The following is a 115,343-nucleotide window of genomic DNA, read 5'->3' as shown; positions in this document are numbered from 1 at the left end:
AATGCCGGGGCGACAGCGCCCGGCCCGGATCCGCTGCAAGCCCTGATGGACCAAAATGCGGTTGTTGCCATCGAGCGCCACCACGTCGGCGACCGTGCCGAGGGCCACCAGATCGAGGTAATCCGCCACATTGGGGGCTCGCAACCCTTGCCGTTCGTACCAGCCGAGCTGACGCAGATGGGTGTTGAGGGCCGCCATCAGGTAGAAGGCTACCCCCACCCCGGCCAGCGACTTGGAGGGGAAATCGCAACCATGCTGGTTCGGGTTGACGATGGCATCGGCGTCAGGCAGCTCCTGACCCGGTAAATGGTGATCGGTAACCAGTACCTGCATGCCCGCCGCCTTGGCTGCCGCCACCCCGGCGATGCTGGAGATGCCGTTATCCACCGTGATCAGAAACTCGGCGCCGCGGGCCACCGCCAGCTCAACAATTTCGGGGGTGAGGCCGTAGCCAAACTCGAAGCGGTTGGGCACCAGAAAATCGATGTGGCGACCCCCCATGGCGCGCAGGGCCAGCACACACAGCGCCGAACTGGTGGCACCATCGCAGTCGAAGTCGCCGACAATCAGGATCCGTTTCTGGGCAATCAGGGCATCCGCCAGCAGCGGCACCGCCTGCTCCATCCCATAGAGGCGCTGGGGGGGCAACAGCTGGCTGGCGCTGCGCTCCAGCAGGGCGGGATCCTCTACGCCACGGCTGGCGAAGATTTGGCGAAGCAGGGGATGCAGGGCGGCAGGCAGATGGGAATCATCAACTCGCGGACGACGACGGATTTGCAGGGACATCAATATGATCCAGTATCTTGAGCAGCTGTTCGGGGCTCTGATACCCGCGCACCAGATCCCCGTCGGAGGAGACCCAGGCCGGCAGTACCTTGACCCCCAACCATTGGCTCAGGCCAATATTTTGGATAAGGGTCTCACTACATGCCGTTTGAGGCAAATAGGCTTTTAACGGATCATTTTGCAGCAGGGGATCGCTGCACCAGTCGGCGGCCCGTTCGGCGTGATCAATCACCGGATAGAGAGCCACGCTCACCCCAGATGCCTGCAGGTGTTGCAAGGTGCCGGAGAGCTGACGGCGTTTGGCGTCCTGCTCGCCGAGAAACAGCGCGACCCGGTGACGCTCATCCCGAGCCTTGAGCACGATGGGGGCATGGGCCACCTGTGCCAAGCCAAGTCGGCGCTGCTCACGCATACCAGAGATGGTCAGGTTCTTCATGTCGCGGGTCATATCCAGCATGACCCCCTGCACCACATAATCCCCTTTGGCATCGCTGTAGAGCACCCCCTGTGAGGTGCCCAGCATATACAACCCCGCGATCGGGGTCGGTTCAACCAGATAGACGGGGACCCCCAGCCGGGCTGTGATGGTCTGTTTCAAGGCTTGGGTATCCATCCCCGCTCTGGCAGCAAATGTGCACAAAAGCATCATTCCCAGTAGTAAATACTTCACTTGTTTACTCACGTGGTATGAATGAATCGACCCAGCAAACTACAGCAGCACAGCTCATCATTCAACCAACTACTTACCAAAAAATTAATATCACTTTGTACCAAAAAAATGGCTCCCCCCGATTGCCAAGGACTCATAACGCCCGCAAGCTAGTCAGGACGACAGGAACAACGCGGCTTAGCCTCTGTTTTTCCTGACAAGAGTTTGCCCTTTGGCAAGGGTAATCAACGCGCTATCTTGTTTAATTTCGGAGGAAATAATGAGTCTGATTCAAGAGTTCAAAGCCTTTGCCGCCCGCGGCAACGTCATCGACATGGCGGTCGGTATCATCATTGGTGCCGCCTTCGGCAAAATTGTCTCCTCTTTTGTCGGTGACGTGATCATGCCGCCCATCGGCCTGATCCTGGGCGGCGTGGACTTCAGCGACCTGGCGATCACCCTGAAGGCCGCAGAAGGTGCAACACCCGCCGTGGTCATCGCCTATGGCAAGTTCATCCAGACCATCATCGACTTTCTGATCATCTCCTTCGCCATCTTCATGGGACTGAAGGCCATCAACACCCTCAAGAAAAAGCAGGAAGAAGAAGCCGCCGCCCCGGCAGGCCCGACCAAGGATCAGGAGCTGCTGACCGAGATCCGTGATCTGCTGAAATCTCAACAGGAGCGTTAAGCCGACTCCCCAGACTGGTGTGTATGTGTGTCACGATGCCCATGGGCTATGGTTAGATGGCGTAAAGTTATATAGGCGTCGTGACTATGCAAACCTCCACTGCTGCAAACTCCAATCACAGCTTTATTCTCCGTTTTCTTTTGCTGCTTGCGCTGCCACTTGTTTTGACCACATTGGGTAGTGCGTACCTTTTTTCTGTTATGCAGAAAAACACCTTGCTAAGCACCGCCAGATTTTTTAACGATAGTACTGCGCAGCAATGGGATAACTCACTCTCTTCGGTTGAGAGGCAAATAAATATCATCATTGCTGACATTACTGAGAATAATGGAGATCTTCCCCCGGAATTAAAACAACGTTATCGCGACATTTGGCAATACCTTCTTTACCCTGATGGCCCAATAAAAACCGTGTACTACATGCTTCAGGATAACAAGCATATCAATTTCTCTCTTCATCCTACCCCGATTGAGTTCAAAGAGTCGGAACGTCCATGGTACCGCAATGCTATCGAGCATCCCGGCATCAATATCTGGAGTTCCCCTTACATTGACGCGATTGAAAAAATGCCGGTCGTCACCCTTTCCCATGCTGTTTTTAATAATCAGGGGGAATTTCTTGGCGTGATTGGCATCGACCTGAACTTGAAAGTATTTTCAGCACGTATAGGGCGGATTCTGGAGAGTAGTAACAATGTTGTATATATGCTCTTTGACCGAGGCAGTAAGATGATTGTGGCTCACAGCGACCCTCAGGAAAACGGCAGTCGACTTGACCAACCATGGATTTCTGAATTGAAAGGCAGGAATGGTACCTTAATGAGTAAAAATGGTGATCTCATTTCATATCACGCCCTTCACAACAACCCATCGTGGCTGGTTATTACTGTATTTCCATTCAAGAGCGATATTTTGATTGGTGAGATACTGCCTACTATATTTATCACTCTGGTATTGTCACTATCGATATTCACACTAGTTGCCATTATTTTCAGACAACGTCTGGAGCATACTATCAGCACATTGGTACAAGTTGTTAGACAATTGCGTATTACCCCTCCAGGGCAACAGATTATTATCCCCAAGCTGGCTGGCATAGAGGAGCTGGAGGATGAAATCGTGATGATTTCAGACAAAATGCAGGCCGAAACAGAAAAATCGCTGCGTGATGCATTAACCGGCTTGTACAACCGCCGTTATTTGGAAGAGGCACTCGCCACTCTACATAAAGAAAATAACCAATACATATTGGCAATTATCGACATTGATAACTTCAAAAAAATAAATGATACCTATGGTCATCCCATCGGTGATGCCGTTTTGAAGCGCACCGCTCAGCTCGGTAGCCAATTGCTGGAGGAACAGGCAACCCTGTGCCGCTTTGGGGGGGAAGAGCTGGTCGCTATTTTTGAACAGACGGATATTGCCAGTGCACAGCAGTTGATGGAGCAGTGGCGTATCAGCATGGGGCAACAGGATTGGCGTGAAAAGGGCTTAAGCGTCTCCTTTAGCGGTGGCATTGCCGAATCCCTGAATGATGCGCCAGACAGTGTGATGGCCCGCGCCGATGCAGCCCTTTATCAGGCTAAACAAGCGGGCAAAAATCGGCTGCAACGGGCTTAAGCGCGGGGGTGGTGCTCCCCGTGCAGCGCCTTGAGTCGCTCGTTGGCCACATGGGTGTAGATCTGGGTGGTGGAGAGATCCGCGTGCCCCAGCAGCATCTGTACCACTCGCAGGTCGGCGCCGTGGTTGAGCAGATGGGTGGCGAAGGCGTGGCGCAAGGTATGGGGGGATAGCTCGCCGTTAATCCCGGCCCGCTGCGCGTAAAGCTTGATGCGGTGCCAAAAGGTCTGGCGGGTCATCATACGGGCCTGCTTGGAGGGAAACACCACATCCGAGCTGGTGCCCCCCAGCAGCAGGGTGCGGGCCTCGCGGTAGTAACGCTCCAGCCAGTGCATCGCCTCCTCGCCCATCGGCACCAACCGCTCCTTGTTACCCTTGCCAATAACCCGCACCAAGCCCTGCCGCAAACTGACATGCTCGGCGGTGAGCCCCACCAGCTCGGAGACCCGCAGCCCGGTAGCGTAGAGCAGCTCCAGCATTGCCTTGTCCCGCAACTCCAGCGGGTCATCCACCAGCGGCGCACTCAGCAACGCATCCACCTCCGTTTCGCTTAAATCGGAGGGGAGTTTTTTCGGCAACTTGGGCCCCTCCAGCAGCACGGTCGGATCATCGCTGCGCAGCTTCTCACGGTTGAGATACTGATAGAAACGGCGCAGGGCCGAGAGAAAACGGGCGGTGCTGCTGGCCGCAAACTGGTGATCGACCCGCCAGGCGAGGTAGTGCTGGATCTCGTCCATCCCCGCCAGCAGCAGCGAGCTCCCCTGCTCGTCGAGCCAGAGGGAGAACTTCTCCAGATCGCTGCGATAGGAGCTGATCGTGTTGTCAGACAATCCCCGCTCCAGCCAGAGGGCATCGAGAAAGGGTTCAATCAGGGGATGGGGGTCAGGCTTGCTCATGGTGCGCTGCAATCAGGGGATCGATGGCCCATTGTAACGCGTCAACTCCTTGGAAAGACAAGGCACTTTCAGTGGAAAGATAAGGCTCGTTTGCCACGCCCCTTGCCGGGCGGTGAAGGTCGAATGGCAATCTGCTAGACTGGCGCCCTCCCCTTACGTTACCCATCGTGTTGCCAACATGGCGCAGCCCACACGAGCATGCGAGAACGCGCCAAAAGCAAGCGAGAAAGCGCCAACAGAGAGAAGAGCGATGAAGATTGGTCTGTTTTACGGTTCCACCACCTGCTACACCGAGATGGCTGCCGAGAAGATCCGCGCCCTCATCGGCCCCGAGCTGGTGGATATTCACAATATCAAGGATGTCTCCCTGCGCCTGATGGAGGATTACGAGATCCTGATCCTCGGCATCTCCACCTGGGATTTTGGCGAACTGCAGGAGGACTGGGAGTCCCGCTGGGAAGATATCGCCGACCTCCATCTGGAGGGACGCATCGTGGCCCTGTTTGGCCTCGGCGATCAGCTCGGTTATGGCGAATGGTTCCAGGACGCCCTCGGCATGCTGCACGACCAGCTGGTGCCAAAAGGAGTCAAGCTGGTGGGCTACTGGCCCAACGAAGGGTACGAATTCGATGCCTCCAAGGCACTTATCGACGATGGTCGTCACTTCGTCGGGCTGGCGCTGGACGATGCCAATCAATATGACCAGACCGATCCGCGCATCGAGCAGTGGGTCGAGCAGATCCTGAGCGAAATCCACGCCCTGCTCTGATCTTTCCCACGTTTTGGCAAAACGACCCTGAGCGCCTGGCCCTGGCCGCCGGGCGCAGTTATCGCACCGATTTTCTCAATCGGTATCATCGCATGACGCTATAGCGACTTTTTTGTGCTGGTCTGCAACAATGGACTCGACATCCCATAACAATCAGAGCCGGATGTCGGAAGCAAACGGACAGACCAGAAAAGGATATTCTATGACCCCATTTTCCCTGTTGGCCCCCGCCATCGCCCGTGACGTGCTCGATCACGCGCTGGCGCTGGGTGCCGATTTTGCCGAGCTGTTTGTGGAGCGCAAGCGCCGCAGCCAGCTCAGCCTGCTCTCCGGCCAGATAGAGAACATCAGCGGCGGCCTCGATTTCGGTATCGGCGTGCGCCTCTGTTACGGCCACAAGGTGCTCTACGGCTACACCAATCTGGCCAGCCGCGACGAGCTGCTACGCATCGTCACCCTGCTGGCGGCCAAAGACCGCCGCGACCCCGTGGTGACCGCCACCGCCTTCGATTTCACCCGCCTGAGCGATCGCAACCCGGTGGCCCTGCCCTTGTCGGCAGACAAGCTGCTGGAGCAGAAGATCGCCTATCTGCACGCCATGGATGCGGTAGCCCGCGCCGAGAGCAGCAAGGTGAGCCAGTTCTCCGGCAATGTGCTGGGCTGGGAGCAGGAGGTGGAGATCTTCAACAGCGAAGGGGTGCAAGTGGCCGATCGCCGCCACTACAACCGCATCATGGCCCAGACCATCGCCATGGAAGGGAGCGAGCAGAGCGTCGGTTACGAGGCCCCCGGCGCCCTGATGGGCTGGGAGCATGCCGATCGCATCGATCCGCGCGAACTGGCCCTCACCGCCACCCGTCAGGCACTGGTGAAACTGGGCGCGGCTCCCTGCCCGAGCGGCACCCTGCCGGTCATCATGGAGAACGGCTTTGGCGGTGTCATCTTCCACGAGGCGTGCGGCCACCTGCTGGAGACCACCTCGGTGGCCAAGAAGGCCTCGGTATTCCACGACAAGATGGGCCAGCTCATCGCAAATCCGGTGGTCAATGCGGTGGACGAGGGACTGCAAGGCAATGCCTGGGGCTCCATCAACGTCGATGACGAGGGGATGGCGACCCAGCACACCCAGCTCATCAAGGACGGCGTCCTGACCGGCTTTCTGGTGGACAGAATGGGTGCCCTCAAAACAGGCTACGCCCGCACCGGCTCGGGGCGGCGCGAATCCTACAAGTACGCCCCCACCTCGCGCATGCGCAACACCTATATCGAACCGGGCAACCATACCCTCGACGATATGCTGGCCACCGTTGAACATGGCATCTACGCCAAGAAGATGGGGGGCGGCTCGGTACAGCCCGGCACCGGTGAATTCAACTTCAACGTGCAGGAGGCCTACCTCATCGAACAAGGCAAAATCACCAAGCCGCTCAAGTCAGCCACCCTGATCGGTACCGGCCCGCAGGTGCTCAAAGAGATCTCCATGGTGGGCCGCAATCTGGCGCTGGCCGCCGGTATGTGCGGCTCGGTCTCGGGCTCGGTGCCCACCTCGGTGGGCCAGCCGGCGCTGAAAGTGGACAACATTCTGGTGGGAGGGAACGCCTGATGAGCCAACTTGACATGAACCAACTGCTCACCCGCCTGCTCGACAAGGTGGCCGACCTCGGCGCCGAGGCAGACATCATCGCCAATCAGGAGAAGGCCTTCTCCCTCAAGGCAGACAAGGGCGAGCTAGGTGAATACAAGGTCACCAGCAGCCAGCAACTCGGCATTCGCCTGATCAAAGAGGGTCGAGTCGGCATCGCCTACTCGGAATCCCTCGATGAGCTGGCGCTGGATGCCATGCTGCAGGATGCGCTCGATGCCAGCCGCTTTGCCAAGGTGGATGCGGATCAGCGCATCTCGGTGGCCAATAGCCTGATCACCACAGATTGCGCCGAGATCAACCAGCCCGATACCACGCCGGTTGAGGAGAAGATCGCTCTGGCCCTGCGCCTGGAATCTGACATGCTGGCCATGCCCGATGTGAGCGGCGCCCCCTACAACAGCTTCTTCGAAGGGGAGAGCCAGCTCTGGCTCGCCAACAATCATGGCACCCTCTGCCAGCACGGCGAGTTCAGCGTCGGCTGCTACACCTCGGCGCTGGTGGAACGGGATGGCCGCCAGTCGATGCACTCGCAGGGCCAGTATGGCCGTCGCTTCGACGAGCTGGATAGCCAGCGACTCATCGAGCAGATCTACGCCATCGCCGATGGCCTGCTGCCCGGTGAAGCGGTGCCGAGCGGTCGCTACAGCGTCATCTTCAGTACCAACTGCTTTGCCAGCCTGTTTGGCTGCTTTCAGGGCGTGCTGTCGGGCAAATGGGCCCAGCAGGGGATCAACCCCTGGCGCAGCAAGGTCGGCCAGAGCGTGGCGTCACGCTGGCTTACTCTGGAAAGCCGGGTCTATATGCCTGGCGGCATGAACATCAAGGCGTTTGATGGCGAGGGGGCGGCCAGCTCGGATCTGCTGCTGATTGGCGAAGGGGAGCTGAAAACCCTGCTCCACAACAGCGCCACTGCCCGCCACTTTGGCGTCGCCAGCAACGGATCGGCCGCCCGCGGTGCCCGCAGCGCCCTCGATGTGACCGCTCGCCATCTGGTGTTTGGCGCGGGCCCCCACTGCGAAGCGGAAGTGCAGAGCGGCGACTATCTGGAGCTGGTCAAGCTGGATGGCCTGCATTCGGGTGCCGATGCGGTGAGCGGTGACTTCTCCTTTGGCGCGTCGGGCTTCCTCTGCCGCGATGGAGTTCGCCTGCAGCCGGTGCGCGGCATCACGGTAGCAGGCAACTTCTACCGCCTGCTGGACGAGCTGGAAGCGGTCGGTGACACCCTGCACCACAACGACGGCAAGGGCTTCTACGCCCCGCTTATCCGTTTTGGTGGCCTCTCCGTCGCAGGCAAGTAAACGCCCCGACGAAACCTGCAAGTAAGAAAAAGGCGCCTGATGGCGCCTTTTTGCTCGTTATCTCGCCCGCCTTGATGGCATGACTCAGGGCGAGAGCGGCTCGCGGTGATACTCGGCGCAGCCGCATTCGGGGCAAGTATCGAGCTGCTGGGGATGCAGCACGGTATGGCGCCAGCCACACTGGTCGCACACCATAACCCCGAGCCCCACCCAGTCACCCGCTTCGTAAACACCCTTGTGCTCCAGCTCGTCGGCCAGCTCGCGCCACTCCACCTGGGCGCGGTCGGTCACATCCGCCAGCCAGGACCAGGCGGTGTCTTTGAGGGCCAGCATAAAGGCAGACTCTTCCACCTGCGCACTATCGTCATGGCGCCCCTCGTCATAGTTGCCCAGATCCCGCTTCACGTACTCGGCGATGAGCGCCAGCTCGTCTTGGGTCAGGTCGCTGGCAGCCTCCAGATAGGCCTGCACCTTGGCAATCATCCGGTTGAGGCGCTCCCCCTGGAACTCTTCAGTCTCTTGCCACTGTTTTTGCAGCTCGGCAATGAAGGCTTCGTACCCTTTTTGACGTTTGTCCATGGCTCTAACTCCTCTACTAAACCCTGATCTGGCCCGGCTTAAGGCCCAAGGGACGCTGGCGGTTGTTGCCGCCGCAGGATATGGGTATTCTATTGCGATTTCCCAGCTGATTTATCTATTCATTTCACAGATCCGGATGTCACCAATGCAAGAGCAATACGTTCCCCAATCAATCGAACCAGCAGTGCAAAAGCACTGGGATGCCAAGAAAACCTTCAAGGCCGTGGAGAAGGTAGACAAGGAGAAGTTCTACTGCCTGTCCATGTTCCCCTATCCGTCTGGTCGACTACACATGGGGCACGTTCGTAACTACACCATAGGTGATGTGATCTCCCGTTATCAACGCCTCAATGGCAAGAACGTGCTGCAACCCATAGGTTGGGATGCATTCGGTCTGCCGGCCGAGAACGCCGCGATCAAAAACAATACCGCGCCGGCGCCCTGGACCTACGAAAACATCGAATACATGAAGAACCAGCTGAAGATGCTGGGTCTGGGTTATGACTGGGATCGTGAAGTCGCCACCTGCAAACCGGATTACTACCGCTGGGAACAGTGGTTCTTCACCAAGCTCTACGAGAAGGGTCTGGTCTACAAGAAGACCTCCTCCGTCAACTGGTGCCCGAACGACATGACCGTACTGGCCAACGAGCAGGTGGTTGACAACTGCTGCTGGCGCTGTGACACCCCGGTGGAGCAGAAAGAGATCCCCCAGTGGTTCATCAAGATCACCGACTACGCCGAAGAGCTGCTCAACGACATCGACAATCTGGAAGGCTGGCCGGAGATGGTCAAGACCATGCAGCGCAACTGGATTGGCCGCTCCGAAGGGGTCAACATCAGCTTCACCATCGAGGGTCAGGCTGAGCAGCTGGAGGTCTACACCACCCGTCCGGACACCTTCATGGGCGTCACCTATGTCGGTATCGCTGCCGGTCACCCGCTGGCGCTGCAAGCAGCCCAGAACAATCCGGAGCTGGCAGCCTTCATCGAAGAGTGCAAGAACACCAAGGTAGCCGAAGCAGAACTGGCCACCATGGAGAAGAAGGGCATGGCCACCGGCCTCTACGCCATTCACCCGTTGGATGGCCGCAAGGTACCGGTCTGGGTCGCCAACTTCGTGCTGATGAACTATGGCACCGGCGCCGTGATGGCGGTTCCGGCCCACGATCAGCGTGACTTCGAATTCGCCACCAAATATGGCCTCGACATCAAGGCGGTGATCAAACCGGTTGATGGCGACGTCGACGTGAGCGAAGCGGCTTACACCGAGAAGGGCGTGCTGTTCAACTCCGGCGAGTTCGACGGTCTCGACTTCCAGGGCGCCTTCGATGCCATCGCCAGCAAGCTGGAAGGGCTCGGCAAGGGCAAGCGCACCGTCAACTACCGCCTGCGTGACTGGGGCGTCTCCCGTCAGCGTTACTGGGGCGCCCCCATCCCGATGCTGACTCTGGCTGACGGCACCGTAGTGCCGACGCCGGAAGACCAGCTGCCGGTACTGCTGCCGGAAGATGTGGTGATGGACGGTATCCAGAGCCCGATCAAGGCCGACGCCGAGTGGGCCAAGACCACTTACAACGGTCAGGAAGCGTTCCGCGAGACAGATACCTTCGACACCTTTATGGAGTCCTCCTGGTACTACGCGCGCTACTGCTCCCCGGACTACGACAAGGGCATGCTGGATCCGGCGGCTGCCAACCACTGGCTGCCGGTGGATCAGTACATCGGCGGTATCGAGCACGCCTGTATGCACCTGCTCTACGCCCGCTTCTTCCACAAGCTGCTGCGTGATGCAGGCCTCGTGAACAGTGACGAACCGTTCAAGCGCCTGCTCTGCCAGGGCATGGTGCTGGCCGACGCTTTCTACTACAAAGACGAGAAGGGCGGCAACGTCTGGGTCAGCCCGACTGACGTCAAGGTAGAGCGTGACGAGAAGGGTCGCATCACCAAGGCCATCGACAACGAAGGTCGTGAGGTAATGCACTCCGGCATGACCAAGATGTCCAAGTCCAAGAACAACGGCATCGACCCGCAGCTGATGGTCGAGCGTTACGGCGCCGATACCGTCCGTCTGTTCATGATGTTCGCCTCTCCGGCCGAGATGACTCTGGAGTGGTCCGACTCCGGCGTAGAGGGTGCCCAGCGCTTCCTGCGTCGCCTGTGGCGCGTCACCTTCGAACACGTTTCCGGTGGCGCCGTTGCCGCACTCGATGTAGCTGCTCTCACCAACGAGCAGAAAGCGGTACGCCGTGAACTGCACAAGACCATAGCCAAGGTGAGTGATGACGTGGGTCGCCGTCAGACCTTCAACACCGCCATCGCCGCCATCATGGAGCTGATGAACAATCTCTCCAAGCTGGGCAACGACGAGCAGGATCGCGCCCTGATGCAGGAAGCGCTGGAAGCCGTGGTAGTCATGCTCTACCCCATCACTCCGCACATCGGCTTCGAGCTGTGGAAGATGCTGGGCAAGGGCGACGACATCGATCACGCAGCCTGGCCGGTGGCCGATGAAGCGGCCATGGTCGAGACCGAGAAGCTGGTGGTGGTGCAGATCAACGGCAAGATGCGCGGCAAGCTGACCGTGCCGGCCGAGATCAGCCAGGCCGACGTCGAGAAGCTGGCGATGGCCGATGCCTCCGTACAGAAGTTCACCGACGGTCTGACCGTGCGCAAGGTGATCTATGTACCTGGCAAGCTGCTCAATATTGTCGCTAACTAATTGGCTACCAACTGATTGGTTACCAACTGATCATTGCCAATCTGTAACAGCAAACGGATGATAACGGCGGGCCCTGCGCCCGCCGCTTTCCCTTAATGCAAAGAGGATTTTCTATGGGCACCATCTTCACCCGCTGGATGGCCATCGTGCTGGCAGGTCTGCTGCTGCAAGGCTGCGGCTTTCACATGCGCGGCAACGGCATTCCGAGCGAGCTGATGACCATGAAGGTCGTGGGCGACAACAAGAGCGACTTCTACCGGATGGTTACCACCCGTCTGAAGGCCTCTGGCGTGACCCTGGCCGACAAGGAGGGCATTCCGGTGCTCACTCTGGGCGGCGTAGGCAGCACCAGTCAGGTCGCCTCGGTCAACGCGCTGGGGACGGACACCGAATATGTGCTGGGCTTTGGTACCCAGTTCACCATCTCGGTACCGGGCAAGCCAACTCAGGTCTTCCCCATCAACTTCAACCGCAGCTTCCTCAACAAGCCGGATGCCGCGCTCGCCTCCTCCCGTGAGCAGGAGCAGCTCAACCGCGAAATGCAGGAGCAGGCGGCCAATCAGGTGATCCGGCAGTTGAGTCAGGTCAGCTTCTGATGCGGATCTACCCGGAGCAATTTGGTGACCACCTCAAAGCAGGGCTTCGGCCCTGCTATCTCGTTTTTGGCGACGAGCCCCTGTTGCGACTGGAGGCCATCGATGCCATCCGTCAGGTCGCCCGCAAGCAGGGTTTCGATGAGCGCCACACCTTCGTGGTGGAACAGGGGCTGGACTGGAATCAGGCCTACGATGCCTGTCAGGCCATGAGCCTCTTCTCCGCCCGCCAGATCATCGAGCTGGAGCTGCCCGCCAAGGTGGACAAGGATCTCGCTGCCCGCATCAGCGAAATTGGCAAGCAGCTTCATCCCGACCTGCTGCTGGTGCTGAGTGGCGGTCGCCTCAACCAGACCCAGATGAAGGCAGCCTGGTTCGACAAGCTCTACCAGATTGGCACCTATGTGCCGGTCAACCATCCGGAGCCCAAGTTCTTCCCGCGCTGGATGAGCGCCCGTTTTGCGCGTTTCGGCCTCAAGGCGCTGCCAGATGCCATCAACTTCATGTGCCACTCCTACGAGGGCAACCTGCTGGCCGCCAGCCAGGAGATCGAGAAGCTGACCCTGCTCTCGCCGCCCCAGCCCATCAGCGTCACCTATCTGCAAGAGACCATTATCCGCCACGCCCACTTCACCCCGTTCCAGCTGGTCGATACCCTGCTGGAGGGCAAGGTGAACCGGGCCCAGCGCATTCTGGCCGCCCTGCGGGCCGAAGGTACCGAGCCGGGGATGCTGGCCTGGACCCTTTGCCGCGAGCTGGAGCAGCTGACCGAGCTGTCACTGGCGATGCGCAACGGCCAGCCGCTGGGTGAGCACTTCAGCCGCCTGCGCATCTGGCAGAGCCGCCAGCAGCTCATTCAGCAAGCACTGACCCGACTGCCGTTTGCCAAGTTGCAGCAACTGTGGCAACTGATGGCCCAGCTGGACGATGCCCAGCGCCGCTTCGATACCGAACAGGCCTGGCTGATGCTGCAGACCATTGCCCTCGGCTTTCGTGATGGCACCCCGCTGCCGCTGGTGATGGAGAGCAGCCCGTGCTGAAGGCGCCTGTCGGTTTGCTTGGCGGCACCTTCGACCCCATCCATATCGGTCATCTGCGCCCGGCCATCGAGGCGCGCGATGCCCTAGGTCTGGCCGAGATGCGGCTAATCCCGAACCATATCCCGCCCCACCGCGCCAATCCGTTCTGCTCCAGCGAACAGCGCCTCGCCATGGTCAAGCTGGCGGCGACGGAGAACCACCACTTTGTGGTGGATGAGCGTGAGCTGAAGCGGGATAAACCCTCTTACACCATCGATACCCTGATCGAGCTGCGTCGTGAACTGCCCGATACGCCGCTCTGTTTTCTGATGGGGATGGATTCCCTGCTGAGCCTACCAAGCTGGCACCGCTGGCAGGAGCTGCTCGACCATGCCCATCTGGTGGTGAGCGTGCGGCCGGGCTGGCAACCGGATTATCCAGCCGAGGTGGCGCAGTTGCTGGCGCGCCATCACACCACAGATGCCAACGCGCTGCATCAGCGTCTGGCCGGTCATATCTGGCTGGCGGACAACCAGCCCATCGAACTGTCAGCCACCCGACTGCGGGCCTTGCTGGATGCGGGACAAGACACCCGCTACCTCTTGCCCGAGTCGGTTGCGAACTATATTGATCAACAGGGGCTCTACCGCGCCAACCGCCGCTAGCCCCTGTCGTAATCCCGCCCCACCCGATGGGAAACGGGAGTGACCATGATATAATCCGCCGCCCTGACGCAAACGCTGCGCGCCGGAATACAGGAGAGACTCATTGCAAGGCCAAGAATTGCATGCCTTTATCATCGACAAGATCGATGACATGAAAGGCCGCGACATTATCACCCTCGATGTACGCGGCAAATCCAGCATTACTGACACCATGATCATCTGTTCCGGCAACTCAAGTCGTCACGTCAGCGCCATTGCCCACCATCTGGCCAGCGAGGCCCGCCACGCGGGTCTGGATCTGCTGAGCGTGGAAGGGCAACTGAGCGGTGAATGGGTGCTGGTAGATATGGGCTCGGTGATCGTGCATGTGATGCAGGATGAACATCGTGACTTCTACCAACTGGAAAAGCTGTGGAGCGGTGCCGCTCAAATGAATACGCAATAAGAGCACAAGTGTAACGACCATGAAGATCCAGTTGATTGCGGTGGGCACCAAGATGCCCGCCTGGGTAGAGCATGGCTTCGAAGAGTATCGTCGCCGCTTCCCCAAAGACATGCCGTTTGAACTCGTCGAGATCGGCGCTGGCAAACGGGGCAAAAATGCCGACATTCCCCGCATCCTGCAGAAGGAAGGGGAAGCCATGCTGGCGGCTGCGGGGCGCTCGCGCATCGTCACCCTCGACATTCCGGGCAAGCCCTGGACCACGGAGCAGCTGGCTACCCAGCTGGAGGCGTGGAAACTCGATGGCCGCGATGTAGCCCTGCTGGTAGGCGGGCCGGAAGGTTTGTCCCCCGAATGCAAGGCTGCCGCCGAACAGAGCTGGTCACTGTCACCGCTCACCCTGCCCCATCCGCTGGTGCGGGTGCTGGTGGCAGAGAGCCTCTATCGGGCCTGGAGCATCACCACCAATCATCCGTATCATAGAGAGTGAGCCATGCGTCTCTGGAGTCTCACCTCTCATATTCACCCCTATCACAGAGAGTGAACAATGCAGTTCCTGCTCTTATTGCCCCCAAGGGTCTTGAGGTAAAGGCATGCTGAAACAACGCATCGAAATGCGCGATCACAGTGCCGAGGGCAATCTGTTCTTCCGGCGCACCCTGGTAGCCTACATCGGCATCGTCGTGCTGATGCTGGTGCTGCTGGGCAATCTCTATTATCTGCAGGTCGAGTCCTACGACACCTACCAGACTCGCTCCAACTCCAACCGTATCCGCGTGGTGCCGGTGGCGCCACCACGGGGTCTCATCTATGACGCCAACGGCGTGCTGCTGGCGGAAAACCGCCCGGTCTACAGTCTGGAAATTGTGCCGGAAGAGACCAAAGATCTCGAAAAAACCGCCGACCAGCTGATCACCCTGCTGGGTCTGCCAGAGGGCACCAAGGAGAAGTTCCTCGCCGAAGTGAAGCGCCAGCGCCGCTTCAAGCCGGTCCCCCTCTACGAGAAACTGACCGAATATCAGGTAGCCCTCTTCTCGGTCAATCAGCATAACTACCCGGGCGCCAGCATCGAGGCCTACCTCAAACGCTACTACCCGTTTGGGGACACCCTCACCCACGCTTTGGGCTATGTGGCCAAGATCAATACCCGTGACGTGGAGCGCCTCGAGAAGGAAGAAAAACTCGCCAACTACGCGGCCACCAAGGATATCGGCAAGCAGGGGGTGGAGAAGTATTACGAGGATGAGCTGCACGGTGTGGCGGGCTATCAGGAGGTCGAGGTGAACAACCGCGGCCGGATTGTCCGTACCCTCAAGTTCCAGCCGCCTATTCCCGGCAAGGATATCTACCTCAATATCGACGTCCGGATGCAGCTCAAGGCCCAGCAACTGCTGGCTGGCCAGCGCGGCGCCATCGTGATGATGGATCCGAGAACCGGCGCCATCATCGCCATGGAGTCGAGCCCCAGCTACGACCCCAACCTGTTCGTGACCGGCATCTCCAGCGCCAACTACTCGGCGCTGCTCAACGATCCGGCGCGGCCGCTGGTGAACCGCACCACTCAGGGCATTTATGCCCCGGCCTCCACCGTCAAACCCATGATGTCGGTAATGGGGCTCAACGAGGGGGCCATTACCCCGGGCTACCGCTATTTCGGCGGCCCGAGCTTCTCCATTCCCGGCACCACCAAGAAGTTCCGCGACTGGCGTCGCTGGGGACACGGCTGGCTCGATGTCTATCGCGCCATCGAGGTCTCGGCAGATACCTACTTCTACGATCTCGCCTATCGGGTCGGCATCGACAAGATCCACAGCTACATGACCAAGTTCGGCTTCGGTCAGTACAGTGGCGTCGACCTCTATGAAGAGACCAAGGGGGTCATGCCGTCCCGTGACTGGAAAATGGCCCGCTGGCGTCAGCCCTGGTATCAGGGGGACACCATCTCCATCGGTATCGGTCAAGGTTACTGGAGCGCCACGCCAATCCAGCTGGCCAAAGCGATCAGCATCCTGACCCAGAACGGTCACGATGTGACCCCGCACCTGCTCAAGAGCACCGCCTCCCAGGCGGGGGTGGTCGATGCACCGATCAACCCGAACATGGCGCTCAAAACCAAGAGTGACAGCTACTGGCAGGTGGCGCGTGAGGGGATGTGGCGAGTGATCAACGGCCACGAGGGTACCGGCCGTCGCGCTTTTGCCAACACCCCCTATGTGGCGGCAGGCAAGTCCGGCACCGCCCAGGTGGTCAACATGAAAGAGAATCAGGTCTACAACGCCAAAACCATGAAAGTGGAGCACCGCGACAATGCCCTGTTTGTCGCCTTTGCCCCCTATGAAACACCCAAGGCAGTCGTGGCACTGGTGCTGGAGAACGCCGGTGGTGGCAGTACCAATGCGGCACCCGTTGCTCGCCAGATGCTGGATGCCTATCTGCTGCCCCCTGATCCGCAACTGCCACCGGCACCGGAAAAGCCGTCCCAACCGAGTGAGGTCGCTCCCAATGAGTAATTCTGCCCGCCAGCAGAGCATCTGGTACAAGCTGCATATCGACTTGCCCCTGCTGCTCGGTCTGCTGGCCGTGATGACCCTCTCCATGGTGGTGCTCTACTCCGCCTCCGGTCAGGATATGGACTCCATCGTGCGCCAGCTGGTGCGCGGCGGTCTCGCCTTTGCCCTGATGATCGGCCTGGCCCAGCTGCCCCCCTCCCTCTATGCCCGCTGGTCGGTGCCGCTGTTCGCCGTGGTGGTGCTGATGCTGATTGCGGTGGACGTGTTCGGCCACATCGGCAAGGGGGCCCAGCGCTGGCTCGATCTGGGCTTTATGAAGTTCCAGCCCTCCGAGGTGATGAAGCTCTCCATGCCGATCATGGTGGCCGCCTGGCTCAGTCGCCACTCGCTGCCACCCAAGTTCAGCCATGTGGTGATCGCCCTCATCATGGTGCTGCTGCCCACCTTGCTGATCGCCGCCCAGCCTGACCTTGGCACCTCCATTCTGGTGGCCGCCTCCGGCTTCTTCGTCATCTTCCTGGCGGGGCTCAGCTGGTGGCTGATCGGCTTGGCGGTCCTGCTGATGCTGGCCTTTATGCCGGTGCTCTGGTTCTTCCTGATGCACGACTACCAGCGCCAGCGAGTGCTGATGCTGCTCGACCCGGAGAAAGACCCGCTCGGCCGCGGCTACCACATCATCCAGTCCAAGATTGCCATCGGCTCCGGCGGCGTCTTTGGCAAGGGGTGGCTGCAAGGGACCCAGTCCCAGCTTGAGTTTCTGCCCGAACGGCATACCGACTTCATCTTCGCAGTATTCAGCGAGGAGTTCGGTCTGGTAGGGGTTGCCCTGCTGCTGGTGCTCTACCTCTACGTCATCAGCCGCTGCCTGTTTATCTCGATGCAGGCCCAGAACAGCTTCGAGCGACTGCTGGGCGGCGCCATCACCCTCACCTTCTTCGTCTATGTGTTCGTCAACATGGGCATGGTGAGCGGCATCTTGCCGGTGGTAGGGGTGCCCCTGCCGCTGGTGAGTTATGGCGGCACCTCCATGGTGACCTTGATGGCCGGATTCGGTATCCTGATGTCCATCCAGACTCATAGAAGACTGCTCGCCTGATGAGACGGGTTGGATTGCTGCTCTCGCTCGCCACCACGATGGCGACCGCCGCCGTGGCGCCGGATCGGTTGGCCCTGCTCGCCGAACAGCAACAGGTGCCGCTGGCGGAGCTGCAGGCGGCCGTCGCCCGCGCCCAATTACGGCAGGAGGTGCTCGACACCATCAGCAAGCCGTGGGAGGCCAAACCCTGGCATCGCTACCGGCCGCTGTTTGTTACCCCGGATCGCATCCGTGACGGCCAGCAGTTCTGGCAGCAACATGCCGAGACGCTGGCCCGCGCGGAGCAGACCTATCGGGTGCCCGCCTCGCTCATCGTGGCCATCATAGGGGTAGAAACCTTCTATGGTCGCCAGATGGGCCGTCATCCGGTGCTCGATAGCCTCTACACCCTGGGGTTCCACTACCCGGAGCGCAGCGACTTCTTTGCCAAGGAGTTTGCCCAGCTGGTGGTGCTGGCCAAAGAGGAAGGGTGGCAACTCGATGCCCTCAAGGGCTCCTATGCCGGCGCCATGGGGATGGGGCAGTTCATGCCCTCCAGCTACCGCCACTACGCCGTCGATTTTGACGGGGATGGCAAGCGGGATCTGTTTGCCAACCCGGTCGATGCCATCGGCAGCGTGGCCAACTATTTTGCCAGCCACCAGTGGCGCTGGGGCGAATCCGTGGTGGAACCGGCCCAGATCGGGTTGATGGCAGTCGAACCTCTACTCAGGCCTGAGCCCGAGTTAACACAACAGTGGTCAGAACTGGCGGCGGCAGGGATTGAGCTCGCCACGCCGCTGGCCCCACAGACGCCGGTCAAGTTGCTGGCGTTTGCCCAAGCCGATGGACCGGAATACTGGGTCGCACGGCATAACTTTTATGTGATCACCCGTTACAATCGCAGCCCACTCTATGCGATGGCGGTGTATCAACTTAGCCAAGCCATTCAGGAAGCGTATGCATCTTCGTCACAAACTCCTCCCGCTCAGCCTGAGCTTGTTGCTGGCCGCCTGTAGCAGCCAGCCGGAACAGAGCGCCCCCATCGAGCCGCAAGCACCGGTCAGCAAACCACCCGTTATCGAGATCCCGCAAGCCACCGGCGCCATTCCGCGCCCCGAGCCCCTGAGTGCCAGCGGCAACCGGGACTACTGGATTGGCAAGCAGAAGCACGAGGTGTGGCGCGACATCAAACACTACAGCGAAGAGGGCACCGCCAGCTGGCTGTCGCCGGATCTGGACGGCCAGAAGACCGCCAACGGCGATGTGCTGGACAGCAAGCTGTTCAGTGCCGCCCACCGCAACCTGCCCATCCCGAGCTATGTGCGGGTCACCAATCTGGACAACGGGCTGGAGACCATAGTGCGGGTCAACGATCGCGGCCCGTTCAACAGCCCGCGCCTGATCGACCTCTCCTACGCAGCGGCCAAGCAGCTGGAGATGGTCGACAGCGGTGAGGCCCGAGTACGACTGGAGCTGATCAGCGACACTCCGGATCAGATGGTGATCATGGAGCCGATGAAGCCCATCGAAATGACTCCGACCACTCCGGCTGCGGCCTCCAACACGCTGTCGCAAGATGGCTTCCTGGGTGAACCAACCGCACTGGCGATGGCCACTCCCGCCGCCGAACCCGCTCCCGTCAAGGCACCCGCGGCCAAGCCCGCCAAAGCGGCACCTGTCAAACCAGCTCCCGCCAAGACCGCAGCTCCTGCCAGCAGTGGTGATGGCAAGATGATCCAGGTACTGGCCAGCGGCTCCCGGGATCGGGCCGAGGCGATGGGCAAGGTGATGACCCAGCGTTACGGCGTGCCTTACCGGATCGATGCTCATGGCGCCATTTTCCGGGTGCTGATTGGCCCGGTCGCCGCCGACCAGCAGGCAAGTGTGCTGGAAAAAGTACGTCAGGGCGGGCTGGAACAGGCCTTTATCGTGCCCTGATCGCCCCCTTTTGCTGCGGATGTGACTAACCGCTTACTCACTGTCATCACGTCGTTTTATGGCGTGATGACAGTGAGTGATGGATAAAAAACCAGTTCTGATCGCCATCTCGGGCTATAACCTGCGGGCGCATCTGGTATAGTTAGGCCCGCATTTTATCCCCATCTGGCTCGCAGGAATTTCAAGATGTCCAAATTTGCCCGTTCAGTTCTTCTGGCCTCACTGATCAGCGTAACCGCCCAGGCCAATACGCCGGTGCCGACACCGACCCCGAATGCCATGCCCATGGTGGTTCCCGCCGCGCCGGAGATCTCCGCCAAGGCCCATATTCTGATCGATTACTACTCCGGTCAGGTGCTGGCCGAGCAGAACGCCGAAGAGCGTCTGCCGCCCGCCAGTCTGACCAAGATGATGACCTCCTACATCATCGGTCAGGAGCTGCTGAAGGGAAATATCAAGCGCACCGACATGGTGACCATCAGCCAGAACGCCTGGTCCAAGAACTACTCCGACTCCTCCAAGATGTTTATCGAGGTGGGCAAGCAGGTCTCCGTCGATGATCTCAACAAGGGCATCATCATCCAGTCCGGCAACGATGCCTGCGTCGCCATGGCCGAGTTCCTGGCGGGCAGCACTGACTCCTTCGCCAGCCTGATGAACAGCTGGGCCGCCAAGCTCGGCATGAACGACAGCCACTTCATGAACCCGCACGGTCTGGATGCGGAAGGTCACTACAGTACCGCTCACGATATGGCCCGTCTGGGTCAGGCGCTGATCCGCGACCTGCCGGAGGAGTACAAGATCTACTCCCAGAAATCCTTCGTATTCAACGGCATCACCCAGCACAACCGCAACCGCCTGCTGTGGGATCAATCCCTGCAGGTGGATGGCATCAAGACCGGCCACGTCAGCCAGGTCGGCTATAACCTGGTCTCCTCTGCCACCAACAACGAAGGCATGCGCCTGATCGCCGTGGTGCTGGGCGCCAGCAGCGAAGCCTCCCGCGCCGCCGAGAGCAAAAAACTGCTCACCTATGGCTTCCGCTTCTTCCAGAGCCTGACCCCGTACAAGGCGGGCACCGAGCTGGTCACCCAGAAGATCTGGATGGGCGACAAACCGGAAGTGAAACTGGGCGTCGACAAAGATGTCTCCGTGCTGGTCACCCGCGGTCAGGGTAACAATCTGAAGGCTGATTTCCAGCTCGACAACGAGCTGAAAGCGCCGCTGGCCAAGGGTCAGCGCGTCGGTACCGTGTTCCTGAAGCAGGGCGACAAAGAGATCAAGCAGGTGCCGCTGGTTGCCCTGGAAGAGGTGCAGGAAGGTGGCTTGATGAGCCGTCTGTGGGACTATCTGGTACTGCTGGTCACCAGCTGGTTCAAGTAATCCAACGCACAATCCTCACCAAACAGCGGCGCCAACAGGCGCCGCTGCTGTCTGTGACCGGCAAAGGCAGTGAATAACCCTGTAAACTGCAGGTTCCGCCTTACCCTGATTTGTGGTAAAAAGCAGCACTTCCATCCTTGTCTGACCGATCCTGGCCTTGATCCCGGTCCGGGCAGCGCCCATATAGTTATGAGCCGTGCCCATATAGACTTGAAATGGCGGCCTCCACGGGCCATCGGCCACTAGCCATCCAAGATGAAGTCATCCCGGTGATGACGCAAAAGGTGAGTAAATGAATACCAAGTTTGATGAACTGCTGGAGTTTCCCTGCAAATTCCCGTTCAAGGTACTCGGCGTTGCCGACCCGGCACTGCCGGAAATGGTGGTTGAAGTGCTGCAGCAGCACGCCCCCGGCACCTACAGCCCGACAGTCCAGCCCAGCTCCAAGGGCAACTACCACTCGGTCCGCGTGACCGTGACTGCCCAGAGCAAAGAGCACATCGAAGCGATGTACCACGCCCTTGGCAAGATCGAGCTGGTGAAATACGTACTGTAATTTCTCTCTCGCCCCGTTCTGCGGGGCGACTGTTTTTGGCCGCAGCACGCCGCGAGGACGCCATGTCATCCCAGATCCCCGCCCAGTCCAGCCTGATTGTCAGGCAGCTGGGTCGCCGCCCCTACCAGCCGGTATGGGACGCCATGAAAGCCTTCACCGACAACCGCACCAGCGACACCCCGGACGAGTTCTGGGTGGTCGAGCACGATCCCGTCTACACCCAGGGCCAGGCCGGCAAGGCCGAACACCTGCTCAATCCGGGCAATATCCCGGTGGTGCAGAGCGATCGCGGCGGTCAGGTGACCTATCACGGCCCGGGCCAGCTGGTGCTCTACGTACTGGTGGATGTCCGCCGCTGCAAATTCTCGGTTCGCGAGCTGGTGACCGCGCTGGAGACAGCCATCATCAACACCCTCGCCAAAAGCGATATCCAGGCTTATGCCAAGGCCGATGCCCCCGGGGTCTATGTGAAAAATGACCTTGGCATGGAGGCAAAACTGGCCTCGCTGGGTCTGCGCATCCGCAAGGGGTGCTCGTTCCACGGACTGGCCCTCAACATCAACATGGACATGACCCCCTTCCTGCACATCAATCCGTGCGGCTATGCGGGCATGGCCATGACCCAGACCAGCGCCCTGGGCGGCCCGCAGAGCGTGGCCGAGGCGCAATCCATTCTGGTGGCCGAACTGGCCCGCCTGATTGGCTATCAAACAATAACAAACACCGAGAGTGAATCATGAGCAAACCCGTTCGTATGGAGCCGGGCGTCAAGCTGCGCGATGGCGACAAGATGGCCCTGATCCCGGTGAAATTCATGCCGGATCCCAACGAAGAACTCCTTCGCAAGCCGGACTGGATGCGGATCAAGCTGCCCCCCTCCAGCCAGAAGATCGAACACATCAAGAGCACCTTGCGCAAGAACAAGCTGCACTCGGTCTGTGAAGAGGCCTCCTGCCCCAATCTGGCGGAGTGCTTCAACCACGGCACCGCCACCTTCATGATCATGGGCGCCATCTGCACTCGTCGCTGCCCCTTCTGCGACGTGGCCCACGGCCGCCCGCTGGCACTCGATCCGGAAGAGCCGAAGAAGCTGGCGCTGACCATCAAGGAGATGAACCTCAAGTATGTGGTGATCACCTCGGTGGACCGCGATGATCTGCGCGACGGCGGTGCCCAGCACTTCGCCGACTGCATCCGCGAGATCCGCGAGCACAGCCCGCAGACCCGCATCGAGATCCTGACTCCGGATTTCCGTGGCCGGATGGAGCAGGCGCTGGAGGTGTTCCGCGAGACCCCGCCGGACGTCTTCAACCACAACCTGGAAACCGCGCCGCGCATGTATCGCGTCGCCCGCCCGGGTGCCGACTACAAGTGGTCGCTGGAGCTGCTGCGCCGCATCAAGGAGATGCACCCCCACGTGCCGACCAAGTCCGGTCTGATGATGGGTCTTGGCGAGACCAACGAAGAGATCGTCGAGGTGCTCAAGGATCTGCGCGCCCACGGCGTCAACATGCTGACCCTGGGTCAATATCTGCAGCCGAGCCGCCACCACCTGCCGGTCAAGCGCTACGTGCCGCCAGCAGAGTTTGACGAGCTGAAAGATGTCGCCATGGAGCTGGGCTTTACCCACGCCGCCTGTGGTCCTTTCGTTCGCTCTTCCTACCATGCTGATCTGCAAGCCAAGGGCGAAGAGGTCAAATGATCTCGTACGACAGGGAGGCCAAATAACCGCCACCCTCGCAATGAAAAAGAGCGCCCATTGGCGCTCTTTTTATTGGTGTCACTGACCGATTCCGTTTGATGTGCTAAGAATCGTTGTCGAAGATCCCCTGCTGATGCCAGCGTTGCAACTGAGCCAGCACCCGGGTCTCCCGCGCCGTCCACTGGGGACAGGGCCCCGCCAGCTGGGTCTTGTTGGTTTGCAGCGCTTCGTCGAGGGCAAACCAGCCGGGCACGAAGCCAAGGCGGATCTCGTAGGGCTGCGGCTGCGGGGCCACCAGCTGATCGCCAATCCGGCACAAGTAGTAGAGCGAGCGGATGCAGTAGGCATCAAACCCCGGCTCGCGGGCGGCGCGATATTCACGGGTCTCACCAAGCAGGCCCCCCACTTCCCGCAGTTCGGCACCGCACTCCTCCAGCAGCTCGCGAGCGAGCGCCACATCGTGGCTCTCCCCCGCTTCAATGCCGCCCCCGGGGAACATCAGATCGCCGTTGACCCGGGAATGCACCAGCAGCAGCTCATCGCCACGGGGCACCACGGCACGCACAGTGAGTCGCTCCAGAGTACGGCCATCGGTACGTACCTCGCCATGAACGAAAGAGAGATCGAACGGATTGGGCCAGCAGCTGGCCGGGGAGAACATCGTCATCACTGCCTCAGGGCCGGTAGTTGCCATGCTTGAGCTGCTCGACAATTTCGGCAGCCCGCACATCGTAACCATCCTGCTCTGTCTTGCTCAGGGTGTGGTAGATGCCAAAACGCTTGGCTGAGACCTCGGGGCTATCCTGAAACGACTCGCTCACCTTGCCCCACAGATAGGCCAGCCCGTACTGTTTCTGGCCCATATAGAGGGTGCTGAGGGAGGTGAACATACGGCTGTTGACCTTGTCCCCCTCCTGATAGAGGGAGAGCCCGTGCTGCAAGGTGGCAATGGCCTTTTCCGGGTCACTCTTGGCGTAGATACCGCCGAGCGCCAGTTGCAGCTCGGGTTCATCCAGCGCCTTGGTGCCTTCCAGCGCCATAAACTGCTGACGAGCCAGCTCGTTAGTGTTGTTGGTCCAGTGCCAGAGCAGCAGGTAGGGATCTTGCGAATTGCGGGTCGCGGCATCGAGCTGGGCCAACTGATCCCCGGCCGCCAGCATGCCCTCGACCCTTGGACTCTTCTGCTCGCGGGCATTCTTGTATTCAATGCTGGTGGAGCGCTCGGCACATTTGAGATAGCGCTCAAGGTTGCGCATCAGCTCGTACTTGCGCCGATCCGTCCCCTCCTCCTTGAGATAAAAGCGACTGCGGATCACATCGGTACGCTCGTAGCGACACCAGCCATCGTCCACCAGATCCTGGCAGAGCTCGGGATGATTGCCGCAGATGTTGTGGATCCGATCGTCATTGCAGCCAGCCACGGCAAGGCCGACGGAAAGCATGATGAAGGTCTGTCGCAGGGGGAAATTGGCCATGGTTCACATCTTGTTGGTAACGCGGGTTGGTAACAACTGGCGCCTTTACGGGCCACCTCCGGCTAGCAAACCGGTTACATATCCATTACAATGCGCGCGCCATATAAGGCCGCGATTGCAGAATAATATAACGAAATATACACCCCTACACTGATCTGCATTCGACGAATTTTCTATTTACACCAACAACGTGAAATAAAGGATCTGGTCAATGACCCACGAGCACTACTTGCAAGCGTGGCAGGAGAGCCAGGAGCTCGCCGAAGCCATGCAGCCCTTGATTGGTCGCCTCTACCGACAACAAGGGGTCGAGATCACCCTCTACGGCCGCCCGCTGCAAAACGCCTCCACCATCGATATCCTCAAGGCCCACCGGGTCGTCCGCCGCCACCAGGGAGCTCCCCTCCCCATCCAGCAAAGCTTCCCCCTGCTTCAGGCCATCGTTGCCCTGAAACCCACCGCCGCCGAGGTTGACCTTGGCAAGCTGGCAGTCGGCTACTGGCAGGATCATCAGGATGAGGCGGGGATCGAGGACTATCTGCAAGCGCGACTGGCACCGGCCCTTGGCCGCAGCCAGATGCCGCAGCCGACCGACGTGGTGCTCTACGGCTTTGGCCGTATCGGCCGCCTGCTGGCCCGCCTGCTGATCGAGCGTACCGGCGCCGCCAATCCGCTGCGCCTGCGCGCCATCGTGGTACGCGGTGGTCGCGACGGGGATCTGGAAAAACGCGCCAGCCTGCTGCGCCGCGACTCGGTGCACGGCCCCTTCAATGGCTCCATCGAGGTGGATGTGGAGCGCAGCGCCATCATCGCCAACGGCACCTTCATTCAGGTGATCTACGCCAATAGCCCGGCCGACATCAACTACACCGCTTACGGTATTCACGATGCGCTGATCGTCGACAACACCGGCGTCTGGCGTGACGAGGCAGGCCTCTCCGAGCACTTGAAGGCGCGCGGTGCCGGCAAGGTGTTGCTGACTGCCCCCGGCAAAGGGGAGATGAAGAACGTGGTGTTCGGGGTCAACCATGAGGTGATAGGCCCGGATGACAGGATCATCTCCGCCGCCTCCTGTACCACCAACGCCATCACTCCGGTACTCAAGGTGATGCAGGAGCGGTTCGGCATCCGCCACGGCCACGTGGAGACGGTCCACTCCTACACCAACGATCAGAACCTCATCGACAACTATCACAAAGGCGAGCGCCGCGGTCGCAGCGCGGCCCTCAATATGGTGATGACCAGCACCGGCGCCGCCAAGGCGGTGGCCAAGGCGCTGCCGGAACTCAAGGGCAAGCTGACCGGCAACGCCATCCGGGTGCCGACCCCCAATGTCTCACTGGCAATTATCAACCTGTCGCTGGAGCAGGCTACCGATCGGGAGAGCCTCAACGCCTATCTGCAGCAGATGGCGCTAAGCTCGGCCCTCCATCGCCAGATCGACTTCAGCGCCAGTACCGAGCTGGTCTCCTCCGACATGGTGGGTTCCCGTTATGCGGGCATCGTCGACTCCCAGGCGACCATCGCCGAAGGGGATCACTGTGTGCTCTACGTATGGTATGACAACGAGTTCGGGTACAGTTGTCAGGTAGTGCGGGTGATGGAGCAGATGGCTGGCGTAGTCCGCCAGGATCTACCTGCATAGCCCGTCAGGATCTGCCGGGTTGACCCCGAAGTTTATGGCTCAATAGTTCAAGGAGAAGGCCGGATGTCGTTTCAACAGGGTGAGTTTTTGCAAGCAATCAGGCAGATGCCACAAGAGGTGTACGAGCGGCTCAAGACCGCAGTCGAGCTGGGCAAGTGGCCCGATGGCAAGCCCCTCACCGACGAGCAGAAGGCCACCTCCCTGCAAGCCGTAATGGCCTGGCAGTCGATGCACATCGACAACCCCGAGCACATGAACATAGGTCGTGACGGCGAGATTGTGATGAAGAGCAAGAGCGAGCTCAAGCGTCAGTATCGCGACGAGGAAGAGATAGTGCGGGTCGACCTCAACCACTGAGCCTGACCCTGCAGGCCGCTCGCGGCGGCCACAACAGAGAGGGGAGCCATAATGGCTCCCCTCTTTTTTCCTAACTTATCACCCCTCGTCACCGGTGCAATGCGCTGCGCTTATTGCACCCTACCGCGAGGGTTATCAGGGAGTCAGCTCCCCGCGCAGGGACTGCTGCATCAACTCGCGAATGCGGTGGGATGGCAAGTCCTGACTCAGAAGGAAGTGGAGCTTGGTGAGCGCCGCTTCGGCGGTCATGTCAAAGCCCGAGATCACCCCGGCCCGCGACAGGGCGTTGCCGGTGGCATAACCCCCCATATTGACCTTGCCGTGCAGGCACTGGCTCAGGTTGACGATGATGACGCCGCGGGCAGAGGCCTCGGAGAGCAGCTCCAGCATGGCCGGGTTTTGCGGCGCATTGCCCACCCCGAACGACAGCAGGATCAGCGCCTTCACCGGCTGCTGCAGGATGTTGGCGATCACCTCGCTGGAGATGCCCGGATAGAGGGTCACCACACCGATGGGCTGGGGGGTGATGTCGTGCAAAACCAGCGGCCGCTCGGACGGCACGCCCAACTCGCCCGCTTCCAGCGAGATGGCGATCCCGGCATTGAGCAGCGGTGGATAGTTGGGCGAATCGAAGGCGTGGAAGCCGTCGGCGTGCACCTTCTTGCTGCGGTTGCCGCGATAGAGCTGGTTGTTGAAGAACAGCGTCACCTCGTGGATCGGGTAGTTGGCCGCGATATAGAGGGCGTTGAGCAGGTTCTGCTGACCGTCGGAGCGCAACTCGGCCAGCGGGATCTGGGAACCGGTGATGATGACCGGCTTGTGCAGATCTTCCAGCATGAAGGAGAGCGCCGAGGCGGTGAACGACATGGTGTCGGTGCCGTGCAGGATCACGAAGCCATCGTATTTCTCGTAGTTGTCGCGAATGTCCTCGGCGATGCGCTGCCAGTCCGCCGGGGTCATGTCGGAGGAGTCGATGAGAGGGGCATATTCGTGGATATGGTAATCCGGCATCTCGGGGCGGTGGAACTCGGGCATCCGCGCCAGACAGTCTTCCATAAAGCCCGCCATCGGCACGTAGCCGTGATCGGAACGCTGCATCCCAATGGTGCCGCCTGTGTAGGCAATGTAGATAGACTTCTTCACACCCTCTCCTCTTGATGAAGTGAACACCGCCGGAACATGAACCATGTCGGGGTGAACCACAATGTCAACGCCCGCCAGCGCCTCTGCGTGCAGCGGAAACCGGCGAATTATAGAGACTGGCGCCCCAAATGACAGCCGTTCCATGCACCCTTTTCGGCTTTTCTGCCCTCTACCCACATAGTGTTAAATGTCACAATAAACCACTAAAACGAGCATTAATACGACAAAGATGGAATTAAACGATGCTTTTTGCTACAATCCGCCGGATTTTACTAAAATCTCATCTGGATGCCTGAGCATTTCAGGCCCGCACAAGCCCCATCTTTCCTGGGGCGGGGAGATGTTTCCCCTTCTTTGCTGGCACATAAGCCACACTGTTTTCATCCCGGCTGAATCTGTAAGTCTTTTGCTATGAAAGACACAGCCAATCAACATGGGAGTACTGAATGTTACAACTTGATTCCTACGCAACGCTGGTCGCTGCCACTCTGGTATTGCTGCTTGGCCGGGTGTTGGTTACCCGAGTCGGGCTGCTGCGTACCTTCAACATCCCCAAACCGGTAGCCGGCGGCCTGGTGGTCGCGCTGGTACTGCTACTGCTGCGCTCCACCCTGCAGATGGAGCTGCAATTTGATACCAGCCTGCAAACCCCGCTGATGCTGGCCTTCTTCGCCTCCATCGGTCTTTCCGCCGATCTCGCCAGCCTGAAACGCGGCGGCAAGGCGGTAGTTACCTTCCTGATGGTGGTCACCGGCCTGCTGCTGGTGCAGAACAGTCTGGGCGTCGGTCTGGCGACCCTGCTCGGTCTGGATCCCCATATGGGACTGCTGGCCGGCTCCATCACTCTCTCCGGCGGCCACGGCACCGGGGCTGCCTGGAGTGCCACCTTCTCCGAGAAATATGGCGTGCAATCCGCCGCCGAACTCGCCATCGCCTGTGCCACCTTCGGTCTGGTGCTGGGCGGCCTGATCGGCGGTCCGGTGGCTCGTTATCTGGTGAAGAAAGTGCAGGTGCCCGGTGAGGAGCACAATCAGGATGAGGCCCCCCAAGGCTTCGAAATGCCGGATATGGAGCGCCCCCTCACCACCTTCAGCGTCATCGAGACGCTGGCATTGATCGCCATCAGCCTCAAGGGCGGCGAGCTGCTCTCTGCTTCCCTCAAAGGGGGCGCCTTCGAGCTGCCGATCTTTGTCTGCGTGCTGTTTGTCGGCGTGCTGCTGCGCAACGTCCTGACCCTGCTGAACTGGCATGAAGTGAGCGATCGAGAAGTCTCCCTGCTGGGCAACGTCAGCCTGTCGCTGTTCCTCGCCATGGCACTGATGAGCCTGAAACTGTGGGATCTGGCCAGCCTGGCCCTGCCCATCTTCATTCTGCTGGCCGCCCAGACCGTGGCAATGGCGCTCTACGCCATCTTCGTCACCTTCCGGGTGATGGGCAAGAACTACGATGCGGCCGTACTGGCGGCAGGCCACTGCGGCTTTGGCCTCGGGGCCACCCCGACCGCGATTGCCAACATGCAGGCCATCACCCAGCGCTTCGGTCCCTCCCACCTGGCGTTTCTGGTGGTGCCCATGGTGGGCGCCTTCTTTATCGACATCATCAACGCCATGGTGATCAAGCTGTTTATGGCGATGCCATTCCTGTAATTCCCTTTCCGTCAGACGTATATGATCAGAGCCCACCTTTCGGTGGGCTCTTTGTTTGTTATCGACTCGCCAGGTGACGCAGGCAGAGCCGGGGCTCGTATCCGCCACCAGGGTGACCCGCGAGCAACCCGGACTACCCGGAATCCCCACATCCCGCTCTCCCCCGAACAACAAAAAGCCCCGCACTCGACAGAGGGCGGGGCTTGTTTATCTCAGCCGGAACAGACCGGGACGTGCACCTTACAGGATAAAGGTCGACACCTGCTGGTTCAGGTCAGCAGCACGCCCTTTGAGGCTGTGGGCCTGATCCAGATCGCGCATGGCGGCGGCGGTGATCTCGTCACTCACATCCTTGATGGCGGTGGTGTTCTGGGTGATCTCGCCGGTCACCTGAGTCTGCTCCTCGGCGGCAGTGGCGATCTGACCCGCCATGTCGGAGATGAGGGAGATGGCACTGGTAATCTCTTCCAGTGCGCGCACCGCCTGATCCGCATCCTGCACGCTGTTGTCCGCCAGCCCCTGACTGGTCTGCATCAGGCTCACCGCACGGGCAGTGGTCTGTTGCAGGGTCTCGATGGTGGACTGGATCTGCTGGGTGGAGTCCTGGGTACGGCGCGACAGCACCCGCACCTCGTCAGCCACCACCGCAAAACCACGACCCTGCTCACCGGCACGGGCCGCTTCGATGGCTGCGTTCAGCGCCAACAGGTTGGTCTGCTCGGCAATCCCCTGAATGGTGGAGAGGATGCTGGTGATGGCCTGCGCATGGCGGCTCAGCTCCCCGATCACCTCGGTCGCCTGCCCCACCTCTTCGGCCAGGCCATTGATGGACTGACGGGTCTTGTTGACCAGCATCTTGCCCTGCTCACTGCTCTGGGCAGATTGCTGGGCAGCGGCGGCGGTGTTCTCGGCGTTGCCGGCGATCTCCATGGTGGCACTCGCCATCTCGGTGACCGCCGTGGCGACCATGGTCACCTCCTGCTGCTGACGCTGCAGCTCGTCCACTGCGGCCTGGTTGGTCACCAGGCTGCGCTCGGCATCGGCGTTCAACTCGTTGGCCAGCTGACGGATATTGCCGATCAGCTGATGCTGACTGCCGACGAAACGGTTGAAGCTGTTGGCCAGTTGGCCCACTTCGTCGTTGGCGTCGATCTTGATGCGCTGGGTCAGATCGCCGTTACCATCGGCAATGCGGGCCAACGCCTGGGAGACCTTGGTGAGCGGGCCAAGCAACATGCTGACAAGCCAGGAGATTGCGAGGATGCTGCCCACCAGCACCAGCAGCGCCATCCCCAGCTGGGTCATCAGCAGGGAGGAGAGCGGCGCTTCCAGCGCGGCCTTGTCCAGCACCAGCACCAGCTCCCAATCCGTGTCGGGGATATCGGCCGCCCACAGCAGCTTGTCGCGACCTTCGTTGTCGAAGTAGGCAGGAACCAGATCCTTGCTCGACTTGCTCTGCTCGATCAGCGCATTGGTCAGATCGTTGTCGATCTCGCTGGCCGGTTTCATCGCCTTGGCGGCATCCTTGTAGGCGATGATGGTGCCATCCTTGTGCATCATGATGGCGAAACCGTCGGCAGGCAGCTGCATCTTGGTCACGTCTTCCACCAGCGAAGCGATGGAGAGGTCACCACCGACAACCCCGCCAGAAACCGGCTGGGCCAGAGTGACCACCATGATGTTGTAGGCCACATCGAGATAGGGTTTGGTGACAATCAGGCCACCTTTGCTCATAGCCTCCTGATACCAGCCGCGGGAGCGCGGGTCGTAGCCATCGCGGTTGATGGAAGGATCGGAGTCATTCATCTTGCCGCTGCTCTCACCGAAATAGGTGAGCTGGAAACGGCCGGAAACTTGTGCCTGTTGCAAGGCATTGAGGGGTTCGGCACCGGCCTTGTTGCCGAGCGCTTGGATCACGTCGCGACGGGCTGCGAGCCAGTCGCTGACACGCTCGGCCTGCTGGGTACCCAGCCGTTGCAACTGCTCCTGGCTGCCTTGCAGCAACAGGGACTTCTGGCTGCTATAGCTCTGCCAGGAGAGCAACAAAATCACCAACGAAAGGGCGATCACCACTGACAACAGTATCTTCTGCTTGAGTGACAGGTTTTTCATCATGTGTTCTTCTTATTGAGGTGAGGAGCGGGTTTTTCCCTGAATTGCACAACACTACACGTAGTCATTAGCGACCCGAATGGCCAAAACTGAACCTGAAAATGGGTCTGCGGGCGATATTTTCTACCGAGGTGGAGAAAAGTGCACCAGAAATTGACGGCATGGGCCGCACAAGCCAAGGCAACCCTGTTTATTCCTTCCACAATTGGCTAGAATATCCCGTTTTTAAATCACATCGACCCTGAGAGTTTTCACGATGTTCGAAGTTAATCCCGTATTAAATAAACTTAAGGAGCTGTCTGAGCGGACCGAGCTTCTTAGGGGGTACCTTTGACTATGACGCCAAGAAAGAGCGTCTAGAAGAGGTCAACGCCGAGCTGGAACAGCCGGACGTATGGAATGAACCCGAGCGCGCACAGGCGCTGGGCAAAGAGCGCGTCGCGCTGGAAAACGTGGTCGGCACCATCGACACCCTGACCCAGGGCGTGGATGACGTCGAGATGCTGGTGAGCTTGGCCGTGGAAGGGGAAGATGAAGAGACCTTCAACGAAGCCATCGCCGAATCCGAACAGCTGGAAGCCAAGCTGGTGGATCTCGAGTTCCGCCGCATGTTCTCCGGTCAGCACGACGGCTCCGACTGCTATATCGATATTCAATCCGGCTCCGGTGGTACCGAAGCACAGGATTGGGCCAACATGGTACTGCGCATGTACCTGCGCTGGGGCGATGCCCACGGCTACAAGCCCGAGCTGATTGAATGCTCCGAAGGCGACGTGGCTGGTATCAAATCCGCCACCATCAAGTTCACCGGCGAATATGCGTTCGGCTGGCTGCGTACCGAAACCGGCGTACACCGTCTGGTTCGCAAGTCCCCGTTCGATTCCGGTGGCCGCCGTCACACCTCCTTCTGTTCTGTGTTCGTCTACCCCGAGATCGACGACGATATCGATATCGAGATCAACCCGGCAGATCTGCGGATCGACGTCTACCGTGCCTCCGGTGCCGGTGGCCAGCACGTTAACCGAACCGAATCCGCGGTGCGTATTACCCACGTTCCGACCGGTGTCGTGGTACAGTGCCAGAACGACCGTTCCCAGCACAAAAACAAAGACCAGTGTATGAAGCAGCTGAAAGCCAAGCTCTACGAGCTGGAAATTCAGAAGCAGAACGCTGAGAAACAAGCCCTGGAAGAGACCAAGTCTGATATCGGTTGGGGCAGCCAGATCCGTTCCTATGTGCTGGATGACTCCCGTATCAAGGATCTGCGCACCGGCGTCGAAACCCGTAATACCCAATCGGTGCTCGACGGTGACTTGGACAAGTTTATCGAAGCCAGCCTGAAATCAGGTCTGTAAACAAGCAGGAATCACCATGTCTGAACAAACCATCACTCCGGAAGTCGACCAAACTCTCGAACTCAACAACGAGATGACCGAGCGTCGTTCCAAGCTGGCCGCTCTGCGCGCCCAGGGTAATCCTTTCCCCAACGACTTCCGTCGCGACAGCCTCTCTGGCGATCTGCACGCAGAGTTCGACGACAAAAGCGCCGAGGAGCTGACGAGCCTGGGTAAACGGGTGAAGATTGCCGGTCGCATCATGACCCGCCGGATCATGGGCAAGGCTTCTTTCGCCACCCTGCAGGACATGGCCGGCAAGATCCAGGTCTACGTCACCCGTGACGACCTGCCGGAAGGTTTCTACAACGAGCAGTTCAAGAAGTGGGATCTGGGCGACATCGTGGGTGTCGAAGGTACCCTGTTCAAGACCCAGACCGGTGAGCTCTCCGTTCACGTTTCCGATATCCGCCTGCTGACCAAGGCGCTGCGTCCGCTGCCCGAGAAGCACAAAGGCCTGACCGACCAGGAAGCTCGCTGCCGCCAGCGCTACCTGGATCTGATCGCCAACGAAGAGTCCCGCAAGACCTTCATGATCCGCACCCAGGTGGTTGCCGGTATCCGCAAGTTCTTCAACGAAAAGCGCTTCATGGAAGTGGAAACCCCGATGATGCAAGTCATCCCGGGTGGTGCCTCCGCGCGTCCGTTCGTCACTCACCACAATGCGCTGGACATCGACATGTACCTGCGTATCGCTCCGGAGCTCTATCTGAAGCGTCTGGTGGTCGGTGGCTTCGAGCGTGTCTACGAGATCAACCGCAACTTCCGTAACGAAGGTATCTCGGTTCGTCACAACCCCGAGTTCACCATGATCGAGTTCTACATGGCCTACGCCGACTACATCGATCTGATGGACCTGACCGAAGAGCTGCTGCGCACCCTGGCGCAGGACATTCTGGGCGACACCAAGATCCGTTACGCCAAAGAGGGCGAAGAGGGCCTGACCATCGATTTCGGTCAGCCGTTCCAGCGCCTCACCATGGTCGAGTCCATCCTGAAGTTCAATCCGGATGTGACTCTGGACGATCTGGCTACCCTCGAGAGCGCCAAGGCCGTTGCCAAGCGTCTGCACATCGAGCTGATGAAGGGCTGGGAGCTGGGCCACGTGATCACCGCGATCTTCGAAGAGACCGTGGAGCACATGCTGCTGCAACCGACCTTCATCACCGAGTACCCGGCTGCCGTTTCTCCGCTGGCCCGCCGCAACGACGTGAACCCGGACGTAACCGACCGCTTCGAGTTCTTCATCGGTGGCCGCGAGCTGGCCAACGGCTTCTCCGAGCTGAACGATGCAGAAGACCAGGCCAAGCGCTTCCAGGATCAGGTTGATCAGAAAGAAGCTGGCGACGACGAAGCCATGTTCTACGACGCAGACTTCGTCACCGCGCTGGAACACGGCCTGCCGCCGACTGCCGGTCAGGGTATCGGTATCGACCGTCTGGTAATGCTGTTCACCAACAGCCACACCATCCGCGACGTTATCCTGTTCCCGGCTCTGCGTCCGCAGAAGTAAGGTTCATGCCCGCCGGGATCCACCCCGAGCGTGATAGCCAATAAAAACGCCCCGCGACTGCGGGGCGTTTTTCTATCTCCTTTACCACCAAATCACTTTATAAATTCAATAATGGAATAAAGAAGATATTTTTATTCTTTGTTGTTATCCAACACGCCCTTTAATCTGGCCAAAAATCAGACCATGGAAGACGCGTGTGATGCAATTGAAGGATTCCCCATTCAACCTCTCCCCCCTCTCTGACGAGCAGCAACGTCAGCTGGGCCAGGTACTCTCGACTCTCAATACCCAGCAACTGGCTTGGGTGAGCGGATATCTCTACGGCCTCTCCCAGAGCGGTCACCAGAACGTTGCTGCCAGCGCCGCCGTGGCTGCGCCCAGCGGCAGCCTGACCATTCTCTACGGCTCCCAGACCGGCAACGCCAAAGGTGTCGCCACTGCCATCAAGGCGCAGGCCGAGGCCCGCGGCCTCCCCGTCACCCTAGCGTCGATGGCCGACTACAAACCCAAGCAGCTCAAGAAAGAGAGCCACCTGCTGGTGGTAGTGAGCACTTACGGGGAGGGTGAACCGCCGGAGAGCGCCGTCGATCTGTTCGAGCAGCTTAAAAAAGGCAAGATCGGCAAGCTGGACGGCCTCAAGTTCGCGGTGCTGGGGCTGGGTGACAGCTCCTACGAATTTTTCTGCCAGACCGGCAAAGATTTTGACGACTTCCTCGCCAAAGCAGGGGCCGAGCGGGTTTATGAGCTCGCCAGCCTCGATGTGGATTATCAGGATGCAGCCAAGGCGTGGGGCGAACAGGCGCTCAACGCCATCACCGCAACCCTCTCTACCGGAGCGGCCAGCAGCAGCGTAGCCAGCGCGGTGCAGCAGGCGGTTGGCCACAGCCAATACAGCAAGGAGAACCCCTTCCCTGCACGCCTGTCGGTCAATCAGAAGATCACTGGCCGGGATTCCACCAAGGATATCCGCCATATCGAGATCAATCTGGCCGACTCCGGCATTACCTATCAGCCGGGTGATGCCCTCGGTGTCTGGTTCGACAATGACGCCGAACTGGTGGGCGAAGTGCTGGCCCTGACCGGCCTCTCTGGCGATGAAGCCACGGCCCACGGCACCTTGCGCGCGGCCCTGACCAGTCACTTCGAACTGACCCGGCTGCACGGCGGCTTTATCACAGGGCTCGCTGACATATCGGATAATGCGGCGCTGAAAGATCTGGCTGGCGACAAGGCCCAGGTCAATGCACTGGTCGCCTCTGCCCAAGTGGTGGATGTACTGAAACGCTTCCCGACCGCGCTCACGGCCGAGCAGCTGGTTGGCCTGCTGCGCCCCCTCACCCCGCGCCTCTACTCCATCGCCTCTGCCCAGAGCGAAGTGGAAGAGGAGGTGCACCTGACCGTCGGCGTGGTGCGTTACCCGCAGGAAGATGGCACTGTGCGCTCTGGCGCCGCCTCCTCCTATCTGGCGGATCGGCTGATTGAGGATAGCGAGGTGCGGGTATTCGTGGAGCACAACGACAACTTCCGCCTGCCGCAAAACCCCGACACCCCCGTCATCATGGTGGGCCCGGGCACCGGCATCGCCCCGTTCCGCGCCTTTATGCAGGAGCGGGAAGCTCAGGGCGCGGAAGGCAAGAACTGGCTCTTCTTCGGCAACCCCCACTTTACCCAGGATTTCCTCTATCAGGTGGAGTGGCAGCGTTATGTGAAATCGGGGCTGCTGTCGAAGATCTCCCTGGCCTTCAGCCGGGATCAGGCCCACAAGATTTATGTGCAGGACCGCCTGCGCGAGGCAGGGCTTGAGCTCTACCAGTGGCTGGAAGCAGGCGCTCACTTCTATGTGTGTGGCGACGCCAACAAGATGGCCAAGGATGTGCAGGAGGCCCTGCTGGAAGTGATTGCCGAACACGGTCACAAGAGCCGTGAGGAAGCAGAAGAGTATTTGAGCGAATTGCGTCGTGCCAAACGTTATCAAAGGGATGTCTATTGATGAGCAAACAACCTCTTTCTCACCCAAAAGCGGGACCGGTCGAAGGGCCGCTGGCCGACAACGAGCGCCTCAAGCGCGAGAGCAACTTCCTGCGCGGCACCATAGAGCAAGATCTGCAGGACCCGCTCACCGGCGGCTTTAACGGCGACAACTTCCAGCTGATCCGCTTTCACGGCATGTACCAGCAGGATGACCGCGATATCCGCCCGGAGCGCGCCGCCCAGAAGCTGGAGCCGCTGCACAACGTCATGCTGCGTGCCCGCCTGCCGGGTGGGATCATCACCCCGGCCCAGTGGCAGATCATCGACAAGTTCGCTGAAGAGCACAGCCTCTACGGCAGCATCCGCCTGACCACCCGTCAGACCTTCCAGTTCCACGGGGTCTTGAAGCGCGACATCAAGCTGATGCACCAGACCCTCAACAGCACCGGTATCGACAGTATTGCCACCGCGGGCGACGTGAACCGCAACGTGCTCTGCACCAGCAACCCGGTGGAGTCCGAACTGCATCAGGAGGCCTACGAGTGGGCCAAGAAGATATCCGAACACCTGCTACCCAAGACCCGCGCCTACGTGGAGATCTGGCTGGACGGTGAAAAACTGGGGCAGGATGAGGAGCCGATATTGGGGTCCAACTACCTGCCGCGCAAATTCAAGACCACTGTGGTGATCCCGCCCCACAACGACGTGGATATCCACGCCAACGATCTCAACTTCGTGGCTATTGCCGAAGGTGGCAAGCTGGTGGGCTTCAACGTGCTGGTGGGCGGTGGCCTCGCCATGACCCACGGCGACACCACCACCTATCCGCGCAAGGCGAGCGACTTTGGCTTTATTCCGCTCTCTCACGTGCTGGAGGTGGCGGCCGCCGTGGTCAGCACCCAGCGCGACTGGGGCAACCGGGTCAACCGCAAGAACGCCAAGACCAAGTACACCCTTGAACGGGTTGGCGTCGAAGCCTTCAAGGCCGAGGTGGAGAGCCGCGCTGGCATCCAGTTCGGGCCGGTTCGCCCCTATGAGTTCACCAGCCGTGGCGATCGCTTCGGTTGGGTCGAGGGGATCGACGGCAAGCACCACCTCACCCTGTTTATCGAGAATGGCCGCCTGCTGGACTTCCCGGGCAAGCCGCTCAAAACCGGCATGCTGGAGATCGCCAGGGTGCATCAGGGGGATTTTCGCCTGACCGCCAACCAAAACCTGATCATCGCCGGGGTGCCTGCCAGCGAGAAGGCCCGCATCGAAGGGCTGGCACGCCAATACGGCCTGCTGGATGACGGCGTAAGCGAGCAACGCAAGCAGTCCATGGCTTGTGTGGCCCTGCCCACCTGCCCGCTGGCAATGGCCGAGGCGGAGCGCATGCTGCCAGCGTTTGTCACCGACATCGAGGGCTTGCTCACCAAACATGGGCTGGCGGATGACGCCATCATCTTCCGTGTCACCGGTTGCCCCAACGGCTGCGGCCGCGCCATGCTGGCGGAAGTGGGTCTGGTGGGCAAGGCGCCCGGCCGCTACAACCTCCATCTGGGGGGCAATCTGGAGGGCACCCGCATTCCGCGCCTCTATAAGGAGAACATCACCGAGCCGCAGATCCTGGCCGAACTGGACGCGTTGATCGGCCGCTGGGCCACCGAGCGAAATCAGGGTGAGTGCTTCGGCGACTTCGTGATCCGGGTTGGGGTAATTGCCCCCGTTATCGATTCTGCGAGGGACTTCTATGCCGCTTAATGTCACTGAAGATGGCCGCCTTGACCTGCAGGCGCTGCTGGCCCTCGGCCGTGAGGAGCAAGTCGAGGCACTGGCGCCCCTCAACCGCGAGCTGGATACCATGAGCGCCCCCGAGCGGGTGCGCTGGGCTCTGGCCAATCTGCCGGGGGAGCATGTGCTCTCCTCCAGCTTCGGCATTCAGGCGGCGCTGATGCTCCATCTGGTAAGCCGCGAGCGGGCCGATGTGCCGGTGGTGCTGACCGATACCGGTTATCTGTTCCCGGAGACCTACCGCTTTATCGACGAGCTGACCGAGCGCCTCGCGCTAAATCTCAAGATCTATCGGGCCGAGCTCAGCCCAGCCTGGCAGGAGGCGCGATTTGGCCTCCTGTGGGAGCAGGGGGTGGAGGGGATCACCCGCTACAACCAGCTCAACAAGGTAGAGCCGATGGACCGCGCCCTGCGTGAGCTGGGGGCCCAGACCTGGTTCTCCGGCCTGCGCCGGGAGCAGTCCGGCGGCCGTAGCAAGCTGCCGGTGCTGGGCATCCAGCGCGGCCGCTTCAAGTTCCTGCCGGTGATCGACTGGAGCAACAAGGATGTCTTCTACTACTTCAAGGAGTTCGACCTCCCCTACCACCCGCTGTGGGAGCAGGGTTATCTCTCGGTGGGCGATGTCCACACCACCGCCAAGTGGGAGCCGGGCATGAGCGAGGAGCAGACCCGCTTCTTCGGCCTCAAGCGCGAGTGCGGTTTGCACGAGGAAAATGGCGAGAACGACGGCTCAGGCATCTAATCCCGTCTTGAAAACCCAACAGAACAACAAGGGCATCCGAAGATGCCCTTGTTGTTATTTGCCCATTAGCATTCGTCCGTCAGCGGCGCTGCCAGGTCTCGAAGCTATAGGGGTGCGGGTTCTTCTCATCGGCAGGGTGGCTCTCGCAATCAACGCGTTGCCACTGACCATCGTCAAAAGCAGGGAAGCGGGTATCCCCCTCCACCGCCAGATCGATGCGGGTCAGGTAGAGACAATCCGCGCTCGGCAACATCTCGGCATAGAGATGACCACCACCGATCACCATCAACTCCTCCACCGAGCTGCCTGCCAACAGTGCCAGCGCCGCCTCGACGGAGCCCACCACCTCAATGCCCTCAGCCTGATAGCCGGGATTGCGGCTGATCACCAGATTGCGCCGTCCGGGCAGCGGTCGACCGATGGATTCGAAGGTCTTGCGCCCCATCAATACCGGTTTACCGAGGGTGACACGCTTGAAGTGGGCCAAGTCAGCAGGCAGATGCCAGGGCATCTGGTTGTCCTTGCCTATCACCCTGTCGTGGGCCATGGCGGCAATCATGGAAATCTTCATGGGGCCTCTCACCGTCTGTCAGATTATGGGGCGGTTACGGTACACGACCAGAGAGGGGATCGCCAAACCGAAACTGAGGGCACCGACGATAAAGAGCGCCTTGAGGCCGTTTTCCACCGCACTCTGGATTAACTCCATGGTCACGCCATTGATGTTGAGCTCTACCACCGCAATCATGGTCTTGAAGGCATAGCTGCCTGGGATCATCGGAATAATCGAGGCAACGCTGAACACCGGACGCGGCGCCAGCAGACGGCGAGACCAGTAGACGCAGACAAAGCCGACCGTGGTCGCCGCCGCCAGCGTCGCCCACTCGATGGGCATACCATAGTGGATCAGCAGGGTCCGCAGACTGTGGGCCAATGCGCCGCCCATGGCGCAATACTTCAGCATCCGTGGCGGCACGTTGAACAGCATGGCAAACCCCACCGCCGGAATGGAGGACCAGAAGGCATCCTTGGCCAGTAGCCAGAGCAAATCCATCATACTTTCCACCCCCAGATCCCCGTGACCGACATGGCGAGAATAATGCCGATCGCTGCGCTGATAGTCAGCAGGGTCGCTGTCCCCCAGCGGGCCAGCCCCATGTTGAAGTAGCCCTTCACCATGTCGGAGACCGCATTGATCAGCGGAAAGCCCGGCACCAGCAGCAGCACGCTGGCAGCCATGGCGAGATAGGGCTGGTCACCCCAGTTGAAGAAAGTGGCGCTGGAGGAGAGCAAGGTAGCGATAAAGCCGGTGGCGGCAAAGTTGATGAGCGGGCTATGGTGATGGCGGGCCATCAGCTGGCGCACCCGCATCGCCACGGCAGACGAGAAACAGGTCACCAGGAAGATGGGCCAGTCACCGCCAAACAGCAGGCTAAAGGCGCCACAGGAGAGCCCCACCATGGGGACCACCAGCCAGGGGTGATAGTGAAAGGGGACGATGGCCTCGAGGCGCTGGCGCACTTCACGGGCACCGATCAGCTCTTTCTCCGCCATGATGCAGATCCGCTGGATCTCGCACACCACCTGCATGTTGATGCCATGTTCGCGCACCCGCCGGGTAGTGGTGACGCAACCCCCCTGATAGAGGCTGGTGAGCACGATGGCACTGGAAGAGATGGCCATCTCGACACTCTCCAGCCCCAGCGCCATCCCCAACCGCACCGTGGTCTGCTCGATGATCCGGCTCTCCGCCCCGAACTGGGCCAACATCTGACCCACCTTGACGATAATGCGGGTGATCTCTGTCTGTTGCTCCCGCGACAACACCCGTCTTGGTGTGATACTTCTCATAATCCCTTCGAGTCGTAGCAATAAAAATTTCGGCCATATTAGCCTAACTTTTACTGTTATTCATCCACCCCTATCACAACCTGACTAATAAGTTATTACAAGAAGGAGAAAAGAGATTACATCACAAATACATTACGACTAACATTAAAAACCATAACAATCAGGTCGCCAGCAATTCTCTTTATTATGGCCTCACCGATTTGGCTGAAATATCAACCAAGGGGGTTATTTCAGATTATTTGCGACGTCGATAGTCCGCCAGACGGATTATTTTACCACTGCCATCGCTTTCAGACGGAGGGTCCCCCTCTTCTCTGAACTGGCTCATTTCGCTGCGCATCAAATAAAAAGATTCCCGCATCATGTTGGTAATCCGGATACAGCTATCAAGATTGTTTTTCGCCAGACGGCGCTGACCATCAATCTTGAACTGCAACCCGCGCAGACGGCGCTGCTGATCGGGGCTCGCACGGGCCATCAACTGGTCGATCTGCTGCTCCAGAATCGCATCCAGCCGGGAGGGCTCACTCGCAGCCAACTCCTTCAGGGTGTCAAAATCAGGCAATTCCATATGCCCTCCTTGGCGACTATTGCTGGCAACACACTGCGGTACCACACCATCACGTCCCAGCCATATAAATCTGTATATACGATGCGGCTAAAAAGGGTTCAATCCATCCACTGGCGACTAAACCGGACAATGGTCACTACGAGGGTGTCTATCTATTTTAATTGTGTTTGGAAACAAGCGATTGTTTTTAATTCAGGCGAGATAAAACACTTATACATTTTAGGTTGTGATTTTCTGTTTTTTATTGCAAATAAAAATCCGGGTGGCCTTATTTTGCTTCATTCGACACTTTATTCTTCCCTCACCGACCCGCGTCATCTCCTGACGGTTTAACATATCTCACTGATTATGTTATTTTAATTGCCACTTTTATCGGACATTCAAGAGCAGACCATGAGCAAGGCAAAAATCGGTATCGTCACCGTCAGCGATCGCGCCAGCGCGGGCATCTATGAAGACCTCTCCGGCAAGGCCATCATCGACACCCTGAACGCCTATCTGACCTCGGAGTGGGAACCTGTCTATCAGGTGATCCCCGATGAGCAGGAGCAGATTGAAGCGACCCTGATCCAGCTGGCGGATGAGGAGCAGTGTTGTCTCATCGTCACCACAGGCGGCACCGGTCCGGCCAAGCGGGATGTCACGCCGGAAGCGACCGAGGCGGTATGTGATCGCATGATGCCTGGCTTTGGCGAGCTGATGCGGGCCGAATCCCTCAAGTTTGTGCCGACTGCCATTTTATCGCGCCAGACTGCTGGACTGCGCGACGATACCCTGATCGTCAATCTGCCGGGCAAGCCCAAATCAATCCGCGAATGTCTGGATGCGGTCTTCCCCGCCATCCCCTACTGTATCGATTTGATGGAAGGGCCGTATCTCGAGTGCGATGAAACTGTCATCAAGCCATTTAGGCCGAAAAAATAGCGAACCCGACCATAAAAAATAATGGCGAGCCACGGCTCGCCATTATTTTTAACTCATCTGTTTGCGCAGAAAAACCGCATCAATTATTTGCGGCCGAATACTTTTACGCCCGCTTTGCTGCGCTCTGAATTACCGTACACTTCGATTTTTTTTACACAACGGCGCGAGCCCAGTGATTTCCACTCGGTCTCTTTATCACTGCTCATTTCCCGATCGAAACGAATGGTCTTGGTACGATCACCACCATAGGTCACCACCACCCGATCCAGGGTCAAATCACGCTCCGCCTTCACCTTGATATATTTGGTCTGACGGCAAACCACCAAAGGAATTGTCGCACCATGATCACCGGCTCCCAGCAAAATAGTCCGCCCCAGCGTGAACTGATCGTCACCGGCATGGCTGGCTGACGCCGCCACCAGCAAGGCACCACCCAGCAAGCTGCGTGCAGAAAAACGGGAATTCCAGATAGACATCAAGGACATAACACCTCCAATAAAAAATGGAGTGTGATGATAAGGGTTAAACCATAACGGAAGCTGTATCACGGCTGAATTTGCTGCGAATGTGCGGGGATCAACAGAGAAAACAGCACGACTTTTCGGCAAAAAGAGAAGAGCCGCAGATAGCGGCCCTTGCGGCAAGAGAGCGCTTAGCGTTCCATAATTTGGGTCACGTCATCTTTCTTGATCATTACCTCGCGCCCTTCATGATCGTAATAGCGATACATGCCGGTACTCTCGTCCAGCTTGGGTTTGCTCTCTGTGGTGATCATCTTGCCATCCTTGGTGCTCATGATGTATTGGGAGCTGCATGCCACCAGCCCGAGGGCACACACCAGGATCATCATCAGTTTTTTCATTGCGGCCTCTTCTGCGATCATCCTCACCACGAGGATGTTTCTTGAAGCCTAGTTCAATCGCACGGCACGGGATGGCGCGATGAGCAAAGCGGGATCGCTGTCAATAATCAGCGACTTAGCCTCGCTATCTGGCCGGGTGGCGAGCGCAATGAAAAAGGCCGGACATCTGTCCGGCCTCTTCTTTTCAGCGCAAGGGCGCAATCATGACTTGGCAGGCTGACGCTCACCGGTCACGGTCGGGTTCTTGGGATCGGAACTCCACTCGTACCAACCGCCGTCGTAGACGCTGATCTGTTTCCAGTCCATCAGCCAGGCGTAGAAGAAAGCCTCGGAGGCGCGCCAGCCGGTACCGCAGTAGAACGCCGCCTGCTGGGTTGGCTCGATGTTCCACTGGTCCCACATGGCGAGGATCTCGCGGGCCGGCTTCATGGTGCCGTCCGGGTTGTGGAAGTCGCTCATGCTGTTGGCATCGACGCCACCATGACCCCACTTGGCCCCCGGGATATCGCCCTTCGGCTTGATGTAGCTGTAACCTGAGGTGTTGCCGACAAACTCGTCCCAGGTACGCACGCTGACCAGTGCGCTATCGGGCTGCTTGAGCAGCTCTTTCGCCTGACTTAGCGTGGTGTAGTACTCGGGGTGAGCGGGAATGGCCACGCCAAACTCCTTCACCGGCTCATATTTGTTGGGCAGACCGGTTTCGGTGCGCAGGTGCTGGATAAACCAGGCATCCAGACCACCGTCCAGCAGGCGTACATCTTTAACCCCCGCATACATCATCAGGTGCGCGGCACGGGCAGCCGCCATGGTGTTACGACCATAGAGGATGACGGTGGTGTCGTGACGGATGCCGTTGTCCAGCAGCAGCTTCTTGAGCGCTTCGTCAGAGACCTTGTTCCACAGCGGCTCCTCTTCGAGGCTGTTGGTATCGATATAACCGGCCCCCGGGATGTGGCTGATGAGGTAGGCCTTGGGTGAACCCCAATCCACTTCAAACAGCTTCCAGTCACCCTTGGGCGCAGCGGCAACCGGCTTGCCCTCTTGCAGATCCGCCAACCAGCGCGGATAGACCAGCTGCTGCCAGCGTGCCAGCGACTCGCGCGGTGCGGCTTGCCACCCTTGCAGCTCGAACAGCTGCTTGATCCCCTGCTTGCGCAGCAGACGGGCCACCTCGGCCACTTCGCGGGACGCACCGTAGAGGGCAACTGGACGATCGGCCTTCAGCCCCTTGATCTCGAGCGCCTTTGGCCACTCTTCATCGCTGTATTTCCACTCGGCAGAGAGGTTCTCGGCGCCCGCCACATGGCCGCCCTGCTTCTCCCCTTCCATCGGCCACCCCTGATAGAAGTAGCTGGCGCGGGTATCCAGGATGACAGCCTGTTTGGCCTTGGCATCGGCCAGCGAGAGCGGTGGCAACTCCCCTGCCACGGCGGGCAGGGCACACCAGAGCAGTAAGGTCGCCAGCGCGGCCTGCAGGAAGCGAAGATGTCGTTTCATGGTGATTTCTCGATTCATAGTGAACAAGGTTAAAAAATGGAGCGACCCAGCCGCTCGGCCAGCAGCTCCAGCGCCGCCGTGCCCGCCAGGGAGTTGCCGGCTTTGTTGAGCTCCGGCGACCAGACACAGACGCAGAGCTCGCCCGGGATCAGGGCGATGATACCGCCGCCGACCCCCGATTTGCCCGGCATGCCGACACGATAGGCAAAATCGCCCGCCTCATCATAGAGACCGCAGGTGGCGAGCAGGGCGTTGACCTGTTTGGTGGTGCGGGCGGGCAGCAGCGGCACGCTCTCGCCCAGTGGCACACCACGGTTGGCCAGATAGATGAATGCCCGCGCCAGATCGACGCAGCTCATGCGAATGGCACAGGCATTGAAGTAGCTTTGCAGCACCTTGTCCACTTCGTTTTCGAAGTTGCCATAGGCCTTCATCAGATAGGCGATGGCGGCATTGCGGGCAGAGTGCTGATATTCGGAGCGGGCGACCACCTGATCCGCCATGATGGCCGGATTGCCGGAAAGGCGGCGCACCAGCTCGAGGGTACGCTGACGCGGCGCAGTGAGGCGGGTCTCCAGCAGATCGCTCACCACCAGCGCCCCGGCATTGATAAAGGGGTTGCGGGGGATCCCCTGCTCGAACTCGAGCTGAACCAGCGAGTTGAAGGGCTGGCCGGAGGGCTCCTTGCCAACCCGGGCCCAGATCTCCTCCTCCTGATAGAGAGTGAGTGCCAGGGTCAGGCTCAGGGCCTTGGAGATACTCTGGATGGAGAAGGGTTCAAAAGCGTCACCGGCGGTGAACAGCTCCCCCTCGACGGTACAGACTGCGATACCAAGCCGATCGGCCGGTACCTGAGCCAGTGCCGGAATGTAGTCGGCCACCTTGCCTTGTCCCAGCAACGGGCGCACCTCTTCAAGGATGCTGGCCAGTAATTCGGATGACAACACCATAAGCAATAAGCGATTCCATGACTAAAACAGCGGTGGAGATCCCATCCCCACTGACAAAAATCCCGCCAGCGGCGGGATTTTTCAGTTACCCACAACAAGGCGCCAGATGCGGCAGCCTTGTATCAGGCCGGTTCACCGTACCAGAGGTCGAACAGTTCGGTAACGACCACGGCTTCCATCCCCTTGCCTTCCAGCCAGGATTTGACGGCAGCGCGGTCTTCTTCGGTACACTTGCCCAGTTGCTGGGTGCAGATCATCCCTTCCCAGGCCAGGTGACCGGAGCCGGCAAAAGCCAGTTTGCGGGGTTCAACAACCTCATCGATCATCGCATCGACTACCGCATCGATGGTCTCTTCGGCAGTGCCGACCGGGAAGTTGAAACTGATGTCGAAACCCATTTCCTGGAATTCATCGACGCGCAGTTTCTTGCGCAGGCGGCGGCTACGATTGGCCATGATAGCTCCTCAAGTTAGTTGATACGCTAGGTGTGTTGACGTGCCAGCTTAGCTGACACGCTTGAAAATCAGATCCCAAACCCCGTGGCCGAGACGGTGGCCACGTTGTTCAAATTTGGTCAGCGGACGCCAGTCCGGACGAGGCACCCAGTTACCGGTGGCAGAGGTATTCTCGTAACCCTCGGCGGCGCTCATCACTTCCAGCATGTGCTCGGCATAGTTTTCCCAGTCGGTCGCCATGTGGAACACGCCACCGATGGCCAGCTTCTGGCGAATGTCCTGGGCAAACGCAGGCTGTACGATGCGACGCTTGTGGTGACGGCTCTTGTGCCAGGGATCCGGGAAGAAGAGCTGCAGGCAGGAGAGTGAGCCGTTCGGGATCATGTGCTCCAGCACTTCCACCGCATCGTGGCAGATCACCTTCAGATTGGTGACGCCCGCTTCCTGAGCGGTACCCAGACAGGCGCCCACGCCCGGGGAGTGCACTTCAATGCCGATGAAGTTCTTCTCGGGGGCATTCTTGGCCATCTCCACCAGAGAGGCGCCCATGCCAAAGCCGATCTCCAGCACCACAGGTGCTTCACGGCCAAACAGCGCGACCAGATCGAGCTGCTTTGGCTCGAAATCGATGCCCATGACCGGCCAGAGCTCTTCCAGGGCCTTCTCCTGCCCTTTGGTCAGGCGGCCTTCGCGACGGACAAAGCTGCGGATCTTGCGCATGAACTTGCCGTCTTCGTTAAATACATCTTGGGTCACAGGCATAATGGTCTCGTTATTTCATCAATCCGGGTAATACATCTTGTGTTCGATCCCGAACGGGACCGCTCGCGGCTCGGCATTTCATCGACCCGCGAAAACAGGGGAGCGAATTATCCCAAGATAGGCCCAAGGCGCAAGTGTTTCGCGCAACAAATATTCCGGCCATCCACTTCCCAGCTCCCTCACTGGCATCACCACACCGACTAACCGTCCAATATAATCCGCAGTAGAGTCGTTCCAGCCCTTTTTTGGCGATTTTTGTGACAATCATTGCCTCATTTCTGAAATCTGATACAAACGGATAACCTGGCGGTCGAATGGAGCGACCGCCCACATGCCGAGAGAATTGTCTATGCAGCCGTTTTTTGCCCAGCGCTTCGAGAAGGTCGAGCCTTCCTTTATCCGTGAAATCCTCAAAGTTGCCGCCAATCCGGAGATCATCTCCTTCGCTGGTGGCCTGCCCAATCCCCACCTGTTTCCGGTCAAGGCGATCGATCAGGCCTGTCAGGATGTACTGCGCGAACAAGGGGCTGCTGCCCTGCAATATGCGGCGACCGAGGGCTTCGCCCCGCTGCGCCAATATATTGCCGACCGCTATCTGGCCCGCCACGGCATGCAGATCAATCCGGACAACATCCTCATCACCAGCGGCTCCCAGCAGGCGCTGGATCTGCTGGGCAAGGTGCTGATCGACGAGGGTCAGGATCTCATCATCGAAGAGCCGGGTTACCTTGGCGCCATTCAGGCCTTTTCTGTCTACCAGCCCACCTTCAAGCCGATTACCCTCGGTGAGGCCGGGCTGGATCTGGCGGCGCTGGATGCGCTGCTGGCAAGCGGATCCAGTGCCAAGCTGCTCTACGGCGTGCCCAACTTCCAGAACCCGAGTGGTGTCTCCTACAGCCGTGCCAACCGCGAGGCACTGGCCGAGCGACTGGTGCGCCACGATCTGTTGATGGTGGAAGATGATCCCTACGGCGAGCTGCGCTTCGAGGGCGAGCATCTCCCCCCGATTGCCAAGCTGGCGCCAAACAATACCGTGCTGCTCGGCTCTTTCTCGAAAACCGTGGTGCCCGCCTTCCGTCTGGGCTGGATGGTGATGCCGGAGTGGCTGCGCAAGAAGGTGACCATCGCCAAGCAGGCGACCGATCTGCACAGCAACGCCTTCAGCCAGCAGGTACTGCACCGCTTCCTGACCGACAACTCCCTCGACGCTCACTTGGAGAAGATCAAGGAGGTCTATGGCCGCCAGCGCGCTGCCATGGAGGCCGCGTTGGCCCGTCACTGCCCGCCCGGTGTCAGCTACACCAGACCGGAAGGGGGTATGTTCCTCTGGCTGACCCTGCCTTCCCACATCAGTGCCATGGCGCTGTTTGACGAGGCGATCAAGGAGAAGGTGGCCTTCGTACCCGGTGCCCCCTTCTACGTGCGCCCCGAGATCAAGAACACCCTGCGCCTGAGCTTCTCCTGCGTCGATGAAGCGACCATCGAGGAGGGGGTCAAACGCTTGGCCCGCGCCCTCCAGCGCATGCTCTGATCGCCCAAGCCAAACCGTATCAACAAAAAAACCAGCGAGCGATCGCTGGTTTTTTATGCTCCCCATTCAACCGTTCAGCCAAACAAGGTCTTGCAAAACTGCTTCATCGGGATGGGGCGGCTGTAACGATACCCTTGCAGATAGTCAACGTGGCGCGCCCGCAGGTAGTCCGCCTGCGACTGCTTCTCGACCCCCTCCGCGATCAGGATCAATTCAAGTCGCTTCGCCAGATCAATCACGTTTTCAACGATATGGCTGGAGAGTGCATCCGTGCCGATCATCTCCACAAAGCTCCGGTCAATCTTGAGTGCATCGACCTGAAACTGTTGCAGATAGGTGAGACTGGAGTGACCGGTGCCAAAGTCATCGATAGAGATCAACACGCCCAGTTTGCGCAACTCGGCAAACATCTGAGCGGTTGTCTCATCGGCCACCAGCAGTTCACGCTCGGTCAGCTCCAGCCCCAAATCAACGGGATTGTCCTTAAACGCATCGAGAAACGCTTTGCAGTCAGCCAACAAGTCGAGATCCTGAAAGTGCTTGGCGCTGATATTGAAGCAAAAATGGAACTTTGCCGGCAGCTTGCGGGCATAAGGGGAGAAGTGGTCGCGCACCTGCGCCATCAACAGGCTGGTCATGGGCACGATCAACCCGCTATCTTCCGCCAGCGGAATAAAGCGATCCGGCGAGATCATCCCCTGCTTGGGATGCTGCCAGCGCATCAGCACCTCACAGCCACGCCACTGCTCATTCTCACCGGAGACCACCGGCTGCAGATAGGGGATAAACTCCTCCTCGATCAACGCCCGCTTGAGCTCTTCCGCTGGTGAGCTGCTACGCCCCATCAGCCTGAAGGTGCCGAATCCAATCAGCAGTGCCAGCAGCGGAGAGAGGAACAAGGTATATCTGGAGTAGCGCCATGCGTGGCTCCAATAGTCATGCACCGTGACCCGGGTGACGACCTGATAGGGGAAATCGGCCGAAGCGAGGGCAATATAACCCTCTTCTGTCGGAGAGGGCGCAGCCCCGACCTGACCTGAGCCAAACAGTGCCCTCTGCCCCACCACCAGAGCCATCGGGGAGTTCTTGCTGGAGATCTCCAGGGTATTGCGCAGGTAGTAGCCATCTACACCGATCAGCACACTCCCCTTGTCCGTTTCATGACGCAGCACGATCAAGGGGCGATCCGGCGTGACCTCATTGCCAGGCAGCAGTTGCAACCTGCCATCCACATAGCGGTCGGGATTGAAGGGGCCATCGTAGTCACCATAGAGCGAGGTGCAGTAGATGTGGCTGCCGACAGCCAGATTGGCGGAACGGACATCGGGCACCGTGGCCACCTGTTCGCGCAGCAGCTGTGCCGCCTCCTTGCAGGAGTGACCAAGCATCCCCTCCACATTGATGGCCGCCTGCCGGGCATGGCCGATGGTGCGATCAAACATCGTACGGGCATGCTGCAACCGTGAATCGGCATCACGCTCTATCTCCGTCACCGTCTGCCAGATAACGGCAACAACCCCCAGCAGCAGGATCCCGCCCCCCATCAGCAGCGCCAACAGAATCCTCGAGTAAAGCTGGCGAAGTTTCAAACGGCGAAATGGCATGGCGGCCTCTTTGATGCTCGGATAATGGGTGACAGCCTCGGTGGACAGGCGAAAAGGGTCGCCATAATAGCGATTGTTCAACAAATGTCCACCCAACAAAAATCAATCAATTCAAACTATTGTTCAACAATATGTCGTAAGAAGAGGATAGAGTTAACAAACGTCAAACAGAAAACTCCCGAAGCACGTCTCACTTGTTGAAGGGAAGCCACACCATTAAAGTTGAGCAAACGGCAGCAGGAGCATGCAGCGATGAAGATTCTTATTACCGGAGGAACCGGCTTTATCGGCCGCAAGCTGGTTGCCCATCTCAAGGTCAATCACGAGGTCGTGGTCTTGAGCAGGCAGGGGAGCCGCGCTTACTCCCTGCTGGGTCACGATATCAAGGTATTGGATAACCTCGACCGGCTCGATGACCTCAATGACGTGGACGCGGTGATCAATCTGGCCGGTGAACCCATCGCCGCCGGACGCTGGAGCGAGTCGCGCAAACAGCTGCTCTGCGATAGCCGCTGGCTGTTGACCGAGCAGCTGGTGGATCTCATCAAGCTATCCAGCACGCCGCCCAAGGTGCTGATCAACGCCTCCGCCATCGGCTGGTATGGCAGACAGGGCACCGAAACCCTCGACGAGCAGTGCCGCTCTCCCAACGACGAGTTTACCCACCAGCTCTGCCAGCAGTGGGAGACCCTGGCGCAGGAGGCCCAGAGCCGCCAAACCCGGGTCTGTATCGTGCGGATCGGGCTGGTGCTTGGCATGGATGGCGGCGCCCTGCCCAAAATGCTCCCCCCCTACCGACTCGGACTCGGCGGCCCCATGGGATCGGGCAGCCAGATGATGAGCTGGATCCATGTGCAGGATCTGGTGCGCGCCATACTGTTCTTGCTGGATCACGAAGAGTGCAGCGGCATCTTCAACGGCACTGCGCCCCATCCGGTCAGCAACCGGGAGTTCAGCCAAACCCTTGCCACCACGCTGCACCGTCCACACCTCTTCTTCGTCCCGGCGCCGCTGTTGCAACTGGTGATGGGGGAGGCGGCCGATCTGCTGCTGACCGGACAAAAGGTGATACCAGCGCGGCTGCAACAGGCCGGTTTTCACTTCAGCTATCCCGAGCTGCCGAGTGCCCTCACCAATCTGCTGCACGAGCCCCGCTAACTCACACCCGCTCGCGGCGTCCGCTCGTCAGCACCTCGCATAACAAGCAGCCCGGCCAATGGCCGGGCTGCTTGTTTATTGTGGATGCTCGATTGCACCTTGTGTGCATCGGCTCGCGCTGGCGGGATTACAACAAGCCCTGCCCCAGACCCCGCAGCCGATCGCTCAGGGTACCAGCCAGCAGCTGGCGCTGCATCCCCTGCCCCGCCAGCGTCACCAGCAGCGCCCCCAGCGTCGGCAGGCCAAGCCAGATGGCCCAGTGGAACTGCCACTGCCCCTCGAACCACCACCACTGCAGGCCAAAGGCGCAGAGCTCCACCACCATGGCGGCACAGAGCCCCGCCAGCGCACCACTGGCCACCAGCTCCCAACGCAGCATCTTTTTCAGCAGTTCGCTGCTGGCACCCAGGGTGCGCATAAGCAGCAGTTCTCGTCGACGCTGGGCCATGCTGGCCTGGGTCTGGGTCAGAAGCACCAGCAGTGCGGCCACTGTCACCAGCCCCAGCATCAGCGCCAGCGCCCGGCTCACCTGCTCCGATACCTGAGTAAGCCGCGCAATCAGGTCATCCACATCGATAAGGCTCACCGTGGGGTGACGGCGGATCAACTCCACCTCGGCAGTGCGCCCCGCCTCGGGCAGCCGGTAGCTGCCAAGCCAGGTTCGGGAGAAGGGTGCCAGCAGATCCTCGGAGAAGATCATGTAGAAGTTGGGACGCATGTTGTCCCACTTGATGCTGCGCAGACTGGTGACCCTGGCGCCAAAGCTGCGCCCCTCGATGGTAAAGGCGAGCATGTCCCCCAGCTTGATATCGAGCCGCTTGGCCAGCTCACTATCCACAGACACCTCGCCGGGTCCGGCAAGCCATTTCCCGGCCACCAGCTTATTGTCGATTGGCAGGGTTGTTGTGGTAGTGAAGTTAAGCTCCCGATCGACCCCTTCACGACCACTGCTGGCCCCCTCGCCCACCGCTTCACCGGCGATATGGGTCAGCCTGCCGCGCACCATGGGGTAGAAGCCGGAGGTGTTGGCCCCGGCTGCCGCCAGCTCGCTCAGGATCCCCTCCCGCTCGTTCTCGGCCACATTGACCAGAAAACGATTGGGTGCATCGACGGGGAGACGTGCCGAAAACTCATCCAGCAGATCGACCCGGGCCGCCCATAACAGACCAAACAGCATCAATGCCAGCGCAAAGCCCGCCAGCTGAAACAGGCCGCTGCTGCGCTCGCGCGACAGGTGGGCCAGCGCCAGCCGCAAGGCATGAGGCCCGCTCACTCTTGCCCCCAGCCGCAACATCAGGGCTGCCAGCAGGGCCAGCAACCCCATCAGCAAGCCCATGCCACCCACCAGCCCCAGCGCCAGCCGCACATCGGCGGTAAAGCCCCAGACCAGCGCAAACAGCCCGAACAGGCCGACCGGCAGGGCCAGCCAGGGGGGAATCCCCGCCTCCAGCTCCCGGCGCAATACCCGCAGCGGCGGCACTTTCAGCAGCCGCAAGAAGGGCACAAAAGCGAGCAGCAGAGTGATAAAGAGCGCCACCGCCACCCCCAGCGCAAAGGGGCGCCAGGAGGGGGGCGGCAGATCCGGCGGCAGCAGGTCCCCCAGCAGTTGCAAGGTGATCCACTGCATGGCTGTGCCCGCCACCAGACCCAGCAACGCACCGATCAGCGTCAGCGACAGCAGCAGGGTTCCCATCAGTTGCCAGAGCGAGCGACGAGATGCCCCCAGGGTCTTGAGCAACGCCACCATATTGGTCTGGCGCTCGGCAAAGTGGCGCACCGCAATCCCCATCGCCAACGCCCCCAGCAACACCCCGCTTAACGAGGCAAGCCGGAAGAAACGCTCGGCATTGGCCAGCGAGCGACCCACTTGGGATTCGCTGTCATCCGGTTTGATCCACTTCTGTCCGGCCTGCAATTGCGGCAACAACCATTGCTCGTAACGGGCCAGCGACTCTCGCGGCCCTTTGAACAGATAGCGCCACTGCTGGCGGCTGCCGGGGAGCAGAGCACCGGTCGCCTCGATATCGGCACTGTGGATCAGCGCCCGCGGCGCCAGCAGGAAGGGGCTGAAGCCCTGATCCGGCTCCTCGCCAAGCAGGCCTGCCACCTTGAGCACCGTATTGCCCACCTCCAGCTCATCCCCCGTTTTGGCCTTGAGCAGCTGCATCACCCGAGCGGAGAGCCAGATCTCGCCGGGGGCCGGGGCACGGGCAGGTTCCAGAGTGAGCTTGCCGTAGAAGGGAAAACCATCGGGCACCGCCCGAATGGAGGCAAGCTGCAGCGCGTCGCCGTGAAACAGCATGCTGTTGAAGCTGACGGTGGTCTGCACCGCCAAACCATCCTGTTTCGCTCGGGCTAGCCAGCCATCCGGCAGGGCGGCGGCGGTGCGCAGCACCCGATCCGCCCCGATAAAGTCGCGGCCCGACGCCTTGAGTCCGGCATCGAGCCGATCCGCCACCAATGCCACACTCAAGACACACGCCACGCTAAGCGCTAGCGCCAGCACAAACCAGCGCAGCTCGCCGCTGAAACCTTCCCGGCGCAGCAGTCGCCATCCCAATCGCCACTGCATCATCCCTTGCATCTCCCGCCTGACCCGCAGCTCACCCCGTTACACCACATCATGGGCCACCTCGCGATCCAGTCTGCCCGCCGTCATGACCAGTTGCCGCTGGCAGCGTTCGGCCAGCTGATGGTCATGGGTTACCACCACTAGCGTGGTGCCGTGCTTGCGATTGAGTTCAAACAGCAGCTCTATCACCTTCTCGCCGGTCTTGCTGTCGAGGTTGCCGGTCGGCTCGTCCGCCAGCAGCAGACTGGGGCGGGTCATAAAGGCACGGGCGATGGCCACCCGCTGCTGCTCACCGCCGGAGAGCCGTGGCGGCAGATGGTGCAACCGCTCGCCAAGCCCGACCGCCGCCAGCAGCTCGCGGGCCCTTGGCTCACAATCCCGCTCGCCACGCAGCTCGGCGGGCAGCATCACATTCTCCAGCGCCGTCATGGTCGGGAGCAGCAGGAACGACTGGAACACAAAGCCGATCTGCTCGGCACGCAATCTGGCCCTCCCCTCTTCATCCAGCTCGCCAAGGGATTTGCCGAGGATTTCGATATCCCCCTGACTCGGCAGATCGAGCCCGGCCAGCAGCCCCAGCAGGGTGGACTTGCCGGAGCCGGAGGCACCGACCAGGGCCACCGTCTCGCCGCTATTGACTTGCAGATCGATCCCTTCAAGGATGGTGAGGCTTTCCTGGCCGAGGCGAACCGATTTGCCGAGGCCCTTGACGACAATAATGGGGGTTGAACTCATGCTCTGTATCCTTTGTTCCAATTCCTTGATGACAATCCATAGCGGGAGTTGAATTGATGGTGCGTATTCTGTTTGCCTTGTTCGTTGGCCTCGGCAGCCTGCTCTCGTCGGCTCAGGCCCAGACCCTGCTGGTACTGGGAGATAGCCTGAGCGCCGGCTATCAGATGCAGGTTGAGCAGAGCTGGCCCGCCCTGCTCAACCAGAAATGGCAGGAGGAGGGGGGCAAACACACCCTGCTCAATGCCAGCATCAGCGGTGAAACGACCCAAGGGGCGCTGGCCCGTCTGCCCGCTCTGCTGAAGGAGCACAAGCCGGACTGGCTGCTGATCGAACTGGGGGGCAACGATGGCCTGCGCGGCTTCGCACCGACCATTACCCGCCAGAATCTGGCCAGCATGATCGCGCTCGCCAAGGAGCAGCAGACCCGTGTGGTGTTGACCCAGATCCAGCTGCCCCGCAACTACGGTGCCCGCTATCTGCGCCAGTTCGAACAGATCTTTCCCGAATTGGCCCAGGCTAACGATCTGCCGCTGCTCCCCTTCTTTATGGATGATATTGCGCTGCGCCCTGAACTTATGATGAACGATGGCATTCATCCCACCCCGGCGGCCCAGCCCCAAATCCGCGATAAAGTCGCCCGCTTTATGGAGCCGCTGCTCAGCCAATAAGCCCGCCGTCTATCGCCAATATCCCATAACCAAGTATCCCGCCGAAATCGGATGTTTTGGGCAGTCGACGATCTCTGCTTGGCACCTTGATTCACCCAATCCATCGCCAATACCCAATAACAACACATCCCGCCGAAGCGGGATGTGTTGTTATTGATTTAGCATAACCGGCAGGCAGCTTCTCAGCTTTCCAGCACCTGACGCAGCCGCTCCTGCGCCACGCCGACCAGCAAGTCGGGCTGGAATTTGGAGATAAAGCGGTCACACCCCACCTTCTTGACCATGGCTTCGTTGAAATTGCCGCTCAGGGAGGTGTTGAGGGTGATAAAGAGATCGGACATACGCGGATCGCTGCGCACCTCGTGGGTCAGGCGGTAGCCGTCCATCTCCGGCATTTCGGCATCGGTGATCATCAGCAGGATCTCGTCGGTCACCTTCTTGCCAGCATCGCACCACCCCTTGAGCAGGGTCAGCGCCTGCAAACCATCCTGACACTCGATCACCTCAAGCCCAAGCTGGCCCAGGGTCTCGCGCACCAGATTGCGGGCGGTGCTGGAGTCATCGACGATCAGCACTTTGCGTCCATGCATCTCGGGCAGGATCTCCCGGTCCAGCACCTCCTCGGAGATGCGGATGTCATAGGTGATGATCTCCGCCAGCACCTTCTCTACATCGATGATCTCGACGATCTGCTCCACTCCATCTTCGGGAATGCGGGTGATGGCAGTGAGGTAGTTGGCGCGCCCGGCGGAGCGCGGCGGCGGCAGGATATCCTTCCAGGTCATGTTGACGATATTGGCCACCTGCCCCACCAGAAAGCCCTGAATGGTGCGGTTGTACTCGGTGATGATGAGGTTGGATTCACTGTCGATGGGCATGGGACGCATCCCGATGGCGCTACGCAGGTTGATCACCGGGATCGAGGTACCACGGATATTGGCCACCCCGCTGATATTGTGATGGGAGCCCGGCATCTTGCTCAGATGGGGCAACTTGACCACTTCCCGTACCTTGAAGACGTTGATGGCGAACATCTGACGGGTGCCGAGACGAAACATCAACAACTCGAGGCGGTTTTCACCCACCAGTTGAGTTCGTTGATCAACGGAATCCAATATACTCGCCATACGCTGATATCCATCTGATTATTAATCGACTCTATTATAGAGGCTGCCCGCCAGGAAAGGCAGGCGCATTTTCAACCAGAGCGACCAACCAGACAAAAAAAGTGAGGCCGAAGCCTCACTTATCTCATTGATTTTAAAATCAATAGCTACAGACAGACTTCCAGCTGCCATCGGTTGCCTTGGGCTCGCTGCTGGTCCACCAGTTTGCTTGCCACACCACCTTGTTATGGGTGATGCGATCGCCGCCATTGGCATGATCCCCCTGTGGCCAGCTCGGATAGGCCTTGTAGGCCGCCGGATTGACGTTCTGGCTGCTGCAGCTGGTACCCGGATTCTCGCCACCACCCGAGCCCAGCACGGCCTCCGGCAAGGTCGGGAACTCGGCCTTGAGACCAATGGTCTGGCTGCCGCTGATGATGCGCATACCGCTTGGCACGCCAGCGGCGGGCAGGTAGTAGGTCATGGCGACTTCAATCTCGGCCCCTGGCGCCAGAGTCTGCCAGCCCGGCAGGTTCATGGCGACCTTGTGGAAATCCTTCTCATTGGCAATACCTTCCGAGTTGTCGTTGCCACCGCTCTCCACCACCTTCAGGCCCATGCCACTCTGATCCGTGATGGTGTCAGAGGTGGAGGTGGGCACCAAAAACTCGATGCGCACGCCGCCCGGAATAGTCTGGGTCGACTTGTTGACCAGCTTGAGTTTCGGGTTGATCGGATAGTTGGAGTCCCCTTCCTTGAAGCCGGAGAGGCTGACCTGGATGTCGAGCTGGGCGCTCGGCGCGGCCAGATCGTTTTGCTTGGTGTTGTACGGAGTTGCCTTGGCAAACTTCTCATAAGCCAGGGTGGTCAGGGTACTGCCCATGCCGTACTCGTTCTTGGCCGGATCGAAGGAGTAATCACCCGCCATCTCCCAGAACATCACGCCACCCAGACCGCGCTTGATGATGTAGTCGAGCTTGTGGCCCATGGACTCTTCATCTTCGGTTGAGAGGAACACCTTCTTCTCTTCATTCCACAGCCAGGGCGCGTGAGCCTTGTCATCGTAGTAACGCACATACTTGCCCTGCATCACGTGAGCCGGATTGTTGGGATCCAGACCCCAGGCAGTGCCATAACTTGGCAATGTGGTGATGCCGAGGCTGGCCGCATGCTCCAGGTTCTTGGCATGCCACATGGGCACGGCGCCACCGCCGATCTCTTTGCCATTCTTGTCCAGATCATGCCAGATGTTGTCGATGCCGACCGCCCCGTTGCCGCACGGAATGGTGCTGCCACCTGTGCCCGGCTGACAATCACTTTGACTCGGCAGGGCTGCCTTACCACCCAACCCGTGACTGCCACCGCTCACCCCCTGCCAACCGCGGGTGTAATAGGGCACGCCAACGTTGAGCTTGCCAGCCGCCAGCGCACCGCGGAAATAGTGGGCAGACCAGGCCGCGTTGAGGTAACCGATACCGCCAAACTGGGTCTGGGTATAGACGCCCCAATGGGAGAGCTCGGGGTCGGCATTGTTGTCGAACAGGGCCGCGTTGTGACCGACAAAGTGGTTCCAGGCACCGTGGAAGTCATAGGTCATCAGGTTGACGTAGTCGAGGTACTGGGTGACCTGGAAGTTCTCCATCCCGCGCAGCAGATAGGCCGAGGCCGGTGAGGCGATGGTCAGCATATACTTGCGACCATCTTCGTTACCGGCGTTGTCGAGCCGCGCCCGCAAGGTCTTCATCAGCACCTCGTAGTTGGCAAACAGCTTGGCCCGGCACTGGTTGGAGAGCGGGAAGTCGTTGGGGTTGCCCGCATCCTTCATCGAGGTGGGGTATTCGTAGTCGATATCGACCCCGTCAAAACCGTACTGGCGGATAAAACTCACCGCCGAGTCAGCCAGGGTATTGATACCGGCAACATTGACCGAGCAGTCACCCTTGGTAGTGGCGGTGTAGAAGCCGCGGGTATCGGCCCAGCCGCCGACCGAGATCAGGGTCTTCACGTCCGGATACTGCTTCTTGTACTTCGACAGCAGGTTGAAGTGGCCCTTGTAGGCGAATTCAGGATCCATCTCGGCACCCGGCACGCCATCCCAGGTCATCTTGGTGGCTGCATCGTCCACCTTGATGGTGTGGCTCTGCTCATCCACCGCCGCGAAGGCGTAGTTGATGTGGGTGATCTTGTTCCATGGAATATCGCTCACCAGATAGGCGGGCAGGCCGTTCTTGCCGGTGCGCCAGGAGGTGAAGTAGCCGATGACCCGGCGGGCATGGTCATCCCCCATGCACTCGTAGCCATCCGGGCGATAGATCTGGCGAATGTCACAAGAGAGGTTGCCACCGGTGGGCGGCAGCGCGGCCTCCTCGACATTGACGGTCACCGCCGCCGACTCGCCGCTCAGATTGGTCTTGTCAGTGGCCACCAGCTTGAGGGCGGCACTGCCTTTGACATCCGGCGTCCAGTTCACCTGCCAGGGGGCAGTGGTATCTTCGCCCACCTTCTTGCCGTCGACATAGAGCTCGACTTTGGCCACATCGTTGTTGGCATCGGTGACATTGCCGCTCACCGCCACACTGCGACCCAGCGTCACCTTGGCGCCGCTGGCCGGGCTGCTGATGCTCGCCTTGGGCGCCTCCGGCGCCACCACGGCGGCGACGTTGAAGCTCGAATCCGCCTCGCTCAGTACCTTGCCATCTTTATCCAGCGCGCGAGCCTTGAGGGTATGGCCTCCCACTCCGGCGGCGCTCCAGCTGGCACTCCAGGGCGAGGCGCTGGCCGTGGCCACCAGCTTGCCGTCGACAAGGTATTCCACTTTAACCAGCGCCGTCACCGGGCCGCTCAAGGTCACCGCCAGCGCCACACTGCTACCTTCGTTGAAGCTGGCACCAGCAGCTGGCGAGCTGACGGCTACGCCGAGTGCAGGAGGAGGCACCTCGCCACCATAGGGCTTCCAGGCATCTGCCCAGACCACCCCCACCCCCGGCTCATAGTGATAGGGGGATGCCCCGCACCAGCCTGAATAGGGGAATTCTTTGCACTCGTAGAGGGCACCGACGTTGCTGACGATATCGCCAGCCTTGTAGGCAGTTCCGGATTTATAGGCGGGATAAGCGGCCTGAGCCCACGCGGGCGCGGCCGCAAGGGCGACCAGCATGGCAAGCCTGCTGGGTCTGAAGAGCTGTTGCATATTGTTATCTTCCTTGTTTTGTCTTGGCTTGGTCACCAAGGCAAAGAACAATCGCAACCTGCATGATGGGCGCAGACAACTGGCAATGGACCTGCCACAAAAACCACCCCTCACCCAGGGAAACCCCGCTATCTGGATCCACGATCGAGACCGGAAGCATTGCGCCCCGGCATCACTGCCGGTTTGCCCTTTACCTGGGTTCCGTGAGGAACGAACCCAGTATAGGAAGGCGACAAGATCCCCTCAATCTTTATTCTCAAAGAGAATTATCCCCCGCCACGAAAGCGTCATGATCACAGGGTTAAAATTGATTGAATTATCAAAAAAATCATATCGTTACTGGGATCATAAAAACGCTTTCCCACACCTTCCCAGATTCATTTAATGTGCGTTGGCTCACTGGTATGACATGCCAGAAATGTGACAATGCGCGCCCTTGGTCAACGAGCCAAGGCTATGGAATCACTGGCAAAAATAAAAAAGGAACACCTATGAAAGGTACTCGTACCCTGCTGTCGCTAGCCGTGGGGCTGGCACTTGCATCCTCAGGCGCCCATGCGGCATTTGTCTGCCCGTCCGATCCGGCTCAACTCACTCCCATCCCGACCATTCAGGGCACAGGCTCCGCCAGCGCGCTGGCCACCCAGACCGTGACCGACAAGAACGGTAACGTGACCGGCAAAATCAGCACGGGCACCTTCAACGTTCGCGGTATCGTGACGACGCTGGGCCAAAGCCTGACCAAGGGTTTCTATCTGACCGACCCGGTGGGCGATGGCAATCCGGCCACCTCTGATGGCATCTTTGTCTATCTGAACGACAAGGACTTCGCGACCAAATATAAAGACATCAAACCGGGGGCTGAACTCTGCCTCGAAGCCAAGGTCGAGGAGTATTACGGCGGCACTCAGCTCAAGCCCACCTTCGAATCCAGCAAAGCCCGCCTGCAAGTCACCGCACAAGGGCTGAATGTGCCGACCAGCGTACTACAGGTCAATGAAGAGGAGACGCTGGCGCAAGCGCTCAATCGCCACGAAGGGATGCGGGTACGTCTCGACAGCAGCAGTGACCTGCACCTGACCCGCAACTACGGCTTCGACTACAAGGTCTATCGCAACAACGTAGAGTTGGCCCACAAAACCCCGCTGATCAAACCGACCCAACTTCATGTTGCCAACAGTGCGGACGCTGTCGCACTGGCCACCAAAAATGGCAGCAACCGTCTGGTAGTTGAGTCTGATTACAAAGCACCAGATGGCGTACTGCCCTGGTTCCCGAGCTGGGATGCCGATCAGGGATATCTGCGCATTGGTGATCAGCTAAATGGATTGGAGGGGGTGATCGTCTATAACAAGGATGCCTTCCGTCTGGTGGTACCGAGCGATATCACCCTGACTGCCGGTGCCCTGCTGCGCAGCCCTGAAGAGGATCGTCAAGACGCGCCGGCTCGCCTCGCTGGCAGCGATCTGCGGATCGGCAGCTTCAACGTGCTCAACTACTTCACCAGCCACTCCAGCATCGGCGGCGCACTCAATATCCTGTGCAAGGATCAGGCGGATGCCGACAACGCCAAAGGTTGCAACCGGGGTGCCAAGAGCCAGCCTGAGTTCGAGAAGCAGCGCACCAAGATCGTCAATGCCATTACCGCAATGGATGCCGATCTGCTCGGCCTGATGGAGATGGAGAACAACGGCTTCGAGGATAACTCGGCCCTCCACAATCTGGTGACCCGCCTCAACGAGCAGCAGAAGGATGCGAGCAAACACTACGCCTATGTGCGTCTGCCGGTCACTGCCCTTACCGATGGCAAGTTCTTCGGCGGAGACGCCATCATGGTGGCGATGATCTACCGTCCTGCCCTGCTCACCCCCAGCGGAGATGCCAGCGTCATCAAGCTGCCTGAGCAGCGCTACACCACTGGTGGTGTGGCCAAGACAGCCGGTCAGCGCGATTCTCTGGTTCAGACCTTCACCCTCGCCAAGAGCAAGGAACCGCTGACGCTGGTGGTCAACCACCTCAAATCCAAAGGGTCAGGCTGCTACGAAAATGGCGATGGCAAGACAGAACCGGCCGATCTGCAGGGCAAGTGCACCGAGTTCCGGGTCTCTGCCGCCAAGGTGCTGGGTGAGGCGGTCAGCAAACTGCCGGGCCAGGTGCTGCTGGTTGGCGACTTCAACTCCTACGCCAAGGAAGATCCGATCCGGGTGCTGACCGACTACAACCCGGCCACCAGCGAGCGGAAGATCGTATCGGCCTCTCACACCTTTATCGGTGAGCAGTCCTATGAACAGCTCGGTCGCGAAGTGACTCGCAGCTACGGCCTGATCGATCTCAACGTCAAATTCAACAAGGAGAAAGCCATCTCCTACAGCTACGACGGGGAGCTGGGCACCCTGGACTACGCCCTCGCCAACCCGGCGCTGGCCAGCAAGGTGGCAGGTGTCGCCGACTGGCACATCAACTCCTTCGAGAGCTCCCTGTTCGAATACGGCAGCCAGTACACCGGCTCCCTGCTCAAGTCTGACAACCCCTTCAGTGCCTCCGACCATGATCCCATCATCGTCGACCTGAGACTGGAGAGCGATGCCACCAAACCGGACACCTCCTCAGGCGGTGGTGCACTGGGACTCGGCCTGCTGGCCCTGTTACCACTGGCCTGGCGACGTCGCCGTTAACCACAGGCGAATTTGAATAGTGCAAGCAAAGCCCGCGACTCTCGCGGGCTTTTTCATTCAGGTCATTGGATTTACAAATGAAAGGGGCGGACGTATGGAGAAAATAAATGATGGAGAAAACAAAAAGGCCACCGCGATGCGGTGGCCTTTTTGTTTCTTGTAACAAGAATTTGGTGGAGCTACGCGGGATCGAACCGCGGACCTCTTGCATGCCATGCAAGCGCTCTCCCAGCTGAGCTATAACCCCGATTTTTGTGAATGACCGGCAGTCACTCTGAATTTGGTGGAGCTACGCGGGATCGAACCGCGGACCTCTTGCATGCCATGCAAGCGCTCTCCCAGCTGAGCTATAACCCCAAATTCGGTACTGAATAAATGGTTCTGGCGGCCATTCATCCTAAATAGTGGTGGAGCTACGCGGGATCGAACCGCGGACCTCTTGCATGCCATGCAAGCGCTCTCCCAGCTGAGCTATAACCCCACAAAGGTCGGCTTGGGTGATACACACCACACTGCCCTGGGTATTCAATCACAATCAAGAATCTGGTGGAGCTACGCGGGATCGAACCGCGGACCTCTTGCATGCCATGCAAGCGCTCTCCCAGCTGAGCTATAACCCCTTTGATTCCAGATTGTTCGAGGAGAATTTGGTGGAGCTACGCGGGATCGAACCGCGGACCTCTTGCATGCCATGCAAGCGCTCTCCCAGCTGAGCTATAACCCCAACTCACCTCGGCGCTGACGAAGTTATCTCCGGCAACGGAGGCGCATGATAGGCATCACCCGCTTTGCTGTCAACCCTAAAATAACCGCGACTGATTCGTTTAGTCAAAATTGCAGCAGTTCGCTGTTTTTACCAGCAAGACGCGTGCTATCTCTCTGTTTTATGTCATAAATCGGCTCAAGCCCCTATAAAGGAGAGGCCGTGCAGCAAGCCTCTTTCCCCGTGCAACGCCCCCGCTCTCAGGCATCTTTTGCAGGCTGATCGTCAGCTTCTCCCCCGTCACCTCGGGAAAGCCTTTCCATAAAGGGCATTGCATTTGAAAACCCTTTCCATGATTTTTGTAAATTTACAACACCGAAAGTTGATCTGGCTCACAAATGACCATAGGATCAAACCGTGACCCAGGTCACACACCATAACCATAAATGACAGAGCGATGAGGTAAACCATGTTTGAGAATCTGGCAGTCCTGTTCCACCTGCGCGGTGCAACCACCAAGAACGGCTTTGTAGAGAAAGATGCCTATGCCCCCTCCACCCGTGAATACTACTTCCGCTACGGCAAGTAATTGCTGAAAGCCTTTCACGGAAAATGTAATAAAAAAACAACACACATCATCACACAGCCCTTTCGAGGCGCTGTCCTGTCCGGGCCAGATGTTCCACGGCCAAACCTGAACTCCACCAAACAAGAATGGGGCCCGCAGGCCCCATCTTTTATTGCTCCAGACTGTGATTACACCAGATAGTGCGCTGGCTTGTCGGCAAACCTTGTAACCCTGAAACGGCTCAGAGCTTGATCCATGCATCGGCCCAGGCCGTCCCCTTGCCCGGCTCATAGGCCCAGGCGGCACCGGCACACCAGCCGGTGTAGGGATGCGGTTTGCACTCGTAGCTGGCACCGCTATTGCTGACCCGCTCGCCCGCCTTGTAGGGAGTCCCCTCTTTATAGGCTGGATAGTCAGGCGGCGTTACGCCCCCCTCCTCCCCTTTCACCAGCAGGCTATGGGTAGTGCTGCGGCTCAGATTACCTTCATCTGTGACCGTCAGTTTGATATCCAGTTTGGTATCGCTGGCCGGCGTGGGCAGAGTCAACTCCAGCGTCACCTGATCCAGCGCAGGCGCAGAAGCTCCAGCCGGGATAGTCCAGGCATAGGAGAGCGGCTTGCCTTCCGGATCGCTGGAGTGCTGGCCGGAGAGAGTCACCTTGCTGCCACCTTCGGCCTGCGCCGGGCCAGTGATATTGGCCACTGGTGGCAGGTTGGTGCCACCGCCGTTATCCTCGATCACCACCTCCGGATAGAAGTGCTGAACACAGCGGCTGTAATCCCCTGCCTTGAAGGCGCTGAAGCGGGTCTGGTAGCCCACCAGCTTGCAAGCGTAACTCTTGCCGCCGTTGGGGTTCTCTGCCACATAGATCCAGTCCTGCTCCCAATAGATGGGCAAGGCACCGGCGCCATTGTCGTCAAACACCTTCATGTTCTTGCAACCCAGCACCTCGTCAGATGGCACCGCCACCCCGAGGTAGTTGGCAAACTCGCGGTAGTAGTTGATGCGATTCTGGGACTGGGCGTGCTCGACCGGACCGCCGCACTCCACCCCGCCGTTGATGATCTGGGTAGTGACCCCGAAGCCCGGCACCAGACCGTTCTGCTTGTCATGGTCATTCGGCTGCCAGGTGCCATCGATGACATGGAGCATGGAAGGCTTGGGCGGCTGCGGATAGGTATAGAAGAACACCGCGCTGGCGAGGTTCAGCCAGGTGTCGGCCACCAGATCGGGGCGGTCGAGCAGGGTGCGTACCGTGCCGAACATTGCCTCGGAGAAGGGGCCGTAGTTGTAGTTGTAGGAGAGCTGCTTGGCACCGCGGCCAAAGTAGCTCTTGAACTCGCCATTGTCGAACGTACCGCACGGCCACTGCTGACCCTGCCACACATCGGGACGGCACTCGGCGTTGTAACCGCCGCGCATGGTCTCATTCCATCCCATCTCGCGCACGTAGACCAGCGCCTGACGCCACTCGGCTTCCGGGCGCCAGTTTTCATGGCCGCCGGTCTCCTGAGCGAAGTGAGCGAACATGGTCGCCAGAGTCTTGCGGCAGATGGCGTCAGCATCGCGGCCGTCGCTGTAGTCGCTGCACAGGGCCGGGAACTTGGCCGCCGCCTGCAACAGGCCACGATAGGTGTACTCGGGGGCGCGCAGCGGGAAGAGGTAGTTGAACTGGCTCTCGCTCAGCAGGCTTTCGACCCGCTTGACGTTGCCAGGGTTGTCGGCACGGCCCGGCAGCACCGCCTCGACCACCAGATTGTCCCGGGTAGCGATGGAGGCCTTGACCGCTTCCATCGCCGGGAAGTCGGTCAGCGCCTTCTCTTTGGCATCCAACTCGGCCTGGCTCATATAGACGGGGGTAGTGCTGCCATCCGGTGGAGTTGGCGTCGGCGGATTGGGCTTGTCATCGCCGCCGGTGTCCGGCGGGGTCACTTCCCCTTCGCCGACAAGCTTCCACGGGGTATCCCACTCATTGGCGGCCGCCATGCCCGGAGTCTGACCCGGGTTGACCCACCACTTGGCCTCGAAAACCTGGCCGTTGTAATTGACCTGGCTGCCGCCCGGGTAGGATTTGTTGATGTCGTATGCCTCGGCCGCCCACAGGTGGCCGCTCAGCATCATGCCGGCAAGCAGAAGGGTGATGCGGTTTTTTTCATTATTGTTGCTCTCTATGGTTTTGTGGCAAAAGGCGGAGCCTGCCTGAACAGGCTCCGCCATCTTCATCATGGACTCAACCTAGGGGCAGCTTGCCGCCCCGACATCCAGCCAGACATCGTGTTTGCCCGGCTCGTTGCCTTGAGTCCACCACTTGGCCTTCCACTGACGGCCGTTGTGGTTGGTCAGCTCACCGCCGTTGTAGGCAACGGTCGCGCTCCAGCCCAGCTCAACCTGACTCGCCAGCGCCCACTGATCGGCGACGCGGCCCGGTTCATTGCCCTGAGTCCAATACTTGGCACGCCATACCAGCTGGTTGTGGCTCACCTTGTCGCCGCCGTTATAGACCTTGCTGGCCTGCCATACGGGAACATTGGCCGCTTCCGGATCTGTGGTGTTGCAAGAGCCGTCGACCACGGGCTCCAGCGTCAGCACGACGCGCCCTTCGCTTTGATGTATCCCATCCGAGACGCTCACACTCAGCTCATGCTGCTCGCTGGTGGTGACTGCCGGCGGCAGCAGACGCAGGTTGGCACTGGCCTCGCCTTCCGCCTGCCAGCCCGCCGGGAAGTGCCAGCGGTAGCTGAGTGCATCCCCCTCGGGATCGCTCGCCTCGGCAGTGATGGTCAGCCACTCACCGCCGATGCCGCCGAGCTGCGCCGGTACGGTCACCACCGGAGGCTGGTTCTCAACCACGCCCTGCTCCAGCGGCCGCCCGTTGACGGTAAAGGAGAGAGTCTGCTGCGGTGGCAGCAAGCTCTGCTGTACCAGTGTCTGACCACGGCACTGGATGGTGGCGCGGCCGGGCTCGCTGGCGGTGGGCAGGTTGATGTGGAACTTGTTCATGACGCTACTGGCCGCTCTGTGATTGGCCAGCCTGAAGCGCTGCAGACCATCGCGGGTCTCCACCTGCAACTGGCAGTCATTGCCGGACAGGGTGCTGCTGTCATCCGGGTAGGTGAAGCCATAGGCGCCGTGCAGTGCCGGATAGATGTAGCTGCGCAGGGCTCCTTGCGGATCGTAATAGCCCACCAAAGTGGTCACCGGCACGCCGAACTGCTCGGGCTTGCGCGCAACCTTGGTATCGATGGGGGAGACCTCCACCCAGCTCTGGCCATCCGAGGTGAAGCTCTTCTTGAAGCCCCGGTTCACCACAATTTCCTTGCCGTTGATAAAGAGGCGACTGTTGTAACCGGCCCCGTGATCGATGGTCAGACTGCGTCCCCGATTGTCCGCAGAGGCAATCGGTACCCGGATATCACGGGTCCAGCGACCATCCCACATGGCGACCCTGACCAAGTCGTAATCCGCCAGCAGGGCACTCAGTCCTGCCTCGCTCAGGGCATCCATGGGGGCATCGACCTTCTCGATCCCCTCGATTGTGTGCTGATAGGGCTCCATCCTGGCCGTCGCACTGTTCCACTTGCTAAAGCCGGTGGCCGAGTTGGCATCGAACACCGCCTTGCTCTCGAGGAAGCGCTGAATGATGGCGGCGGAATTGGGGGTATAGAGGGTGAAACGGTTGGCACCGGAGAGGGGGCGGCCGCCCGCCATCGCATCGTGGCCAAACTTGCGGCCATCGAACGGTGGCTGGCACTGGTCATCCAGACAGGCATCCTCATTGGTGCGGGTCGGCGAGAAGTTGGGGATGAAACGGTGTTTGTCACTGTCCCAGCCCCAGCTGGAGTTGAGCTGATCGGCACTGCGATGAACCGAGCCGCGGAAACCATCCACATAGTGGCCAAGGCCGAAGTTATGGCCCACTTCGTGGCTGAACTCGTTGCCCAGCGAATCATCCAGCGTGACGATGCCACCGCCACCGGAACCTCCGTGCACCTGAACTCCATTGGCATACTTGCCGCGACTGTTGTGCGCCGTAAGCTGGGCCGCAACAAAGGGATGGCTTCCCTCCCCTTCACCGGCACTGCTGTTGATGCCGTAGTTGGCATTGTCGATACCGTGGGAGATAAGCTCCTTGCCGATGCGCTGACGCATGGTGCCGCCATGCCAGCCCCCTTCGCTCGGGTCAAAATCAGTCAGCAATGTGCCGTTGGGCAGCATCACCTCAGGCAGGGAGAGCGGTGCATACTGACTGACAATCATCCGGCTGGCCGGAATGGTCTGGAAGTATTCGCGATGGGCTTCCTTGTCATTGGCAAAGGCAAAGCGATCCCGTGGTGTAGTGAGCATGCCGATGTCGATAGTGTGCAACAGCAGCTCGCCGGGGGCGCCGACCTTGATGTCACGCAGTTCACCACTGAGATTGCCCTGACGAACGGAGAGGTTCAGTCCGGGCTGGATCCACTCGGCAGGCAGCTCGCCGCTCCAGGTATCCGCTGCATAGGTGATGCGGTTGTTCTCCAGCTCCCCCTCGCGGAACCACTGCCCATTGGCAAACTTGAACTGCAGGGTCTGGCCACGGGAGACGGTCACCTGTCGCTCACCATAAAAGGCCGTCGAGTTATAACCGGCACTGGAGCGGATCCGCACCATCTTGCCCTCCAGCTCCGGGCTCACGGGCAGGTAGATATCCCGAACCCAGCGGCCGTCGGCAGTCTGGATCTCCACCAGCGCGCGACCAGTCAGCCGATCCTTGAGGAAGGCGCCGCTCTTGTCGTTCAGTTTGGCCAAATCAGCACTGTTGCTGATGATGGCAGTGGTACCGCTCTCAGGGACGAAGCTCACTCCGCCTTCGGGAGCCCCCGCGAGGTGATAGACAGTCTCGGGCAGCGCCGATGGCGGTGACAAGGTCAGGGAGCCCAGCAGCGTGCCGCTGCCGTCACGGGCCTCCACTGTCATCGGGGTCACCCCGTCGGCCTGGAGCGGTTGCACCAGCAGCAGACTCTTGCGCAGGCTGGTCAGGATGGGTTGGCGATCCCCCTCTTTGGGATGGGACGGCAGGATCTGGCTCTGGGCAAACTGCACTCTGGCAGCCAGGCTGCCCGCAAGATCGCTTTGCGGGGTCGTGTCATTGAATATCAGGGGCGAGGTGGCGGCAGACAGGGGGCCAGCCGCCAGGGTTGCCATGATGAGGGCTGCAATTCGGGTCACATTTGTGGTCATTGTCGGGTTCTCGTTCATATTGCTATCGGGAATGAGGGGCATGTCGCCATGCCCCGTCATCGGTGAGGAGGCCTCAGTTACAGCTTGCTGCCCCGATATCCAGCCAGACATCGTGCTTGCCCGGCTCATTGCCTTGAGTCCACCACTTGGCCTTCCACTGACGGCCGTTGTGGTTGGTGAGATCCCCGCCGTTGTAGGCAACGGCTGCGTTCCAACCCAGCTCAACCTGACTCACCAGCGCCCACTGATCGGCGGCTCGGCTCGGCTCATTACCCTGAGTCCAGTACTTGGCCTGCCATACCAGCTGGTTATGGCTCACCTTGTCACCACCGTTATAGACCTTGCTGGCCTGCCATGCGGGAACGTTGGCCGCTTCCGGATCTGTGGTGCTGCAAGAGCCCCCCTCACCACCTTCGTTGATTGGCGTGACGGTGAGACGGGTGGCCGCGTTGGCATCGAGTGCGCCATCGGAGACGGTCACAAAGAGGTCATAACCGGTTTCGACATCCACCGCCGGGCCGGTGACCACCAGGGTGGCGCTGTTCTGGCCGGTCGCCGTGATACCGGCAGGCACTTGCCATTGATAGATCAGCTCGTCGTCGTTGGGGTCGGATGCCTTGGCAGTGATGGTCACCTGCTTGCCCTCTTCCACCTTGACGCTGGCGGGCAGAGTGACCACAGGAGGCAGGTTGGGCTGTGGCGCCTTGTTGGTCACCACCACCTCATCCCTGGCGGTCAGTTGATGGTCATCGGTCACCGTCAGCTCGAACACCAGATTGATGTCGGTTGCCACGGCATCCAGTACAACCCGGGCCTTGGCCTGAGTCGCATCATGCAGGGTGGCTTGCGGGCCGGAGACTTGCCTCCAGCTATAGGTGAGAGCGCCATTTTCCGGATCGTGTGACGCAGAGCCGTTCAGCGTCACCTCGGTCGGGCCGGTGACACTCAGATCGCTGCCCGCGTTGGCCACTGGCGGCTTGTTGGCTGGCGGGGTAACCCCTTCACCGTGACCGAGTCCTTCGTGCATGGCGTTGAGGATGTCGCCATTGTCGGCATCGATCTCCCAGGAGAAGAGCCCGCCCAGCTTGTTGGCCAGCACGTATTGGCCTTTCGCCTTGACCGAGCGCTCGTCGTCATAGGTGATCAGCTCGCCGGTGGAGGGCTTGAACAGGGTGGCCGCTTCGGCAGTCTCGTCGTAGTTGTACTCCCAGCCTGCGCCCATATGGCTGTTGACGATGTGGCGATAATCCAGCACGCCATCTTCCCAGGTGCCCTTGATCTTGCCGGTGGCGGTGCCGGTAAAGGGATCGTTGCCCTGATATCCGCTCACCCCTTTCCAGCCGCGACCGTAGGCGGCGGCACCGATCACCAGCTTTTCCGAGTCGACCCCTTGCGCCAGCAGTTGCTGTACCGCTGCATCAGTGTTGTAGCGCTTGTTGGCCGAGCCGTTGGTGGCCTGATAGAGGTTGGCCTGATGACCCAGGGAGGTATTGCTCCAGGCACCGTTGTAGTCGTAGCTCATCACGAAGAGGTGGTCCATGTACTGCTGGGCAGCCTTGTAATCCACATCCTCAATCTTGTCGTAACCGGCCCCGATGGCGGAGGTGAGCTGATAGGTGCGACCGGTCTCGGCCTCCAGCTCGTCGAGCATGGCGCGCAGATCCTTCATGATCAGCACATAGGTTTCCCCATCTTTGGTCTTGTCCCCCAGATTGGGGTTGGCACCATCGCCGCCCGGGAACTCATAGTCGATGTCGACACCGTCGAAGAACTTCCAGGTCTGCAGGAACTCTTTGACCGAGGCGACGAACACGTCACGCTTGGCCTTGTCATGCATGAAGAAGAAGGGGTCGGAAAGGGTCCAGCCACCGACGGAGGGGAGGATCTTCAGGTCCGGATAAGCCTGCTTGAGAGCCATCAGATTGCCGAAGTTGCCCTTGTAGGGCTCATCCCAGGCGACCAGTGACCCCTGCCCTTTTTGCAGCGCAGCCCAAGGATCGTGAATGGCGACCTGGAAATCCTTGCGCCCGGCACAGGCACGTTGCAGCGCCTGGAAGCTGCCGGCAATCTCTTTGAGGCTGTCGTTGAGGCCATCACCGCCACAGATCGGGGTGAAGCCATAGAGGATATGGGTCAGGTTCTGGGCCGGCAGCTTGTCCACGGTGAAGTTGCGATCATAGACCCCCCACTCCACATAGTAGGTACCGACCACCTTGCCGGACTTGTTGACATAGGGTTTGTTATTCTCCTGCAGGGCAGGCTTGAGCGGCGCAAGGTGGCTGCCATCGGTATCGGCGACCACGATCTCCTTGGCATCAGACAGGGTGCAGCCATCGCCGTTGCATAGCGCGACCTGCATCTGATAGCGGCCCCCCTTGTGCACCTTGAAGGTGGCGGTGCCCGCGGCGGAAGAGGGACCGGACCACACCTCCTTGCCATCCAGCAGCACCTTGGCAGTCTGGCCGATATCGCCGTTCCAGAGATTCCAGGTGACGGTCACATCGGCGCCATCCTTCACCTTGACCAGCTCGTTATAAGCGGTCGCGGACTGGCTGACTTCGACGATGGCAAACTTGGTGGGGCCCCAACCGATAGCGGGTTTGCCGGGAGCTGCCGCATAAGCGGCGGAGGAGGCGAGCAGGGTGCCGACCATCATGGCCAGCAGTGCAGGTTTTGGACTTAGCATATTGCTTTCCTTTTCGTTTCGTTATGGGAAAAACGAAAGGGCAACGCAACACGACAGGTGACACAAAAACGGCCACCCCTTGGCAAAGGCAGCCTGCATTCTACTGTGGTGGCCCCGCTATCCTAGGTCGTCTTGACCCTTAGACCGGAAGCTTTGCGTCCCGACTTTTCAATCGGTTTGCCCTTGTCACAACGTTATTTCTGGCGATAAATAATCGCCGATTGACTGTAGGGTAATTCTGATAAGTAAGCAAATCGGACCATTGCCAGCCCACCAGTTACCAACCCCGACAATTACCCACTTTCAAGAAATTAATGTTTAAAAAACAGCCTGATACGCAGACATAATCTCATCACCTCCAACCAGATACCTCACACCATTTTTTTGATCTGCATCACACCAAATTGAGAAAAATCAATGAGTAAGAACAATATGCGACAAAAGACCCATATGTATCGCAACTAATGAATTTATAATCGCCGCTTTGCATGGCCAGCAGGTGTCTTCATGCCCAGCGAATTGCCCTCACGCACCCGGTTATCCAGATACGACAAATTTGTTCGTTTGACGATTTATGCCTTGCCACTGGCCGGGATGATCTGGCTTATCAACAGCCTCAATGGCTGGCAAAGGGCGCCGCTTGCCAGCACCTTGCTAGTCCAGAGCTACCTTATCTGCACCTTCTGGCTCTATCGCCACTACCGCTACCATCTGCACCGCCAGTGGCAGCATCTGAGTGAGGCGCTCAAGATCAACGAAACCACCGCCGAACTGGCCCGCAACTCGGCGCAATACCAGACCGAAGAGGCCTTTCTGGAGGACCTGCTCAGACGAGCCGTGATGTTGATCCCGGGAGCCGAGATGGGCTGCCTGATCAAGCTGCTGCCGGGCACAGGCATGTTGAGATATGAAGCCGCCATCGGCATGGATCTGGTGAAACTGCGGCGGATCAATCTGCCGCTGGAGCACACCTTTCAGTACAAGCTGACTCAGGGGCGCTGCAACAAAACACTGCTGATCAACGACCTGTCGAAGATAAACGCCACCATGCCCCTGTCCGAACAGGACAGAGAGCTGCTGGTTAACTGCACCGACCTGCCCATCCAGGCCACGCTGGCGACCCCGATCCATATCGATGGTCAGCTCTACGGCATGATCAATATGGACAGCAGCAAACGTAATGCCTTTACCCGCTACGACAGCCACCTGATGGCGATCCTGGCGCGGGATATTCGCCACGCCATCACCATCTATCAGCAGTCCCGCCGCATCTATCAGCTGGCCAATACCGACCAGCTGACCGGGCTCGCCAATCGCCAGCAATTCGAACTCGCTCTGCAGGGACAGCCGGAAGGCACCCTGCTGCTGATCGACATGGATAATCTCAAGCAGCTCAATGACAGCAGTGGCCATTTGGCCGGTGATCAGGCCCTGCGCCTTATCGCTGATGGCATACGCCAGCACTTCGGTCAGGGGGTGATTGCCGCCCGCTTCGGCGGGGATGAGTTTGTGCTGCTCACCACTCTGACACCGACCGAGCTGCAACAGGCGATGGCCAGGCTGACCACCATGCTGGCCAGCGCCTCCCCCACTATCTCGTGCAGCATGGGGATGGCCCCCTATCGCGGCGACTTTGCCGCTGCGTTTGCCATAGCCGATGCCGACATGTACCAACACAAGCGGCACCACAAAGAGCAACGTGCGGCACAGATGCCAGCTATCGGGGAGAGCATTAATCACTAGCCCGGAAGGGCTGCTTTGCAGGCACAAAAGAGAAGCTGGGTGGGGAAACCGGTTGGCAGACCCGCCAGAATGTGGCGAAGCGGGGAGAAAAAACGGGGCATGACCGGCATGCCCCGCCACCATTCAATGCTTATTTACAGCTGGCGGCTCCCACATCCTGCCAGACGTCGTGTTTGCCGGGCTCATTGCCCTTGGTCCAGTACTGCGCCTTCCACTGACGGCCGTTATGGGTGGTGAGCTCGCCACCGTTGTAGGCCACATTGGCATCCCACCCCAGTTGCACCTTGCTCACCAGCAGCCACTGATCCGCGGTGCGGCTCGGCTCGTTGCCCTGGGTCCAGTACTTGGCCTGCCACACCAGCTGGTTGTGGCTCACCTTGTCGCCGCTGTTATAGGTGCTTGCCGCTTTCCAGACTGGCCAGTTGGCCGCATCCGGATCGGTCGCCGTGCAACCACCGCCGTTGCTGGCCGGTTTGACCGTCAGACGGGTTGCCGCGCTGGCATCCAGCCCGCCGTCGGAGACGGTGACGCTCAGGTCATAGCCGGTGTCACTGGTTACGCTCGGGCCGGTGACCACCAGAGTGGCGCTGTTCTGGCCCGTTGCGGTGATGCCTGCCGGCACGCTCCACTGATAAGTGAGTGGATCACCGTTCGGATCAGAGGCGGTCGCCTTGATGGTCACCTGCTTGCCCGCCTCCACAGAGGCCGTAGCAGGTAGACTCACCACCGGCGCCAGATTGGCCTGCGGCGCCTTGTTGGTGACAACAACCTGATCCTTGGCACTCAACTGCTGGTCATCGGTCACCGTCAGCTCGAACACCAGATTGATGTCGGCAGTCACCGCATCGAGTACAACACGGGCCTTGGCCTGAGTGGCATCAAGCAGGGCAGCCTGCGGGCCGGAGATCTGCTTCCAGCTGTAGCTGAGAGTGCTGTTTTCCGGATCGTGTGAGGCCGAACCATCCAGCGTCACCTCGGTCGGGCCGGTCACCTTGAGGTCACTGCCTGCATTGGCCAATGGCGGCTTGTTGGCTGGTGGAGTCGTCCCCTCGCCGTGGCCCAGCCCTTCATGCATGGCATTGAGGATGTCGCCGTTGTCGGCATCGATCTCCCAGGAGAAGAGGCCACCGAGCTTGCTGGCCAGCACATACTGCCCCTTGGCCTTGACCGAGCGCTCGTTGTCATAGGTGATGAGATCGCCGGTCGCCGCCTTGAAGAGATAGGGCGCCTCGGCCACCTCGTCGTAGCCCTTCTCCCAGCCCGCCCCCATCCGGTTGTTGACGATGTCGCGGTAATCCACCACCCCGTCCTCCCAGGTGCCTTTCACCTTGCCGGTCGCCTTGCCGGTGAAGGGGTTGTTGCCCTGATATCCGCTTACCCCGGTCCAGCCACGGCCATACATGGCGGCACCGACCACCAGCTTGCCCGGTTCAACCCCCTGCGCCAGCAGCTGATTCACCGCCTTGTCGGTGGTGTACTTGGTATCGGGGTCCCAGCTCGCCGCATAGAGGTTGGTCTGGTGACCCAGCTCGGTGTTGCTCCAGGCACCGTTGTAGTCGTAGGTCATCATGAAGATGTGGTCCATGTAGGGCTGGGCCGCCTTGTAGTCCACATCCTGGATCTTGTCACCCCCCGCACCAATGGCCGAGGTGAGCTCATACTGGCGACCGGTCTCGGCCTCCAGCTCGTCGAGCATGGCACGCAGCTCCTTCATCAGGGCCACATAGGTGGCACCATCACTCGGGCTACCCAGTTTCGGGTTGGCACCCTGTCCGCCCGGATACTCCCAGTCGATATCCACACCGTCGAAGAACTTCCAGGTCTGCAGGAACTCTTTCACCGAACCGACAAACACGTCACGCTTGGTTTTGTCACCGAGGAAGTAGAAGGGGTCGGAGAGGGTCCAACCGCCGACCGAGGGGAGGATCTTGAGGTTCGGATAGGCCTGCTTGAGCGCCATCAGGGCGCCAAAGTTGCCCTTGTAGGGCTCGTCATGGGCAGTGAGGTTGCCTTGCGGCATTTGGATGGCGGCCCAGGGATCGTGCATCGCCACCTTGAAGTCGGCGCGACCGGCACACGCCCGCTGCAGCGCCTGGAAGCTCCCTTCGATCTCCTTGAGGCTGTCGTTGAGGCCATCCCCGCCGCAGATGGGGGTGAAACCATAGAGGATATGGGTCAGGTTCTGGGCCGGGATCTTGTCCACCGTAAACTTGCGGCCATAGACCCCCCACTCCACATAGTAAGTCCCCACCACCTTGCCCGACTTGTTGGCGTAGGGCTTGTTGTTCTCCTGCAGCGGCGCCTTGAGTGGCGCCAGATGACTGCCGTCGGTATCGGCGACCACGATCTCCTTGGCATCAGAGAGGGTACAGCCATCGGCGTTGCACAGCGCCACCTGCATCTGGTAGCGCCCCCCTTTCTTCACCTTGAATTTGGCGCTGCCCGCCGCGGCCGAGGGGCCGGACCACACCTCCTGACCATTGAGCAGTACCTTGGCACTCTGGCCCAGATCGCCGCTCCAGAGGTTCCAGTTCACCTCCACATCGGCGGCATCCTTTACCCTGACCAGATTGTTGTAGGCAGTGGCCGCCTGATCGACTTCAACGATGGAAAACTTGGTGGGGCCCCATCCGATGGTGGGCTTGCCGGGCGCCGCAGCATAAGCGGACGAGGCGCAGCACAGACCGACCGCGAGGGCCAGCATGGTAGGCTTTGGACTTAGCATTTTTTATATTTCCCTATTTCGTTATGTTGGCAACGAAAAGGGCTACGCCCTGACAGGTAACGCAGACGGCAGTGCGGCCTCTTGGCAAAGGTGCACAACAACCTGTGGTGGCCCCGCTATCTCAAGTACGGCTCATCCCTGGACCGGAAGCTTAGCGTCCCGATCTTGCGATCGGTTTGCCCTTCGGTTACTTCATTTGCGATGCAAAAAATCGCATCCCGACTATAGAGTGAGCCAATCCGGTCTGCCACTGTCGGCATTGACCGACAGTGGCAAGCCAATACTGTAACTGGCGGCGATTGCGCTGGAAGATGAAGAGATCTTCGCCAATAAATCTCTGTTTTCGGCATTTATCCATGACCAGGGTCCACGGGATCATTGCGCAGTTTTGTGAGCAGGTTCACGGCTAGCAGCCCCGGCTGCGGCTAGCGCAGCAGCAGACTGTTCATCAGAGCCCGCAGTTTGAGCGGTTTGACCGGTTTGCTAATGTAGCCATACCCACGCTCGCGGATCTGCACCTGCAGCTCGCTCTTGCGATCAGCGCTGATGATGATGCCTCCCAGCTCGTCGCCACACACTCGCTGGAGGGCAGCGAGCGCCTCCAACCCGGTCTTGCCGTCGTCGAGGTGGTAGTCGGAGAGCACCAGTCTCGGCACAAACCCCTCTGCTACCAGCGCCTCGGCTTCGGCCAGATCGACGGCGCAGCGCACCTCGCAGCCCCAACGGCCGAGCAGGGTGCTCATGGCGGTCAGAATGTCCCGCTCGTTGTCGATACAGAGCACGGCTACACCTTCCAGCTGGCTGTCACGCACCACCGGCGCCGCCAGCTGATGGGCCGTGACCGGCCGGGTCGCCAGATTGAGGGTCACCGCAAAGACCGATCCCTTGCCCGGCCAACTCTGCAAAGTGAGCTGATGACCGAGCACCAGCGAGATGCCACGGGCGATGGCAAGCCCCAGACCCAGCCCCTGCTCCTTGGCGGTGCGGGAGTGATCGAGGCGGGAGAACTCGTCAAAAATAGCCTCCTGCTTGTCCTGCGGGATGCCGGGGCCGTTATCCCACACCTCGATGCGGATCTTCTCCCCCATTCGGCGGCAACCGAGCAGCACCCGGCCCCCCGGGTTGTAGCGAAACGCATTGGTGAGGAAGTTCTGCAGCACCCGGCGCAGCAGCCGCACATCGCTGTGCACCGCGTGCTTGCTCTCCACCACCGAGAAGTGGATCCCCCCCGCCTGCGCCAACACGCCAAACTCAGCCTTGAGGTTGTCGAGCAGATCGCGCAGGGCAAAGTCGAGCTTCTTGGCTTTGAACTTGCCCGCTTCGAGCCGCGAGATATCGAGCAGATCGGTGATGAGATCCTCGGTCGCCCCCAGCGCATCGTCGATATGGCGGGCGATGCGCGCCTGCTCGCCAGCATCGGGCAACATCTCCAGCAGGGAGGAGGTAAACAGCTTGGCGGCATTGAGGGGCTGGGTCAGATCGTGGCTGACCGCCGCCAGAAAACGGCTCTTGGATTGATTGGCCCGCTCCACCTGCTGGTTCACCAGCAGCAGTTGGCGGTTGAGTTCGGAGAGCTCACGGGTGCGCTCGGCCACCCGCGCCTCCAGATGTTCGTTCGCTTCGCGCAACACCCGCTCCGCATCGCGAAACGGCGTGATGTCGGTAAAGGTCATGACGAAACCACCGGCGGGCATGGGGTTGCCCTGCATCTCGATCACCCGCCCGTCCGGGCGCTCACGCGCCGAGATATGGGCGCTGCCGCGCTTCATAAAGGCGACCCGCCGCGCCACGTGCTCCTCAATATCGCCGAGGCCACAAAGCCCCTGCTGGGCGTTGTAGCGGATGATCTCCTCGATGGGACGCCCTGCCTGAATAAGCCCCGGCGGATAGTGGAACAGCTCGATGTAACGGCGGTTCCAGGCCACCAGCCGAAGTTCCCTGTCCACCACCGAGATCCCCTGCCCGATATGCTCGATCGCCCCCTGCAGCAGGCCGCGGTTGAAGCGAAACACGTCGGAGGCCTCATCGACTATGGTGGCGATCTCCTCGAGCTGCATGTTGCGCCCCTGCAGGGCAGAGGCGAGCACCAGCCGCGCCGACGAAGTGCCAAATACCCCCGCCAGCAGCCGCTCGGTGTGGGCAATCAGTTCGGCCGAAGCCTGCATCTGGGGCGCCAGGGTGCCGCCCCGCTCACCGGCGAAACGACCAAAGGCGCGTTTGACCCGGCTTGAGCCGACGAAGCGGGCCGCCAGCATCTCCAGCTCCTTGACCGAGACCCGCGCCTGATAGAGGGCGGCGGTATCACGGCTCGGCTTGCCGACAAAGTTGGCCGCCTGCAGCCGCTCGCTCACCGCAGGGCGCGACAATAAGGAACCGGCCACATAGCCGAGCAGGTTGAAGAGCAGGCTCAGGAAGATGCACCAGGCCCCGAGACTCAGCTCGCGAAACGCAGGCCAGTCCGGCGGTGCAAGCAGTTCGGCCAGCGGTGAACCGGCCAGCAACCCGCTCTCCACCAGCAGGGTGACGAACCAGAGGCTCACCCCGAGGCTCAACCCAAGATAGACCCCCTTGCGATTGCCGTGACGCCAGTAGAGACCGAGCAGCAGGGCCGGTGCAAACTGGGCCACCGCGCCAAAGGAGAGATAGCCGATGCGCGACAGACTGGTGAGATCGCCGAGCCAGAGGTAGAGCCCCCAGGCCGCCAGCAAGATCAGCAGGATGGCGCCACGGCGCACCTGCAACAGCAGCCGCACCAGCCGCTCGTCGCGTCCCTGCCGCCAGAAGCGGCGCAGCAGCACCGGCAGCACCAGATCGTTGCTCACCATGATCGCCAGCGCGATGGTGCAGACGATTACCATGCCGGTGGCCGCCGAGGTGCCGCCGAGAAACGCCAGCATCGCCATGCCATCGAACCCGAGTGCCATCGGCAGGCTGATCACATAGGTGTCGGAGGCCATGTCAGCACCGACCCACTGCTTGCCCGCCAGCGCCAACGGCCAGATAAAGAGCCCCATCACGAACAGGTAGAGCGGGAAAATCCAGCGCGCCCAGTGCAGATCCTGCCCCTGATTGTTCTCCACCACAGTCACATGAAACTGGCGCGGTAGGCAGATGACGGCGCACATCGCCAACACCGTATAAATGGCAAGCTCCAGCAGGTTGCCGGGGCTCACCGCCACCACCTGCGCAAAGAAGTCGCGGGTCACCTGCTCGTGAGCCTCGCCCGGTTTGCTCAGGATCAGCCAGAGGGCGAAGCCCCCCACCGCGATAAAGGCCAGCAATTTGACCACCGACTCGAAAGCGATGGCCACCACCATCCCCCTGTGGTGCTCGGTGGCATCGAGATGGCGGGTGCCGAACAGGATGCTGAACAGCGCCAGCAGCAGAGTGACCCCGAGCGCCAACTCGCTGGTGTTGCTGGTCGGGCTGATGCCGCCGCTGTTGACCATCAGCAGATCCAGCCCGGTGACGATGGCTTTGAGCTGCAACACCAGATAGGGGAGGATCCCCATGATGGCGATAAGAGCGATCACCATGGCGAGCCGCTGGGATTTGCCGTAACGGGCGGCGATAAAGTCGGCGATGGAGGTGATGTGCTCGCGCTTGGCCACCAGAATAAGGCGCGCCAGCAGCCGCCAGCCAAACAGAAAGACCAGCATGGGGCCAAGGTAGATGGGCACCGGCGACCAGGGGGATTCACTCGCCTGCCCCACGGTGCCGAAGAAGGTCCAGGAGGTGCAGTAGACCGCCAGCGACAGGCTGTAGAGCAGCGGTTGCCCCTTGAGACGGTGCCGTTTGTGCTTGTCTGCCACGAAGGCGATCAGAAACAGCAGCCCCAGATAGGTGAGCGACAATCCGATCAGCAGCCATCCCTGGTGCATCGATAACTCCTTGTCCATGTTGAGTTTTTGTATACAGCCTCGCCAGTCTAGAGAGGCTGCAGCCAAAAGTCATCCCCTTCGGAGAGATTGAAATTATCGTTTTTCAATAAGTTTTATCTTGACTGTATATCGCAAAACAATAAACATTGCCGATGTGAATATTGATAAACGATAAACTTTACCTTTCAGATAAAACCATCACAGTAAGGAATGAGATGATCTCCAACAAACTCGAACGCTCGAGCATGCTGATCGAATGGCTGCTACTGCTGGCACTGCTGGCGACCCCTTTGATCACCTTGCTGGAGGTGTGGACCCCCTTCGGTGGCGCCGATTTTCTGCAGGAGAAGCTCAACACCATCTTGAGCCGCCCCGGCATCAATCCTGCCGACTATCCCCTTCACTTCTCCACCCGGCTGCTCGGCACCCTGGTGCAGCTGTTGCCGGATCTGGTCTTTATGATGATGCTCTGGCAACTGCGTCAGCTGTTTCGCGGCTACCACGCCGGTCTGCTCTTCACCTTCGAGCAGATCCGCCGCTATCGGCAGATCGGACTGCTGCTCTGTACAACCTTCCTGGTCGAATTGATCCTGACCCCCTTGCTGGATACGGTGCTCACCATGAGAGGCCCGGAAGTACTCGGTACCATAGCGCTGAGTACCTCCGATTTCCGAGTACTGCTGGCGGGACTGATCGTACTGGCGCTGGCGCTGGTCATGCGCGAGGCCAAACTGCTGGCCGATGAACAGCAACTGACGGTGTGAGGAACGTATGCCCATTATCATCCGCCTCGATGCCCTGCTGGCAGAGCGCAAAATGACCGCCCGCGAGCTGGCCCAGCGCATCGACATCACCGAGGCCAACCTCTCGATCCTCAAGAATGGCCACGCCAAGGCGGTGCGCTTCTCCACTCTGGAGGCCATCTGCCGTGAACTCAAATGCCAGCCCGGCGATCTGCTGGGCTACGAGCAGGAGCGCTAACCCCCTTATGAGTCGTCATATCACCCTGTTTGCCCTGTGGCTGCTGCCACTGTGGGCCTGCGCTGGCAATGACGCAAGCGGCCCCCGCTATCTTATCGAGCAGGGCGCCAGCGCCAATGTGCTGCAAGTGCACCTCACTATGCAGGGCAAACCTCCCTTTAGCCTGCTCCCCGCTCGTCAGTTGCCGGGCAGTGCCACGCTGGTTTCCCCCGCGCTGGTCTGCCTTGCAAACAACCAGCCGGTTGCCCTCAACCAGCCCTTCTCCTGCAAGGAGATCGGCTGGCAGATCACGCTCACACCGGCTCCGGCACTGGGTGCAGATGCCTCGGTCCAACAGTCGCTTCTGTTCGCACCCAATCAGTGGCTATTGACCGAGTGGGGTAACTTTGTGCGCCAGATGGGGAGTCGCCAAGGAAAGGTTTGTCTGCCGGATGGCAGCTGCCAACCGCTGCCGGATGTCAACCAACCGCCGCTGATCCTGCCGTTTGGTCTGGACACAGTGCCCGTCACCAAGCCGGATCCGCGGCTGGTGCTGAGCCATGACGAGACCGCCAACCAGCTCGATCTGCCGGCCTTGCAGCAGCAACTGAATGAGATCATCGACTATCTGGCCTTCCAGCTTGATGTGGATCCGCCCACTCACCCATGGCAACTGGTGTGGCTGGGGCGGGATGTGGCAACCAGCTCTCTCGGCGGCGCCGCCGGAGATCAGGTGTTTGTTGCCAACTACCCCACCGAGGCTGGCAAACCGACGCCACAGGCCCCCTTGCGCCTGCTGCGCACCTCGGCCCACGAGGCGGTGCATATCCTCAGCGCTCGCCGCGCAGCTCCACAGCCCACCTGGGTCAACGAGAGCCTCGCCGAGTACCTCGCCATCAAGGCGCTGCGCCGCTTTCGGCTGCATCAAGTCACGGCGGTCAACGAGCTGGCCGAACGGGGCAACCAGCTGCCCCATAGCGATAGCGGCCTCTATCGGGCGGCCCGCGAGGTGCTGGCGGGCGATCGCTCCTACTACCCGCTCTTTTACATCAAGGGGAGCGCCTTCTGGGAAGCGCTGGAGCGGGAGCTGCAGCACAATGACGTGACGCTGGCGCAACTACTGCCCCAGCTGGGCTGGCTACCGGATGGCCGCTTTGATGCCGCCTCCAATGAGCTGCTTGCCGGCACCATCGGCTCGGATACCTGGCGCCGCCTCAGCCGCCTCTATCTTGGCGAGCAGCAGTAACGCCGCAAACCGCAGCAACGAAAAAGGGAGAGCCGTGGCTCTCCCTTTTGTTAGGTGAAATAGACAAATATCAGGCTGGAGCACTCTCCTGCGCAGACGGCGCAAAGGGGCGCAGCCGCAGGAAGAACACCGGCAAGACCACCAGCACCATCAGGAAGAAGATGCCACCGCCGAGAGGCTCGAACAGCACGCCACAGACAGCCATCAGGGCCGCCACCGTCATGCCGAGGCCAAGGGCCGCATAGAGCGCCTGAGTCGGGATCAACTGCTCGGCCGGTAGCTGACGGGTCATAAAGCGCACCGCCCCCAGATGGCTCATACCGAACGTCACCGAGTGGAGCAATTGCCCCAGCACCAGCACCCACAACTCGGTCGAGGCCCCCAGCAATACCCAGCGCACCACACAACCGATGGCACCGGCGATAAAGAGACTCTGGGCGCCAAAGCGCTGCAAGAAACGCTTGTCGGCGGCAAACATACAGATCTCCGCCACCACCCCGAGCGCCCACAGATAGCCGATGATGGTGCCGCTATATCCTTGCGCCTTCCAGTAGATGGCGCTGAAACCGTAATAAGCGGCGTGGCTCCCCTGCAGCAGAGCGGTCAGCAGCAGGAAGCGACGCACCGGCGCGCTGCGAAGGGTTGCCAGCAAGGACGCCTTGGCGCGCTCGCCCTGACTATCCTGTGGCGCCGGATAGAGCGGCAGCCAGCTGAGCAGCAGCATCAGCACCAGCCCCGCCACCATGGTGTGCAAAATCCAGTCACTACCGAAGTTGCCCACCAACGCCCCCACCAAGGTCGAGGCGACAATAAAGGCAAAGGAGCCGCACAGCCGCACCTTGCCGTAATCGAGGTGCGCCTGCACCACCATGCGGGTCGCCAGCGCCTCCCCCACCGGCATCAGAGTCGGATAGATAAAGTTCGCCAGCAGGGTCAAGCCCACCAGCCACCAGAGGTTATGACTGAGATAGAAGCCGAGAAACGCCAGCAGACTGAGCAGGGAGAGCAACCGGGTAACCGGCAGCAGATGGCCCGCCCCCTTGATCTGCCCCATCACCATCAGGTTGCCGGCAAAGCGGATCGCCATCCCCGCCCCCAGCAGGAGACCAATCATCTCGGCGCTGACGCCCATCCCCTCCAGCCAGAGCGACCAGAACGGCAAGTAAGCGCCGTAGACAAAATAGAAGGCGCCGAAAAAGAGCGCTAACCAGGAAAACGCGGGCATAGATCCTCTGCAACCGGATGACGGGAGCAGAATGATAACCCATCCTCCCCCGCAGATCCCGATGGAAACCCTGCGCAGAAAACGAAAAAACTTCAATAAAATTGAACTATTACCGAAGAGGTGGGGTCTACCTGGTAACACCTCCTCCTGGTTAGTGTTGCAATCCTTCCACCCGCCCATGGCGGGTTTCTTTTTTGCTGAATGAATATAGTCAGGTCAGACCGATGCGCAGCATGGTCAGCATTATCTTCGCAGGGGTGAGGAGAGCACGTATCACCTGATTTATACCATGCATTGATCGCGGCGGGCGGAGAAAACATCCCGCATCTCCATTTTGCGACAGGGTCGAGGGTTATTTACGGTCGGATCGTTATGATCGAGTAAAGATTCAATAGCACCCCAATCAGTAGAGGAGACTGCATTATGCCATCGATCAAGACTCTGCTCTGTCCAGTCGATTTTTCCCAAATGTCTCGCGCGGTACTCGACTATGCCGTTTTCATGGCACAGAGCCATCAGGCTCAGCTCAAGCTGATCCACGTGGTTGATCAACTGCACGGTTTTGACAGTTACAAGATCCTTCATATGACGGCCATCGAGATCACCCACGAGATGGAGCGTCAGGCCAGAACCCAGCTCAAAGAGCTGGTTGCCACCCTGCCGATCCCGGCCACCTTTGATATTCGCTTTGGCCGCGCCGCCGATGAAATTGTCATTCAGGCCAAGGAGGATGAGGTTGAGCTGATCGTGATGGGCAGCCACGGTCGCTCCGGTATCAGCCATCTGCTGGTAGGCAGTGTCGCCGAGTCTGTGGTGCGTCATGCACCCTGTCCGGTACTGGTGGTGCGCCAATAACGCGCCACGTTTAGTGTGAAAAGCGTAACAAACAAGGCCAGCGATTGCTGGCCTTGCGTTTTCTGGTGTTGTACCCGCTAGCCGTGAGCGTAGATGACACTCCCCCCCTTGATGGTATCTATGATGGCCCTGGCCTGCTCTTTGGGCAGGGCGGGGCAACCCCAGCTGCGGCCCAGCTTGTCATATTTGCGCAGATGGGTCGGGCTGGCATAGGCGGCGCCATGTACCACGATGGCACGCTTGCGGGCATTGCTGTTCTTGCCAGGGCTGAGCCCGTCCAGCCGCAGGGAGTAGCCATGCTTGCCCAGATAGGTTTCTGCAGTGCGATAGACGCCAAGGGAACTTTGGCGGGAGTTGAGCTGGTTGGAAAAGTGTTTTGCGGCCAGTTCACCTGAGTTGCGGCCATGACTGACCCAAGTGTGATAAAGCAGCTTGTGGCGTTTCATATCGATGACAAACAGCCTGCGCTGGGTGGATGGCTTGCTGTAATCGATGATGGTGAGAATGGGTTTGCGTTTGTGGCGTACAGTTTGATAACTGTTGAGTGCCTGACGAAAGGTCTGTTTATCCAGCTTGCCGGCCAGACCCAGTTGACGATAGAGGCTCTGATCCCAGCTGGCATCTGCCGTGCTGCTCCAGATGAGCGATATCAACAGCAGTGGCAACAGCAGCCATCCGCGTTGCCAGTCTATGTTCCCGCGCGCTTGTCTCATCCGTGAATATCTCCTTGTCACTCCCTGTCAACGACGCGGATATTGCCATCAATCCGCTCGATAGTTATATGCAAGGTGCTGAAAAGGCGCAATAAAAAAACCGGCCGCAGAGCGGCCGGAAGTAATTCAAACAGTAGACATTGGTATCACAGGGTATAACTGACTTCCAATTACTTAGAAGTTGTACTGCAGGGCAACCGCGACTACGTCGTCGGTGTTCTTGCCCAGAGAGTTGGTGGACTTGCCATCTACGGAGTCCAGCAGGTTCAGCTTGTAATCAACGTAGGCGTTGAAGTTCTCGGTGAAGTTGTACCAGGCACCGATAGATACGTACTCGGTGTAGGTATCATCGATACCGCGAGCGGAGTCTTTCACGTCAGTGCGCAGGTAGGCCAGAGAAGGCTTGAACTTGCCGATGGTGTACTGGGCAACGGCTTCGTAGCCATCCATCTTCTCGGCGTAGCCGTTGTTGACGAACAGGTGGTCTTCACCGTGGGAGTAGGTTGCAGCCAGGTAGAGGTCGCCAGTTGCATATTTGGCGCCGATGCCCATCAGCTTGGCATCCTTGTCGCCACCGAAGGCGGCATAGCGAGCTTGCTCGTCGGTCTTACCAGCTTGGTTATAGGCAGCACCCAAGCTCAGGCCCATATCGAAATCGTAGTTGGCAGATACTGCGAAGCCTTCAGCAGAACCTTTGCTATTCCAGCTTTCGCCGTTGTAGGTGTTGCCGTTGAAAGATTCAGTGATTGCACTGCGACCGGCGTTTTGCGGATCGTTGTTACCGGTGAACTGGGCACCCAGAGTCAGACCCTGGTAGGTGTAGATGTACTGGGCCAGACCGTTGGTACGGCCGGTGCCGAATACTTCGGTATCTTTGCCCAGGCCGTCACCGCCCCACTCAGGCAGGACGTCGGTATAGTTGTTGACGGCCTTGGTGAACAGGCCATCCTGACGACCATAGCTGAATGCGCCGAAACGGTCGTGCTTGATGCCGGCATAGGCATAACGCAGCTCGTCGTTGTCAGAACCGGAAGTCGGCAGGTTGTACTCGGCAAAGCCGAACGCCTTCATCTCGGGAGCAATCTTGGTCTCGCCAGCAACGTGCAGACGGAAGTAGCTCTGGTCACCTTCGGAACCGTTGTCGTCAGTACCGTAGTAAGCACCTTGTGCACGGCCGCCGATTTCCAGCTTGGTATCGTTCTGGTTGTAAACGGTAGCAGCATGGGCGCCGCTCGCCAGCAGCAGGCTGGAGATGGCAATAGTCAGTGCAGACTTCTTCATATGCGTTATTCCTCTGATGTAAACACTTCCGAACTTGTTGTCGGTTCTGTGAAATCGGAAATAGTCCGATAGCCACACGGTAGGCGTCCCAACCTTGACTGGGCCTGAATCCATCGTTGTTTAATTGAGGTGACGAGGTCGTTATCAAGTCTGGGTGTGACGGTTTTTGACAAGATAAAAAGAGATTAAATTCAATGAATTATTTTCTAGTGACTTTTTTGACATCAAGGCTGTTCTGAGCAACAAGGTAGATGGCTCAAGTTGTGAGCTAGATCACACAGGGAAGAATGGGGCGGGCGGGAAAAACGGGGCGGGAGCCTTGCAAGGCTCCCCCCAGTGATCAGATGGGCTTTTGCCACAGGGTCAGCAGCAGATCCTGTTCCAGTTCATTCGGGCCCTGTTGAGCGAAAGCGTGACGCTGCTCACCGGTTGCCCGCCAGCCAAGACGGCTGGTCTCCAGAATAAAGCTGCGCATGGCCTGATCCATGGTGAGGCTGAACTGGCAGCGTTGTTGAGTCACCGGATTGAGGCCGCCGAGGGTTGGCCAGCTGAGGGGGTGTTCCATGCTCACCGGATTGAGGCTGACCCGCAGTTGCCACTGATGGCGCGGGCCCGGCTGCAGATAGAGCAGATAGCCACCGGGGGCCAGCCAGCTGACCAGCTGTTCGGTCTTGACCTTGAGATCGTTGACCAGCAGCACCTGAGCAGAGCCCGGTTGCAACGGCGCACGAGCGGGATCGGCAATGACAAACTGGCCGTCCGGCTGCGCTTTTTTGGCGGCAAAGATGGTGTTCTTGGCGATATCAACCCCGGCAAACTGCCAGCCGGGCAGGCGCTCTGCCAGCGCGCGGCAGTAGTAGCCTTCACCGCACCCAAGATGGATCAGCTCTTGTGGTGCCAGCGGAGCGAGCAGGCCAGCCATGGCCTCAACCAGCGGCAGTTGGTGGCCGGCTTCCAGGAAATGGTGCTTGGCGCGCATCAGGGCACGACTGTCGCTGTCTTTGGGGTTTTTCTTGCCGGGGATGAGATCCAGATAACCTTCCGGTGCCGGATCGAAGTGATGCTTGTTGTCGCAATAGCGTCCCTGGGAGGCTTCATGAAGATGGAGCGGACTGCGGCAGCGGGGACATTGAAGGTGCATAGTAACTCTCTGGGCGAATGCCGGAACAGTGAAGGGCGTTCGGGATTATAGGGGAGAGGATCAAAAAAGGCTGCCGTAGCAGCCTTTTTTATCCCAAGGCCTCAGTCAGGCCTGCGGACGGGTCATCAGCGAGTGCCAAATACCACAATTGTCTTGCCGTGGGCAGAGATGAGCTCCTGCTCTTCCAGCATCTTCAGGATGCGGCCCACGGTTTCACGAGAGCAGCCGACGATCTGGCCGATCTCCTGACGGGTGATCTTGATCTGCATGCCATCCGGGTGGGTCATGGCATCCGGCTGTTTGGCCAGGTTGAGCAGGGTCTGGGCGATCCGGCCGGTCACATCCAGGAAGGCGAGGTTACCCACTTTCTGGCTGGTGTGTTGCAGGCGCTTGGCCATCTGGCCAGAGAGACGCATCAGAATGTCCGGGTTGACCTGGATCAGCTGGCGGAACTTCTTGTAGGAGATCTCTGCCACTTCGCAAGAGCCTTTGGCGCGAACCCAGGCGGAGCGCTCGGGGTTCTCGTTCTCCTCGAACATCCCCATCTCGCCCAGGAAATCGCCCTGGTTCAGATAGGAGAGGATCATCTCTTTGCCCTCATCGTCCTTGATCAAGACGGCCACAGTGCCCTTGACGATGTAGTAGAGGGTCTCCGCTTTTTCACCCGCATGGATCAGGGTGCTCTTGGCGGGATACTTATGAATGTGGCAGTGCGACAAGAACCATTCCAGGGTGGGATCGCTTTGCGGTTTGCCAATGACCATGAGAATTCCTCTGTAGTGTCTTTTTATGGACTTGTGCGTCCGGGCAAGCTGCCAATCTTGCCATTCCTTGTATTGGTCGCAGTAGGATAAGAGCCTTTGCCTGTGCTGACAAGGCTTTGCGGGCTTTTGACAGAGCCCTTTGAGTAATGCCTGCTGCGCCGCTTCGGCCATTCTAGGGAAGATAGAGGTCGGAGATGTTGATTTTGATCTATTTCCATCCCAACTCCCCCTGTTCGGCAGAGATAAGCGACTGGGTTATGCTAGGGATCCATCATCATGATTAACAGGAGAGAGTGCGAGATGAAAGCCAAGGTCAGCTGGGTGGAAGGGATGAAGTTTGTGGGTGAGAGTGAATCCGGTCACAAGGTGATCCTGGATGGTGCCAACCCCGGTGAGGGGGCCAGCCCGATGGAGATGATCCTGCTGGCGGTCGGTGGCTGCAGCTCCATTGATGTGGTCTCCATCCTCGAAAAAGCGCGCCAGTCGGTGACCGCATGCCATGTCGATGTCAGTGGCGAACGGGTCGATAGCGTGCCCCGGGTTTTCGAGAAGATTAATCTGCACTTCGTGGTGACGGGCAAGGGATTGGCAGAGAAACAGGTGGCCAGAGCGGTCGATCTGTCGATGGAAAAATACTGTTCTGTTTCCCTGATGTTGGAAAAAGCGGTACAAATTACCCATAGTTATCAAATTGTTGAAGCTTGATAACGATTGTTTCGTTGGTACCCTGGCATAAGGCCGTTACGTAAGGCCACTGCACAAGGCCATGACATAAAGCCATTACATAAGGAAAGTGCAATGAAAAAATTGATCGCTCTGCTTCCCCTTTTGGGCCTGGCGGCGTGCAGCAGCCCGCAACCTACCCAGTATCAATACAGCCAATACCAGTGTGGCGAAGAGATGCTGGCCGTTACCTATGATGCCCAGGCTGACATGGTGCAATTCCCCTATGCCGGGGTTTATCACAAGCTGGCGCGTGTGGAGTCAGAGTCTGGCGCCAAATATTCCGACAGCGTCACCACCTTCTGGAATCAGGACAAACAAGCTCTCCTCACCCAGAAAGGAGTCACGCTGCTGACCTGTACACTTAAATAAGTGACCACAGTTAGCTGAAGGTGTGCGGCTTTGTGTCCGGGTCTGGCCTAGGCCGGATTGGGTCAAGAGGTTGAGACCACAAAAAACGGCTTGCCGGGAGGCAAGCCGTTTTTCTATCCATTATCACTAAACAAGCGTTAGTTGGTGGGGACGCGATTGAGCAGCTCGGCCGCGAGCTGTTGGCTAAGCGCCTGACGCTGGTTGTCTGCAATGCTCACATCGCTGGTCAGCTGGATGATGCTGCTCCAGACCGCTTTCTGGGTTTTGCGATCGAGCAGCACGATGGCCAGCGACCCTTTGCGCTGGTTGGCCGAGGCATATACCCCGGGCGTCATGCCAAGACGGGCGAAAATCTCGCCGTCACTCATATCCTTGCCGCCCGCGACGCCAATGGCGACCCACAGATCCGCCTCGTCGAGCGGTGCGCTTTGCCATCCCTTGCCATTGAGCTCCCGGCTTACCGCCTGCTGCATTGGCTCCAGCCACCCTTCCGCCAACTCACCGGCAAATTGATACTGTTCGGCCAGGGCGTAGCGCGGGGTTGCACCATAGGTCCAGTTGCCCATCGGGCGAACCAGCATGGTGCCGGACTCCAGCGTGGGGGCCGCCGGCCCGCTGCTGCAACCGCCAAGCAGGGCGAGCAGTGCCACAGAGAGATAAGCAAGCCGCATCGTGAACTCCTTTGAATCAGGTTATTTTGCCGGTTTCGATCAATTGCTGGATGAGCGGGCGCAGGATCAGCTCCATCGCAAAGCCCATCTTGCCACCCGGCACCACTATGGTGTTCATCCGCGACATGAATGAGCCATCGATCATCGACAGCAGGTAGGGGAAATCCACCTGCTTGATACCGCGAAACCGGATCACCAGCATACTCTCGTCCAGACTCGGGATCACCTTGGCGCTGAAGGGGTTGGAGGTATCCACCGTCGGTACTCGCTGGAAGTTGATATGGGTGCGCGAGAACTGCGGGGTGATGAAGTTGATGTAGTCATCCATGGAGCGAACGATGGAGTCGGTCACCGCCTCGCGGGAATGCCCTCGCTCCGAGGTATCGCGGATCAGCTTCTGGATCCACTCCAGGTTGACGATGGGCACTACACCTATCAGAAAATCCACGTGGCGGGCAACGTTGTGATCCTCAGTGACCACACCGCCGTGCAGCCCTTCATAAAACAGCAGGTCGGTATTGCTGGGCAGATGCTGCCAGGGGGTAAAGGTGCCGGGCATCTGGTTGAAGGGCACCGCCTCGTCAAAGCTGTGCAGGTAGCGGCGATACTGGCCATTGCCATCCTGCCCATAGCCTTGGAAAAAGCTCTCCAGCAGGCCGAAGTCATTGGCCTCAGGGCCAAAATAGCTGATATGACGCCCCTGTTCGCGCGCCTTGCGGATCGCTACATCCATTTCCGGTCGGGTGTAGCGGTGAAAACTGTCACCTTCCACCACAGCCGCGGTATATCCCAGTTGATGGAACATGGAGCGAAAGGCGTTGGTGGAGGTGGAGGTGCCGGCACCGGACGAACCGGTAACAGCAATAATGGGGTGCTTGGCCGACATGGGATTCTCTCTTCCTTGGGAATTCCGTTATAAGGTCCGGATTGCGGTTGGGTCAAGACTGCTCGATGAAGCGGTCTTTCATCACGATATTCACCGATTCGTGCAGCTCGCTATAGACGATGACAGCTTTGCCTTGCTGTAATTGTTCTCTCACTGCATCGACTTTGACGCCAAGCGGTACATCCTGCTCTCCATATTCGGTTCCCTCCTGCAACACAAAGTGTTCGATCAGGTTGGTCAGGGTGTCGCCGTCCAGTTCTTGCCAGGGAATGATCATTTAAAGGTCTCACAGCAAAAGAGGTGATCGTCAGGCTATTGTTGTGTTGAATCCCGCGAATGCAATCACTTTTTACCTTTTCACCGGAGTCTGAGAGATGTTGTCTGAAGCGCAGCGCAGCGCGCCGTTAACCCTGACTGAGCATCTGGACAGCGCACGTCGAGAGGCGATTGCCCGAGGCATGGTGTGGTTCTGGTTGTTGAACTGGCTGGTGGTATTGTTTCTTTCGATACGCTACGAGGTTTACAGCCAGGTCGGGCTCGCCAGTGATGACAGCTTGCCCTGGCGCTTTCAGAGTGAGCTGGCCCTGGTCATGGTGGTGCTATTGCTGCTACCTGTTGTCAGCCTGTTTTGTGACCATCTGCAGGATCGCCTCTGGTTACGGATGGCTGCGCTGGTGATGGTGCTATGGGGCGGACTCTGGACGCTGCACATCTACACGATTGGTCAGGTGGAGCTGCGGGGAGGGGTCAGCTATGCCAACGGGATCATGCGGCTCAACCTGCTGGCTGCGCTCATCGCGTTTTATCCCGATCGCAAGGTTTTTTATGGCTATCTCTTGGGCCCGATGACGGTGGGTGTGGGGTTGGAACTCTTTTTACGCGTCGATTTTCCCCAGATCTACCTGCTTGGCGTGTTGTTTGGCGTGATTGCGCTGGAGGTTGGCCGCCGCATGCTGCACCGCTGGTTTGAGTTGGCGATCATACGGGAGCATGAAAATCTGACGCTGCTGCGCCAACTTGATCAGCTCGCCAAGCAAGATCCTCTGACCGGTGTCGCCAACCGGCGGCACTTCAATATCGAGTTGGAGCGCGCGTTGGCCCATAGCCAGGAGAGCGGCGCTCCGCTATCGCTCATCCTGATCGATGTGGACTATTTCAAGCGCTTCAACGACCACTACGGCCATCAGGTGGGGGATATGTGTCTCAATGAGGTGGCACAAGCGCTCAACCGTGCGGTACGCACGCCATCTGATCTGGTGGCCCGCTATGGCGGAGAGGAGTTTGTGCTACTGCTGCCCAATACCGACCGTCAGGCGGCGGCCAGCGTGGCGCAGCGGCTGCAAGATGGCTTGGCCAGCCTGCGGCTGGAGCATCTGGCGTCCGAGGTTGCCCCCTGGGTGACGGTGAGTCAGGGGATTGCCAGCAATGTGTCCGGCGAAGGGGCTAGCCAGTTGCTGGAGCGGGCCGATCAGGCGCTCTATCGGGCCAAGGAGTCGGGACGCAATCAGTTCTGTGTTGCAGAGTGACTCTGTTCGGCAATCCAGCGACTGATCCGCTCATCCAGCCAGAAGCGGGGACGCCACGGAGTGCCGTGCAGAAAGCCGACATGGCCGCCGCGCTGGCTCAGCTCATAGCGCACCGTGGGCGAGAGTTGCTCCGGTCGGGGAATGACTGCGTGTGACATAAAGGGATCGTCGGCGGCGTGCAGGATCAGGGTAGGGATGGGGATTTGAGCCAGCAGCGGTAGCCCGGAGCAGCTCTGGTAGTAGTGGCTGGCGCTGTGAAAACCGTGCAGCGGCGCGGTGACCAGCTCGTCAAAGTCGCGCAGGGTGGCAATCTGTTCCACTTGTTTTGGTTGCCAGCGCTCGCCCGCTTTTTGCTGCTGACTGATCTTGTTCAACAGGTTGCGGCGCATGGTGCGCAGCAGGTAGTTCTGATAGACCTTGGAAAATCCCTGATTGACCCGCTCGGCACAGCTGGCCAGTTGCAGCGGGGCCGAGACCACCACAGCCGCCTTCAGTGCCGCAGGGCAGGCCCGCGCCAGCAGATTGACCAGCATATTGCCACCCAGTGAAAAGCCGATGGCGATCAGCGGTTTGCCCGGGAAGCGCTGGCTCAGCTCGGCAATCAGCTCCTGCGCATCACCGATGGCGCCGGAGTGATAGGCCTGCAGGTGCCGATTGGGCTCGCCGCTGCAACCGCGAAAGTGCATCAGCACGGCCTCTCTGCCCTCTTGCTGCAGGTGGGCGAACAATCCCTTGGCATAGTGGGAGTGAATGCTTCCCTCCAGCCCGTGAAACACCACCACCAGTTGCCGTTCATCAAGGCAGACCTCCCCGCTCCAGGCGAGGTCGACAAAGTCCCCATCCTGCAGTTCAAACCGCTCCGCCACAAAACGGGCAGGGGTGCGGCGCAGCCATTTGGGCAATATGGTCTGCAGATGAGGATTGCGTGCCCACCAGGGGGCGTGGAAGTGGCTCTCGGTCAGCATGGGGTCAGTCGGTCTGGGTCGAAGATAAGGAGGACGGGAGGTGTGTTCCTCCCGCCAGTCATTGGCTTATTTCAGCAGGCGATCGTGATGTTCGGCGCCGCGCAGCATGGCCTGGATCAGCTCGTTGGCTTCGAACTTGGTCAGCGCCTCATGGGCTCCCACCTGATGGGCCCGCTCCACACTGATCTCGCTGGAGAGGGAGGTGTGCAGGATGATGTAGGCCCCCGCCAGTTTGCTGTCGCTCTGCACTTCGAAGGCCAGCTCGTAGCCATCAAGCCCCGGCATCTCGATATCGCTCACCAGAATGTCGATAGGGGTCTTCTGGCTGGCCCGTTGCTGCATCAGGGTCAGTGCATCCTTGCCATTGGTACAGACCTCATAAGGAATATTGATGTAGTCCAGCGCTGCCATCAGCTGACGGCGGGCAACCGAGGAGTCATCAACCAGCAGGATCCGCATCGGCTTGATCCGCTCCCGCTGCACATCGGTCAGTACCGGATAGAGGTGGCTCGGATCGTCCGGATAGACCCGGGAGAGGATCAGCTCCACGTCCAGCAACTGGATCAGCTGGTCATTGACCCGGGTTACACCGGTTACGAAGACATTGTGGCCGAGGGCGGCGGGAGGTGATTCGATATCGCGCCAGTTGCACTCGGTGATCTTGTCGATACCCCGTACCAGAAAGCCCACCAGGGTGCGGCGGCAGTCGGTGATGATGATGAAGCAGTGCGGCATCTCCTCCTTGCTGATGGGGCGATAACCCACCGCCATTGCCATGTCGATCACCGGAATGGTGGAACCGCGCATGTTGGCGGCCCCCAACACGGTCGGATGCGAGTGTGGCATGGCGGTCAGCTGGGTGTAAGGGACTATCTCCTTCACCTTGAGAGTGCCGATGGCAAAGGATTGCTGGGCCGAAAGGTGAAACAGCAACATGCCTTGGGATTGATTGGCTTTGCTCGTCATGGCAGATGTCCTGTTGGTCGAAACGTTGGCAGTCACTTCAGGTCTCTAGCATAAAGGATTACGGTGGGGATGGCCCTTCCTTGTTAACGACCATCTGGCAAAAAACTGGACTCGTTCAGCCAATTTTGTTGGCGCATTCATACCTGTGTCCGGTTATTGAGCTCCATCTTCGCCAACACCCCACAGCTGGCAGGTCGCTTGCAATGCGGCCTCATCGGCATAACCCAGCTTGCTGGCCACCTGCGCGGGTTTGCTGCCGCCCTTGAGCAATCTGAGCGCCTGCAGCAGTTGCCACTGCTGTTGCAGTTCTTCCCCTGCCAGCGGTACGTCATCAAGTTGCTGCCACTGTACCAGGGCTTGTGCTTCGCCGCGGGCCAAAGCCTGCCAGCATTGCTGTAGCGCTTCGTTATCCTGCTGGCTGATGGCGCACTGTTGCAGCTCATCCAGGATCACCTGCAGTCGCTGACCGTAGGCCCCTTGCCACTCTTTCGGACGTTGCCACCGGGCTAGCGAGTCGAGCAGGGCATCGAGCAGCGGGGTCGTCTGCAGCCAGCCTGCCTGCTGCGGCTGAGCCACGCGCAAAGAGACATTCAGCTGATCGTACTCGCAACCGCTGAGGGGGTTGAAGGCGGCGAGGGCATCGGCGCAGAGCCAGAAGCTGCTGCCTGCCGGCAGCAATAGCTCATGTTGGCCCAGTCTCAGCAGCGCGGCGCCCCGGGTGATCCGCAACAGCTGCCCGACCGGAGTTCGTTTGCGGTTGCCGGCGTGCAGGCCCTGGCAGGAAAAATGGTGATACTCGATGGCGTGATGCATGTAAAAACCCTGATATGATGCTGCCTGGAGGTAACAAATATGGAAACCAGACGTAAAAAACGCTTCATTGCCGGTGCAGTCTGCCCGGCGTGCGGCAAGTTGGACAACATGATGCTGTATCTGGAGCATGGAGTCGAGAAGGTGACCTGCGTCGCCTGTGGCGATACCCAGGTACAAACGCCTGCCGAGGTCGACAAGCAGACTCGCGAGGCGGAAGAGGTGATCGGGGTGTTTCGCCCCTGATAAGGGAACGGCGGGTGGAATGAGGCTCTCCTTGCTGACGCTGTTGCCGTTTTTTTCGTCACTCAGTGGCGCCGCACGGCATATGCGCGGCCCGCTTTTTAGGGTATTCTGAGCCCGTTTTTTTCTATCCGCAGGATCCTGACATGAAAGTAGCTCCTCTGAGCGTGGTTACGCTGGAATACACAGTCACCGACGAGCACGGTGAAGTCATCGACAGCACTGTCGGCAAAGAGCCGCTGGTCTATCTGCACGGCACCCGTTACCTGGTCTCAGGCCTGGAAGCCGAGCTGGAAGGTCGCGCGGTAGGTGAAGCCTTCGAAGTGACTCTGGCACCGAGCCAGGCCTACGGCGAATATGACGAGACACTGGTACAAGAAGTACCGGGCGAGCTGTTCGATGGCATGGAAGTCTCCGAAGGGGATACTTTTGTGGCTGAAACCGACGATGGCCACCGTCCGGTGACCGTGGTTGAAGTGTCCGAAGAGTTCGTCAAGGTGGATGGCAACCATCCGCTGGCAGGCGTAACCCTGGGCTTCAAGGTCGAGATCAAGGACGTGCGTGCCGCCACTGCCGAAGAGCTGGCCCACGGCCACGTTCACGGTGCCGGTGGTTGCGGTCACGATCACGGTCATGACCACGATCACGGCGGCTGCTGTGGCGGCCATGGTCACGACCACGATGAGGATCACGGCCACGGCGGTTGCTGCGGTGGTGCTGGCCACGGTCACGATCATGGCCACGACCACGGTGACGACCATGGTCATGGCGGCTGCTGCGGTGGCGGCGGTTGTGGTGGCAAGGGCCATCACCACTGATCACGGCCACGCCGATGATAAAAAACCCGCATCAAGCGGGCATCAAATAAGAAGAGGGAGGCACTGCGCCTCCCTCTTCTTTAGCTTTTGCCCTACACTGTTAAGCTCAAATTACCTGAGCTTGTCTGCACAGAAACCTTCCCAACGCTCTGATTTTCTATTCACCCTTTGTAGATCTTGGGGTTAAACACATCCCGCAGCCAGTCACCCAGCAGGTTGATGACCAGCACCAGCACCACCAGACAGATGCCCGGGAAGGCGGTGATCCACCAGGAGCCGGAGAAGATGTAGTTGAAGCCGACGCTGATAAGCGAACCGAGCGAGGGCTGATCAACCGGCATCCCCAGACCGAGGAATGAGAGTGCAGCTTCACTCATGATGGCGTTGGCCACCTGCACGGTGGAGATGACCAGAATGGGCGACAGGCAGTTGGGCAGAATGTGGCGGAACATGATGCGCGGGGCGCGGAACCCCATCACCTTGGCCGCCTCCACATACTCCTTCTTCTTCTCGGCCAGCACCGAGGCGCGCACGGTACGGGCATACTGCGGCCACTCGGCGATACCGATGATCACCACCAGCATCATGATGGCAAACTTCGAGTAAAACTCGGAGCCAAAGGTTGCCTGAAAGATGGCGGAGATGATGATCGCCACCATCATGGTGGAGAACGACAGCTGCACGTCGGCAAAACGCATCAACAGGTTGTCGATGCGGCCACCGAAATAACCGGCAATCAGACCGATGACAATACCAAGCACCAGCTGCAGCGCCACCGCAAACAGGCCGATGGTGAGGGAGATACGGGCACCATAGAGAATGGTACTCCAGATATCCCGCCCCTGGTTGTCGGTACCGAGCCAGAAACGCTCCTCGCCGCCTTCGAGCCAGGAGGGGGGCAACTCGGCATCCATCAGATCAAAGCTGGTCTGGTCATAGACGTTGTGCGGGGCGAGCCAGGGGGCCAGCAGCGCCGCCAGCACGAACACAACAAACACCGCAAAGCTGAACATGGCTACCTTGTCCCGCAGGAAGTAGTAGACGATGTCAGAGTTCTTGAATCGTGCCCAACGGCTTGGGCTTGCAGTTACAGCATTAGTCATCTGTTACCCCTTGGCGGTCAGGTTAACGGTCGGGTTAATCAACCCGTAGAGCAGGTCGACCAGGGTATTGGTCACCACGAAGATCAGTCCCACGAAGATGACGTAGGCGGTGATCAGCGGGGTATCGACCCGGTGGATCGCCTCAAGGAACAGGAAGCCGGTGCCCGGCCACTGGAACACGCTCTCGGTCAGAATGGTGTAGGCCACCATGGTGCCGATCTGCACCCCGCCGACGGTAATAACCGGCAGCATGGTGTTCTTCAGAGCGTGCTGATAGTAGACCTTGTTGTTGTCCAGTCCCTTGGCGCGGGCGAACTTGACGTACTCGGAGGAAAGCTGCTCCAGCATCTCGGAGCGCACCAGCCGGATAAACAGCGGCAGCATGATGGAAGAGAGGGACACCGCCGGCAGGATCAGATGCAGGATGCCATCCCAGGTGAAGAAGCCCGACTCCCAGCCCAGCAGGTTACGGGTCTCGCCGCGGCCATAGGCAGGCAGCCAGCCCAGCTGGATGGAGAAGAGGTACATCAGCATGATGGCGGTCAAAAATACCGGGATCGAGATACCGATACTGCTCCCCGCCATGATGATCTTGGTGGGAATGCTGCGCGGGCGGATCGCCGAATAGACACCGAGTGGAATGGAGACCACCACGATGATGAGCGCGGCAGCAAACACCAGCTCAAGGGTAGCCACCAGCTTGTCGAGAATCACCTCGAGAGCAGGTCGCTTGAAGAAATAGGAGGTGCCCAAATCCCCATGCACCGCATTTTTCAGAAAGCGGCTGTATTTGATGAGGAAGGGATCGTTAAGGCCCATCTTCTCGCGCAACTCGTGACGCTGGGCTTCGGAGACGGATTGCCCCACCAGCTCGCGCAACGGATCACCCAGGTTATCCTGGATGGAGAAGGCGACCAGGCTGATGACGAACATCACTATCACGGCCTGATAGAACCGTTTCAGCAGGAATGTAAACATGCTTGTCCTTCTACGTGGCCTGTGTCGTGGCACAGGCTTCTGTTAGTGGGCGGAGTGGCCAGCTGACCACCCCGCCCCGTCCTTCCTTGCGACGTTCTCTTACTTGCTGACCACCAGGTCACCCAGGTAAGGGAAGTTCATCACGTTGACCACCGGCTTGATGTCGACGTTCTTCTTGGCGCCATAGGCCAGATCTTCCCAGTGCAACGGCACGTAGGCAGCATCTTCGATCAGCATGGCTTCGACCTTCTTGAGCATCTCGGCACGCTTGGCCGGATCGGTCTCGGCGTTGGCATCCATCACCAGCTTGTCAGCTTCGGCGTTGGCGTAACCGGCGCAGTTGTACTGACCCATACCGGTCTTGGCGTCCTTGGTGAAGGTCAGGAACTCGAAGAAGTTCGCGGTATCTTCAGTGTCGGAGTGCCAGCCGATCAGCTGCATGTCCGCGGCGCACTTGTCAAACTCGGGCCAGTACTGGGCCACCGGCATGGTCTTCAGATCCACCTTGATGTTGATCTTGGCCAGCATGGCGGAGACAGCCTGGGCAATCTTGACGTCGTTGACGTAGCGGGCAGCTGGGGAGATGAAGGTCATCTTGAAGCCTTTCTCGTAACCGGCCTCTTTCATCAACTCCTTGGCCTTGGCCAGATCATACTGGGGCACCAGCGCCTCGTTGTGACCGGCATAGCCTTTCGGGCTCAGCTGACCAGCAGGGGTACCGAAGCCCTTGTTGATCTTCTCGACGATACCCACCTGGTTGATGGCGTAGTTGATCGCCTGACGTACACGCTTGTCTTTCAGTGCCGGGTTGGTGTTCTGGTTCAGCTCGATGATGATGGCGCGGGTACCGGACAGGGTGACCAGCTGGGAGTCCTTGCCATTCTTCACGCGCTCCAGATCGTTGGGCGCAACCGGATAGATCATGTCCACGTCGCCACCCAGCAGGGCTGCAACACGGGTCGCATCTTCCTTGATTGGCACCACGGTCAGGTTCTCGACGTTACCCTTGGAGGCCTTGTCCCAGTAGTTGGCGTTGCGGGCATAATCCAGCTTCACACCCTGCTCGCGGAACTTGACGGTGAACGGGCCAGTACCGGAGACGTGGGTAGAGGCATAGGAGTCGCCGTTTTTGACGATCTCGGCCTTGTCTTTGCCCGCTTCGGTTTTGCCGGTGTAGAACTTGGAGTCCATCGGGAAGATGTAGGTGACGGTCTGCAGCACCAGCGGGAACGGCTTGGCGGTGACGAGATCCACAGTGTAGTCATCGACCTTCTTCACTTCGCTGATGGGATCGAAGATCGCCTTGAAGTCGACGGAGGATTTCAGGCGGTTGACGGTCCACACCACGTCGTCTGCGGTGAAGTCGTTACCGGAGTGGAACTTGACCCCTTTGCGCAGGTGGAAGCGGACAGTCTTGTCATCGACACGCTCGAACTTCTCGGCCAGACGGGGCTCGAACTGCAAGTCCTGGGTGTAACGCATCAGGGGATCGAATACCAGGTGCGACATCTCCAGGGTCTGACCGGAGAGCTGCTCCTGCGGATCCAGCGAAGTGGCGTCAGAAGCGACACCCACCTTGATATCAGCGGCTGAGACACTGAAGGCGAAACCGGCGGCAAACAGCGCCAGGGCAATCTTGGACAATCCTTTCTTCATCTTGTTCTCCATGCTTTTGGCTTTCTTATGACACTTTTTTTGACAAGCAGACCGGCGCACCGGCGCTCTCCTAGCTTGCGATTTCCAGCCCCTCGCGGGACATTCCCTTGAACTCCGGCATGAGGGAGATCAGCTTGCGGCTGTACTCATGCTCGGCATTGGTAAAGAGTTTCTCGGTCTCGGCCACCTCCACCAGATGACCGTGCTGCATCACCCCGATGCGGTCGCACATCTGGCGGATCACCGGCAGATCGTGGCTGATAAACAGCATGGTGAGCTTGAGCTCCTGCTGCAGATCCTTGAGCAGGTTGAGGATCTGGGCCTGCACCGACACATCCAGCGCCGAGGTAGGCTCGTCGCAGATAAGGAAGCGCGGGCGAGTGGCCAGGGCGCGGGCAATGGAGATGCGCTGGCGCTGGCCGCCGGAGAACTCGTGGGGATACTTGACCCCGGCACCACGACCGAGACCCACGTGATCCAGCAGATCGCCGACGATCCCCTCGATCTGGCTCTCGCTGCTCGCCAGCTGATGGAAGCGGATCGGCTCGGCAATGATGTCGCGCACCTTCATCCGCGGGTTCATCGAGGAATAGGGGTTCTGAAACACCATCTGCATCTGGCGACGCAGCGGGCGACGCTCGCGCTCGCTCTTGAGGGCGGTCAGATCGATCCCCTCGAAGAAAATCTTGCCGGTATCAGGCGGATAGAGACCGGTGATGGCGCGGGCAATGGTCGATTTGCCGGAGCCCGATTCCCCCACCAGACCGAAGGTCTCCCCTTCGAAGATCTCGAAGCTGATGTTGTTGCAGGCGCGCACATACTGGCGACGGCTCGGGATGATGGAGTCCTTGGTGACGAATTTCAGATCGACGTTCTCCACCCGCAGCAGCGCCCCTTCATAGGCACGCTCGTCCTGACTCTGGCCGAGCCAGTGGGTCTTGAGGTCGATATTGGTATCCGGCGCACTGGCATCCTCGATATAGGAGACCAGCGGGAAACGCACCAGCTTCACATCGGAGCGGGGTACCGCCGAGATGAGGCTGCGGGTATAGGGGTGATTGGGGCTGCCCAGCACCTGTTCGGTCAGGCCGAACTCCACCAGATCGCCGCGATACATCACCGCCACCTTGTCGGTAACGTTGGAGACCACGCCCATGTCGTGGGTCACCAGCATGCAGCCCACCTGACGCTCTTTGCAGAGGGCGCGGATAAGCTGGAGGATCTGATCCTGAATGGAGACGTCCAGCGCCGTGGTCGGCTCGTCGGCGATGATCAGCTCAGGATCGCAGGAGAGCGCGATGGCGATAACCACCCGCTGACGCATGCCACCGGAGAACTGGTGCGGGTACTGCTTGATGCGCAGCTCCGGCTGCGGAATACCCACCGCCCCCATCAGCTCCAGCGCCTTGGCAAAAGCGGCCTCGCGAGAGAGATCGGTATTGGCCAGAATGGTCTCCACCAACTGATGCTCAACGGTGAACAGCGGGTTGAGGGAGGTCATGGGGTCCTGGAAGATGAACCCGATACGGGAGCCACGGATGGCCCGCATCTCATTCTGGCTCTTGCCGGAGATGAGCTCGCCATTGAGATAGATATCACCACGGGCGATGCGACCCGGCGGGCTCAGCAGATCGATAACGGCGTTGCCGATGGTGGACTTGCCGGCGCCGGATTCACCGACCACCCCGACAATCTCACCCTTTTCGATAGAGAAAGAGAGATCCTTCACCGCGGCCAGCACCCCGTAGCGGGAGGGGTACTCGATCCGCAAGTTCTTTACTTCGAGCAAGGACATGTTTACCTCTGCGGGGGACATCCGTCCCAAATAATTCGTCCGTAAATCAGCCGCAGATGCCGGTTGTTACCTTGGGCAATATTTGCTCAATCCATGAGGCAGCGAAACCAGCGATCCGGGCGGGTTTTTTGCATTTTTTTGGAATAACCCGCGAGTAACTTAGACGGTTTGACCACGGGTGTAAATGATTGAGTTATACAATTCCGCAATGTTTTGTGCAGATAACCACCAATTCGGCAGAGATAAATGATGATTTTCGTCACACAAATGGCCGGTGCGTCCGTACATCTATTGGTATCATTACTTTAATTTCAACAACAACGCAACAAGCAGCATTTATCACTATTTCAAAAACGATCACGAGCCCCGAATGAGTAGTGAATATTTATGTGAAATGGATGATAAACGGCAGCATATGCCGATGAATGAAAATTAAGCAGATATAAATCGGGGGATGCAAGAACGGTCATCCCCCGGAAGGTGGCTCTCAACCGAGCCAGAATGCCAGTAATTGCATACAAAACAGGGCGAACAGGCCGGCGATCAGATCGTCCAGCATGATGCCCAGGCCACCGTGGATCCGGCGATCAAACCAGGAGATGGGCCAGGGCTTGAGCACATCAAACAACCGGAACAGCGCGAAGCCCGCCACCACCCACTCCCAACCGGCTGGCGCGGCGATCATGGTGACGCCAAAACCGATCACCTCGTCCCAGACGATGGCACCGTGATCCGGCATGCCGATGGCATCGGTGGCGCTCTGGCAGATACGAATACCGACCACAAAACCCACCACCAGCAAGGCGATAAACCAGTGGGTCGGCAGCCCGCTCACCAGCAGGTAGAGCGGAATGGCCGCCAGGGTGCCCATGGTGCCCGGCGCCTTGGGGCTGAGACCGGAACCAAACCCCACCGCCAAAAAATGAAGCGGATTTTTCAGATCCAGTCGTGTCAGCTCGGGCTTTATCCTGAACAAACTCATGCGAAGTGATCCCACCCTTTCAGCTGCAACTCGACCGCTTGGTCGCCACGCAGGTAGTCGATGCCCGGCTCGCCCGCCACGATGCGGCCGATACGGCTGAACTTGACCCCGCTGTGGGCCAGCGCCGTATCGAGCGCGCCGCGGTGCTCCTCTGGTACGGTGAAGCAGAGCTCGTAGTCATCGCCACCGGCCAGCGCCAGCTGCCACGCATCCTGCTCGCTCACCGCATCCTGCAGCACCGGTGAGAGCGGCAGCAGATCGAGATCGATCTGGGCCCGCACGCCGGAGGCCTTGAGGATATGACCGAGATCCGATGCCAGCCCATCGGAGAGATCCAGCGCACTACCCGCCAGCCCGCGCAGCGCCTGACCGGCCAGAATGCGGGGATGGGGGTGGTCGAGCCGTGGCAACACGGCAGCCAGCTGGTTCTCGTTGAGGGTGCGTTTGCCCAGCAGGTGGGAGAGCGCCAGCGCGGCATCTCCCAGAGTGCCGGTCACATAGATGCCGTCACCGGCTTTGGCACCGCTGCGCATCAGAGCGCGCCCGGCAGGCACCGATCCCTTCACCGAGATGGTGATGGAGAGCGGCCCGCGGGTCATGTCTCCGCCCACCAGCGCCACGTTGTAGTACTCGGCCAGCTCCAGAAACCCTTCGGCAAAACCGGCGACCCAACCTTCGTTGATGGCAGGCAGGGTCAGCGCCAGCGACACCCAGCGTGGCTCGGCACCCATGGCGGCGAGATCGGAGAGATTGACCGCCAGCGCCTTGTAGCCGAGATCCACCGGATCCATGTCGGGAAAGAAGTGTACGCCGCTCACCAGAGTGTCGGTGCTCACCGCCAGCTGGGTATCGGGGGGCAGGGTCAGCAGGGCACAGTCATCTCCAGGGCCCATCACCACGTCCTTGCGGGCGTGGGGGACCTTGAAGTACTTATCAATCAGCTCAAATTCACCCATACAGTAAAAAGCCAGCAATAAGCTGGCTCCTCTCTTAGATGCTGACGGACAGCAGGATCAACGCTTGTTCAGCGACTTGATCACCTTGTCCAGTACACCGTTGACAAACTTGTGGCTGTCATCGGCAGCAAAAGCTTTGGCCAGCTCGATCGCTTCGTTGATGACCACGCGCGGCGGTACATCATCACGACGGGTCAGCTCGTAGGTCGCCAGACGCAGGATCGCCTTGTCCACCATGTCCACTTCTTCCAGCGGACGGGAGAGGAAAGGTGCAAACACCTTGTCCAGCTCGCTGCAGTGGAGGGCTACCCCGAACAGCAGATCGCGGAAATAGTTCAGGTCTACACCCTTGGTGTCCTGATCGATCTTGAACTGCTCTTCGATGTCACCCACGTTAGCCTTGGTCATCTGCCACTGGTAGATGGCCTGGGTGGCGCAATGGCGGGCTTTACGGCGCTCAGACGGTTTCAATGTACTTCTCCTCGTTACACGTCCAGTTCTTTCAGGACGTTGATCATTTCGAGCGCTGCCAGTGCAGCCTCTGCACCCTTGTTACCCGCCTTGGTACCTGCACGCTCGATGGCTTGTTCAATGTTTTCAGTGGTCAGCACACCGAAGGCAACGGGAATTTCATATTCCATCATTACCTGGGCCATGCCCTTGCTGTTTTCGTTTGCCACCAGGTCGAAGTGGTAGGTGCCGCCACGGATGACAGTACCAACCGCCACGATGGCGTCGTATTGACCACTCTTGGCCAGCTTCTTGATGACCAATGGCATTTCAACCGCGCCCGGCACTTTTACCAGTGTCAGGTTGCTGTCCTGCACTTGACCTTGACGCTTCAGTACGTCCACCGCGCCGTTCACCAGACTGTCGTTGATGAAGCTGTTGAAACGGGCAACAACAATAGCAACGCGCGCCTCAGGAGCGGCGATATTTCCTTCGATAACCTTCATTGGAAATCCTGTATCTGTGCAATCAAAAGGGCCGGAGTCAAAAGTGCGCACATTCTAGCACAACAGACCCACGACAAAAACCATGGCCGCAATAGACGGCCATGATCGCGATTTAACCAGTCCGACGCGCTAACTCGCCGGTAAATTCCACAACTTCCAGACCGAAACCGCCCGGAAGGGGATGGTACTTCTCTGGTAGTACGTTATTCGCCGACGTACTCAACCACTTCCAGACCGAAACCACCCAGAAGGGGATGGTACTTCTCTGGTGGAGCTTTACTCGCCGACGTACTCAACCACTTCCAGACCGAAACCACCGAGGGCATGGTACTTCTTCGGCGAGCTCAAGAGGCGCATCTTGCTCACGCCGAGCGCCTTGAGGATCTGGGAGCCCACGCCAACCCGGCGTGAGGTGCCCTGCCACTTGGCTCCTTCCGGCGCCAGCCCCTTGTCGGCGGCTTCAAAACCCTTGACCCTAGCCAGCAGCTCGGCGCCATGGGATTCCGCCCCCAAAATCACCAGCACGCCGCCCTCGTCGGCAATGCGGGCCATGGATTTGGGCAGCGGCCAGCTGCGGGCGGCGTGGCGGTCGGTCAACAGCAGATCGCTCAGCACATCGTGCAGATGGACGCGCACCAGGGTCGGCTGGTCGGCCTGCACCTCACCCTTTTTCAAGGCGAAGTGAACCTGATTGTCGATGGTATCGCGGAAGGTGATGAGGTCGAACTCGCCAAACTCGGTGGGCAGCTTGCACTCGGCCACCTTCTCGACCGTGGTCTCGTGCTGGTTGCGGTACTCGATAAGGTCGGCGATGGTGCCAAGCTTGATGCCATGCTCCTCGGCAAAGATCTCCAAGTCAGGACGGCGCGCCATGGTGCCATCTTCGTTAAGGATCTCGACGATGACGGCGGCAGGCTCGAAACCGGCCAGACGGGCCAGATCGCAACCGGCTTCGGTGTGGCCGGCGCGGGTCAGCACGCCGCCATCCTGCGCCATCAGCGGGAAGATGTGGCCCGGCTGCACCAGATCGGCCGCCTTGGCATTGGCCGCCACTGCCGCCTGCACAGTCACCGCACGATCGGCGGCTGAGATACCTGTGGTCACCCCTTCTGCCGCCTCGATGGAGACGGTAAAGGCGGTGGAGAACTGTGCATTGTTGCGATCCACCATCAGCGGCAGCGCCAATTGCTTGCAGCGATCCCGGGTCAGGGTCAGGCAGATAAGGCCACGGCCGTAGCGGGCCATGAAGTTGATATCCTCCGGACGGACGCAGGAGGCGGCCATGATGAGGTCCCCTTCGTTCTCCCTGTCTTCGTCATCCATCAGGATCACCATCTTGCCAGCCTTGATATCGGCAATGATTTCCTGGGTTGTGCTCAGCGCCATGGGCTACTCCATCAGTGTGCTTGGGGGTTGAGCCCGCAGGCTCAACGCAAATGCGTGTGTATGTTGCTCTAGATTGGGGCTAGCGGCTCCATTTCAATCAGAGCGGGATCACAGAAAATCGTTTTGGTGGCCAGATTTAGCGCACACCGTCAGAGAAAACCGGCCTTGGCCAGCGTCTCCATGGTCAGGGTCGAGGCGCTGCTCTCCTGACTTTTCCCCATCATCAGCCGCTCCAGATAGCGGGCGATCTGATCCACCTCGAGGTTGACCTTGCGGCCCGGCTTCCAGCTGGCGATGGTGGTCTCCTGGGCTGTGTGGGGCACGATGGTCAGACGGAAAAGGTCCCCCTGCACCGCGTTCACGGTGAGGCTGATGCCATCCACCGCAATGGAGCCCTTCTCGGCGATATAGCGGGAGAGCTCGCCCGGCGCCTTGATCCAGTACTCGATGGCGCGGCCGCTGCTGGAGACGCTTTTCACTTCCCCTACTCCGTCTACGTGGCCGGAGACCAGATGGCCGCCGAGGCGGGAGGTGGGCATCAGCGCCTTCTCGAGGTTGGCCCGATCGCCCACTCTGGCGGCGGCAAAACCGGTACGGGAGAGGGTTTCCAGCGACACATCGGCGGTATAACTCTTGTCGCCCAGCGCCACCACGGTGAGGCAGACACCGTTGGTGGCGATGGAGTCGCCCAGTTTGACGTCGCTAAAATCCAGACCTGGTGCGTGGACGGTGAGGGCCATGTCATCGCCCTGACGGCGCAGCTCGGCCAGGGTCCCCACCGCTTCGATAATTCCGGTAAACATGCAGATCACCTTGCTGATGACAGGGGCTGATTATGCCCCCTTGAACATTGATAAATCAGGCTATTTTGGCGGTAATGCGAATATCCGGCCCCACCATGCGCACATCCTTGATGGCAAGCTTGGGCGCCTGGAACAGCCGGGTCAGGCCGGGCAGATGGAACAGGCCACGCCCCTCGTCACCCATCAATTTTGGAGCCTGATAGAGCACCAGCTCATCCACCAGCCCTTTTTCCAGCAGAGCGCCGCACAGCCGCGGGCCCGCCTCGATGAGTACCGAGTTGACATTCTGCTTGGCCAGCAGCATGAAGAGGCTGACCAGATCCAGCTTGCCATCCAGCAGCGGCAGCTCCAGCTGCTGCACCCACTCGGGCCACTCGCCGGACGCCTTGTGACGGGCCAGCAGCACCGGACTCTCGCTCTGGAACAGCGGCAAGTCGGGTGTGAGGCGGTTTTGCGAATCGACGATGACCCGCAGCGGCTGGCGCAGGGTCTCTTTGGGATAACTAGCCTTGACCGAGGGGGGCAGCTCATCCCAGCGCACGGTCAGGGAAGCGCCATCGGCCAGCACGGTTTCGGCGCTGGAGAGCACCGCATCGTGACGGGCCCGCAGTCGTTGCACGTCACGGCGCGCATCCGGGGAGGTGATCCACTGGCTCTCGCCGCTCGCCATGGCGGTGCAGCCATCGAGGCTGGCCCCCAGCTTGACGGTCACCCGCGGGAAGGCGGTACGCATCCGCTTGAAAAAGCCCGGGTTGAGCGCCTCGGCTTCGCTCGCCAGCAGGCCGAAATCTGTCTTGATCCCCGCTTCGGAGAGCATCCGCAGGCCACGTCCGCCCACCTGGGGATTGGGGTCAACCATGGCCGCCACCACCCGGGCCACGCCGGCGTTGATCAGCGCCTCGGCGCAGGGGGGAGTACGACCGTGGTGGGAGCAGGGTTCGAGGGTCACATAGGCGGTGGCGCCGCGGGCGTTGTCACCGGCGGCGCGCAGGGCGTAGACCTCGGCATGGGGCTCGCCCGCCTTCTGATGCCACCCTTCGCCAACCACCACGCCATCCTTGACCAGCACGGCGCCGACGCAGGGGTTGGGGGCCGTGGTGTAGCGGCCGCGGCGGGCCAGTTCGAGGGCCCGACTCATCCATTGGTAATCATCTTGACTAAACATTCGGGCTCCTTTGACAACACATCTCGACTTTACGCAGTATCGTAGGTTCGATTAGCGCAGCGTAATCGGACGCGGCTACATGGGTGAGCATGGCGGTTTACTTCTCCAGCTTGGCGATCTCTTCGCCGAACTCGCGAATATCTTCGTGTCCTGAGGTAGAGAGGGGCGAAGCGGATATCCACTTGCCCATCCGATACCATCATTTCTCCAATTTGGCGATCTCTTCACCGAACTCGCGAATATCTTCGAAGCTGCGATAGACGGAGGCAAAGCGGATATAGGCCACCTTGTCCAGACTCTTGAGCTCATCCATCACCAGATTGCCCACCAGCTCGGAGGCGACTTCGCGCTCGCCGGTGGCACGCAGGCGGGATTTGATATGGTTGACCGCCTTTTCGATGGCCTCCATGCTCACCGGCCGCTTCTCCAGCGCCCGCAGGATGCCGGCGCGCAGCTTGTCTTCATTGAACGGCTCGCGGGAACCGTTGGACTTGATGACGCGGGGCATCACCAGCTCGGCCATCTCGAAGGTGGTAAAACGCTCGTGACAGAGCAGACACTCACGACGGCGGCGCACCTGATGGCCTTCTGCCACCAGACGGGAATCGATCACCTTGGTATCAACCGCACTACAGAATGGGCAATGCATCGGACCTCCGGTGTTAATGGAACAGGGACCGGCCCGGCGGGCCAGGATCTAGGTCGGCCAGTGTAACACGGCCATCCAAAGCCGGTAAAAGCCAGAAAAAACAATGCCACCCGCAGGTGGCATTGGTCTCAAGCCGGATGGTCTGGCTTATCAGCCATAAACCGGGAAGCGGCGGCAGATATCCAGCACCTTCTCGCGTACGGTGGCCAGCACGGCATCATTGTCGTGGTTGTCCAGTACGTCGCAGATCCAGTGGGTCAGCTCGATGGACTCGGCTTCCTTGAAACCGCGGCGGGTGATGGCCGGGGTACCGATCCGCACACCGGAGGTGACGAACGGGGAGCGCGGGTCGTTGGGCACTGAGTTCTTGTTGACGGTGATGTTGGCTTTGCCCAGCGCCGCGTCAGCATCCTTGCCGGTCAGCTCGCGACCGATCAGGTCAACCAGCATCAGGTGGTTGTCGGTACCGCCGGAGACGATCTTGTAACCGCGCTCGATAAAGGTCGCAGCCATCGCCTTGGCGTTTTTCACGACCTGAGCCTGATAGGTCTTGAACTCCGGCTCCAGCGCCTCTTTGAAGGCAACGGCTTTACCGGCGATGACGTGCATCAGCGGGCCACCCTGGCCACCCGGGAAGACGGCAGAGTTGAGCTTCTTGTAGAGCTCCTCGTCGTCAGCGGCGGAGAGAATAAGACCACCGCGCGGACCGGCCAGGGTCTTGTGAGTGGTGGAGGTGACCACGTGAGCGTGGGGAACCGGGTTCGGGTAGACGCCAGCGGCAATCAGACCCGCCACGTGGGCCATGTCGACGAACAGGTAGGCACCGACCTTGTCGGCGATTTCGCGCATGCGGGCCCAGTCAACGATGCCGGAGTAGGCGGAGAAGCCACCGATCATCATCTTCGGCTTGTGCTCGACAGCCTGACGTTCCATGTCGTCGTAGTCGATCTTGCCGGACTCATCGATACCGTAAGGCACGATGTTGTAAAGCTTGCCGGAGAAGTTGACCGGAGAGCCGTGGGTCAGGTGACCGCCGTGGGCCAGGTTCATGCCCAGTACTGTGTCGCCCGGCTGCAGCAGAGCCATGTAAACGGCGCTGTTGGCCTGGGAGCCGGAGTGCGGCTGCACGTTGGCGTAAGTGGCACCGAACAGCTCTTTGGCGCGCTCGATAGCCAGGGTTTCGACCACATCCACATACTCGCAACCACCGTAGTAACGCTTGGAGGGGTAACCTTCGGCGTACTTGTTGGTCAGCTGGGAGCCCTGGGCTTCCATGACACGGGGGCTGGTGTAGTTCTCAGACGCAATCAGCTCGATATGCTCTTCCTGACGACGGGTTTCGTCTGTGATGGCCTGCCACAATTGCGGATCATAATTGGCGATGGTCATGTCACGTTTCAACATCCGTTTCTCTCCTGAAAATCGTTTGCGCGTTAGGTGAAGTGGGCGCGGGCATTGTAACGTGAGCTGGATCAAAGAGACAGTCCAACCACCTAAAAAAATGTTGAATTTATGTTGTAAAAAGCAAGATTCCCTCCTCGTTCAATACCCTGGCCGCTCAGCCAAACGGCACATTTTTCATCCCGCGGCGGGCGGGCAAAACCCGAAGGGGATCACAACGCCCTCTTTATCCATCCTGTAACATATTCATTCGAAACAAATTTAATGATGATGGAGCTGATTGCAGCCATGCATCCGAGGGGCTGCACCTAACCGGAGGAGTTCAAGATGGACCATCTGCTGACATTCGTGATCCTGGCTGTCTTTTTTCTGTTCTACTGGGTCTACTACACCAGCCAACGCAAACATGTCCCCACCACCTCGTGGGAGCAGCTCCCCACCAAAGCCGACTATCTGGCGGCCCACCCTGAATCAGTCGATGGCGACATCATCTTCTGTTATCACTGCGGCCACCACGAGTTGCTGGAGGTAGGCATGGTGCACCTGACCGATTTTCGCCGGGAATGGGTCTGTGCCAAGTGCAAGCAGGTGCTGTTTCGCGAGATCGAATAAACGGCGCAGGGGCTGGCTACCCCCTCTGAACGTTGTGCATCGCCAGCAGGGATCAGGGCTGCGCATCCCTGTTGGCCGTCAACCACTGCTGCAACCCGCTCACCGCCGCGTCAAATTGCGCCCCGATTGCCGCAGGCTCACCGCATCCCGCCTCAAGAGCCGCACAGTGGCTGGCCAATTCGGTCAACCCCAGCGCCAGCGCACTCCCCTTGAGCTTGTGCGCCAGCTGACGTTGCTCACTCCCCTCCCCCTGAGCCAACTTATCTACCAACACCCGCCCTTGCGACTCAAACAGCGCGACCAGCTGGCGGATCCGCGCCATGCCGAGCAGGGGCAGATCGGCATCCAGCACCGGATTGGCCCACTCAGGCTGTTTAGTTGGGGGCGCGGCTGCAGATAATTGCACCTGCGGCTCGATAGAGGCGCCCTCTTGCCGAAATAGTTGATCGATGGCGTTCGCCAGCACCGCCAGCCGCACCGGCTTGCCGACAAAATCGACAAACCCGGCGGCAAGGCAGTGGCGGATATCCTCCGGATACATCTGGGCCGAGATGGCGATGGCAGGCAGCGGCCGCTCATGCATCTCCTCGCTGATGGCGGCCAGATCCTCGCGCAGGGTCATGCCGTCCATATCGGGCAGATTGATATCGAGCAGCGCCAGCTCGAAGGGACGCTCGGTCACCAGCGCCAGCGCACTGCGACCATCCTCCGCCAGGGTGACGCGATGGCCGAGGCGGGTCAGCATGCCGTGCGCCACCAGCCGGTTGATCTCGTTATCCTCCACCAGCAGGATGTCACGGGACTGGCCAAGGTGCAGCGGTTGCGCCTCGGCAGGCAGCTGGGCGCTCGAGCGTTGCAAGGGCAGGCTGAAGCTGAACTCACACCCCTTGCCCGGTTCACTGGCAAGGATCAGCTCGCCCCCCATGGCGGCCACCAGCTTGCGGCTGATCGCCAGTCCCAGCCCGGTGCCGCCCTGATGGCCTATATCACGCTTGCGCTGGCGAAATGCCTCGAACACCGCCTCCTGCTCATCGGCCGGAATGCCGGGGCCGGTATCGCGCACAACAAACCGGATGCAGGGCTCAGCACAAGGGCCGTGACAGACAAGGGGCGCCACTGTCAGGGTAATCTGGCCACGGGCGGTAAACTTGACCGCATTGCCGAGCAAGTTGCCGAGCACTTGCCGCAGCTTGCCCAGATCCCCCTCGACCACAGGCGCCAGCCCGGACGCATATTCCAGCGCCAGGGTGACCCCCTTGGCCGCAGCCTTTGGCCGAAACAGCGCGCTCAGCTCATCCACCAGCTGGAACAGGGGGAAGGGTTCGCGGCGCGCCTCCACATGGCCCGCCTCTATCTTGGAGTAGTCGAGAATGTCGTTGAGGATCTCCAGCAGGGATTCGCCACTGTGCTCGATGGCGGCCAGATAGCGCTGCTGGGTATCGCTCAGGTGGGTATCTTCCAGCAGTGTCAGACCGCCCAGAATGCCGTTCATGGGGGTGCGGATCTCGTGGCTCATGGTGGCGAGAAACACCGATTTGGCGCGGTTGGCCTGTTCTGCCTCGGCGCGGGCCTGCCGCTGCTTCTCCACCTCCTCATTGAGCCGCTCGTTGGCGTGGCTGAGCTGGCCAGTGCGCTCCTCGACCCGCGACTCCAGCTCGCGCTGATAACGGCCCAGCTCAACCGCATTGTCACGAAACACCTGCAGGGCCCGCCCCAACTCCGCCAGCTCATCGCGCCCGGTACTGGCGATCGGCTCAAGGGGGGCCAGATCCCCGCGCGCCAACCGGCTCATCCCCGCCACCGCCCGTTGCAGCGGCCAGACGATCCGGCCGTAGACCATGCGCCACATCAGCAGCATCAGCAGTAGCAGGGTGAGCAGGCCAATGGCCATCAACGCCTGCTCCAGCAGCCTGAGGCGCTGGCTTAGCGCCTGCTGGCTCTGCCCCAGCGAATCGCGGGCACGGCTGACCAGCTCACCGACCTGCTGGTTGAGGCTGCTCATCAGGGCTTCGTTGGCACTGGCGAGCACCCGCAGCGCCTCCCCCTTGCCGAGCCAGTCGCTGCGCAGTTGCACCAGCTTGTCGCTCTGCGCCAGCACGGTCAGCGCCTGCTCCACCGCCTGCCAGCGGGCCGGATCGGTCACAGCCCCGGCCCGCAGTTGCAAGATGGCCAGCTCCCGCTGCCCCTCTTGCAATAGCGTTTGCAACTGTTCCTGCCGTTCACTGCGCCACATCTCTTCGATGCGCTGCTGCTGCATCAGGGTGCGATGGCGCAGCTCGGTCATCTGCTCCAGCCAGTCAAGATCCTGCTCCAGCAGGCGATCCAGCGTCCGGGTCGCCTGCGCACCTTGCTGTTGGTAGAGGGAACCCAATCCCGCCACCATCACGGTTTCGGCGTTCTCCATCTGACTGCGCGCCAGCTCGGCGATCTGCCCAGCCGCCGCCACCAGACGGGCCCGCTGCGCCTCCCCCTGCGCCATCAGGGTCAATCTTTCTCCCACCAGCCAGCCCTGCTGGCCCAGATTGCCGATGATGCTCTGACTGAGCTGATCGAGGCTTGTTGAACCCTGCCCACGACCAAGTTGCGCCAGCACCTGTTGCAGCTGTTGCCCCTGCAGAGTGAGCAAGCGTCCCTGATGCTCCCGCTCCTGCTCGCTGGTTGCGGTGGCCAGCAGCCGTGACGAGCTCTGGATCTCGCCGCTAAGACGAGAGAGCGTGCGGGCCAGCTCCTGATCGGCCAGCGTCTGCTGCACCCCTTGCTCCAACTGGCGCAGATGGCTAAGCCCCACCCAGCCCAGCAGTGAGGCACTCAGGGTCAGCAACGCCATCAGGGAGAAGGCCAGCAGCAACTTGCCACCCAGGCCGGAAAAGATTCTCACGGGAAGTCCCTTGGTTGTGGTCGGCTTTGACCGGATAATATGGCCCAACACTTTAACAAAACCCCTGACCATGCGAAGCGTCTATCTCTCCCCGTTGTTGCTGATCTGGTTGCTAATGCTTCCCCGCGCCGCCCTCGCCTTTGCGGTCAATATCTGGCCCGGCGGCGAATTCAGCGGCCAGCCGGTGCTCCAGCAGTGGCCGGAACCCGCCGCTGCAACCAAATCGCTGACCCTCTGTGCCCTCTACCCCCATTTGCGCGACGCCTACTGGCTTTCGGTCAATCAGGGCATGGTGGACGAAGCGAAGCGGCTGGGAGTCAAGTTGCAGATCCACGAAGCAGGGGGTTACGGTGCCCTCGCCGAGCAGCGTCAGCAGTTGCTGCGCTGCGTGCAGGAAGGGAGCGACGCCATCTTGCTCGGCGCGGTGAGCTATCAGGGCTTGCGCGAGGCCATCAAGGTCACGCCGCTGCCGCTCTTTGGGCTGGTCAACGATCTGCCCAGCGGTCTGGTGCAAGCCAAAGTGGGAGTCTCCTGGTACCAGATGGGCTGGCAGATTGGCCACTGGCTGGCGCAGCGCCACCCCGCCGGCAGCAAACCGGTCTCGGTCGCCCTCTTCCCCGGCCCGCAGGCGAGTGGCGGCAACAACTTTGTCGAACCGGGCTTTGCCGACGCCATCAAGGGGAGCGCCATCAAGCTGGTCACCACAGAGCGCGGCGACAACAGCCGGGAAATCCAGCGCACGCTGGTGCAGCAGACCCTGGCCCGCTATCCCGATCTCGACTATCTGGTGGGGGGCGCCATCGCCGCCGAAGTGGCTGTCAACGAGCTGGCGCAGCGCCATCTCGACAGGCCCCAGGTGCTGAGCACCTACTTCAGCCACGGGGTACAGCGGGGCCTGCACCGGGGCAAGATCCTCGCCGCCAACAGCGATCAGATGCGGCTGCAGGGGCGTCTTGCGGTCGCTCAGGCGGTCTGCCTGCTGCAACACCCTGATGCCAATGCCGAGCAGTGCCCTCGGGTGATGGGGCCACCCATTCTGACGCTGTCTGCGCCACTGGCCGACCCCGCCGATTCCCTCTCGGATGGCGCTTTTCGCCCCGTCTATCGGGTCGAATAGCCGTTCCAAATCCGATCAGCCCACTCAAGGAGAAGAGATGAAAGAGTTACATGCCAGCTGCCTGTGCGGCGCCGTCGCCCTGACCCTGCCGGATCAGTTCGACTATATGGGGAACTGCCACTGCAGCGAATGCCGCAAGTTTTCGGGGGGAGATTACGCCTCGGTCGGCGGACTTGATGGCAACAAGGTCACCATAGTGAAGGGGGAAGAGGCCATCGGCCGCTACCGGAAATCGGCAGAGACCACCCTGGCCTTCTGCCGTCACTGCGGCTCCAGCCTGTTCAGCCAGAAGAGCAGCAGCGGCAAGATCAATCTGCGGTTGGGGGTACTGGACGACGTGCCGAGCCAGCGACCCGCGTTTCACATCTTTGTCGGCTCCAAGGCGCCCTGGCACCAGATTGGCGACGACTGCCCGCAATTTGATACCCGCCCGCCGGTCTGATACCTCTCAAACAGGTCAAGGCCACCGCAACGGGGTCAGGAGGCTATCTCGCCGGCAAACAGATAGCCTTCACCATGGACGGTGACAAACAGCTGGGGATCCCGCGGATCCGCTTCCATCTTGCCGCGCAGCCGCCGGATCAACACGTCTATGGTGCGATCGCTCGGGCCATCGCCGCGATGGCTGATAAGGGTCAGGATCCGCTCCCGACTGAGCACCCGCCCGGCATGGGCGACAAAGGCCACCAGCACTTCATATTCGGCCTTGGTCAGACGCACCGGCACCCCGTCCTTGCTGAGCTGGCGGCGGGGGATGTCAAAACGCCAGGGGCCGAAGCGCACCGCATCGTC

99 protein-coding genes, 5 tRNA genes and 3 riboswitches (2 of these 107 cut by a window edge) are annotated in these 115,343 nt (G+C 59.7%); of the genes, 45 read left to right on the top strand and 59 right to left on the bottom strand.

The features are described from left to right. Both recJ and ACB042_RS09850 read right to left on the bottom strand, forming a co-directional pair. Positions 1–786, bottom strand: partial view of a single-stranded-DNA-specific exonuclease RecJ gene (gene recJ / locus ACB042_RS09855; protein WP_371178321.1) — the 5' portion only. It extends 945 nt beyond the left edge of the window; the window shows 786 of its 1,731 coding nt (coding positions 1–786); its start codon is at positions 784–786; its stop codon lies off the left edge, out of view. Then, the gene (locus tag ACB042_RS09850) at positions 752–1,399 is read right to left on the bottom strand and encodes a disulfide isomerase DsbC N-terminal domain-containing protein (RefSeq protein ID WP_005335146.1); all 648 of its coding nucleotides are present in this window, start codon (positions 1,397–1,399) and stop codon (positions 752–754) included. Before ACB042_RS09850 ends, recJ begins: the two co-directional genes overlap by 35 nt. 316 nt (positions 1,400–1,715) lie before the next feature. Between ACB042_RS09850 and mscL the strand changes: the two genes are divergently transcribed. Next, the gene (gene mscL / locus ACB042_RS09845; protein ID WP_157162090.1) at positions 1,716–2,126 is read left to right on the top strand and encodes a large-conductance mechanosensitive channel protein MscL; all 411 of its coding nucleotides are present in this window, start codon (positions 1,716–1,718) and stop codon (positions 2,124–2,126) included. Between the two features lie 86 nt (positions 2,127–2,212). Then, positions 2,213–3,748 (top strand): sensor domain-containing diguanylate cyclase, encoded by a 1,536-nt coding sequence (locus ACB042_RS09840; protein ID WP_157162089.1) that lies wholly within the window; start codon positions 2,213–2,215, stop codon positions 3,746–3,748. Here ACB042_RS09840 and xerD read toward each other — a convergent pair. Next, positions 3,745–4,644, bottom strand: a complete 900-nt coding sequence (gene xerD, locus ACB042_RS09835; RefSeq protein ID WP_157162088.1) for a site-specific tyrosine recombinase XerD — start codon at positions 4,642–4,644, stop codon at positions 3,745–3,747. The genes ACB042_RS09840 and xerD overlap by 4 nt on opposite strands. A gap of 250 nt (positions 4,645–4,894) precedes the next feature. On the opposite strand from xerD, the gene fldB reads away from it, so the two are divergent. From fldB to ACB042_RS09820, 3 genes are all read left to right on the top strand, one after another. Next, positions 4,895–5,413 (top strand): flavodoxin FldB, encoded by a 519-nt coding sequence (fldB, locus tag ACB042_RS09830; protein ID WP_021229741.1) that lies wholly within the window; start codon positions 4,895–4,897, stop codon positions 5,411–5,413. A 202-nt stretch (positions 5,414–5,615) separates the two neighbouring features. After that, positions 5,616–7,016, top strand: coding sequence for a TldD/PmbA family protein (locus ACB042_RS09825; RefSeq protein ID WP_371178320.1), 1,401 nt, complete (start codon positions 5,616–5,618; stop codon positions 7,014–7,016). Beyond that, positions 7,016–8,356 carry a TldD/PmbA family protein gene (locus tag ACB042_RS09820; protein ID WP_371178319.1) on the top strand — a complete coding sequence of 447 codons (1,341 nt, stop codon included), beginning with the start codon at positions 7,016–7,018 and terminating at the stop codon, positions 8,354–8,356. Before ACB042_RS09825 ends, ACB042_RS09820 begins: the two co-directional genes overlap by 1 nt. 84 nt (positions 8,357–8,440) lie before the next feature. On the opposite strand, the gene ACB042_RS09815 is transcribed toward ACB042_RS09820, so the two are convergent. Then, entirely contained in the window at positions 8,441–8,935 is a 495-nt protein-coding gene (locus ACB042_RS09815) for a zinc ribbon-containing protein (protein ID WP_005335155.1), read from the bottom strand. A 145-nt stretch (positions 8,936–9,080) separates the two neighbouring features. Between ACB042_RS09815 and leuS the strand changes: the two genes are divergently transcribed. The 14 genes from leuS to lipA all read left to right on the top strand — a co-directional run bounded on the left by leuS (position 9,081) and on the right by lipA (position 23,543). Further along, positions 9,081–11,657 (top strand): leucine--tRNA ligase, encoded by a 2,577-nt coding sequence (leuS, locus tag ACB042_RS09810; RefSeq protein ID WP_371178318.1) that lies wholly within the window; start codon positions 9,081–9,083, stop codon positions 11,655–11,657. Positions 11,658–11,770: 113 nt separating this feature from the next. Next, entirely contained in the window at positions 11,771–12,253 is a 483-nt protein-coding gene (gene lptE / locus ACB042_RS09805) for an LPS assembly lipoprotein LptE (RefSeq protein ID WP_005335160.1), read from the top strand. Beyond that, positions 12,253–13,290, top strand: a complete 1,038-nt coding sequence (gene holA / locus ACB042_RS09800) for a DNA polymerase III subunit delta (protein WP_371178317.1) — start codon at positions 12,253–12,255, stop codon at positions 13,288–13,290. Before lptE ends, holA begins: the two co-directional genes overlap by 1 nt. After that, positions 13,284–13,934 carry a nicotinate-nucleotide adenylyltransferase gene (gene nadD / locus ACB042_RS09795; protein ID WP_371178316.1) on the top strand — a complete coding sequence of 217 codons (651 nt, stop codon included), beginning with the start codon at positions 13,284–13,286 and terminating at the stop codon, positions 13,932–13,934. The genes holA and nadD overlap by 7 nt, the downstream gene beginning before the upstream one ends. A 103-nt stretch (positions 13,935–14,037) precedes the next feature. After that, positions 14,038–14,379, top strand: coding sequence for a ribosome silencing factor (gene rsfS / locus ACB042_RS09790; RefSeq protein ID WP_005335165.1), 342 nt, complete (start codon positions 14,038–14,040; stop codon positions 14,377–14,379). A gap of 19 nt (positions 14,380–14,398) precedes the next feature. Beyond that, positions 14,399–14,866, top strand: coding sequence for a 23S rRNA (pseudouridine(1915)-N(3))-methyltransferase RlmH (rlmH, locus tag ACB042_RS09785; RefSeq protein ID WP_005335166.1), 468 nt, complete (start codon positions 14,399–14,401; stop codon positions 14,864–14,866). Positions 14,867–14,969: 103 nt separating this feature from the next. Continuing rightward, the gene (gene mrdA, locus ACB042_RS09780; protein WP_040066816.1) at positions 14,970–16,886 is read left to right on the top strand and encodes a penicillin-binding protein 2; all 1,917 of its coding nucleotides are present in this window, start codon (positions 14,970–14,972) and stop codon (positions 16,884–16,886) included. Further along, complete coding sequence (gene rodA / locus ACB042_RS09775) at positions 16,879–17,982, top strand: rod shape-determining protein RodA (RefSeq protein ID WP_005335170.1); 1,104 nt, start codon at positions 16,879–16,881, stop codon at positions 17,980–17,982. The genes mrdA and rodA overlap by 8 nt, the downstream gene beginning before the upstream one ends. Then, positions 17,982–18,980: a lytic murein transglycosylase B gene (gene mltB / locus ACB042_RS09770; protein WP_064339577.1), complete on the top strand. Its 999-nt coding sequence runs from the start codon at positions 17,982–17,984 to the stop codon at positions 18,978–18,980. Before rodA ends, mltB begins: the two co-directional genes overlap by 1 nt. Further along, positions 18,922–19,902, top strand: a complete 981-nt coding sequence (locus ACB042_RS09765) for a septal ring lytic transglycosylase RlpA family protein (protein ID WP_371178315.1) — start codon at positions 18,922–18,924, stop codon at positions 19,900–19,902. Before mltB ends, ACB042_RS09765 begins: the two co-directional genes overlap by 59 nt. 186 nt (positions 19,903–20,088) lie before the next feature. Then, entirely contained in the window at positions 20,089–21,285 is a 1,197-nt protein-coding gene (locus ACB042_RS09760; protein ID WP_371178314.1) for a serine hydrolase, read from the top strand. A 292-nt stretch (positions 21,286–21,577) separates the two neighbouring features. Continuing rightward, on the top strand, positions 21,578–21,841 hold the full coding sequence (gene ybeD / locus ACB042_RS09755) for a DUF493 family protein YbeD (protein ID WP_005335178.1): 264 nt from the start codon (positions 21,578–21,580) through the stop codon (positions 21,839–21,841). 62 nt (positions 21,842–21,903) lie between these two features. Continuing rightward, entirely contained in the window at positions 21,904–22,581 is a 678-nt protein-coding gene (gene lipB / locus ACB042_RS09750; protein ID WP_040066806.1) for a lipoyl(octanoyl) transferase LipB, read from the top strand. After that, the gene (lipA, locus tag ACB042_RS09745) at positions 22,578–23,543 is read left to right on the top strand and encodes a lipoyl synthase (protein WP_005335190.1); all 966 of its coding nucleotides are present in this window, start codon (positions 22,578–22,580) and stop codon (positions 23,541–23,543) included. Before lipB ends, lipA begins: the two co-directional genes overlap by 4 nt. A gap of 103 nt (positions 23,544–23,646) precedes the next feature. Here lipA and ACB042_RS09740 read toward each other — a convergent pair whose 3' ends face one another. Next, positions 23,647–24,210 carry an NUDIX domain-containing protein gene (locus tag ACB042_RS09740; RefSeq protein ID WP_371178313.1) on the bottom strand — a complete coding sequence of 188 codons (564 nt, stop codon included), beginning with the start codon at positions 24,208–24,210 and terminating at the stop codon, positions 23,647–23,649. Positions 24,211–24,217: 7 nt separating this feature from the next. Beyond that, positions 24,218–25,018: a DUF2989 domain-containing protein gene (locus tag ACB042_RS09735; RefSeq protein WP_042082765.1), complete on the bottom strand. Its 801-nt coding sequence runs from the start codon at positions 25,016–25,018 to the stop codon at positions 24,218–24,220. A gap of 211 nt (positions 25,019–25,229) precedes the next feature. On the opposite strand from ACB042_RS09735, the gene ACB042_RS09730 reads away from it, so the two are divergent. Then, positions 25,230–26,663 carry a glyceraldehyde-3-phosphate dehydrogenase gene (locus tag ACB042_RS09730; RefSeq protein ID WP_371178312.1) on the top strand — a complete coding sequence of 478 codons (1,434 nt, stop codon included), beginning with the start codon at positions 25,230–25,232 and terminating at the stop codon, positions 26,661–26,663. 63 nt (positions 26,664–26,726) lie between these two features. Continuing rightward, entirely contained in the window at positions 26,727–27,020 is a 294-nt protein-coding gene (locus tag ACB042_RS09725; RefSeq protein ID WP_005362427.1) for a YeaC family protein, read from the top strand. A gap of 135 nt (positions 27,021–27,155) precedes the next feature. Here ACB042_RS09725 and ansA read toward each other — a convergent pair whose 3' ends face one another. Beyond that, positions 27,156–28,163, bottom strand: coding sequence for an asparaginase (ansA, locus tag ACB042_RS09720; protein ID WP_371178311.1), 1,008 nt, complete (start codon positions 28,161–28,163; stop codon positions 27,156–27,158). A gap of 446 nt (positions 28,164–28,609) precedes the next feature. On the opposite strand from ansA, the gene gltS reads away from it, so the two are divergent. Next, positions 28,610–29,809 carry a sodium/glutamate symporter gene (gene gltS / locus ACB042_RS09715; RefSeq protein ID WP_005348115.1) on the top strand — a complete coding sequence of 400 codons (1,200 nt, stop codon included), beginning with the start codon at positions 28,610–28,612 and terminating at the stop codon, positions 29,807–29,809. Positions 29,810–30,049: 240 nt separating this feature from the next. On the opposite strand, the gene ACB042_RS09710 is transcribed toward gltS, so the two are convergent. Then, a complete protein-coding gene (locus ACB042_RS09710; RefSeq protein WP_139747823.1) occupies positions 30,050–31,921 on the bottom strand; it encodes a methyl-accepting chemotaxis protein in 1,872 nt (623 codons plus the stop codon). 256 nt (positions 31,922–32,177) lie between these two features. Between ACB042_RS09710 and prfB the strand changes: the two genes are divergently transcribed. From prfB to ACB042_RS09685, 5 genes are all read left to right on the top strand, one after another. After that, positions 32,178–33,276, top strand: a protein-coding gene (gene prfB, locus ACB042_RS09705) for a peptide chain release factor 2 (RefSeq protein ID WP_100645262.1) whose coding sequence is annotated in 2 segments (ribosomal slippage) — positions 32,178–32,252 and positions 32,254–33,276 — 1,098 coding nt in all. Because the reading frame shifts where the segments join, the coding sequence is not laid out codon by codon here. Positions 33,277–33,292: 16 nt separating this feature from the next. Then, positions 33,293–34,828 carry a lysine--tRNA ligase gene (gene lysS, locus ACB042_RS09700; protein WP_005335201.1) on the top strand — a complete coding sequence of 512 codons (1,536 nt, stop codon included), beginning with the start codon at positions 33,293–33,295 and terminating at the stop codon, positions 34,826–34,828. A 199-nt stretch (positions 34,829–35,027) separates the two neighbouring features. After that, a complete protein-coding gene (locus ACB042_RS09695) occupies positions 35,028–36,818 on the top strand; it encodes an assimilatory sulfite reductase (NADPH) flavoprotein subunit (RefSeq protein WP_371178310.1) in 1,791 nt (596 codons plus the stop codon). Continuing rightward, positions 36,818–38,542, top strand: coding sequence for an assimilatory sulfite reductase (NADPH) hemoprotein subunit (gene cysI / locus ACB042_RS09690; RefSeq protein ID WP_371178309.1), 1,725 nt, complete (start codon positions 36,818–36,820; stop codon positions 38,540–38,542). The genes ACB042_RS09695 and cysI overlap by 1 nt, the downstream gene beginning before the upstream one ends. Beyond that, positions 38,532–39,314: a phosphoadenylyl-sulfate reductase gene (locus ACB042_RS09685; RefSeq protein ID WP_371178308.1), complete on the top strand. Its 783-nt coding sequence runs from the start codon at positions 38,532–38,534 to the stop codon at positions 39,312–39,314. Before cysI ends, ACB042_RS09685 begins: the two co-directional genes overlap by 11 nt. A gap of 79 nt (positions 39,315–39,393) precedes the next feature. Here ACB042_RS09685 and folA read toward each other — a convergent pair whose 3' ends face one another. From folA to ACB042_RS09665, 4 genes are all read right to left on the bottom strand, one after another. Continuing rightward, positions 39,394–39,885 carry a type 3 dihydrofolate reductase gene (folA, locus tag ACB042_RS09680; protein ID WP_042082782.1) on the bottom strand — a complete coding sequence of 164 codons (492 nt, stop codon included), beginning with the start codon at positions 39,883–39,885 and terminating at the stop codon, positions 39,394–39,396. Between the two features lie 18 nt (positions 39,886–39,903). Further along, positions 39,904–40,371 carry a threonine/serine exporter family protein gene (locus ACB042_RS09675; RefSeq protein ID WP_026035076.1) on the bottom strand — a complete coding sequence of 156 codons (468 nt, stop codon included), beginning with the start codon at positions 40,369–40,371 and terminating at the stop codon, positions 39,904–39,906. After that, on the bottom strand, positions 40,368–41,165 hold the full coding sequence (locus ACB042_RS09670) for a threonine/serine exporter family protein (protein WP_005348133.1): 798 nt from the start codon (positions 41,163–41,165) through the stop codon (positions 40,368–40,370). The genes ACB042_RS09675 and ACB042_RS09670 overlap by 4 nt, the downstream gene beginning before the upstream one ends. A gap of 235 nt (positions 41,166–41,400) precedes the next feature. Continuing rightward, positions 41,401–41,736: a DUF3135 domain-containing protein gene (locus ACB042_RS09665; RefSeq protein ID WP_139740967.1), complete on the bottom strand. Its 336-nt coding sequence runs from the start codon at positions 41,734–41,736 to the stop codon at positions 41,401–41,403. Positions 41,737–42,129: 393 nt separating this feature from the next. Here ACB042_RS09665 and mog point away from each other — a divergent pair, with 393 nt between their 5' ends. Then, positions 42,130–42,660, top strand: a complete 531-nt coding sequence (mog, locus tag ACB042_RS09660; RefSeq protein ID WP_120415546.1) for a molybdopterin adenylyltransferase — start codon at positions 42,130–42,132, stop codon at positions 42,658–42,660. An 83-nt stretch (positions 42,661–42,743) separates the two neighbouring features. Here mog and ACB042_RS09655 read toward each other — a convergent pair whose 3' ends face one another. From ACB042_RS09655 to trmB, 6 genes are all read right to left on the bottom strand, one after another. Beyond that, positions 42,744–43,145: a DUF2541 domain-containing protein gene (locus tag ACB042_RS09655; protein ID WP_371178307.1), complete on the bottom strand. Its 402-nt coding sequence runs from the start codon at positions 43,143–43,145 to the stop codon at positions 42,744–42,746. Positions 43,146–43,312: 167 nt separating this feature from the next. Beyond that, complete coding sequence (locus tag ACB042_RS09650) at positions 43,313–43,522, bottom strand: YgdI/YgdR family lipoprotein (protein ID WP_005335219.1); 210 nt, start codon at positions 43,520–43,522, stop codon at positions 43,313–43,315. A gap of 201 nt (positions 43,523–43,723) precedes the next feature. Further along, positions 43,724–45,019, bottom strand: coding sequence for a sulfurtransferase (locus tag ACB042_RS09645; protein ID WP_139733444.1), 1,296 nt, complete (start codon positions 45,017–45,019; stop codon positions 43,724–43,726). 29 nt (positions 45,020–45,048) lie between these two features. Continuing rightward, complete coding sequence (gene glsB, locus ACB042_RS09640; protein ID WP_005348151.1) at positions 45,049–45,969, bottom strand: glutaminase B; 921 nt, start codon at positions 45,967–45,969, stop codon at positions 45,049–45,051. A gap of 122 nt (positions 45,970–46,091) precedes the next feature. Further along, entirely contained in the window at positions 46,092–46,424 is a 333-nt protein-coding gene (locus ACB042_RS09635; protein ID WP_005348158.1) for a YggL family protein, read from the bottom strand. Positions 46,425–46,472: 48 nt separating this feature from the next. Next, positions 46,473–47,186, bottom strand: a complete 714-nt coding sequence (trmB, locus tag ACB042_RS09630) for a tRNA (guanosine(46)-N7)-methyltransferase TrmB (protein WP_005335228.1) — start codon at positions 47,184–47,186, stop codon at positions 46,473–46,475. 349 nt (positions 47,187–47,535) lie between these two features. On the opposite strand from trmB, the gene ACB042_RS09625 reads away from it, so the two are divergent. Next, positions 47,536–48,717, top strand: a complete 1,182-nt coding sequence (locus ACB042_RS09625) for a PLP-dependent aminotransferase family protein (RefSeq protein WP_371178306.1) — start codon at positions 47,536–47,538, stop codon at positions 48,715–48,717. A gap of 74 nt (positions 48,718–48,791) precedes the next feature. On the opposite strand, the gene ACB042_RS09620 is transcribed toward ACB042_RS09625, so the two are convergent. Next, positions 48,792–50,321 carry an EAL domain-containing protein gene (locus ACB042_RS09620; RefSeq protein WP_371178305.1) on the bottom strand — a complete coding sequence of 510 codons (1,530 nt, stop codon included), beginning with the start codon at positions 50,319–50,321 and terminating at the stop codon, positions 48,792–48,794. A 252-nt stretch (positions 50,322–50,573) separates the two neighbouring features. Here ACB042_RS09620 and ACB042_RS09615 point away from each other — a divergent pair, with 252 nt between their 5' ends. Then, positions 50,574–51,479, top strand: coding sequence for a TIGR01777 family oxidoreductase (locus tag ACB042_RS09615; protein ID WP_371178304.1), 906 nt, complete (start codon positions 50,574–50,576; stop codon positions 51,477–51,479). Between the two features lie 127 nt (positions 51,480–51,606). Here ACB042_RS09615 and ACB042_RS09610 read toward each other — a convergent pair whose 3' ends face one another. Continuing rightward, positions 51,607–54,054 carry an ABC transporter permease gene (locus ACB042_RS09610; RefSeq protein WP_371178303.1) on the bottom strand — a complete coding sequence of 816 codons (2,448 nt, stop codon included), beginning with the start codon at positions 54,052–54,054 and terminating at the stop codon, positions 51,607–51,609. A gap of 36 nt (positions 54,055–54,090) precedes the next feature. Next, positions 54,091–54,786 carry an ABC transporter ATP-binding protein gene (locus tag ACB042_RS09605; protein ID WP_019446439.1) on the bottom strand — a complete coding sequence of 232 codons (696 nt, stop codon included), beginning with the start codon at positions 54,784–54,786 and terminating at the stop codon, positions 54,091–54,093. Positions 54,787–54,842: 56 nt separating this feature from the next. Here ACB042_RS09605 and ACB042_RS09600 point away from each other — a divergent pair, with 56 nt between their 5' ends. Further along, a complete protein-coding gene (locus ACB042_RS09600) occupies positions 54,843–55,454 on the top strand; it encodes an arylesterase (protein ID WP_005335237.1) in 612 nt (203 codons plus the stop codon). 182 nt (positions 55,455–55,636) lie between these two features. On the opposite strand, the gene ACB042_RS09595 is transcribed toward ACB042_RS09600, so the two are convergent. Beyond that, positions 55,637–56,581 (bottom strand): chemotaxis protein CheV, encoded by a 945-nt coding sequence (locus ACB042_RS09595; RefSeq protein WP_005362471.1) that lies wholly within the window; start codon positions 56,579–56,581, stop codon positions 55,637–55,639. Between the two features lie 139 nt (positions 56,582–56,720). Continuing rightward, the gene (locus ACB042_RS09590) at positions 56,721–59,750 is read right to left on the bottom strand and encodes a glycosyl hydrolase family 18 protein (protein ID WP_371178302.1); all 3,030 of its coding nucleotides are present in this window, start codon (positions 59,748–59,750) and stop codon (positions 56,721–56,723) included. Positions 59,751–59,865: 115 nt separating this feature from the next. Beyond that, positions 59,866–59,948: riboswitch (cyclic di-GMP riboswitch) on the bottom strand. A gap of 293 nt (positions 59,949–60,241) precedes the next feature. Between ACB042_RS09590 and ACB042_RS09585 the strand changes: the two genes are divergently transcribed. After that, positions 60,242–62,425: an ExeM/NucH family extracellular endonuclease gene (locus ACB042_RS09585; protein ID WP_371178301.1), complete on the top strand. Its 2,184-nt coding sequence runs from the start codon at positions 60,242–60,244 to the stop codon at positions 62,423–62,425. A gap of 171 nt (positions 62,426–62,596) precedes the next feature. Here the strand turns inward: ACB042_RS09585 and ACB042_RS09580 are convergent. From ACB042_RS09580 to ACB042_RS09545, 8 genes are all read right to left on the bottom strand, one after another. After that, positions 62,597–62,672: transfer RNA gene (locus tag ACB042_RS09580), tRNA-Ala, on the bottom strand. Between the two features lie 34 nt (positions 62,673–62,706). Continuing rightward, positions 62,707–62,782, bottom strand: a tRNA-Ala gene (locus ACB042_RS09575). Positions 62,783–62,830: 48 nt separating this feature from the next. Beyond that, positions 62,831–62,906 (bottom strand) — tRNA-Ala (locus ACB042_RS09570). Positions 62,907–62,969: 63 nt separating this feature from the next. After that, a tRNA-Ala gene (locus ACB042_RS09565) sits at positions 62,970–63,045 on the bottom strand. Between the two features lie 28 nt (positions 63,046–63,073). After that, positions 63,074–63,149, bottom strand: a tRNA-Ala gene (locus ACB042_RS09560). 788 nt (positions 63,150–63,937) lie between these two features. Continuing rightward, on the bottom strand, positions 63,938–65,818 hold the full coding sequence (locus ACB042_RS09555; protein WP_371178363.1) for a glycoside hydrolase family 19 protein: 1,881 nt from the start codon (positions 65,816–65,818) through the stop codon (positions 63,938–63,940). Positions 65,819–65,932: 114 nt separating this feature from the next. Further along, positions 65,933–68,914 carry a M66 family metalloprotease gene (locus ACB042_RS09550; RefSeq protein ID WP_371178300.1) on the bottom strand — a complete coding sequence of 994 codons (2,982 nt, stop codon included), beginning with the start codon at positions 68,912–68,914 and terminating at the stop codon, positions 65,933–65,935. 73 nt (positions 68,915–68,987) lie between these two features. After that, positions 68,988–71,600, bottom strand: coding sequence for a glycosyl hydrolase family 18 protein (locus tag ACB042_RS09545; protein ID WP_371178299.1), 2,613 nt, complete (start codon positions 71,598–71,600; stop codon positions 68,988–68,990). Between the two features lie 104 nt (positions 71,601–71,704). Continuing rightward, positions 71,705–71,792: riboswitch (cyclic di-GMP riboswitch) on the bottom strand. A 315-nt stretch (positions 71,793–72,107) separates the two neighbouring features. On the opposite strand from ACB042_RS09545, the gene ACB042_RS09540 reads away from it, so the two are divergent. After that, the gene (locus ACB042_RS09540) at positions 72,108–73,343 is read left to right on the top strand and encodes a sensor domain-containing diguanylate cyclase (protein ID WP_335832444.1); all 1,236 of its coding nucleotides are present in this window, start codon (positions 72,108–72,110) and stop codon (positions 73,341–73,343) included. Between the two features lie 130 nt (positions 73,344–73,473). Here ACB042_RS09540 and ACB042_RS09535 read toward each other — a convergent pair whose 3' ends face one another. Both ACB042_RS09535 and ACB042_RS09530 read right to left on the bottom strand, forming a co-directional pair. After that, entirely contained in the window at positions 73,474–76,068 is a 2,595-nt protein-coding gene (locus tag ACB042_RS09535; RefSeq protein WP_371178298.1) for a glycosyl hydrolase family 18 protein, read from the bottom strand. 103 nt (positions 76,069–76,171) lie between these two features. Continuing rightward, a riboswitch (cyclic di-GMP riboswitch) is annotated at positions 76,172–76,259 on the bottom strand. 234 nt (positions 76,260–76,493) lie between these two features. Then, the gene (locus tag ACB042_RS09530) at positions 76,494–79,949 is read right to left on the bottom strand and encodes a NahK/ErcS family hybrid sensor histidine kinase/response regulator (protein WP_371178297.1); all 3,456 of its coding nucleotides are present in this window, start codon (positions 79,947–79,949) and stop codon (positions 76,494–76,496) included. 215 nt (positions 79,950–80,164) lie between these two features. Between ACB042_RS09530 and ACB042_RS09525 the strand changes: the two genes are divergently transcribed. The 3 genes from ACB042_RS09525 to ACB042_RS09515 are packed head-to-tail and all read left to right on the top strand — an operon-like array spanning position 80,165 to position 82,155. Then, complete coding sequence (locus tag ACB042_RS09525; protein WP_371178296.1) at positions 80,165–80,713, top strand: DUF2975 domain-containing protein; 549 nt, start codon at positions 80,165–80,167, stop codon at positions 80,711–80,713. Between the two features lie 7 nt (positions 80,714–80,720). Next, positions 80,721–80,930: a helix-turn-helix transcriptional regulator gene (locus ACB042_RS09520; RefSeq protein WP_005335250.1), complete on the top strand. Its 210-nt coding sequence runs from the start codon at positions 80,721–80,723 to the stop codon at positions 80,928–80,930. 7 nt (positions 80,931–80,937) lie between these two features. Next, a complete protein-coding gene (locus tag ACB042_RS09515) occupies positions 80,938–82,155 on the top strand; it encodes a hypothetical protein (protein ID WP_371178295.1) in 1,218 nt (405 codons plus the stop codon). 70 nt (positions 82,156–82,225) lie between these two features. Here ACB042_RS09515 and ACB042_RS09510 read toward each other — a convergent pair whose 3' ends face one another. Beyond that, complete coding sequence (locus ACB042_RS09510) at positions 82,226–83,380, bottom strand: 3-phenylpropionate MFS transporter (RefSeq protein WP_371178294.1); 1,155 nt, start codon at positions 83,378–83,380, stop codon at positions 82,226–82,228. 423 nt (positions 83,381–83,803) lie between these two features. Between ACB042_RS09510 and ACB042_RS09505 the strand changes: the two genes are divergently transcribed. Then, positions 83,804–84,235 carry a universal stress protein gene (locus ACB042_RS09505; RefSeq protein ID WP_005335309.1) on the top strand — a complete coding sequence of 144 codons (432 nt, stop codon included), beginning with the start codon at positions 83,804–83,806 and terminating at the stop codon, positions 84,233–84,235. A 77-nt stretch (positions 84,236–84,312) separates the two neighbouring features. Here ACB042_RS09505 and ACB042_RS09500 read toward each other — a convergent pair whose 3' ends face one another. From ACB042_RS09500 to crp, 4 genes are all read right to left on the bottom strand, one after another. Next, on the bottom strand, positions 84,313–84,948 hold the full coding sequence (locus ACB042_RS09500; protein ID WP_005354246.1) for a murein L,D-transpeptidase catalytic domain family protein: 636 nt from the start codon (positions 84,946–84,948) through the stop codon (positions 84,313–84,315). Positions 84,949–85,122: 174 nt separating this feature from the next. Next, positions 85,123–86,229, bottom strand: coding sequence for a porin (locus ACB042_RS09495; RefSeq protein ID WP_371178293.1), 1,107 nt, complete (start codon positions 86,227–86,229; stop codon positions 85,123–85,125). A gap of 340 nt (positions 86,230–86,569) precedes the next feature. After that, entirely contained in the window at positions 86,570–87,370 is an 801-nt protein-coding gene (locus tag ACB042_RS09490; protein WP_108588144.1) for a putative RNA methyltransferase, read from the bottom strand. Positions 87,371–87,495: 125 nt separating this feature from the next. Beyond that, positions 87,496–88,134 carry a cAMP-activated global transcriptional regulator CRP gene (crp, locus tag ACB042_RS09485; protein ID WP_005335304.1) on the bottom strand — a complete coding sequence of 213 codons (639 nt, stop codon included), beginning with the start codon at positions 88,132–88,134 and terminating at the stop codon, positions 87,496–87,498. Positions 88,135–88,434: 300 nt separating this feature from the next. Between crp and ACB042_RS09480 the strand changes: the two genes are divergently transcribed. Together ACB042_RS09480 and ACB042_RS09475 are read left to right on the top strand one after the other, a co-directional pair. Next, positions 88,435–88,839 (top strand): OsmC family protein, encoded by a 405-nt coding sequence (locus ACB042_RS09480; RefSeq protein ID WP_005362569.1) that lies wholly within the window; start codon positions 88,435–88,437, stop codon positions 88,837–88,839. A gap of 93 nt (positions 88,840–88,932) precedes the next feature. Further along, positions 88,933–89,229, top strand: coding sequence for an MliC family protein (locus tag ACB042_RS09475; RefSeq protein ID WP_040067985.1), 297 nt, complete (start codon positions 88,933–88,935; stop codon positions 89,227–89,229). Positions 89,230–89,366: 137 nt separating this feature from the next. On the opposite strand, the gene ACB042_RS09470 is transcribed toward ACB042_RS09475, so the two are convergent. Genes ACB042_RS09470 through ACB042_RS09460 form a run of 3 tightly spaced genes read right to left on the bottom strand, consistent with a single transcriptional unit; the run spans position 89,367 to position 91,063 of the window. Beyond that, a complete protein-coding gene (locus ACB042_RS09470; protein ID WP_164537598.1) occupies positions 89,367–89,900 on the bottom strand; it encodes a DUF4136 domain-containing protein in 534 nt (177 codons plus the stop codon). Between the two features lie 16 nt (positions 89,901–89,916). Beyond that, on the bottom strand, positions 89,917–90,786 hold the full coding sequence (locus tag ACB042_RS09465; protein ID WP_005335299.1) for a phosphoribulokinase: 870 nt from the start codon (positions 90,784–90,786) through the stop codon (positions 89,917–89,919). 52 nt (positions 90,787–90,838) lie between these two features. Then, positions 90,839–91,063 (bottom strand): YheU family protein, encoded by a 225-nt coding sequence (locus ACB042_RS09460; RefSeq protein WP_005335298.1) that lies wholly within the window; start codon positions 91,061–91,063, stop codon positions 90,839–90,841. Between the two features lie 97 nt (positions 91,064–91,160). Between ACB042_RS09460 and ACB042_RS09455 the strand changes: the two genes are divergently transcribed. Further along, positions 91,161–92,312 carry a GGDEF domain-containing protein gene (locus ACB042_RS09455; protein ID WP_371178292.1) on the top strand — a complete coding sequence of 384 codons (1,152 nt, stop codon included), beginning with the start codon at positions 91,161–91,163 and terminating at the stop codon, positions 92,310–92,312. On the opposite strand, the gene ACB042_RS09450 is transcribed toward ACB042_RS09455, so the two are convergent. From ACB042_RS09450 to ACB042_RS09440, 3 genes are all read right to left on the bottom strand, one after another. Next, positions 92,291–93,277, bottom strand: a complete 987-nt coding sequence (locus ACB042_RS09450) for a hydrolase (protein ID WP_371178291.1) — start codon at positions 93,275–93,277, stop codon at positions 92,291–92,293. The genes ACB042_RS09455 and ACB042_RS09450 overlap by 22 nt on opposite strands. Positions 93,278–93,343: 66 nt before the next feature. Continuing rightward, on the bottom strand, positions 93,344–94,243 hold the full coding sequence (locus tag ACB042_RS09445; RefSeq protein ID WP_371178290.1) for a chemotaxis protein: 900 nt from the start codon (positions 94,241–94,243) through the stop codon (positions 93,344–93,346). 153 nt (positions 94,244–94,396) lie between these two features. Beyond that, positions 94,397–95,056 (bottom strand): AraC family ligand binding domain-containing protein, encoded by a 660-nt coding sequence (locus ACB042_RS09440; protein ID WP_100645228.1) that lies wholly within the window; start codon positions 95,054–95,056, stop codon positions 94,397–94,399. Between the two features lie 39 nt (positions 95,057–95,095). On the opposite strand from ACB042_RS09440, the gene ACB042_RS09435 reads away from it, so the two are divergent. Beyond that, positions 95,096–95,299: a YheV family putative zinc ribbon protein gene (locus ACB042_RS09435; RefSeq protein ID WP_005335287.1), complete on the top strand. Its 204-nt coding sequence runs from the start codon at positions 95,096–95,098 to the stop codon at positions 95,297–95,299. 143 nt (positions 95,300–95,442) lie between these two features. Next, a complete protein-coding gene (gene slyD / locus ACB042_RS09430) occupies positions 95,443–96,114 on the top strand; it encodes a peptidylprolyl isomerase (protein WP_100645229.1) in 672 nt (223 codons plus the stop codon). A 161-nt stretch (positions 96,115–96,275) separates the two neighbouring features. Here slyD and ACB042_RS09425 read toward each other — a convergent pair whose 3' ends face one another. From ACB042_RS09425 to glyA, 13 genes are all read right to left on the bottom strand, one after another. Next, on the bottom strand, positions 96,276–97,217 hold the full coding sequence (locus tag ACB042_RS09425; RefSeq protein ID WP_019445927.1) for an ABC transporter permease: 942 nt from the start codon (positions 97,215–97,217) through the stop codon (positions 96,276–96,278). A 3-nt stretch (positions 97,218–97,220) separates the two neighbouring features. Then, positions 97,221–98,195: an ABC transporter permease gene (locus ACB042_RS09420; protein WP_005349514.1), complete on the bottom strand. Its 975-nt coding sequence runs from the start codon at positions 98,193–98,195 to the stop codon at positions 97,221–97,223. Between the two features lie 99 nt (positions 98,196–98,294). After that, complete coding sequence (locus tag ACB042_RS09415; protein ID WP_021230378.1) at positions 98,295–99,851, bottom strand: ABC transporter substrate-binding protein; 1,557 nt, start codon at positions 99,849–99,851, stop codon at positions 98,295–98,297. Between the two features lie 70 nt (positions 99,852–99,921). Then, positions 99,922–101,646, bottom strand: coding sequence for a dipeptide ABC transporter ATP-binding protein (locus tag ACB042_RS09410; protein ID WP_371178289.1), 1,725 nt, complete (start codon positions 101,644–101,646; stop codon positions 99,922–99,924). A 487-nt stretch (positions 101,647–102,133) separates the two neighbouring features. Then, a complete protein-coding gene (locus ACB042_RS09405; RefSeq protein WP_047438136.1) occupies positions 102,134–102,628 on the bottom strand; it encodes a phosphatidylglycerophosphatase A in 495 nt (164 codons plus the stop codon). Further along, positions 102,625–103,584, bottom strand: a complete 960-nt coding sequence (thiL, locus tag ACB042_RS09400) for a thiamine-phosphate kinase (protein ID WP_139732882.1) — start codon at positions 103,582–103,584, stop codon at positions 102,625–102,627. The genes ACB042_RS09405 and thiL overlap by 4 nt, the downstream gene beginning before the upstream one ends. A gap of 57 nt (positions 103,585–103,641) precedes the next feature. Continuing rightward, positions 103,642–104,055 carry a transcription antitermination factor NusB gene (nusB, locus tag ACB042_RS09395; RefSeq protein WP_005343514.1) on the bottom strand — a complete coding sequence of 138 codons (414 nt, stop codon included), beginning with the start codon at positions 104,053–104,055 and terminating at the stop codon, positions 103,642–103,644. Between the two features lie 14 nt (positions 104,056–104,069). After that, positions 104,070–104,540 (bottom strand): 6,7-dimethyl-8-ribityllumazine synthase, encoded by a 471-nt coding sequence (ribE, locus tag ACB042_RS09390; protein ID WP_005338866.1) that lies wholly within the window; start codon positions 104,538–104,540, stop codon positions 104,070–104,072. Between the two features lie 276 nt (positions 104,541–104,816). Beyond that, the gene (gene ribBA, locus ACB042_RS09385) at positions 104,817–105,926 is read right to left on the bottom strand and encodes a bifunctional 3,4-dihydroxy-2-butanone-4-phosphate synthase/GTP cyclohydrolase II (protein WP_005343511.1); all 1,110 of its coding nucleotides are present in this window, start codon (positions 105,924–105,926) and stop codon (positions 104,817–104,819) included. 149 nt (positions 105,927–106,075) lie between these two features. After that, the gene (locus ACB042_RS09380) at positions 106,076–106,729 is read right to left on the bottom strand and encodes a riboflavin synthase (protein WP_371178288.1); all 654 of its coding nucleotides are present in this window, start codon (positions 106,727–106,729) and stop codon (positions 106,076–106,078) included. A 55-nt stretch (positions 106,730–106,784) separates the two neighbouring features. Beyond that, positions 106,785–107,894, bottom strand: a complete 1,110-nt coding sequence (gene ribD / locus ACB042_RS09375; protein ID WP_371178287.1) for a bifunctional diaminohydroxyphosphoribosylaminopyrimidine deaminase/5-amino-6-(5-phosphoribosylamino)uracil reductase RibD — start codon at positions 107,892–107,894, stop codon at positions 106,785–106,787. Positions 107,895–108,093: 199 nt separating this feature from the next. Next, positions 108,094–108,543: a transcriptional regulator NrdR gene (gene nrdR, locus ACB042_RS09370; RefSeq protein WP_005338880.1), complete on the bottom strand. Its 450-nt coding sequence runs from the start codon at positions 108,541–108,543 to the stop codon at positions 108,094–108,096. A gap of 150 nt (positions 108,544–108,693) precedes the next feature. Continuing rightward, positions 108,694–109,947 (bottom strand): serine hydroxymethyltransferase, encoded by a 1,254-nt coding sequence (gene glyA, locus ACB042_RS09365; RefSeq protein ID WP_005338884.1) that lies wholly within the window; start codon positions 109,945–109,947, stop codon positions 108,694–108,696. 324 nt (positions 109,948–110,271) lie between these two features. On the opposite strand from glyA, the gene ACB042_RS09360 reads away from it, so the two are divergent. Then, entirely contained in the window at positions 110,272–110,556 is a 285-nt protein-coding gene (locus tag ACB042_RS09360) for a hypothetical protein (protein ID WP_088870031.1), read from the top strand. A 52-nt stretch (positions 110,557–110,608) separates the two neighbouring features. Here the strand turns inward: ACB042_RS09360 and torS are convergent, their stop codons facing one another. Further along, positions 110,609–113,434 (bottom strand): TMAO reductase system sensor histidine kinase/response regulator TorS, encoded by a 2,826-nt coding sequence (torS, locus tag ACB042_RS09355; RefSeq protein ID WP_371178286.1) that lies wholly within the window; start codon positions 113,432–113,434, stop codon positions 110,609–110,611. Between the two features lie 70 nt (positions 113,435–113,504). Between torS and torT the strand changes: the two genes are divergently transcribed. Beyond that, the gene (gene torT / locus ACB042_RS09350) at positions 113,505–114,551 is read left to right on the top strand and encodes a TMAO reductase system periplasmic protein TorT (protein ID WP_371178285.1); all 1,047 of its coding nucleotides are present in this window, start codon (positions 113,505–113,507) and stop codon (positions 114,549–114,551) included. 37 nt (positions 114,552–114,588) lie between these two features. Beyond that, on the top strand, positions 114,589–114,993 hold the full coding sequence (locus tag ACB042_RS09345; RefSeq protein ID WP_005338893.1) for a GFA family protein: 405 nt from the start codon (positions 114,589–114,591) through the stop codon (positions 114,991–114,993). A gap of 35 nt (positions 114,994–115,028) precedes the next feature. Here the strand turns inward: ACB042_RS09345 and torR are convergent, their stop codons facing one another. Beyond that, positions 115,029–115,343: the 3' end of a two-component system response regulator TorR gene (gene torR / locus ACB042_RS09340; protein ID WP_371178284.1), read on the bottom strand. Its footprint extends 399 nt past the window's final position; 315 of the gene's 714 nt are visible here — the last part of the coding sequence; its start codon lies off the right edge, out of view; its stop codon occupies positions 115,029–115,031.

The organism is Aeromonas sp. S13(2024) (genome assembly GCF_041402405.1).
GTDB classification, from domain to species: domain Bacteria; phylum Pseudomonadota; class Gammaproteobacteria; order Enterobacterales; family Aeromonadaceae; genus Aeromonas; species Aeromonas veronii.
The sequence above is the reverse complement of the archived record's forward strand: the minus strand, read 5'-3'. Positions and strand labels throughout refer to the sequence as shown.

Coding starts and splice junctions, on each gene's coding strand:
- ybeD (WP_005335178.1), top strand. CDS start 21,578: ATGAATACCAAGTTTGATGAACTGCTGGAGTTTCCCTGCAAATTCCCG.
- cysI (WP_371178309.1), top strand. CDS start 36,818: ATGAGCAAACAACCTCTTTCTCACCCAAAAGCGGGACCGGTCGAAGGG.
- ACB042_RS09710 (WP_139747823.1), bottom strand. CDS start 31,921: ATGAAAAACCTGTCACTCAAGCAGAAGATACTGTTGTCAGTGGTGATC.
- ACB042_RS09585 (WP_371178301.1), top strand. CDS start 60,242: ATGAAAGGTACTCGTACCCTGCTGTCGCTAGCCGTGGGGCTGGCACTT.
- ACB042_RS09465 (WP_005335299.1), bottom strand. CDS start 90,786: ATGTCGGCCAAGCACCCCATTATTGCTGTTACCGGTTCGTCCGGTGCC.
- ACB042_RS09425 (WP_019445927.1), bottom strand. CDS start 97,217: ATGACTAATGCTGTAACTGCAAGCCCAAGCCGTTGGGCACGATTCAAG.
- ACB042_RS09760 (WP_371178314.1), top strand. CDS start 20,089: ATGTCCAAATTTGCCCGTTCAGTTCTTCTGGCCTCACTGATCAGCGTA.
- ACB042_RS09405 (WP_047438136.1), bottom strand. CDS start 102,628: ATGAGTTTGTTCAGGATAAAGCCCGAGCTGACACGACTGGATCTGAAA.
- ACB042_RS09500 (WP_005354246.1), bottom strand. CDS start 84,948: ATGAGACAAGCGCGCGGGAACATAGACTGGCAACGCGGATGGCTGCTG.
- ACB042_RS09490 (WP_108588144.1), bottom strand. CDS start 87,370: ATGCACCTTCAATGTCCCCGCTGCCGCAGTCCGCTCCATCTTCATGAA.
- ACB042_RS09765 (WP_371178315.1), top strand. CDS start 18,922: ATGCATCTTCGTCACAAACTCCTCCCGCTCAGCCTGAGCTTGTTGCTG.
- ACB042_RS09600 (WP_005335237.1), top strand. CDS start 54,843: ATGGTGCGTATTCTGTTTGCCTTGTTCGTTGGCCTCGGCAGCCTGCTC.
- ACB042_RS09420 (WP_005349514.1), bottom strand. CDS start 98,195: ATGTTTACATTCCTGCTGAAACGGTTCTATCAGGCCGTGATAGTGATG.
- ACB042_RS09850 (WP_005335146.1), bottom strand. CDS start 1,399: ATGGATACCCAAGCCTTGAAACAGACCATCACAGCCCGGCTGGGGGTC.
- ACB042_RS09520 (WP_005335250.1), top strand. CDS start 80,721: ATGCCCATTATCATCCGCCTCGATGCCCTGCTGGCAGAGCGCAAAATG.
- ribD (WP_371178287.1), bottom strand. CDS start 107,894: ATGTTTAGTCAAGATGATTACCAATGGATGAGTCGGGCCCTCGAACTG.
- ACB042_RS09590 (WP_371178302.1), bottom strand. CDS start 59,750: ATGCAACAGCTCTTCAGACCCAGCAGGCTTGCCATGCTGGTCGCCCTT.
- lptE (WP_005335160.1), top strand. CDS start 11,771: ATGGGCACCATCTTCACCCGCTGGATGGCCATCGTGCTGGCAGGTCTG.
- leuS (WP_371178318.1), top strand. CDS start 9,081: ATGCAAGAGCAATACGTTCCCCAATCAATCGAACCAGCAGTGCAAAAG.
- ACB042_RS09410 (WP_371178289.1), bottom strand. CDS start 101,646: ATGTCCTTGCTCGAAGTAAAGAACTTGCGGATCGAGTACCCCTCCCGC.
- ACB042_RS09595 (WP_005362471.1), bottom strand. CDS start 56,581: ATGGCGAGTATATTGGATTCCGTTGATCAACGAACTCAACTGGTGGGT.
- ACB042_RS09475 (WP_040067985.1), top strand. CDS start 88,933: ATGAAAAAATTGATCGCTCTGCTTCCCCTTTTGGGCCTGGCGGCGTGC.
- thiL (WP_139732882.1), bottom strand. CDS start 103,584: ATGGGTGAATTTGAGCTGATTGATAAGTACTTCAAGGTCCCCCACGCC.
- ACB042_RS09740 (WP_371178313.1), bottom strand. CDS start 24,210: ATGACGATGTTCTCCCCGGCCAGCTGCTGGCCCAATCCGTTCGATCTC.
- glyA (WP_005338884.1), bottom strand. CDS start 109,947: ATGTTGAAACGTGACATGACCATCGCCAATTATGATCCGCAATTGTGG.
- ACB042_RS09415 (WP_021230378.1), bottom strand. CDS start 99,851: ATGAAGAAAGGATTGTCCAAGATTGCCCTGGCGCTGTTTGCCGCCGGT.
- ACB042_RS09550 (WP_371178300.1), bottom strand. CDS start 68,914: ATGACCACAAATGTGACCCGAATTGCAGCCCTCATCATGGCAACCCTG.
- ACB042_RS09625 (WP_371178306.1), top strand. CDS start 47,536: ATGCAGCCGTTTTTTGCCCAGCGCTTCGAGAAGGTCGAGCCTTCCTTT.
- mog (WP_120415546.1), top strand. CDS start 42,130: ATGAGCAAGGCAAAAATCGGTATCGTCACCGTCAGCGATCGCGCCAGC.
- ACB042_RS09545 (WP_371178299.1), bottom strand. CDS start 71,600: ATGCTAAGTCCAAAACCTGCACTGCTGGCCATGATGGTCGGCACCCTG.
- ACB042_RS09820 (WP_371178319.1), top strand. CDS start 7,016: ATGAGCCAACTTGACATGAACCAACTGCTCACCCGCCTGCTCGACAAG.
- rodA (WP_005335170.1), top strand. CDS start 16,879: ATGAGTAATTCTGCCCGCCAGCAGAGCATCTGGTACAAGCTGCATATC.
- ACB042_RS09540 (WP_335832444.1), top strand. CDS start 72,108: ATGCCCAGCGAATTGCCCTCACGCACCCGGTTATCCAGATACGACAAA.
- ACB042_RS09450 (WP_371178291.1), bottom strand. CDS start 93,277: ATGCTGACCGAGAGCCACTTCCACGCCCCCTGGTGGGCACGCAATCCT.
- ACB042_RS09530 (WP_371178297.1), bottom strand. CDS start 79,949: ATGCACCAGGGATGGCTGCTGATCGGATTGTCGCTCACCTATCTGGGG.
- torT (WP_371178285.1), top strand. CDS start 113,505: ATGCGAAGCGTCTATCTCTCCCCGTTGTTGCTGATCTGGTTGCTAATG.
- glsB (WP_005348151.1), bottom strand. CDS start 45,969: ATGGTGTTGTCATCCGAATTACTGGCCAGCATCCTTGAAGAGGTGCGC.
- mltB (WP_064339577.1), top strand. CDS start 17,982: ATGAGACGGGTTGGATTGCTGCTCTCGCTCGCCACCACGATGGCGACC.
- crp (WP_005335304.1), bottom strand. CDS start 88,134: ATGGTCATTGGCAAACCGCAAAGCGATCCCACCCTGGAATGGTTCTTG.
- ACB042_RS09515 (WP_371178295.1), top strand. CDS start 80,938: ATGAGTCGTCATATCACCCTGTTTGCCCTGTGGCTGCTGCCACTGTGG.
- ACB042_RS09695 (WP_371178310.1), top strand. CDS start 35,028: ATGCAATTGAAGGATTCCCCATTCAACCTCTCCCCCCTCTCTGACGAG.
- ACB042_RS09460 (WP_005335298.1), bottom strand. CDS start 91,063: ATGATCATTCCCTGGCAAGAACTGGACGGCGACACCCTGACCAACCTG.
- xerD (WP_157162088.1), bottom strand. CDS start 4,644: ATGAGCAAGCCTGACCCCCATCCCCTGATTGAACCCTTTCTCGATGCC.
- ACB042_RS09505 (WP_005335309.1), top strand. CDS start 83,804: ATGCCATCGATCAAGACTCTGCTCTGTCCAGTCGATTTTTCCCAAATG.
- ACB042_RS09620 (WP_371178305.1), bottom strand. CDS start 50,321: ATGCCATTTCGCCGTTTGAAACTTCGCCAGCTTTACTCGAGGATTCTG.
- gltS (WP_005348115.1), top strand. CDS start 28,610: ATGTTACAACTTGATTCCTACGCAACGCTGGTCGCTGCCACTCTGGTA.
- ACB042_RS09665 (WP_139740967.1), bottom strand. CDS start 41,736: ATGGAATTGCCTGATTTTGACACCCTGAAGGAGTTGGCTGCGAGTGAG.
- ACB042_RS09510 (WP_371178294.1), bottom strand. CDS start 83,380: ATGCCCGCGTTTTCCTGGTTAGCGCTCTTTTTCGGCGCCTTCTATTTT.
- ACB042_RS09610 (WP_371178303.1), bottom strand. CDS start 54,054: ATGATGCAGTGGCGATTGGGATGGCGACTGCTGCGCCGGGAAGGTTTC.
- ACB042_RS09480 (WP_005362569.1), top strand. CDS start 88,435: ATGAAAGCCAAGGTCAGCTGGGTGGAAGGGATGAAGTTTGTGGGTGAG.
- ACB042_RS09655 (WP_371178307.1), bottom strand. CDS start 43,145: ATGTCCTTGATGTCTATCTGGAATTCCCGTTTTTCTGCACGCAGCTTG.
- ACB042_RS09615 (WP_371178304.1), top strand. CDS start 50,574: ATGAAGATTCTTATTACCGGAGGAACCGGCTTTATCGGCCGCAAGCTG.
- lipA (WP_005335190.1), top strand. CDS start 22,578: ATGAGCAAACCCGTTCGTATGGAGCCGGGCGTCAAGCTGCGCGATGGC.
- ACB042_RS09470 (WP_164537598.1), bottom strand. CDS start 89,900: ATGCGGCTTGCTTATCTCTCTGTGGCACTGCTCGCCCTGCTTGGCGGT.
- ACB042_RS09555 (WP_371178363.1), bottom strand. CDS start 65,818: ATGATGCTGAGCGGCCACCTGTGGGCGGCCGAGGCATACGACATCAAC.
- ACB042_RS09380 (WP_371178288.1), bottom strand. CDS start 106,729: ATGTTTACCGGAATTATCGAAGCGGTGGGGACCCTGGCCGAGCTGCGC.
- nrdR (WP_005338880.1), bottom strand. CDS start 108,543: ATGCATTGCCCATTCTGTAGTGCGGTTGATACCAAGGTGATCGATTCC.
- ribE (WP_005338866.1), bottom strand. CDS start 104,540: ATGAAGGTTATCGAAGGAAATATCGCCGCTCCTGAGGCGCGCGTTGCT.
- ribBA (WP_005343511.1), bottom strand. CDS start 105,926: ATGGCGCTGAGCACAACCCAGGAAATCATTGCCGATATCAAGGCTGGC.
- folA (WP_042082782.1), bottom strand. CDS start 39,885: ATGAAGATTTCCATGATTGCCGCCATGGCCCACGACAGGGTGATAGGC.
- ACB042_RS09840 (WP_157162089.1), top strand. CDS start 2,213: ATGCAAACCTCCACTGCTGCAAACTCCAATCACAGCTTTATTCTCCGT.
- ACB042_RS09735 (WP_042082765.1), bottom strand. CDS start 25,018: ATGGCCAATTTCCCCCTGCGACAGACCTTCATCATGCTTTCCGTCGGC.
- ACB042_RS09360 (WP_088870031.1), top strand. CDS start 110,272: ATGGACCATCTGCTGACATTCGTGATCCTGGCTGTCTTTTTTCTGTTC.
- mscL (WP_157162090.1), top strand. CDS start 1,716: ATGAGTCTGATTCAAGAGTTCAAAGCCTTTGCCGCCCGCGGCAACGTC.
- ACB042_RS09495 (WP_371178293.1), bottom strand. CDS start 86,229: ATGAAGAAGTCTGCACTGACTATTGCCATCTCCAGCCTGCTGCTGGCG.
- ACB042_RS09635 (WP_005348158.1), bottom strand. CDS start 46,424: ATGGCCAATCGTAGCCGCCGCCTGCGCAAGAAACTGCGCGTCGATGAA.
- lipB (WP_040066806.1), top strand. CDS start 21,904: ATGTCATCCCAGATCCCCGCCCAGTCCAGCCTGATTGTCAGGCAGCTG.
- mrdA (WP_040066816.1), top strand. CDS start 14,970: ATGCTGAAACAACGCATCGAAATGCGCGATCACAGTGCCGAGGGCAAT.
- ACB042_RS09440 (WP_100645228.1), bottom strand. CDS start 95,056: ATGCATCACGCCATCGAGTATCACCATTTTTCCTGCCAGGGCCTGCAC.
- ACB042_RS09670 (WP_005348133.1), bottom strand. CDS start 41,165: ATGAGAAGTATCACACCAAGACGGGTGTTGTCGCGGGAGCAACAGACA.
- ACB042_RS09825 (WP_371178320.1), top strand. CDS start 5,616: ATGACCCCATTTTCCCTGTTGGCCCCCGCCATCGCCCGTGACGTGCTC.
- slyD (WP_100645229.1), top strand. CDS start 95,443: ATGAAAGTAGCTCCTCTGAGCGTGGTTACGCTGGAATACACAGTCACC.
- lysS (WP_005335201.1), top strand. CDS start 33,293: ATGTCTGAACAAACCATCACTCCGGAAGTCGACCAAACTCTCGAACTC.
- ACB042_RS09685 (WP_371178308.1), top strand. CDS start 38,532: ATGCCGCTTAATGTCACTGAAGATGGCCGCCTTGACCTGCAGGCGCTG.
- ACB042_RS09535 (WP_371178298.1), bottom strand. CDS start 76,068: ATGCTAAGTCCAAAGCCTACCATGCTGGCCCTCGCGGTCGGTCTGTGC.
- fldB (WP_021229741.1), top strand. CDS start 4,895: ATGAAGATTGGTCTGTTTTACGGTTCCACCACCTGCTACACCGAGATG.
- rlmH (WP_005335166.1), top strand. CDS start 14,399: ATGAAGATCCAGTTGATTGCGGTGGGCACCAAGATGCCCGCCTGGGTA.
- ACB042_RS09345 (WP_005338893.1), top strand. CDS start 114,589: ATGAAAGAGTTACATGCCAGCTGCCTGTGCGGCGCCGTCGCCCTGACC.
- ACB042_RS09455 (WP_371178292.1), top strand. CDS start 91,161: ATGTTGTCTGAAGCGCAGCGCAGCGCGCCGTTAACCCTGACTGAGCAT.
- ACB042_RS09445 (WP_371178290.1), bottom strand. CDS start 94,243: ATGACGAGCAAAGCCAATCAATCCCAAGGCATGTTGCTGTTTCACCTT.
- holA (WP_371178317.1), top strand. CDS start 12,253: ATGCGGATCTACCCGGAGCAATTTGGTGACCACCTCAAAGCAGGGCTT.
- ACB042_RS09435 (WP_005335287.1), top strand. CDS start 95,096: ATGGAAACCAGACGTAAAAAACGCTTCATTGCCGGTGCAGTCTGCCCG.
- ACB042_RS09645 (WP_139733444.1), bottom strand. CDS start 45,019: ATGAAACGACATCTTCGCTTCCTGCAGGCCGCGCTGGCGACCTTACTG.
- ACB042_RS09725 (WP_005362427.1), top strand. CDS start 26,727: ATGTCGTTTCAACAGGGTGAGTTTTTGCAAGCAATCAGGCAGATGCCA.
- ACB042_RS09730 (WP_371178312.1), top strand. CDS start 25,230: ATGACCCACGAGCACTACTTGCAAGCGTGGCAGGAGAGCCAGGAGCTC.
- ACB042_RS09675 (WP_026035076.1), bottom strand. CDS start 40,371: ATGATGGATTTGCTCTGGCTACTGGCCAAGGATGCCTTCTGGTCCTCC.
- trmB (WP_005335228.1), bottom strand. CDS start 47,186: ATGCCTGTGACCCAAGATGTATTTAACGAAGACGGCAAGTTCATGCGC.
- ACB042_RS09605 (WP_019446439.1), bottom strand. CDS start 54,786: ATGAGTTCAACCCCCATTATTGTCGTCAAGGGCCTCGGCAAATCGGTT.
- ACB042_RS09650 (WP_005335219.1), bottom strand. CDS start 43,522: ATGAAAAAACTGATGATGATCCTGGTGTGTGCCCTCGGGCTGGTGGCA.
- ACB042_RS09525 (WP_371178296.1), top strand. CDS start 80,165: ATGATCTCCAACAAACTCGAACGCTCGAGCATGCTGATCGAATGGCTG.
- ACB042_RS09815 (WP_005335155.1), bottom strand. CDS start 8,935: ATGGACAAACGTCAAAAAGGGTACGAAGCCTTCATTGCCGAGCTGCAA.